General features: G+C 57.1%; 84 protein-coding genes and 1 tRNA gene (1 of these 85 only partly in view). 47 read left to right on the top strand and 38 right to left on the bottom strand.

Annotated features, from left to right (window positions below; translation table 11 throughout):
* Positions 1-67: 67 nt before the first annotated feature.
* Positions 68-161: transfer RNA gene (locus tag AC5S16_RS10675), tRNA-Ser, on the top strand.
* Positions 162-285: 124 nt separating this feature from the next.
* A complete protein-coding gene (locus tag AC5S16_RS10670) occupies positions 286-2,337 on the top strand; it encodes a S9 family peptidase (protein ID WP_493930042.1) in 2,052 nt (683 codons plus the stop codon).
* Between the two features lie 131 nt (positions 2,338-2,468).
* Here AC5S16_RS10670 and AC5S16_RS10665 read toward each other — a convergent pair whose 3' ends face one another.
* The 3 genes from AC5S16_RS10665 to AC5S16_RS10655 all read right to left on the bottom strand — a co-directional run bounded on the left by AC5S16_RS10665 (position 2,469) and on the right by AC5S16_RS10655 (position 5,041).
* On the bottom strand, positions 2,469-3,980 hold the full coding sequence (locus AC5S16_RS10665) for a magnesium chelatase ATPase subunit I (protein WP_493930223.1): 1,512 nt from the start codon (positions 3,978-3,980) through the stop codon (positions 2,469-2,471).
* Positions 3,981-4,033: 53 nt separating this feature from the next.
* On the bottom strand, positions 4,034-4,645 hold the full coding sequence (locus AC5S16_RS10660; protein WP_493930041.1) for an LON peptidase substrate-binding domain-containing protein: 612 nt from the start codon (positions 4,643-4,645) through the stop codon (positions 4,034-4,036).
* Between the two features lie 78 nt (positions 4,646-4,723).
* Positions 4,724-5,041 carry a tetratricopeptide repeat protein gene (locus AC5S16_RS10655; protein WP_493930040.1) on the bottom strand — a complete coding sequence of 106 codons (318 nt, stop codon included), beginning with the start codon at positions 5,039-5,041 and terminating at the stop codon, positions 4,724-4,726.
* A gap of 168 nt (positions 5,042-5,209) precedes the next feature.
* On the opposite strand from AC5S16_RS10655, the gene AC5S16_RS10650 reads away from it, so the two are divergent.
* Positions 5,210-5,701: an acyl-CoA thioesterase gene (locus AC5S16_RS10650; RefSeq protein ID WP_493930222.1), complete on the top strand. Its 492-nt coding sequence runs from the start codon at positions 5,210-5,212 to the stop codon at positions 5,699-5,701.
* 94 nt (positions 5,702-5,795) lie between these two features.
* Positions 5,796-6,629, top strand: coding sequence for an Mrp/NBP35 family ATP-binding protein (locus AC5S16_RS10645; protein WP_493930039.1), 834 nt, complete (start codon positions 5,796-5,798; stop codon positions 6,627-6,629).
* A 461-nt stretch (positions 6,630-7,090) separates the two neighbouring features.
* Here AC5S16_RS10645 and rpsT read toward each other — a convergent pair whose 3' ends face one another.
* From rpsT to AC5S16_RS10620, 5 genes are all read right to left on the bottom strand, one after another.
* The gene (gene rpsT / locus AC5S16_RS10640; RefSeq protein ID WP_493930221.1) at positions 7,091-7,369 is read right to left on the bottom strand and encodes a 30S ribosomal protein S20; all 279 of its coding nucleotides are present in this window, start codon (positions 7,367-7,369) and stop codon (positions 7,091-7,093) included.
* A gap of 299 nt (positions 7,370-7,668) precedes the next feature.
* The gene (locus AC5S16_RS10635) at positions 7,669-9,645 is read right to left on the bottom strand and encodes a 3-keto-alpha-glucoside-1,2-lyase-like domain-containing protein (protein WP_493930038.1); all 1,977 of its coding nucleotides are present in this window, start codon (positions 9,643-9,645) and stop codon (positions 7,669-7,671) included.
* A 23-nt stretch (positions 9,646-9,668) separates the two neighbouring features.
* The gene (locus AC5S16_RS10630) at positions 9,669-11,045 is read right to left on the bottom strand and encodes a sugar porter family MFS transporter (RefSeq protein ID WP_493930037.1); all 1,377 of its coding nucleotides are present in this window, start codon (positions 11,043-11,045) and stop codon (positions 9,669-9,671) included.
* Complete coding sequence (locus tag AC5S16_RS10625) at positions 11,042-14,401, bottom strand: DUF5107 domain-containing protein (protein WP_493930036.1); 3,360 nt, start codon at positions 14,399-14,401, stop codon at positions 11,042-11,044. The genes AC5S16_RS10630 and AC5S16_RS10625 overlap by 4 nt, the downstream gene beginning before the upstream one ends.
* A gap of 82 nt (positions 14,402-14,483) precedes the next feature.
* Positions 14,484-15,569 (bottom strand): LacI family DNA-binding transcriptional regulator, encoded by a 1,086-nt coding sequence (locus AC5S16_RS10620; RefSeq protein ID WP_493930035.1) that lies wholly within the window; start codon positions 15,567-15,569, stop codon positions 14,484-14,486.
* A gap of 207 nt (positions 15,570-15,776) precedes the next feature.
* Here AC5S16_RS10620 and AC5S16_RS10615 point away from each other — a divergent pair, with 207 nt between their 5' ends.
* From AC5S16_RS10615 to AC5S16_RS10605, 3 genes are read left to right on the top strand one after another with little or no spacing between them, the layout of a single operon-like run.
* Positions 15,777-19,328, top strand: coding sequence for a TonB-dependent receptor (locus AC5S16_RS10615; RefSeq protein WP_493930034.1), 3,552 nt, complete (start codon positions 15,777-15,779; stop codon positions 19,326-19,328).
* Between the two features lie 36 nt (positions 19,329-19,364).
* On the top strand, positions 19,365-20,789 hold the full coding sequence (locus AC5S16_RS10610; RefSeq protein ID WP_493930033.1) for a tetratricopeptide repeat protein: 1,425 nt from the start codon (positions 19,365-19,367) through the stop codon (positions 20,787-20,789).
* A gap of 49 nt (positions 20,790-20,838) precedes the next feature.
* Positions 20,839-23,100, top strand: a complete 2,262-nt coding sequence (locus tag AC5S16_RS10605) for a glucoamylase family protein (RefSeq protein ID WP_493930032.1) — start codon at positions 20,839-20,841, stop codon at positions 23,098-23,100.
* 757 nt (positions 23,101-23,857) lie between these two features.
* On the opposite strand, the gene AC5S16_RS10600 is transcribed toward AC5S16_RS10605, so the two are convergent.
* Positions 23,858-26,278, bottom strand: a complete 2,421-nt coding sequence (locus AC5S16_RS10600) for an ABC transporter permease (RefSeq protein ID WP_493930031.1) — start codon at positions 26,276-26,278, stop codon at positions 23,858-23,860.
* Positions 26,279-26,517: 239 nt separating this feature from the next.
* On the opposite strand from AC5S16_RS10600, the gene AC5S16_RS10595 reads away from it, so the two are divergent.
* From AC5S16_RS10595 to malQ, 3 genes are all read left to right on the top strand, one after another.
* A complete protein-coding gene (locus AC5S16_RS10595) occupies positions 26,518-27,390 on the top strand; it encodes a metallophosphoesterase (RefSeq protein WP_493930030.1) in 873 nt (290 codons plus the stop codon).
* Positions 27,391-27,604: 214 nt separating this feature from the next.
* Positions 27,605-29,563: a peptidylprolyl isomerase gene (locus AC5S16_RS10590; RefSeq protein ID WP_493930029.1), complete on the top strand. Its 1,959-nt coding sequence runs from the start codon at positions 27,605-27,607 to the stop codon at positions 29,561-29,563.
* Between the two features lie 171 nt (positions 29,564-29,734).
* Complete coding sequence (malQ, locus tag AC5S16_RS10585; RefSeq protein ID WP_493930028.1) at positions 29,735-31,249, top strand: 4-alpha-glucanotransferase; 1,515 nt, start codon at positions 29,735-29,737, stop codon at positions 31,247-31,249.
* A gap of 150 nt (positions 31,250-31,399) precedes the next feature.
* Here malQ and treY read toward each other — a convergent pair whose 3' ends face one another.
* Positions 31,400-34,372, bottom strand: a complete 2,973-nt coding sequence (gene treY, locus AC5S16_RS10580) for a malto-oligosyltrehalose synthase (RefSeq protein ID WP_493930027.1) — start codon at positions 34,370-34,372, stop codon at positions 31,400-31,402.
* Positions 34,373-34,491: 119 nt separating this feature from the next.
* Here treY and AC5S16_RS10575 point away from each other — a divergent pair, with 119 nt between their 5' ends.
* From AC5S16_RS10575 to AC5S16_RS10545, 7 genes are all read left to right on the top strand, one after another.
* Complete coding sequence (locus AC5S16_RS10575) at positions 34,492-34,674, top strand: hypothetical protein (RefSeq protein ID WP_493930026.1); 183 nt, start codon at positions 34,492-34,494, stop codon at positions 34,672-34,674.
* Between the two features lie 241 nt (positions 34,675-34,915).
* On the top strand, positions 34,916-36,172 hold the full coding sequence (locus tag AC5S16_RS10570; RefSeq protein ID WP_493930025.1) for an ABC transporter permease: 1,257 nt from the start codon (positions 34,916-34,918) through the stop codon (positions 36,170-36,172).
* An 8-nt stretch (positions 36,173-36,180) separates the two neighbouring features.
* Positions 36,181-37,422 (top strand): ABC transporter permease, encoded by a 1,242-nt coding sequence (locus AC5S16_RS10565; RefSeq protein ID WP_493930024.1) that lies wholly within the window; start codon positions 36,181-36,183, stop codon positions 37,420-37,422.
* Positions 37,423-37,487: 65 nt separating this feature from the next.
* Positions 37,488-38,813 (top strand): APC family permease, encoded by a 1,326-nt coding sequence (locus AC5S16_RS10560; RefSeq protein WP_493930023.1) that lies wholly within the window; start codon positions 37,488-37,490, stop codon positions 38,811-38,813.
* A gap of 14 nt (positions 38,814-38,827) precedes the next feature.
* Positions 38,828-39,400 carry a carboxymuconolactone decarboxylase family protein gene (locus AC5S16_RS10555; RefSeq protein ID WP_493930022.1) on the top strand — a complete coding sequence of 191 codons (573 nt, stop codon included), beginning with the start codon at positions 38,828-38,830 and terminating at the stop codon, positions 39,398-39,400.
* Positions 39,401-39,508: 108 nt separating this feature from the next.
* A complete protein-coding gene (locus tag AC5S16_RS10550; protein ID WP_493930021.1) occupies positions 39,509-40,066 on the top strand; it encodes a carboxymuconolactone decarboxylase family protein in 558 nt (185 codons plus the stop codon).
* A gap of 16 nt (positions 40,067-40,082) precedes the next feature.
* The gene (locus tag AC5S16_RS10545; protein WP_493930020.1) at positions 40,083-40,451 is read left to right on the top strand and encodes a hypothetical protein; all 369 of its coding nucleotides are present in this window, start codon (positions 40,083-40,085) and stop codon (positions 40,449-40,451) included.
* Here the strand turns inward: AC5S16_RS10545 and AC5S16_RS10540 are convergent.
* Entirely contained in the window at positions 40,438-40,878 is a 441-nt protein-coding gene (locus AC5S16_RS10540; protein ID WP_493930019.1) for a DUF6249 domain-containing protein, read from the bottom strand. The genes AC5S16_RS10545 and AC5S16_RS10540 overlap by 14 nt on opposite strands.
* Positions 40,879-41,008: 130 nt before the next feature.
* Between AC5S16_RS10540 and AC5S16_RS10535 the strand changes: the two genes are divergently transcribed.
* From AC5S16_RS10535 to AC5S16_RS10525, 3 genes are read left to right on the top strand one after another with little or no spacing between them, the layout of a single operon-like run.
* Complete coding sequence (locus tag AC5S16_RS10535) at positions 41,009-41,575, top strand: RNA polymerase sigma factor (protein WP_493930018.1); 567 nt, start codon at positions 41,009-41,011, stop codon at positions 41,573-41,575.
* The gene (locus tag AC5S16_RS10530) at positions 41,572-41,919 is read left to right on the top strand and encodes a hypothetical protein (protein ID WP_493930017.1); all 348 of its coding nucleotides are present in this window, start codon (positions 41,572-41,574) and stop codon (positions 41,917-41,919) included. Before AC5S16_RS10535 ends, AC5S16_RS10530 begins: the two co-directional genes overlap by 4 nt.
* Positions 41,920-41,944: 25 nt before the next feature.
* Positions 41,945-44,347, top strand: coding sequence for an alpha-L-rhamnosidase-related protein (locus AC5S16_RS10525; RefSeq protein ID WP_493930016.1), 2,403 nt, complete (start codon positions 41,945-41,947; stop codon positions 44,345-44,347).
* 108 nt (positions 44,348-44,455) lie between these two features.
* Here the strand turns inward: AC5S16_RS10525 and AC5S16_RS10520 are convergent, their stop codons facing one another.
* Genes AC5S16_RS10520 through AC5S16_RS10505 form a run of 4 tightly spaced genes read right to left on the bottom strand, consistent with a single transcriptional unit; the run spans position 44,456 to position 50,235 of the window.
* The gene (locus tag AC5S16_RS10520) at positions 44,456-46,498 is read right to left on the bottom strand and encodes a M1 family aminopeptidase (RefSeq protein WP_493930015.1); all 2,043 of its coding nucleotides are present in this window, start codon (positions 46,496-46,498) and stop codon (positions 44,456-44,458) included.
* Positions 46,495-47,706 carry a lipid-A-disaccharide synthase gene (locus AC5S16_RS10515; protein WP_493930014.1) on the bottom strand — a complete coding sequence of 404 codons (1,212 nt, stop codon included), beginning with the start codon at positions 47,704-47,706 and terminating at the stop codon, positions 46,495-46,497. The genes AC5S16_RS10520 and AC5S16_RS10515 overlap by 4 nt, the downstream gene beginning before the upstream one ends.
* An 11-nt stretch (positions 47,707-47,717) precedes the next feature.
* Positions 47,718-49,673: an ABC transporter ATP-binding protein gene (locus AC5S16_RS10510; RefSeq protein ID WP_493930013.1), complete on the bottom strand. Its 1,956-nt coding sequence runs from the start codon at positions 49,671-49,673 to the stop codon at positions 47,718-47,720.
* A gap of 22 nt (positions 49,674-49,695) precedes the next feature.
* Positions 49,696-50,235 (bottom strand): GNAT family N-acetyltransferase, encoded by a 540-nt coding sequence (locus AC5S16_RS10505; protein ID WP_493930012.1) that lies wholly within the window; start codon positions 50,233-50,235, stop codon positions 49,696-49,698.
* Between the two features lie 26 nt (positions 50,236-50,261).
* Between AC5S16_RS10505 and hemW the strand changes: the two genes are divergently transcribed.
* From hemW to AC5S16_RS10480, 5 genes are all read left to right on the top strand, one after another.
* On the top strand, positions 50,262-51,434 hold the full coding sequence (gene hemW / locus AC5S16_RS10500) for a radical SAM family heme chaperone HemW (protein WP_493930011.1): 1,173 nt from the start codon (positions 50,262-50,264) through the stop codon (positions 51,432-51,434).
* A 121-nt stretch (positions 51,435-51,555) separates the two neighbouring features.
* Complete coding sequence (gene ltaE / locus AC5S16_RS10495) at positions 51,556-52,638, top strand: low-specificity L-threonine aldolase (RefSeq protein ID WP_493930010.1); 1,083 nt, start codon at positions 51,556-51,558, stop codon at positions 52,636-52,638.
* Positions 52,639-52,839: 201 nt separating this feature from the next.
* Positions 52,840-54,669, top strand: coding sequence for a sodium:solute symporter family protein (locus tag AC5S16_RS10490; RefSeq protein ID WP_493930009.1), 1,830 nt, complete (start codon positions 52,840-52,842; stop codon positions 54,667-54,669).
* Between the two features lie 18 nt (positions 54,670-54,687).
* Positions 54,688-54,948, top strand: a complete 261-nt coding sequence (locus AC5S16_RS10485; RefSeq protein ID WP_493930008.1) for a hypothetical protein — start codon at positions 54,688-54,690, stop codon at positions 54,946-54,948.
* 336 nt (positions 54,949-55,284) lie between these two features.
* Complete coding sequence (locus tag AC5S16_RS10480; protein WP_493930007.1) at positions 55,285-57,732, top strand: protein kinase domain-containing protein; 2,448 nt, start codon at positions 55,285-55,287, stop codon at positions 57,730-57,732.
* Between the two features lie 97 nt (positions 57,733-57,829).
* On the opposite strand, the gene AC5S16_RS10475 is transcribed toward AC5S16_RS10480, so the two are convergent.
* The 7 genes from AC5S16_RS10475 to metG all read right to left on the bottom strand — a co-directional run bounded on the left by AC5S16_RS10475 (position 57,830) and on the right by metG (position 64,455).
* Positions 57,830-58,027: a hypothetical protein gene (locus tag AC5S16_RS10475; RefSeq protein ID WP_493930006.1), complete on the bottom strand. Its 198-nt coding sequence runs from the start codon at positions 58,025-58,027 to the stop codon at positions 57,830-57,832.
* Positions 58,028-58,250: 223 nt separating this feature from the next.
* Positions 58,251-58,706: a VOC family protein gene (locus AC5S16_RS10470; protein ID WP_493930005.1), complete on the bottom strand. Its 456-nt coding sequence runs from the start codon at positions 58,704-58,706 to the stop codon at positions 58,251-58,253.
* 255 nt (positions 58,707-58,961) lie between these two features.
* On the bottom strand, positions 58,962-59,783 hold the full coding sequence (locus AC5S16_RS10465; protein ID WP_493930004.1) for a DUF6597 domain-containing transcriptional factor: 822 nt from the start codon (positions 59,781-59,783) through the stop codon (positions 58,962-58,964).
* 26 nt (positions 59,784-59,809) lie between these two features.
* A complete protein-coding gene (locus tag AC5S16_RS10460) occupies positions 59,810-60,799 on the bottom strand; it encodes a polyprenyl synthetase family protein (RefSeq protein WP_493930003.1) in 990 nt (329 codons plus the stop codon).
* A 17-nt stretch (positions 60,800-60,816) separates the two neighbouring features.
* Entirely contained in the window at positions 60,817-61,317 is a 501-nt protein-coding gene (locus AC5S16_RS10455; RefSeq protein ID WP_493930002.1) for a YajQ family cyclic di-GMP-binding protein, read from the bottom strand.
* Positions 61,318-61,363: 46 nt separating this feature from the next.
* Positions 61,364-62,191, bottom strand: a complete 828-nt coding sequence (locus tag AC5S16_RS10450; protein WP_493930001.1) for a TatD family hydrolase — start codon at positions 62,189-62,191, stop codon at positions 61,364-61,366.
* Positions 62,192-62,355: 164 nt separating this feature from the next.
* Complete coding sequence (metG, locus tag AC5S16_RS10445; protein WP_493930000.1) at positions 62,356-64,455, bottom strand: methionine--tRNA ligase; 2,100 nt, start codon at positions 64,453-64,455, stop codon at positions 62,356-62,358.
* A gap of 244 nt (positions 64,456-64,699) precedes the next feature.
* On the opposite strand from metG, the gene AC5S16_RS10440 reads away from it, so the two are divergent.
* Positions 64,700-66,751: an arginine--tRNA ligase gene (locus tag AC5S16_RS10440; protein WP_493929999.1), complete on the top strand. Its 2,052-nt coding sequence runs from the start codon at positions 64,700-64,702 to the stop codon at positions 66,749-66,751.
* A 142-nt stretch (positions 66,752-66,893) separates the two neighbouring features.
* Here AC5S16_RS10440 and pstS read toward each other — a convergent pair whose 3' ends face one another.
* Positions 66,894-67,955: a phosphate ABC transporter substrate-binding protein PstS gene (gene pstS / locus AC5S16_RS10435; protein WP_493929998.1), complete on the bottom strand. Its 1,062-nt coding sequence runs from the start codon at positions 67,953-67,955 to the stop codon at positions 66,894-66,896.
* A gap of 114 nt (positions 67,956-68,069) precedes the next feature.
* The gene (locus AC5S16_RS10430; protein ID WP_493929997.1) at positions 68,070-69,554 is read right to left on the bottom strand and encodes a leucyl aminopeptidase; all 1,485 of its coding nucleotides are present in this window, start codon (positions 69,552-69,554) and stop codon (positions 68,070-68,072) included.
* Positions 69,555-69,732: 178 nt separating this feature from the next.
* On the opposite strand from AC5S16_RS10430, the gene AC5S16_RS10425 reads away from it, so the two are divergent.
* Both AC5S16_RS10425 and AC5S16_RS10420 read left to right on the top strand, forming a co-directional pair.
* Positions 69,733-69,957: a hypothetical protein gene (locus AC5S16_RS10425; RefSeq protein WP_493929996.1), complete on the top strand. Its 225-nt coding sequence runs from the start codon at positions 69,733-69,735 to the stop codon at positions 69,955-69,957.
* A complete protein-coding gene (locus AC5S16_RS10420; RefSeq protein WP_493929995.1) occupies positions 69,958-70,368 on the top strand; it encodes a putative toxin-antitoxin system toxin component, PIN family in 411 nt (136 codons plus the stop codon).
* A gap of 162 nt (positions 70,369-70,530) precedes the next feature.
* Here the strand turns inward: AC5S16_RS10420 and smpB are convergent, their stop codons facing one another.
* Complete coding sequence (gene smpB, locus AC5S16_RS10415; RefSeq protein WP_493929994.1) at positions 70,531-71,058, bottom strand: SsrA-binding protein SmpB; 528 nt, start codon at positions 71,056-71,058, stop codon at positions 70,531-70,533.
* A gap of 380 nt (positions 71,059-71,438) precedes the next feature.
* On the opposite strand from smpB, the gene AC5S16_RS10410 reads away from it, so the two are divergent.
* From AC5S16_RS10410 to AC5S16_RS10400, 3 genes are all read left to right on the top strand, one after another.
* Entirely contained in the window at positions 71,439-73,790 is a 2,352-nt protein-coding gene (locus AC5S16_RS10410) for a secretin GspD/PilQ domain-containing protein (RefSeq protein ID WP_493929993.1), read from the top strand.
* 198 nt (positions 73,791-73,988) lie between these two features.
* On the top strand, positions 73,989-74,489 hold the full coding sequence (locus AC5S16_RS10405) for a type II secretion system protein (RefSeq protein ID WP_493930220.1): 501 nt from the start codon (positions 73,989-73,991) through the stop codon (positions 74,487-74,489).
* Positions 74,490-74,499: 10 nt separating this feature from the next.
* Positions 74,500-74,901, top strand: a complete 402-nt coding sequence (locus AC5S16_RS10400) for a type II secretion system protein (RefSeq protein WP_493929992.1) — start codon at positions 74,500-74,502, stop codon at positions 74,899-74,901.
* Between the two features lie 100 nt (positions 74,902-75,001).
* Here the strand turns inward: AC5S16_RS10400 and yihA are convergent, their stop codons facing one another.
* Positions 75,002-75,604 carry a ribosome biogenesis GTP-binding protein YihA/YsxC gene (yihA, locus tag AC5S16_RS10395; RefSeq protein ID WP_493929991.1) on the bottom strand — a complete coding sequence of 201 codons (603 nt, stop codon included), beginning with the start codon at positions 75,602-75,604 and terminating at the stop codon, positions 75,002-75,004.
* Between the two features lie 240 nt (positions 75,605-75,844).
* Here yihA and AC5S16_RS10390 point away from each other — a divergent pair, with 240 nt between their 5' ends.
* From AC5S16_RS10390 to AC5S16_RS10355, 8 genes are all read left to right on the top strand, one after another.
* Positions 75,845-76,933, top strand: coding sequence for a M24 family metallopeptidase (locus AC5S16_RS10390; protein WP_493929990.1), 1,089 nt, complete (start codon positions 75,845-75,847; stop codon positions 76,931-76,933).
* Between the two features lie 40 nt (positions 76,934-76,973).
* The gene (gene accB, locus AC5S16_RS10385) at positions 76,974-77,444 is read left to right on the top strand and encodes an acetyl-CoA carboxylase biotin carboxyl carrier protein (protein WP_493929989.1); all 471 of its coding nucleotides are present in this window, start codon (positions 76,974-76,976) and stop codon (positions 77,442-77,444) included.
* A gap of 90 nt (positions 77,445-77,534) precedes the next feature.
* Positions 77,535-78,911: an acetyl-CoA carboxylase biotin carboxylase subunit gene (gene accC / locus AC5S16_RS10380; RefSeq protein WP_493929988.1), complete on the top strand. Its 1,377-nt coding sequence runs from the start codon at positions 77,535-77,537 to the stop codon at positions 78,909-78,911.
* 80 nt (positions 78,912-78,991) lie between these two features.
* Complete coding sequence (locus AC5S16_RS10375) at positions 78,992-79,288, top strand: type II toxin-antitoxin system RelE/ParE family toxin (protein ID WP_493929987.1); 297 nt, start codon at positions 78,992-78,994, stop codon at positions 79,286-79,288.
* A gap of 14 nt (positions 79,289-79,302) precedes the next feature.
* The gene (locus AC5S16_RS10370; protein ID WP_493929986.1) at positions 79,303-79,605 is read left to right on the top strand and encodes a HigA family addiction module antitoxin; all 303 of its coding nucleotides are present in this window, start codon (positions 79,303-79,305) and stop codon (positions 79,603-79,605) included.
* Between the two features lie 54 nt (positions 79,606-79,659).
* On the top strand, positions 79,660-84,102 hold the full coding sequence (locus AC5S16_RS10365; RefSeq protein WP_493929985.1) for a DEAD/DEAH box helicase: 4,443 nt from the start codon (positions 79,660-79,662) through the stop codon (positions 84,100-84,102).
* Entirely contained in the window at positions 84,080-84,274 is a 195-nt protein-coding gene (locus AC5S16_RS10360) for a C1orf53 family protein (protein ID WP_493929984.1), read from the top strand. The genes AC5S16_RS10365 and AC5S16_RS10360 overlap by 23 nt, the downstream gene beginning before the upstream one ends.
* 63 nt (positions 84,275-84,337) lie before the next feature.
* A complete protein-coding gene (locus AC5S16_RS10355; RefSeq protein WP_493929983.1) occupies positions 84,338-84,766 on the top strand; it encodes a peptidase inhibitor family I36 protein in 429 nt (142 codons plus the stop codon).
* A 228-nt stretch (positions 84,767-84,994) separates the two neighbouring features.
* Here AC5S16_RS10355 and AC5S16_RS10350 read toward each other — a convergent pair whose 3' ends face one another.
* Genes AC5S16_RS10350 through AC5S16_RS10340 form a run of 3 tightly spaced genes read right to left on the bottom strand, consistent with a single transcriptional unit; the run spans position 84,995 to position 91,482 of the window.
* A complete protein-coding gene (locus AC5S16_RS10350) occupies positions 84,995-87,319 on the bottom strand; it encodes a VWA domain-containing protein (RefSeq protein ID WP_493929982.1) in 2,325 nt (774 codons plus the stop codon).
* A gap of 13 nt (positions 87,320-87,332) precedes the next feature.
* Positions 87,333-90,770 carry an outer membrane beta-barrel protein gene (locus tag AC5S16_RS10345; protein ID WP_493929981.1) on the bottom strand — a complete coding sequence of 1,146 codons (3,438 nt, stop codon included), beginning with the start codon at positions 90,768-90,770 and terminating at the stop codon, positions 87,333-87,335.
* Positions 90,771-90,786: 16 nt separating this feature from the next.
* On the bottom strand, positions 90,787-91,482 hold the full coding sequence (locus AC5S16_RS10340) for a DUF5666 domain-containing protein (RefSeq protein ID WP_493929980.1): 696 nt from the start codon (positions 91,480-91,482) through the stop codon (positions 90,787-90,789).
* Between the two features lie 235 nt (positions 91,483-91,717).
* On the opposite strand from AC5S16_RS10340, the gene egtB reads away from it, so the two are divergent.
* Both egtB and egtD read left to right on the top strand, forming a co-directional pair.
* Positions 91,718-92,995, top strand: a complete 1,278-nt coding sequence (egtB, locus tag AC5S16_RS10335) for an ergothioneine biosynthesis protein EgtB (protein ID WP_493929979.1) — start codon at positions 91,718-91,720, stop codon at positions 92,993-92,995.
* A gap of 8 nt (positions 92,996-93,003) precedes the next feature.
* Positions 93,004-93,984, top strand: a complete 981-nt coding sequence (egtD, locus tag AC5S16_RS10330) for an L-histidine N(alpha)-methyltransferase (protein WP_493929978.1) — start codon at positions 93,004-93,006, stop codon at positions 93,982-93,984.
* Between the two features lie 7 nt (positions 93,985-93,991).
* Here the strand turns inward: egtD and AC5S16_RS10325 are convergent, their stop codons facing one another.
* The 5 genes from AC5S16_RS10325 to queC all read right to left on the bottom strand — a co-directional run bounded on the left by AC5S16_RS10325 (position 93,992) and on the right by queC (position 99,057).
* The gene (locus AC5S16_RS10325) at positions 93,992-95,101 is read right to left on the bottom strand and encodes a mechanosensitive ion channel family protein (RefSeq protein WP_493929977.1); all 1,110 of its coding nucleotides are present in this window, start codon (positions 95,099-95,101) and stop codon (positions 93,992-93,994) included.
* Between the two features lie 109 nt (positions 95,102-95,210).
* The gene (gene moaC / locus AC5S16_RS10320) at positions 95,211-95,678 is read right to left on the bottom strand and encodes a cyclic pyranopterin monophosphate synthase MoaC (RefSeq protein ID WP_493929976.1); all 468 of its coding nucleotides are present in this window, start codon (positions 95,676-95,678) and stop codon (positions 95,211-95,213) included.
* 52 nt (positions 95,679-95,730) lie between these two features.
* Positions 95,731-96,954 (bottom strand): molybdopterin molybdotransferase MoeA, encoded by a 1,224-nt coding sequence (locus AC5S16_RS10315; protein ID WP_493929975.1) that lies wholly within the window; start codon positions 96,952-96,954, stop codon positions 95,731-95,733.
* 207 nt (positions 96,955-97,161) lie between these two features.
* Complete coding sequence (locus AC5S16_RS10310; protein ID WP_493929974.1) at positions 97,162-98,250, bottom strand: carboxypeptidase regulatory-like domain-containing protein; 1,089 nt, start codon at positions 98,248-98,250, stop codon at positions 97,162-97,164.
* A gap of 105 nt (positions 98,251-98,355) precedes the next feature.
* Positions 98,356-99,057: a 7-cyano-7-deazaguanine synthase QueC gene (gene queC / locus AC5S16_RS10305; RefSeq protein WP_493929973.1), complete on the bottom strand. Its 702-nt coding sequence runs from the start codon at positions 99,055-99,057 to the stop codon at positions 98,356-98,358.
* Between the two features lie 99 nt (positions 99,058-99,156).
* Between queC and AC5S16_RS10300 the strand changes: the two genes are divergently transcribed.
* Positions 99,157-99,549: a DUF3427 domain-containing protein gene (locus AC5S16_RS10300; protein WP_493929972.1), complete on the top strand. Its 393-nt coding sequence runs from the start codon at positions 99,157-99,159 to the stop codon at positions 99,547-99,549.
* A gap of 15 nt (positions 99,550-99,564) precedes the next feature.
* Here the strand turns inward: AC5S16_RS10300 and AC5S16_RS10295 are convergent, their stop codons facing one another.
* Genes AC5S16_RS10295 through AC5S16_RS10285 form a run of 3 tightly spaced genes read right to left on the bottom strand, consistent with a single transcriptional unit; the run spans position 99,565 to position 101,658 of the window.
* The gene (locus AC5S16_RS10295) at positions 99,565-99,792 is read right to left on the bottom strand and encodes a 2-phospho-L-lactate guanylyltransferase (RefSeq protein WP_493929971.1); all 228 of its coding nucleotides are present in this window, start codon (positions 99,790-99,792) and stop codon (positions 99,565-99,567) included.
* A gap of 25 nt (positions 99,793-99,817) precedes the next feature.
* Positions 99,818-101,161: a methylenetetrahydrofolate--tRNA-(uracil(54)-C(5))-methyltransferase (FADH(2)-oxidizing) TrmFO gene (trmFO, locus tag AC5S16_RS10290; RefSeq protein WP_493929970.1), complete on the bottom strand. Its 1,344-nt coding sequence runs from the start codon at positions 101,159-101,161 to the stop codon at positions 99,818-99,820.
* A complete protein-coding gene (locus AC5S16_RS10285) occupies positions 101,158-101,658 on the bottom strand; it encodes a GNAT family N-acetyltransferase (RefSeq protein WP_493929969.1) in 501 nt (166 codons plus the stop codon). Before AC5S16_RS10285 ends, trmFO begins: the two co-directional genes overlap by 4 nt.
* Before the next feature lie 648 nt (positions 101,659-102,306).
* Here AC5S16_RS10285 and AC5S16_RS10280 point away from each other — a divergent pair.
* On the top strand, positions 102,307-102,846 hold the full coding sequence (locus AC5S16_RS10280) for a hypothetical protein (RefSeq protein WP_493929968.1): 540 nt from the start codon (positions 102,307-102,309) through the stop codon (positions 102,844-102,846).
* Between the two features lie 268 nt (positions 102,847-103,114).
* Here AC5S16_RS10280 and AC5S16_RS10275 read toward each other — a convergent pair whose 3' ends face one another.
* Positions 103,115-106,570, bottom strand: coding sequence for an outer membrane beta-barrel protein (locus tag AC5S16_RS10275; protein ID WP_493929967.1), 3,456 nt, complete (start codon positions 106,568-106,570; stop codon positions 103,115-103,117).
* Positions 106,571-106,773: 203 nt separating this feature from the next.
* On the opposite strand from AC5S16_RS10275, the gene AC5S16_RS10270 reads away from it, so the two are divergent.
* The 4 genes from AC5S16_RS10270 to AC5S16_RS10255 form a co-directional block, all read left to right on the top strand.
* On the top strand, positions 106,774-107,976 hold the full coding sequence (locus AC5S16_RS10270) for a DUF7544 domain-containing protein (RefSeq protein ID WP_493929966.1): 1,203 nt from the start codon (positions 106,774-106,776) through the stop codon (positions 107,974-107,976).
* A 604-nt stretch (positions 107,977-108,580) separates the two neighbouring features.
* On the top strand, positions 108,581-109,699 hold the full coding sequence (locus tag AC5S16_RS10265; protein ID WP_493929965.1) for a hypothetical protein: 1,119 nt from the start codon (positions 108,581-108,583) through the stop codon (positions 109,697-109,699).
* A gap of 587 nt (positions 109,700-110,286) precedes the next feature.
* Entirely contained in the window at positions 110,287-112,716 is a 2,430-nt protein-coding gene (locus AC5S16_RS10260; RefSeq protein ID WP_493929964.1) for an ABC transporter permease, read from the top strand.
* A gap of 225 nt (positions 112,717-112,941) precedes the next feature.
* On the top strand, positions 112,942-115,343 hold the 5' portion of the coding sequence (locus AC5S16_RS10255; protein ID WP_493929963.1) for an ABC transporter permease. The gene runs 142 nt beyond the window's last position; only the first 2,402 of its 2,544 coding nucleotides appear in the window; its start codon is at positions 112,942-112,944; its stop codon lies beyond the right edge, outside the window.

The raw sequence follows: 115,343 nt of genomic DNA, 5'->3' as shown, positions 1-115,343 counted from the left end.
TTGCAACAGCAAGGAATGCGACTGGAGATCGATCAGCATTCCTATATAATTCAAAAAAGCAGAAGCCGGAGAGATGGCCGAGTGGCTGAAGGCGGCGGTTTGCTAAACCGTTATAGGGTTGTAAAGCTCTATCGAGGGTTCGAATCCCTCTCTCTCCGCCAGGACTTGCGGACTTGCCGTCCAGGCAGGCGCGCCTTTCGGCGCAAAATCTTTCCCTCCAATCAACATGCTCGACCAGTGATATTTGTTTTGGACTGACTTACGAGGCCTTATACTCTTTCCACCATGCCTCGGATCGCTGTGTATTCCTTCGCGGTGCTTGCCGCGCTTGCGCCTTCTCTTGTTGCCCAGACTCAGCCGTCAACGCCTGCTCCTCATGCCATGACGCTCGACGATCTCTTTCGCCTGCAGGATGTGGGTGACCCGCAGGTTTCTCCGGATGGGCAGTGGGTGGCGTACACCGTCAGCACGATTGATACCACGGCCGACAAGAGGCTCACCGATGTCTGGATGGTGAAGTGGGATGGCTCGGAAGACATTCGCCTGACTTATGCGAGTGAGAATTCGGCGAGCGCGCCGCGATGGAGCCCGGATGGCAAGTACATCTCATTCCTCTCTGACCGCGCGGGCAAAGCCAAAGGCTCGCAGGTGTGGGTGCTCGACCGGCGGGGCGGGGAAGCGCGACAGCTTACCGATGTAAAAGATCATCTCTCGCATTATGCGTGGTCGCCCGATGCAAAGAAGCTTCTGCTGGCAATCTCAGAGGATAAAGAGGCCGAAGCGAAGGACAAAGACAAGGATAAGGAGAAAGAAAAGCCCAAGCCGATTGTTATTGATCGCTATCACTTCAAGGAGGACGTTGAAGGGTACATCTCAGCGGAAACGACACCTACGCTGCTCTACCTTTTTGACGTGGAGACGCACAAGCTCGACAAGCTGACTTCGGACAAGAAGTTCAACGAAGAGAATGCAGTCTGGTCTCCGGATGGAACGCGCATTGCTTTTGTGAGCAATCATGATGCTGATCCTGACCGCAGCGTGAATACGGATGTCTTTGTTGTGGATGCGAAGCCGAACTCGACTCCAACCAAACTGACGACGTTCAATGGTGAAGACGGCGGACGCATTGCCTGGAGCCCGGACGGCAAACTGATTGCGTATCTGCACGGCAGCGAGCCGAAATTCCTTGAGTACAACCAGAGCAAGCTTGCGGTTGTTCCGGCTGCGGGAGGCGAGCCGCGAGTTCTGACGACGAAGCTTGATCGCGCGGTGTCAGCACCGGTGTTCGCTGCGGACGGGCAATCTGTAACTGTGCTGGTGACAGATGACCGGTCGGAATATCCGGCTTCAGTCTCGTTGAATGACGGCTCGGTGAAGCGCCTGTTCGAAACTGCCGGAGTTGTTGTCGGGCAGAACCAGGCTTCTGGACACACAGCCGTTTTGTGGACTACGGACACCGCTCCGTCGGAAGTTTATGCGTTCGAGGACGGAAAGCTGCGCAAGCTGACTTCGCATAACAATGCGCTGGTGGCGCAGCTCAAGCTGGGTGAGACGCGCAATCTTGAAGCCAAAACGAAAGACGGCACGGAAGTGCATGCGCTGCTGACTTTGCCGGTGGGCTATGAGTCCGGGAAAAAGTATCCGCTGCTGTTACGAATTCATGGCGGGCCCGATTCCCAGGATGCGCACGCTTTTGTTGCAGAGCGCCAGCTCTTTGCCGGTCGTGGTTATGCGGTGCTGAATGTGAACTATCGCGGCAGCGCGGGGCGCAGCGCTGCGTACCAGCAGGCCATTTTTGCTGACTGGGGCGATAAAGAAGTTATTGACCTGCTGGCGTGTGTTGATGAGGCAGTGAAGGAAGGCTATGCCGATCCCGACCGTCTTGGTGTTGGCGGATGGAGCTACGGCGGTATTCTGACTGACTACTCCATCGCCTCAACGACGCGCTTCAAGGCGGCCATCAGCGGCGCGGGCATGGGCAGTCCGCTGGGATTCTATGGCGTGGACCAATACATCTTTCAGTACGACAACGAACTCGGGCCGCCGTGGAAGGACCTTGATACCTACCTGAAGCTTGGCTATCCGCTGCTGCATGCCGACCGCATTCGCACTCCTACGCTTTTTATGGGCGGCGATAAGGACTTCAACGTGCCGCTTGTCGGGGGAGAGCAGATGTACCAGGCGTTGCGCAGTCTGAATATTCCTACGGAGCTTGTTGTCTATCCCGGGCAGTTTCACGGCTTCACACGGCCGAGCTTCATCCGCGACCGCTACCAGCGATATTTTGAGTGGTATGACAAATACCTGATGCCGAAGACAAGCGCTGAGAAAAAGTAATCACGCAGAACGGTCAGATGTTGAAAATCAACCGCCAAGACGCTAAGGCATGTAAAGAAAACTTCTTTAACCACAGAGGACACAGAGAACGCAGAGTTTTCGCAGAGAACGTCAACAAAGACAGTTTGGACTCAGTTAAAGCCGCGCCTCGTTCTGCGCTGTGGCCAATCGTCGATTTCGCGCTCTGTTTCGCGCTCGGCGCGGGTGGCGCGCGGCTTGTCCGGGGCAGAGAAGGCTCGCTCCTCGGAGCGGCTTACGCGGTGATGCGCGTACATGCCTTCGAGGAGAAATTCTGCCGCTGCGACCAGATGCTCCGGGTCGGATTTTGCTGTGATGCTTAAGGGAGCTAGCTTTTCTGTCAGCCCCTGAATCTGCTTCAGTTCGGATGCAATGGATTTCGAGGACTGGTCATCATCGAACTTGATAGTTCCGCCCAGGTTGAACCACTGCTCGATCTGCTGCGTGTTTGTCTCGCCGAAATACTTGTCGAAGATCCTGCCGATGGCGGTGCGCATAATTTCGCGAACGACTGTGTCCGCGCCGCGCATCTCGCCTTCGTATTCAAGCTCGAGCTTGCCGGTGATTCCGGGCAGTGCAGCGTAAATGTCGCCGATGCGCGGCATCACGAGGGTTTCGCCGTGAATCAGGGCGCGGCGCTCTGCATTCGAGATGATCAGATCCATGGTCGAGATGGGGAGGCGCTGGCTGACGCCGCTGCGCTTGTCGACTTTCTTGTCTTCGCGCGCGCTGAAGGCGATCTGCTCCACGACTTCGCGCATGTATTGCGGGACTTCGAGCGTGCCCAGACCGCGGTTGCTCCATGTTTCCTGCGTGGTGATGGCGATGCCTTCTTCAAGCGACTCGGGGTAGTGCGTGCGAATTTCGGAGCCGATGCGGTCTTTGAGCGGAGTGACGATCTTGCCGCGCGCGGTGTAGTCCTCAGGATTGGCGCTGAAGACGAGAGCGACATCGAGCATGAGGCGCACAGGGTAGCCCTTAATCTGCACGTCGCCTTCCTGCATGATGTTGAAGAGCGCGACCTGAATTTTGCCGGCGAGGTCAGGCAGCTCATTGATGGCGAAGAGGCCGCGATTGGCGCGCGGCAGCAGGCCGAAGTGCATGGTGAGTTCGCTGGCAAGATGATGTCCGCCACGCGCTGCCTTGATCGGGTCGAGGTCGCCGATGAGGTCGGCCACGGTCACATCCGGCGTGGCCAGCTTTTCGACGTAGCGCTCGTCGCGGCCCATGTAGTCGATGGGCGTGGCGTCGCCCTTTTCTGCGATGAGGTCGCGACAGGGCTTGCAGAGCGGATTGTAGGGGTTGTCGCGGATTTCACAGCCTTCGATGAAAGGCGTCTGCTCGTCGAGCAGGGCAGTCAGTGCGCGCAGGATGCGGCTCTTGGCCTGTCCGCGCAAGCCGAGCAGGATGAAGTTTTGTTTCGAGAGCACGGCGTTCACGATCTGGGGAACGACCGTGTCCTCATAGCCAACGATGCCGGGGAAGATGGTATCGCGCGACTTGAGGCGCGCGATCAGGTTTTTGCGCAGCTCATCTTTCACGCTGCGCGACTTGAGGCACGCTTCAGAAAACTCCGCGCTTTTGCGCAGGTCACCAAGTGTCTTCGGCAAAGATTGGGTCGGCATCATGACTCCAGTATGACGTGTTTTCCTAATAGATGTACCGGAAGGGAAATTTGCTACATGATCCGCCCATTGCCCGCCGCCACGCGGTTGGCCTGTGCGCCCACGCGCAGTTTGGGCAGCATGGTTTTGTAAAAGTCAGAGAGAATGCGCGTTCGCTCAGCGTCGGAGCGGATGCCGAGCAGCTGCTGCTTGAAGCCGAGATCAGCGGGCAAGGCAGCGGCCAGCTGAAAGGCGATGGGCGCATTCAGATCATAATGAGCGGATGGCTGCTCGACGCCGGCAAGCTCGATCACTTCAAAGTGCAGTGCGAGGCACTCTTCACGCATTTGCCGGGTGGATTCGAATCCATCGTCGGCGAAGAAATCTACTTCGGCCTGCAGGAAAGTGCGCGAATTGTCGAGCTGCTCGATCTCGAAACGCTCGCCGCCTTCACAAAGAATGTCCAGACGGCCGTCGTCATATTTCTCGAGAACGCGCACGATGGACGCCATGCAACCGATGACGGCCAGCCCCTCGCGTTGTGCGCGCACGACACCGAAGCTACTGCGTTCGGCAAGGCACTCGCCGATCATTTCCTTGTAGCGCTCCTCGAAAATATGGAGCGGCAAAGGTGTCCCGGGGAACAGAACGACATGGAGCGGGAAGAGCGGGACCTTCATGATCATGCCATTATGCGCGACTGGGGCCTTTCGCGAACACACAGGCGCAAAATCTGTTTTGATGCAGCGTAAGCCATTTCGTTGTTAGAGGCCGAACTCCAGTTCGTCGAGCATAGCCTGCATCTCGCTGAGCGCGTGCTGGTTGCCGGTGCGCCGCGCGCTGGCTATGCCTTCCTTGAGGCGCGATACGGCTTCGTCCTTACGATCGGCTTTGGCAAGGGTCTGCGCGGCCATGAAGTATCCGGCAGTGTAGTCGGGGTGGTCGGTCACCAGACGCTTGAATTCATCGAGCGCGCTATCCACGTTGCCCTGGCTGGCGTGCTCCATGGCAAGGCCGTAGCGAGCGAAGGCGTTGGTCGGGTCCTGCGTGAGAATTTCTGTGAGTGCTGCGATTTTGTCCATTGGTTGAGTTTTGTCCTCTGTTGCCTGGACGGCCAGTCCTTGCGAGACTAGATAGTTAAGCCTCTTTCGCGATCCCAAGCAGAATTGTATTGAAAAATACGCGAAGAGGTGGAAAGGCAAGTATTGCACGCACTTCCTACGCGCACCGTTGCTGAAACACAGTCGGAGATGACGGAGCTCATCCTGCCGAATGATACGAATACGCTCAATAATCTGCTTGGCGGGCGGCTGATGCACTTTATCGATCTTGTTGGCGCGATGGCGGCTTACCGTCATTCCCGTACGCATGTGGTTACGGCGTCGATGGACCACATCGACTTTATTGCTCCTGTACATGTGGGCGACCTGCTGATTCTCAAGTCCTCTGTAAACCGCGCCTTTAACACCTCGACGGAAGTAGGCGTGAAGGTCTGGGTGGAAAACACCATTGCGGGGACGCATCGACATGTGGCTTCGGCGTATCTAACGTTTGTAGCGGTCGATTCGCAGGGGCGTAGTGTTCCTGTTCCGAAACTGCAGCCGGAGACGGATGAGGAAAAGCGCCGTTATGAAGATGCCGGGCGCCGCCGTGAGCTGCGCAAGAAGGAGCTGGAGCTGAAACGCGCCAGCAAGGCTGCGGAAGTCGAGATGCAGGGTTCGGTGCGGCCGGGGCGAGTGTAGCGTTTTCCCTCAGCGGCTAAAGCCGCATCAATCGAAAGCCCACTTATGGCACGGCTGAAGCCGTGCCCCTTCAAAGAAGTAACAGGAGTTTTTCATGGCACATCCACATGCAGCACCACCACCTCCTGCGGCCCTTCCGGGGGTCGCGAACATTGTCGCTATCGGTTCAGGCAAGGGCGGGGTGGGCAAGACCACGCTCTCCGTCAACATCGCTGTTGCCCTGGCCCGGCTGGGATACAAAGTCGGGCTGATCGATGCTGATGTTTATGGACCCAATGTGCCGCTGATGCTGGGTTCGAGCCAGCAGCCAAGGGTGCTCCAGAACAACCAGATTGAGCCGAACACCGCGCATGGCATCAAGGTCATCTCGGTCGGCTTTATCTCGCCGGGCGACAAGCCGCTGGTGATGCGCGGGCCGATGCTGCACCAGATCATCCGCCAGTTCCTGCAGCAGGTGGAGTGGGACGAGCTGGACTTTCTGCTGGTTGACCTGCCTCCAGGGACTGGCGATGTAGTGATTTCGCTGGTGCAGACGGTCCCGCTGACCGGGGCGGTGGTGGTTTCGACGCCCTCTGATGTTTCTCTGCAGGATGCGCGCAAGGCGCTGGAGATGTTTCACCAGGTGAATGTCGAGGTGCTGGGCATTGTCGAAAACATGAGCCACTTCACCTGCCCGCACTGCCACCAGGAGATCGACATCTTCTCCAAGGGCGGGGCGGAGCGGACGGCGAAGCAGTTCAATATCCCGTTCCTTGGAGCGGTCGAGCTCGATCCGGAGATTCGCCTGGGCGGGGACCGCGGGCTGCCCGTAGCGCTGCTGGGCGAGGAATCGCCCAAGGCGAAGGATTTCTACTCTGTGGCGAAGCTGGTGGCGGAGAGGGCCAAAGAGCAGTCGGCGAAGGCTGAGAACGTGTTTGAGATCTCTTAAATTTACGTTGGTGGCTCGCGAATGGAAAAGCAGGTCTTCCCCCTTCATTGCGTCAGGTCAGGATGACAACTCTTTATTTAGAGTGCTTGGGGGCCCTCCCCTTGTTTTGTACGGGGATTGTTTGTTTTCAATCGCTTAGCTCGAACAGTCTGTACGGAGATTCTTTATTTTCAATGATCTAGTTTTTGATGGTGTAACTTGTTGAATGGATGGCGCGTGGGGAGGGGTGGTGGATCCCTTCGGGCACCATTGGAGATCGGGAAGCCGTTGGGGTGAAGGTTTCAGATCGCAGGATGCCGCGCTCAGGGTGTAGATTTGTGGTCTACACGTGTTGCGGCTATCGAGGCGAAAAGCAGGTCCTTCGACTCTGCTCCCTTCGGTCGCTCCGCTCAGGATGACAACTTCTTTTTAAAGAAAAAAGGCTGGGGCATGCCCAGCCTTTTGTTATTGAGAAACAGAGCTTAGGCGGTCTTCTTGAGCGAAGCGGCCTTCACGCGGGCGGCCAGGCGGCTCTTGTAGCGCGAGGCGGTGTTGTCGTGCAGGATGCCCTTCTGCACGCTCTTGTCGAGGGCAGAGACGGTCTGCTTGAACTGCTCGTTGATGGCCGTGGCATCGCCCTTGGCAATGGCCTCGCGCAGCAGGCGCAGGCTGCCGCGGACACGGCTCTTGTTGGCGCGGTTTACCGCAGTCTTTCTTCCGGTCTGACGGGCGCGCTTGAGCGCCGAAACATGGTTCGCCATGGTGGTCCTTTTTAATCTTTCCTTTGGGAAATGAGATGCAGCGAGAAGAGACTCGTGCCGCATCTCCTGCAAAGGATAAGTATATGTGATTTCGGGGTTTCAGACAAGGATTGGCTGTCCAGGTACCGTGCACTTTTCAAAGCAGGTAAAGCGTCGGTTTAAAAGCCGGGGCCTTGCTATGCAAGGCTATAGCGCACCGTTCCGTTGCGGGTCCTTCGACTCCGCTCCGCTTCGCTCAGGATGACAGCTACTCGGACGATCTGAATAGTTGAACTGGAAAGCAAAGAAGCGTTACATCCTCAGCGGTTGATGGAAAGGTTCGCGAATTGCGCTCGATTCCACCCGGTGCCGATGCCAAACATGCCGTGTGCGTGATCTGTGTCATCCACCTGGGTGATGTTTTTTCCATCTATGCTGGCTGTGATCTGTTTTCCTGAAAAGTGAAGCTGGAGATGATGCCAGGTTGCGGGCTTGAGGGTCAGCGAGTTTTGAGCGAGTATGCGGTCTGGTTTCTTGTAGGCGCAGGAGAGCAGTTTCCATTCTCCCTGAGCGTTGATGCTGAAGATGTATCCGCTGGGGAAAGGCGCTTTGCCGTTCTGAAAGACGTCGGCTGATTCGATTCTTCCTATGAGCATTGCGCTTCCTGTCTGCTCAAGGCGGACATCGACATCAATTTTGTAGTCAGTCCACGAAACGTCACCTGCAAGAGTCCAGGGATCGGGGAGCGGGCCCCAGGGGATGGGCTTCTGCGTAATGAGCTGCTCGAGGCAGTGGCCGGAGCGACCGATGCAGTCGACTGCCTCGAAGGCTCCGTCCTGATCTGAGAGGAAGCGAGGCGCACGATGGAGAGGCGTGTCCGCAAAATTTTCGTGATAAGGAAATGGGAATGGCTTTTTCGGAGGCGCTGCGGCTGAGCCTTTCATCTGGCCGGTGGTGGTGGTCAGAGAATACAGGGAGTCCGGCTCGAAGTTATAGCTGAATGTTCCATGCTGGGCTGGGATGTCGGCGACATGCTCGAAGGTCCGCTTATCATTGGTCTCCCAGATGTGCACTGTTGTCTGGGACAAGCCGCCTTGCAAGTGGAAGGTCGCCTGCTGTTGATGCGCGGCGCCGATGGTTTCGAGAACAACGCTCCAGTCTTTATGATTCGGTGAACGCAGCGTGACGTAGTCGCCTTTTTCTGCAAGATATCCGGAAGAGCTGGCAAGGTACTGCCAGCCTGGCTGCGCAAACTGCGTTGTGTGGGCGGTTGCCCAGATGGCTCCCTGCACATCGTAGTGCCCGGACCAGGGAGTGTTGGCGTACATGAGGCCGGAGTTAGGCGCGGCAAGCAGGTCGTAGTAGGAGGTAATGGGGCTCCATATTTCGGTGGCCGTGAATCCTCCCTTCAGGAAATTCTCGTTGTATAGCTGTGCGAGCAGACGGCCGCCGATGGGCCAGTCACGCGAGAGGATGTTGGAAGCGCTGGATGCAGGCTGATCTTCGCTTGACCAGAGCGGCTTTCCAACTTTTCGGGCAGCTTCAGGCGTAGTCAGCTTTCCATCGATACGCGGATAGTGAACGCTGACTACGGCTATGGCCTTTCGCAGTTCAGCATCTTTTTCCATGGCCTGGATGATGGTCCATTGATCGACTTTTTTCTGCGGATATTCATCGCAGCAGACGATCTTTGTCTCAAGATGGTGCGCATCGAGCATGCGGCGCAGGGTCTTTACATATTCGGGATTTTCGAAGTGTTTCTCGTTCCAGATGCCGGCGTAGGCGATGTTGAGGCCATAGGTCTTTTTCGCTCCGAGAATAAAGTCGGCGACATAGCTGGCCATATCTTCTGAGTAGAAGTTGCCGTTGCCGACCCATCCCGGCGCTCCCCAGGGGAGGATGTCGAGGACGATGTTGGGATTGCGCTTCCAGGCTTCCTTCATGAGCCACCACTCGTAGCCTCTTGTGTAATCGTGATCGTTACGATTTCGCATGTGGCTCGGCTCAGAGCCGTCGGTCGAGTTGACGTCGGCGCCGATCTCGACTTTGAGATGCTGCAGGGATGCTCCGTAATTCGGCTTGAAGAGATAGTCGAGGATCTGGCTGCGATAGGGTTCCGGATAGTCGATCAACAGGCGGGAGGATGCGCCTGCACTCACTGCTCCGAGGCCATCGAAGATTGGGCCCGGGCTGTTGCCATCGAGGGTGATTTCTTTTGTCGCTGTCTGCGCTACGGAGCAGCATGTGATGAGCAGGCCAGAGGCAATCATCATGGAAGACCGGATAAGGTGGTTCATCGTACCTTCCTCGTTTATGTTATCTACATCCAGAGTTGTTCAATTTCTTCGAGACTTCTGCCTTTTGTTTCGGGGGTCAATTTCCACACCAGAAAAAACGTAAGCACGCACATCGCACCGTAAAGGCTGAAAGCTCCGGTGATGGTGATGGCGCGGGCCAGCGAGAGAAATGTTGCGGTCAGCACAAAGCTGGCAATCCAAAGCGCGGTATTTGCGATTGACATTGCCCTGCCTCGCACGCGCGTGGGGAACAGCTCCGCCATGAGAACCCATACAGCCGGCCCGAGCCCTACTGCAAATACGGCAACGCAGAGAAGCATGCAGCCCAGCACCAGTACGGCGGGCGGAGACGGGAACAGAAACGCTATGCCCAGCAGGAGTTGGCAGATTGCCATGCATCCGCTCGAAAACAGGAGCAGCGGTTTTCTTCCCGTGCGGTCGATGAGCCAGAGAGCAACGATTGTTGCCAGAAAATTGATGAGGCCGATGGTTACATTTGCTCCTATGGCGGAACTATGGCTGGCGCCGCCAAGCTGGCGCTCCCAGATAATGGAGCCGTAGAACAGGACGGTGTTGATGCCGGTGATCTGCTGCAGAATCGCGAGTGCAACTGCCAGGAAGAGCGGGCGGCGCAGGCGAGGAGCGAGCAGATCAGAGAATGTGCCTGCCTCTTCGAGTACAGATTTTTCGATTGTGGCAAGCTGCGTGTCCGCATCGTGTCCCTCAATTTTCTTCAGGATGCCGAGCGCTTCCGATGCGCGGCTTTGTTCGACCAGCCACCTTGGGCTTTCTGGCACGAAGAACAATCCGATGAAGAGTCCCAGGGATGGAATGACGGCAATGGCAAACATCCAGCGCCATCCGGAAGCGCCATGAAAGGAAAGCGACCAGTTCACCAGGTAAGCAAGCAGGATGCCGGTAACAATAGCCATCTGGTTGAGCGAAACCAGCCGGCCGCGGATGCGCGCAGGTGATACTTCAGCCATGTAGAGCGGAGCCAGCATAGAGGCGACGCCAATGGCTATTCCTCCTACAAAACGCGCGACGCCGAACTGGATAAAATTGTGCGGCAGGGCAGCGCCAATCGAGGAGAGTGCAAAAAGCAGTGCGGATGCGGACAGCACGCTTCGGCGGCCATAGCGGTCGCTGAGCCAGCCGGCGATCGCTGCTCCGGCGATGCAGCCGGCCAGCAGACTGCTTGCAGCGAGCTCTGTCTCGAAGTCGGAGAGGTGAAACTGATCTCGCAGGAAGACCAGAGCGCCGTTGATCACTGCGATATCGAACCCGAAGAGGAGGCCGGCGAGCGCGGCTATCGCGCAAACTGTATACACATACCTGCTGCTGCCTGAGGGAGAAAGATGCAGTTCGGTCGAGCTAGTTGATGGATATCTGCTGATCATTTAGGTAGTTGTTCTAACAGATCGGTGGCTGCGGTGTGGTTTCTGTCGAGCGTCAGGACTTCACTGAGCAGCGATTCAGCTTCTGTAAAGCGCTTCAGGCCGAACTGTGCCTGTGCGCGCAGGAATTTTGCTTCAATGCGATTCCTGGTGTCGAGGTCTTCTTCAAAGAGCAGCATGGCGGGCAGCGATGTCGCGAAATAGTCGATCTTCGGAACCTGCTTCTCCAGCTGCAAGGAATATTCATAGATCTGTTCGAGGATAGTTCCGGCTTCTTCTGCTTTCCCTAATTGCTCCAGAGATATTGCCGTCCAGAAAGTCATGCTGGAGATGGAACGGACGCTCATCTGCTGGAAATCGCCGCGTTGCCGGGCGGCATGTTCCCATGCTTGATTTGCTTCTGTCATGCGGCCTTGAGCAGCATATGCAGTGCCGATCCAGAAATATACATCGCTCCAATTGGCGAGCAGGTGCTTGGCTTCACTCAATGTGTGCGGGGGATGAAGAGCTGCTTCAAAAAAGGAGCGGGCCTCAGGGATGTGATTTGATTTCGAGGCCCGCTTTCCAAGAAGTAAATTTGCCCGCACATATTGTGCGAGTACTTGTCCTTCGCCGCCTTCCCATGGCTGGAATTTGCGAGTTGTAAGGAGCTTGAGAGCTTCTTCGGGCTTGCCTGTCTGGTTCAGAAGTGTTGCCACTTCAAGCGCCAGGTCATCGCGTGATTGCACCAGATGAGGAAAACGATTGAGCTCAGAGATCCGGTCTTCAGGTGATTTGCCCAGGCGCTTCCAGAGCTGGTCGCGCTCATAGAGGATGCGTGCATCGTCAGAGCCGTGTGCAATGGCATGCTCAAACGCTTCGAAAGACTTCTGCGTGTCGCAGAGAATATTGAAGTAAGCGATTCCCAGGTTGCGCCAGACTACTGGATAGCCTGGATCGAGGCTCGATGATTTTTCCCATGCGGCTATTGCTTCTTCATGCCGGTCCTTGTCGTAGAAGAGATTTCCGAGATAGTAAAAGGCGTGGGCGTCCTGAGGATTCGCAGCAATGGCGGCTTCCAGAATGACCTGCTCTTCAAGCCTGATGGGAAAGCAGTAGTCTGGATTGGCCTGTGATGCCTGTTTGTAGCATTGGACAACCTTTTCTCGATTTCCCATGCGGGCGTGGATGTATGCCTGCAGGTAAAGCGGGATGGGGGCTGAATGGCCAGCTAATACCTGGAGAGCCTCGTCGTACAGTCCGGCTCGTGTGAGATCGAAGCTGAGATCGAGCGCCTGTTGTCCATTGAGCGGAGGTGTTCCGCGATCTAAGAAACGTGACCATACATCGAGTGGGTCCAGGCGGGAAGTTTCTTCGAGCAATACAGCTGCTTCTTGATCGCGCTTCAGTTTGCGCAGGATCATCACCATTAAATTGCGCGCATTCAGGTTGTCTATTCCGGACTGGAGTGACCGGTTGAGATGATCGAGCGCTGTTTGCCAGCGACCGCACTTTGCGTCCATTTCAGCCAGGGCGTGATATGAGGGTGCGACCCATGCGGCGTTCCATGTTGCCTTGTAAAAAGCGGCGTAAGCTTCTTCATCTTTTTCCTGCAGACGAAGGGCCAGGCCTAGGTTGTAATGGGCTTCTCCGTCGTATGGGTTTGGGTTCAGGCGCGTCAGTCGCTCGATGGCGGCGCGAAAGTGCTGTTCAGCCAGCGAGAATTCGCCGCGATGCACGTGCCATAGTCCGAGTGCGTTATGGCAGCGGCTGTCGCCGGGATCACGGCGGAGGGCTTCCTCCCAATAAATCTCAGGCCTGCGTGTGGCATGCCGGTATTGCTGGAGATGCAGACCGGTGAGATACAGTTCCTCATTCGTTGCTATCTCGGTGGGAAGCAGAGGTTCTCTGGCCACTTCAGGCGCTTCTGCCGGGACGATTTCCTGCGGGCTGAATCGAATCAGTTCGCGCCCATCGGCTTGAACCGAGATTGCGAGATGTTCTTCTTTGAGATTCTCAGCGAGATTGCAGGATGCGGAGAAGGCTTTTGCGGGATGCAGGTCCTCGGTCCACGCTGAGAGTGTGGTTTGACCGGATTTGAGCAGGATTTCTGCTCGCGTGATCGGACGTGTGACAGAGACGCCTATGTATGCGACGTGCTCTTTTACGCGAAGGCTGATCGCAGCATCAAGGTTCGCTGCCTGCGGAGGACCGATCTTGTGGATCGGGTACCAGAACTGCGAGAAGGTTCTGGTCTCTCCGGGAGCGAGAAAAGAGAAGTCCGGCTGGTTGTCGGTGTATACGCCGGCCATGAGCTCAATGTAGGGGCCATCGTTGTCAGTCAAATTGCGGTCCCAGGCATAACCGAATTCGTGGTTGCCCCATGTCCACTGTTTTTTGCCGGGGGCGATGTGGTGACTGGCGACGTGCACAAAGCCGGCTTCGGCGGCATGATCGTAGCCGCCGAAGAAATCCTCCTTTGTGTGAGCGATCATGTAGCTGGTGGGCACGGGGATGTTGGCGTACCAGCTGAGATCGTTTGGCGGGTAAGAGCCGTCCGGTACAAACATGGACGGCTGCTCTTCTTCAGGGACTCCGTTGCGCGCGCGAGCGGGGTAGTCCACGCCATAGTAAGGACGGTCGCTCAGCGGGAAGCCGGTGATGGCGCGTTTTGCATGGTCGGCCACGAAACGTACATCGGGAGGGAAGAATGACTGATACTTCTCGTGCACGCGACAGGCTACATTGGCCCACCATAAAAATGTCTGGACGTACGGCGTTCTGTTAAAAAGGCGAACTTTGAGCTCGATGTATGCGCGATCTGGATGGATGCACACGCCGTGCATGCCTTTCATGCGCTGCAAGGGATCGTGATCGCTGCACCATACGGTGACAGATCCATCGAGAGCGCGCTCTATCGCTACTTCGACGGGCATGAAGGTTGCAGGGCGATGATGCTGCGGCCAGTTGAACTCCACGCCGCCCGAGATCCACGGCCCTGCAAGGCCCACCAGGGCCGGCTTGATGACATTCTGCCGGTAGAAAAAATCGTAGCCGTTTGTTTTGTCATAGGCTACGTGAATGCGCCCTCCTATCTCGGGCAGGATCATCAGCCGCAGGTAGTCATTTTCGAGATGGATCGCGTCCCATGCCTGTTCTACGGGCTCGGTGGCAATGCGATCGATCACGGGGATGGGATAGACGCGTCCACTGCTGCCCTGATAGACGCGCTTTTTCAAAAACATCGGATTGCGATCCGGTGGTCCTGGCGTGTACGTGGGCATGACAATTGCCTGCTGCCACACTTTTACCGGGCCGGTTTCACTCGCGGGCGCAGCAGGTAATACCAGGTTCTCGTTCCGTTTGTTCGTCTCGGCCATTTGTATCAGAGGGGGCTGCCTTCAGCGTTAACGTTAACGCAACTCTAGTAAGTCAATGAAAGGATGTCAAGGCATTTGGGTTCTATTGGTCGTCCGCTTCGTTATAGCTTGCAGCAATGCGGTTCAGGAAGAGGGGAAGATTGCTGCGCAGAATGATATGAGGAGCCAGGCGGGTGACCGGTTCAGGATTGACCCTTTCCGTCAGATATCTGGCCAGAGTCTCCATGGCTGTTTTGCCTTGCGTGAAGGGGCGTTGATACAGCGTCGCCAGGATACAGCCGGACTCAATCATAGGAACCAGTTCCGGGAAGAGGTCGGTGGTGATGACTTTGATCTGGCCGAGCGCTTTTTGTTCTTCCAGCGCGCGCAGCACAGGCAGACTGTTGGCTGTGCTGATGTAGATGCCCTGTGGGCGCGATTTGCGGGCCAGCAGCGCAAGCGTCGCCTGATACGCCTCTTTGGGCCGCTCGTGACTTTCCATTGCCGGAAGCAGAGAGAGATGTGGAGCTACGGTGGCCAGCGTTGCGGCAAAGCCACGGAGTTTTTCCGCGTGGTCCAGTGTTCCCAGGTTTCCGGTGATGGTTGCAACAGAGACTTTCTCTTTGATCGTCAGCGCCAGGAGCTCCGCAGCAATGCCTCCGCTGGCAGCGGCGTCCGTGCAGACGGCGGCGAGCCTCTCTGTTCTTGGCGCATCGCTGGCTACGCAGACAACCGCAGTTCCGCGTTGAGTGAGACGACGCACCAGCGGGTCCATGCGCACCGGATCACCGGGGGTGATGATGAGGCCGTCATAATTGCGGTCGAGACAGGATTCCAGCATTTCAAGGTCGCCGCTGCCCATCCTGGGGTATGTCTGGAAATCCAGCTCGAAATTCAGCCCGTGAGTTGCAGCAGCAGCTGTGCGTATGCCTTCGCGTAATGGATCGAAGAAAGAGGCAATCTGACGGGGAAGGTTGATTCCGATGCGTAGATTGCGGTTCAGCTTGAGGCTGCGGGCGGCTACATTCGGCCGGTACTGAAGCTTCTCGGCCATCTTCATCACCCGAGCACGAGTCTTAGGGCTCACGCCGGGCCTGTTGTGCAGAGCGCGGTCGACGGTGCCTATGGAAATATCGAGGGCCGCCGCTATTTCCTTAATTCCAGATGGCTTTCCGTTTTTGTTCTTCACCGGTGTGAGTCATTGTAGCTTTTCCGGGCAATAAAGACGAAAGAGCAGGCAACGTACACGCCACTGGAGATCGATGCGGTTACTGCGTGAAATACAGCTCAAAAAGATATCTTGACAAGAATTTTGCGGCAAGCGTAGTGTGTTCGGCTCAGAGAGAAAAACGTGAACGTACACGTTATTTATATGAAATAGTTCCGAGGAGACATCATGCGGCGTTTTTTGTTTGGAGGTCTTACTAGACTGCGGCTTATGCAGGGCGTGGCTCTGCTCGTCTTTCTGTTTCTTTGCGCATTTCCTGCTCATGCGCAGGTCGACCAGGGAACCATTACCGGGACAGTAACGGACCCGACTGGAGCGGTTGTTCCGAATGCAGAAGTGACGCTTACAAGCACCGATACCGGGCTTGTTCTGAAATCGGCAACGAACCAGAGCGGAGTGTATGTATTCTCTCCCGTCAAAATCGGCAATTATTCGGTGAGTGTTTCTGCTCCTGGATTTTCTACGAGTAACATTGCCGGCCTTGTGCTGAACCTGAATCAGAGACTTGTTGGCGATCTCAAATTGCAGCCAGGCAATATTTCGCAGACGGTTACGGTAAGCTCCGGACTTGGGCAGTTGCTCGAGACGCAGCAATCTTCCACCGGACAAGTGGTAAGCGCGCAGGTGATCAACGACACGCCCCTGAATGGGCGCAACTATGTTTTTATTGCCCAGTTGTCTGCCGGCGTTACGCAATCGAACGGAGCGCGCGGACAAGGCAAAGGGGACTTCAGCGCGAATGGGCTGCGCGCCGAGCAGAACAATTTCATTCTGGATGGCGTTGATAACAATTCCAATCAGGTCGACTTCCTGAATGGCGCGAGCTTTATTGTCAAGCCGCCACCGGATGCTCTGGCAGAGTTCAAGGTACAGACCAGCGGCTACGATGCTCAGTTCGGGCATTCGGCAGGCGCAGTTATCAACGCGTCGATCAAGAGCGGCACCAATGCACTGCATGGGAATGTCTGGGAATACTGGCGTAACGATTCGCTTGACGCTCTTGATTACTTTGCGAAGACAGTGCCGAAGTACCGGCAGAACCAGTTTGGAGGCACCTTAGGCGGACCTATTATCAAGAACCGGCTCTTTTTCTTTGGCGATGTCGAAGCGAACCGCATCATTTTCGGGCAGACCAGCACATATTCGGTTCCTACTCCGCTGATGCGCACGGGCAACTTCAGCGAATTACTGAGCCCGAGTATGACCGGATCAAGCCAGCCTATTCTTCTTTATCAGCCGGGATCGAAGGGGTCTGCGCTGCTTGCCTGCAACGGCCAGCAGAATGTTTTTTGCTCGAATCAGATTGATTCTGTCGCACAGGGGATTCTCAACCTCTATCCGCTGCCGAACGCGAATGCAGGCAAAACTTACAACAACTACGTCATCAACCGGAACAACCTCGATAATACGGTGCAATGGGATGGCCGTCTGGACTGGAACATCAGCCAGCACGATCAGGCATTCTTCCGGATGAGTTACTACAATGAGCGCGGCAATTACGCGCCGCCGCTGGGTGAGGTTCTCGATGGCGGCGGGTATGGATCAGATGGCCCAACGGTAAACATGGGTCAGAATTACGCACTGAGTGAGACGCACCAGTTCAGCAATACACTGGCAAACGAATTTCGCTTTGGTTATAACTGGGGCCATCCGCAGTTCCTGCAACCAAGCGCGAATACGAATGTTGCTCCCACAGTTGGGCTTGGCGGCATTCCGTTCGGGAAGAATAACGGCGGACTGCCCAGCACGAGCGTGTCAGGAATCAGCAGCTTTGGTTCTCCAGGTTTTTATCCAGCCATTGAGTATGAAAATGTTTTTCAGGTTCTGGATAACGTAACGAAAGTGGCTGGCAACCACACGCTAAAGATGGGCGTGAGTATCCAGCATGTGCGCGTTGCCACTACGGCACCGATCAATCCGCACGGCAGCTACACTTTCAATGGCTTTTACACTTCGAGTCCGGGAGCGAGCTTTACGGGCTATGGTGTAGCGGATTTTCTTGCGAACCAGATGAATGGGGCGGGGCTGTCAAACTACTTCAACATTGACAATGTTCACTGGTACAACTCGGGATACTTTCAGGATGACTGGAAGGCTATGCCGAACCTGACGCTGAATCTTGGCATCCGCTATGACTATTTCCAGCCGCCGGAAGAGCGTCATGACAATCAGGCGCTCTGGTATCCAACCGCGATCATTGCTCCCGGCTCAGGCACGGCGAATTATGTATTGGCGAACAGCAAGCGGAACACGGCGTTGGCTCCTGTGTTCCTGAATCTGCTTGCCAAAGACAATATCAACCTTATGTATACGGGGAACCGGTCGCTGGCCGAGCCGCAGTACACCAATGTCAGTCCCAGGGTGGGATTCGCTTACACTCCGAGCAGCCGCTGGGTGATCCGCGGCGGCTATGGGATTTTCTTTGGAGGGCTTGAGAGCATAGGCGGCGCGCCTAATCCCGGGTTCAATTATCCGTTTTCGTTCTCGTCGAACTTTCCGGCTCCAGGATGCAGCACGACGACGAATTTCTGCCCGACCAATGGGCTTACTCTGGAAACAGGATTTTCGCAGGCGCTTAGCCAAGGGATTCAGAACTTTCTTTCTACTCCCGGGCTGGTTGGAGGACAGTCAAAATTCCGCTCGCCCTATACGGAGCAGTTCAATCTCTCGACGCAGTATGCATTCACATCGGATCTCAGCCTGACGCTGGCTTATGTGGGCAATGTCTCGCGCCGCATACAAGGTTTCCCTGACCAGAACGCTCCGTTTGGCCTGGTTGGTCCTGCTGATAACGCGAATAACATACGGCCCTTCCCGGATTTTGGCGGATCGCAGTTTAACGCTTATGAAGGAGTGGGCAGCTATAACTCAGGGCAGGCAACGCTCGAGAAGCGCTCTTCGAACGGGCTGTACTTCCTTGCGACGTATACCTATGGCCATGCGCTGGATGACACGGCAACTCCTTTGACTGGCGGAGCGGGCACTTATCGCAATGCGCTGCTGCTCCCGATGGGGTATGAGTTTGCGAATTCCGACTGGGATGTACGCCACCGGTTTACTTTCAACGGCGACTACCAACTGCCCTTCGGCAAAGGACGGCGCTTCCTCAATCAAGGTGGGGTGCTGAATGCAATTGCGGGAGGATGGGCTCTGGATCTGGTGTTTACGGCACAGACCGGTACGCCGTTCACGGTGAGTCCGAACAACTCAAACGTGAACGGAGCCAATACCCGCCGCGCTTTTTTGATGCGCGATCCCTTTGCGTCCGGAGGGTCGCCTGATCCTACCAATCCGAGCACGACCTGCGCGCCACGCACGCACAACGTCACAAATTGGTATAACCCGTGTGCCTTTGCCAATCCGCTTCCGGGCAGCGCGATTCCGAATACGCAGACGGATCAAAATCCGGTGGGCACGCCTATTCGTGGAATTGCGCAGGTGATTCCATACCTGGGCACGGCGCGCAACCAGATATATGGTCCCGGATTCGAGCGGATCAATACGAGCGTGTTTAAGAACTTCGACACGTTTGAAGGGCAGTACGTACAGTTCCGCGCGGACATTTTCAACCTGTTCAATACGCCGGCATTCGGCGGGTCGGGTGCCGATCCGAACGGGACCATCAATTCCACAGGAGGACTGATCAGCGCGACGCGCTCGCTGGGTGCGTTTACGCCGAATCCACGGTTTATTCAGCTGGCGTTGAAGTACTACTTCTGAGGAGCAGGGAGCCGTAATATATTTCACGAGATGAGGATGGCCTATCTCTGTGTTCAGGCTCGCGGTCGTGTGATTACGGAGTTTTCTCCGGTGATGAGAAAGGCTCTTCTCGCTCTTGTTTTCCTGCTTCTGTCGTGGGCAGCCCGGGCACAGAGTGGGTTGACACAGGCAGATGCACGATCGTTAACCGCAGCACTGCAGGCTGAGGATGAGGGAAAGAGCCATGATGCTGAGCCGATACTGGCCAGGTTGTTTGGTAAGTATCCCGGCAACTTTCAGATAGCGGCCTCACTGGGTGAGGTGTACGCGGAAGAAGGGGAGTTCGAGCAGGCGGTTGCCCCTCTGGAAAAAGCATGTCAACTCGATCCTTCTTCTGCAACGGTGCTCGCCAATCTTGGAGCGGCTTATCTGAAACTCAATCGCAGTGATGACGCTATTCGCGCATTGAAGCGGGCTGTGGGTCTCGATAGCGGGAATCCGGATACACAATCGAATCTCGGGATTGCATTGATGCAAGCGGGCAAGGCGCGTGAAGCTGCGGAGGCCTTTGCAGCTGCAGCATCTTCGAGGCCTGCGGACGATGATCTGCTCTATAACTGGGGGCTGGCTCTCTATAATTCCGGACAGAGTGGGGAAGCCGGTAAGGTCTTGGTGCGTGCTTCGAATGTGGAGTCTTCCGCATCGGCTCAGTCTTTGCTGGGCGATATCAGCGAGAAGCAGAAGCAATATCAGGAGGCAGCTGCTCATTACCAGGCTGCAGCGAAGCTTGATCCAAGCGAGCCGAATCTATACATGGTTGGAGTCGAGTTCCTGCGGCACTGGACTTTTGATGCAGCCATTCAAAACTTTGAGTATGGGGTCACGAAGTATCCAAACAGCAGACGGATGCTGCTTGCGCTTGGCGTCGCCAGATATTCGAACAATGATTATGCAGGAGCGGCGCCGATCTTTGCGCAAATCCTGGATGCGAACCCCGACGACGAGTTTGTCGCGAGTCTGCTGGGGCATGATTGCAGTTTGATGCCTGATGACAGTCCTGGCTGCGCGAAACTTATCAGCTTTGCAGGGCGGCATCGATCGAATGCTCCGGTGGCGACGTATGCGGCGGCTGGAATTCTTCACCGGCCGGGAGGCCAGCAGGATCTCGCCCAAGCCCGGCAGCTTTTGCAGCAGGCAGTTTCTGCGGACGCAAAATTTCCGGAAAGCTATTATCAGCTGGGAATTCTCGACCAGCAGGAAGGGAACTGGCAGGGGAGCATTGCTTCTCTGGAGCAGGCCATCGCTCTTAAACCTGAATATTCGCAAGCACATTATCGTCTGGCGCTGGCCTATTCGCATACAAACCAACGCGAGAAAGCACAAGCGGAACTTGCATTACGGCAGAAATACAGCCAGCAGGAAAAAGATGATCTGAATGCCAGATTCAAGCAGGTGACGACGTTTCTGCTGGCCCAGCGCTGAGAGTTAAGATTTCTGTGGTGCTTTCTGTCTGGGAGCCTGCGGAGGTATTGTGCAGTTTTCGTTTCTTCTGTCCTGGGGACGTGCTTTGAGGGCGGCGTTATGTGCCTTTGTTGTCATGCTATTTGCTGCTGCTGCATGGGGAAGCACGGAGTATTACCGCCACAGTGTTTTCGACAATAGCCTGACGACGGATTCTTATTTTAATAGCCGTGGCGCAGCCAATGGGGCAAGCTTTCTCGAATTGAAAGATAAGCGGCTGCCGGTCGAGACAAAAACATTCTTTACGCCTCCTAATGCACTTCGTCTCGAGTGGCAATCGCAGGCCGGCGGCGGATGGGAAGCGGAAATCCACGTTGATTTTTATCGCTATCGCTTTCCTGAAATGAAGGGCGAGAACCTGTACTTCTGGTGCTATGCTCCTCAGGCAATTGCGGCTGACGATCTTCCTGAACTCGTGCTGTCCAACAAGGCTTCCGGTCTACAGGTGGCGGAATTTCCCGGCGCATTTACACAGCCTGTGCCATTGGCCAAATTTGCTGGAGGTATTCCGGCGCGGCGATGGGTTCGGGTGAAGATTCCTTTTTCCGCGCTTCACACGGCTTCTATTTATGAGTTTCACCCGCAGGAGCTGCGCAGTGTGATCTTTCATCAGAGCCGGGCTGATGGTGTGCGGCACACTTTGTTCATCGATGAGATTCGGACCGATGATGATCTGGCTGCGAAAGATTCCGCTGCGTTGCCCGCGCCTGCAAATGTTCGAGCTGTTGGCTATGACCGGCATGTGGAATTGCGATGGGATGCGGTCAACAGCGCAGCGCTCGGGCGCTATGTGATCTATCGATCGCTCGATGGCAAAACTTTTGAACCGATCGGCATGCAGCTTCCGGGTGTGACGCGCTATTCCGATTTTCTGGGCAAGTCAGGGGTAACGGCCCAATACAAAGTAGCCGCGTCTGATGGCGATTACCACGCATCTCCGCTATCGGAGCGTGTGAGCGCATCCACGCGCGAATTGAGCGACGACGAGTTGCTCACCATGCTGCAGGAGGCCTGCTTTCACTATTACTGGGACGGGGCCGAGCCTCACTCCGGAATGGCGCGAGAGAATATTCCCGGAGACGACCGCATGGTGGCCACCGGCGCAAGCGGCATGGGTATTGGCGCGCTGATTGTCGGTGTGGACCGCGGATTCATCACGCGCGAGCAGGGAATCGAGCGGGTCGCGAAGATCGTCAATTTTCTGGAGCACGCACAGCGCTACCACGGCGCATGGTCGCATTATATGGACGGAAATACCGGCAAGACGATGCCGGTGTTCGGCATGTTCGACAATGGCGGTGACCTGGTTGAGACGTCATTCCTGATGGAAGGCCTGCTGGCTGCGCGGCAGTATTTCAAAGGAAACAGTGCTGCCGAGAAGAGCCTTTACCAGCGGATTACGCGGCTTTGGGAGACCGTGGAGTGGGACTGGTATCGCGGCCCTAAGCCGGGAGATTTTCTTTACTGGCACTGGTCGGCAGAGTGGGGATGGCAGATTCAACATCCGCTGATCGGTTTTAACGAAGTCATGGTCACTTATCTGCTTTCGATTGCGTCGCCGACACACGGCGTTCCGGCGAGCATGTATTACTCCGGCTGGGCCGCGCAATCGAAGCTTGCGGCAGACTACCGAGCAGGCTGGTCGAGGAGCAGAGATGGAGAGCACTATTCCAACGGGCACACGTATTACGACATCAAGCTGGATGTGGGCGCGGGAACCGGAGGGCCGCTATTTTATACGCACTATTCCTTCTTCGGCTTTGATCCTCACAGTCTGCATGATCGCTATACGTCTTCGTATTTTGAAAACAACCGCAACATGGCGCTGATTAACCGCGCCTATTGCATGGCGAATCCGAAACATTTTCCAGGGTATGGCGCGAATGCCTGGGGGTTGACGGCGAGTGATGGCCCGGGTGGATATGTGCCGCATGCTCCGGATGAGAATGACGATACCGGTACCTTAACTCTGACGGGAGCGCTCTCTTCCTTTCCTTATACGCCTGAAGCTTCCATGGAGGCGCTGAAGCATTATTATCGCGACTTTGGAAGCCAGCTCTGGGACATTTATGGGCCGCGTGATGCATTCAATCCTGGGGAGGATTGGATCTCACCGATATACATGGGGCTGAATCAGGCTCCTATTGTTGTGATGGTGGAGAACTATCGCACCGGGCTGGTTTGGAAGCAGTTCATGGCTAATCCTGAAGTTGGTGAGATGTTGCGGAAGCTTGATGGGGTGACGGATAAGCAGGCAGTAGCGAAACCCTGAACAAGGTTTGGCTGAGACATTTCGAGATACTGCAAAGGGCCTTGCTGCGCAAGGCAATAAGCGCACCTTTCGGTGCGGGTCCTTCGACTCCCCCTTCACTCCGTTCAGGGTTCGCTCAGGATGACAACGTGGGAAAAAGCAAAGGGGCGAGGTAAGGCACCTGTTGAAACCGAGATGCTGCAAAGGGCCTTGCTGGCGCAAGGCAATAAGCGCACCTTTCGGTGCGGGTCCTTCGACTACGCGCTGCGCGCTCCGCTCAGGATGACAAGGCAAGGGGTGAGCGCGTGGTTGTGCTGGAAAAGCGAAGGGGCGATTTCCCTTGCGGGAGATCGCCCCTTCTTTCCGATTTTTCGAAGACCTGGTTCGGCTTCCAGGTCACAACGGTTGTTACTTCCGAATGAGCCGAGATCAGCAGGCCTTGCGACCCGCGCTTCTCCTGCTCTTTCTTCCGTTACATCGTTGCACGAGCTTTCTCGGTTCCATCTATGGAAGCCTCCGGTTGCCCAGTGGCTTCGCTTTGCGAAACGTCCAGTTGCCTGAATGCCTCGCTCCAAAGCTTCCAGTTGCCTGAACGCTTTGTTGAGGTCCGTTGCCGGTCCTCGTGACGGCCCTTGTCTACTCTCTCCTTCTGGAAGATCTCTCTTCCGTTGATTTGAAGCTTACTCCTGATCTGACTGAATGCAAGGGGGTTCAGAAGATTTTGTAGTGTGGAAATGCCGTGCGTTATGTGTAAATTGCGTCCTTGTTGTTGAGCGGATTATTCATAGCGCAGGACGGTCTGCGGGTCGACCCTGGTGGCACGTCGCGCGGGGAGCCAGCAGGCGAGCAGAGCAATGGTTGCCAGGAAGATTGGCACGAGGGCGAAGGTCACGGCGTCGTGTGGACGAACTCCGTAGAGGAAGCTTGAGGAGAATTTCGCCATCATCCATGCTGCGGGCAGGCCTATGAGGAGGGCGATTCCAGTGAGCAGCATGCCCTGGCCGACGACAAGTTTTTGGATCGCGTGAAGCTGCGCTCCCAGCGCGATGCGGATACCGATTTCCCGCGTGCGGCGGCTGACGGAGTAGCTCATGACGCTGTAGAGGCCGATGGCGGCCAGGGCCAGTCCGATAAAGCCGAAGACGCCAAAGAGCGTTCCGGCGAGACGCGGCAGGAAGAGCGCGCTGCGGAGGTGATCTTCGATGGTCTCAACGTTGTAGACGGCCATGGCTGGATCGAGTGCGTGGATTTCATGGCGAACGGCGGCTGTGGTTGCGGCTGTGTCTCCAGCGGTGCGGACGATGAGCGTGTAGCCGAGGAACGATGGTTCGCTGGAGATAGTCTGCGCGAGTGACCGGAAGAGAACAGGGCGCGTGTCTTCGCCGAGTGTGCGCGATTTGATGTTTTTGACGACGCCGATGATTTCGTAGGTGGCGCCTCCTCCAGTGACGCGATGGCCGATGGGGTTTTCCCTGCCGAAGAAGTGATCTACAAAAGCCTGGTTCACGATGGCGACTTTCGATCCAGCGGATGGCTCATGGGCAAAGTCGCGGCCCAGGATGCGCGGGATTCCAAGAACTTCAAAATAGCCGGGAGTGGCCATGTATTCGTCGACAGAAGGCGATTCGGAGCTCGATTTGCGGCCTTCGACGGAGAAGCCATCACTGCGGTGGCCTCCGGAGAGCGGGATTGAATCGGTGGCGGCGACGGACAGCACTCCGGGAATGGCAGCGATGCGCTCATGCAGGAGATCAAGGAAGCGGTTGGTCTGGTCGGGTGTGTAGCCGTGGATGCGGGGGTCGACGGAAACCATCAAAACTCCGTGGGAGCGGAAACCGATGTCGATGCCGGTGGCGTTCTGAAGGCTGCGGAGGAAGAGTCCGGTAGCACAGAGCAGGACGATGGACATGGCGATCTGCGAGACGATGAGAACATTGCGCAGAGTGAAGCGGCGTCCGGGGCGGGCGAGCGCGTCTTCGCCTTTGAGGGCGCTGGAGAGGATGGGGCGGGAGGCGATCCACGCGGGGATAAGGCCGAAGAGGAGTCCGGCGCCAACACTCAGACCCAGAGCGTAGAGCAGGACGCGCCAATCAACACTAAGGCTAAGATCAAGCGGCACGGGTGCGGGGAAGTGGAAGGCGCCGAGAGCGGTCGTGGCCCACAGTGAGAGAAATGCTCCGAGCAGCCCGCCGCCGAGCGCCATGACGATACTCTCGATGAGCATCTGGCGCAGGAGCTGGCTGCGCGCTGCTCCGAGAGTGATGCGGACGGCCATTTCCCGCTGGCGCGTCGCAGCCTGAGCGAGCAGGAGATTGGAGACGTTAGCGCAGGCGATGCCGAGGACAAGCAAAACTACGACGGACAGCGCAGCGAGAAAGAGAAGGACAGTAGATCTGTCTCGCGGGGGCAATGATCCGGCCTGATCGATCAGGAAGCCGTTACCTTTGTCGGTTGCCGGATAGGCTGCTGCAAAATTTTTAGCGAGCTTATTGAGCTCGGCAGAAGCCTGGCTGCGGGTGACGCCTGGATTGAGGCGCGCGACGACAGCGAGCCAGTGATAATCGCGCGCTTCCTGGTCAGAAGGAGTGGTAGAAGACTGATCTGAGCTGCCGAGAGGGATCCAGAACTGGGGATCGAGGATGAGGTCGAGTCCGTGAAATGCGGGCGGTGCGATGCCCGCGACGGTAAACGGCTTTCCAGAAAGCGTGATGGACTTGCCGATGATCGCTGGATCGGCGGCGAAGCGGCGCTGCCAGAGGCGATAACCAAGGACGATGACGGGCTGCTTCTCTTCGCCGGGGAGAAAGCCGCGGCCGAAGGGCATGTGGATCTGGGCTACATCGAAGAAATTGGTGGTGGTGGCTTGTCCCCAGACGCGCTCCGGCTCGCCGTTGCCGCCGATGGAGGCCGGCATGAGATCGATGTTGGCTGCAACTCCGGAGAAAGATTTGGCCTGGTCGCGGACATCCTTAAAGACAGGCAGGGAGAAATTGTTGCAGCACCGGTCGCCGTCGTGCGTCATGTGAAGCGACAGGAGCGAGGCCGGGTCTCCGACGGGCGCGGGACGCAGGACAAATCGGCTGACCATGGAGAAGATGGTGGCGTTGGCGGCGATGCCGAGTCCGATGGAAACAACGACAGTGAGGACGACGCCGGGTGATTTTGAAAGGCGGCGGAGAGCCTGACGCAGAGCGGTCATGGGATTTTTCTCCTGCTGGCTGTGTACGTGGAGGGAAGACGGGTGGTTCCGGTGATGGGAGCTATTTTTTGGATTTGAGGTTTCCCACCCTTTCGCAAAAGGCGCGAAAGGATGGGGCACCCTTGTTCGTGGCAGTCGAGGCGAAAAGCAGGTCCTTCGACTCCGCTCCGCTCAGGATGACAACTCGTTTGCTGCGCTTTATCCAGTATGACGAATTCGATCCCCGGTATCATGGTTAGATGGGTGTTTCTACGCTGGAGAGGAAGCCAATCCTCACTCGGCGGCAGTTTCTTTCGCTTTCCGCTATATCGGTTGCGGGATTTGCCTTTTATGCGGGCGAGATCGCGCGACATGAGATTGATGTTGTCCGGCGCACGATTATCCTTCCTGGTCTGCCGGAGGCCTTTAAAGGCTTTCGCATCGTGCAGATCTCGGACATTCACCTGATGGAATTTACCGAGCCTTCGTTCCTGAAGCTGGTGCTGCATGAAGTGAATGCGCTCAATCCTGATCTGGTGGCCCTGACGGGCGATTTTGTGAGCTTCGGTCCGATTGAGAAGCACCGCTCCATTGCCTGGGCCTATGACTGCGCAGAGCTGCTGATGCGTATCCAGTGCCCGAAGGTCTATGCGGTGTTGGGGAATCACGACTGCATAGTGGACCCGGCGGCTACGACCCATGCGCTGACCTCGCACGGGATTCCGGTGCTGGCGAATGAGTCTGTTCCGATAGAGCGCGACGGCAAGCGCATCTGGCTTGCGGGCGTAACGGATGCTCTGAACGGAAGGGTGCCCAGCGATTTTGCCGGGGCGTTTCCGAAAACGGCGCAGGCGGATGGCGAGCCGGTGATTCTGATGGCGCATGAGCCGGATGTGGCTCCGGAGGCGGCGAAATATGGCTATGGGTTGATGCTTTCCGGGCATACGCATGGCGGGCAGATACGGATACCCTTTTTGCCGGCGATGAATCTGCCTCCGCTGGGCAAGAATTATCTGGAAGGGCACTTTCAGGTGGGGGCGATGCAGCTTTATGTGAATCGCGGGATCGGAACGGTGGGGTTGCCTTTCCGGCTGAATTGCCCTCCGGAGATTACGGTGTTTACGCTGGGGTAGTTGTGGGATCCCACCCTTTGCTGCGCAAAGGATGGGGCACCCATGCTTGTGGCTATCGAGGCGAAAAGCAGATCCTTCGTCGCTTCGCTCCTCAGGATGACAACCTGATGGGTATCCGCTCTTGGTGATTTATAATCAATCAGATTCCTGCCTTTATTCAGGAAATGCAGCTCTTCGAGAAAAAAGGGCCATCTTTAAAGGTCATTAGCCATTCATGATTCGTTTCCTTCAGAAAGACAGCCGTGTCGTCAAGGCGATCTTCATCGTGATTATCGCCGTTGCCTGCATCACCATGGTCATTACGCTGGTTCCGGGTATTTTCAGCGACCAGGTTTCTGGCGCCGATGCCTACGCCTCGATTCGCGGCAGAGGACTTGGCCGCTTCTTCGGTTCCGGCGATGAGGTATCCAAGCAGGAAGTGCAGCAGCTTGCACAGCGCATGATGCAGCGCCAGCAGCTTCCGGATTTTGTGCTGCCGTTCATGATGCAGCGCGTGGGGCAGCAGCTGATTGCGCAGCACATTGAGCTTGAAGAGGCGAAACACCTCGGCATCCAGGTGACGGATGAGGACCTGCGCAATTTTCTGCACACGGGCATGTGGGGGCAGGTGATCTTTCCGAACGGCCAGTATATTGGCGACGAGCGCTATGCCAGCCTGGTTTCGGAAAACTTCGGTATTTCGCGCGACAAGTTTGAGACCGAGCTGAAGAAAGAGATTCTGCAGCAGCGGCTGCAGTCGTTTATTACAGCCGGCGCTTCGGTTTCAGACCAGCAGGTGCGTGACGCCTATACGCAGCAGGGAACCAAGATCAAGTTCGATTACGCGGTGTTGAGCGCGGACGATCTGCGCAAGCAGATCAATCCGACGGACGCTGAGCTGCAAACCTTCTTCAAGCAGAATGCAACGCGTTACGCCAAGGCCATTCCGGAAAAGCGCAAGATCGAGTACATCGCCTTTAATTCATCGAACCTGCCGGGGGGCGCTCCACAGGTGACCGATGCAGAAGTGCAGCAGTACTACTCGCAGCACCAGAATGATTACAAGGTCGATGACCAGGTGAAGGTGCGGCACATCCTTATCAAGGCCGACCAGAACGCGGACGCGAAGACCGATGCAGCAGCGAAGCAGAAGGCGCAGGACATCCTGAAGCAACTGCACAGCGGCGGCAACTTTGCTGACCTGGCGAAGAAGAACTCGGATGATCCGGGCAGCAAGGACCAGGGCGGCGAGCTGGGCTTCATCAAGCATGGCGTGACGGTGCCGGAGTTCGACAAGGCCGCGTTTTCACTGCAGCCGGGACAGATTTCTGACCTGGTGCGCACGAAGTTCGGATATCACATCATCCAGACAGAAGAGAAGCAGACCGCGCACACGCGCTCGCTGGATGAAGTGAAACAGGATATTGTTGCGACGCTGACCCGCCAGAAAGAATCGCAGGCACAGCAGACTTTCGCGCAGCAGCTGGCGAATGAAGCGCAGAAGGGCGGCCTCGACCAGACGGCGGCGGCACATCATCTGCAGGCCACGACGACGGATTATCTGGAGCAGAATGCAGTTGTTCCGGGACTTGCTGACGGTACGCAGCTGCTGACCAATGCGTTTACGGCGAAGCCGGGAGCTGCTCCGGTTGCTGCTTCGACGGGCGATGGATATGCGGTCTTCCAGGTGAAGGATGTGCAGGCGGCACATGCTCCCGCATTTGAGGAATACAAATCGCATATTCAGGATGACTTCCGCGAGCAGCAACTTCCGCAGCTGATGACGCGCAAGATGAATGAGCTCGCCGACAAGGCGCATGCGGAGAATGATCTGGCCAAAGCTGCTAAAGAAGTGGGAGCGACGGTCAAGACGAGCGACTTGGTAGGGCGCGATGCGCAGGTGCCGGATGTGGGGCAGCTGGCGCAGGTGGCTCCGGCGTTCTTTGACCTGAATGTTGGGCAGATCAGCAAAGGGGTCAACACTGGCCGCACTGCAGTGGTCGCAAAGCTGGTGGACAAGCAGCAGCCGACAGCAGATGAGGTCCAGAAGAACTTCGAGGCGACACGCGATTCGCTCCTGAACCAGCAGCGCCAGCAGATGTATGAAGTTTTTGTCTCGACGCTGATGGACAAGTACCAGAAGGAAGGCCGTATCCGGATTAATAAACGGGCGCAACAACAGCAACAGTCGTAAGAGAAGAAAAAGATAAGCAACGAAGGCTCGTGGTTTTGGAATCTTTCAGATCACGGGCCTTTTTATTTTTTAAGGTCAACTGCGGAAGACGCAGAGTATGCGCTGAGGTCCGCAGAGGGAATTTCACCACAGAGAGCACAGAGGTCACAGAGTTTTTTGTGAATATAGCTTATGCCTTTTGAACGTTCCTCCGGATTGTTGTTGCATATCACTTCGCTTCCTTCCCATGGAGGGATAGGCGATCTCGGACCTGCTGCTTATGCGTTTGCTGATTTTCTCGCAGCAGCGAAGCAGCGGTTGTGGCAGGTGCTGCCGCTTAGCCCTACAGGATTCGGCAATTCGCCATATGCGGCGCTGTCGGCGTTTGCCGGCAATCCTCTGCTCATAAGCCTGGAGAGGCTTTCTGACTGGGGATGGATTGACCGCAATCATATTGCCGGGTTGCCGGAAAATTCAGGGACTGTTCACTTTGAAGAGGTCGCGCAGAAGAAGGGGCTTCTGCTGGTGGAAGCGGCGCGCAACTTTCTTCATCATCATGATGAGCCGCACCTTCAGGAGCAGTGGGCGCGCTTTGAAGGCTACTGCGAGATGAATGGAACGTGGCTCAATGATTACGCGCGCTATGCGGTGCTGCGGCGCAAGTATGACTCTGCGTGCTGGAATGAATGGCCTGCGGAGCTGGCGCGGCGCGACGCTGCGGCCTTATCGCAGCTCGACTCCGTGCATGGTGAAGAGCTGGCGATTGAGCGGGTGATCCAGTTTGCTTTTGATGAGCAGTGGACGGCGTTGCGGCAGTATTGTTCCGAGCGCGACATCCGGTTCATCGGCGATGTTGCGATCTTTGTGAATTACGACAGCGCCGATGTGTGGACGCATCCTGACATTTTTGAGCTGAAGGACGATGATCTATTGCCGCTGCGCGTGGCGGGCGTGCCTCCGGATTACTTCAGCAAGACGGGACAGCGATGGGGCAATCCGCTGTATCGCTGGGAGGTTCTGGAGCAGCGCGGGTTTGACTGGTGGATCGATCGCATCCGGCGCGCGCATTCTTTGTACGACCTGATCCGGCTGGATCACTTCCGCGGCTTTGAAGCATTCTGGTCGATTCCTGCAGAAGAGGAAACGGCGGTGAATGGCGAATGGGTCAAGGCCCCGGGGACCGCGCTGTTTGCAAAGCTGGGCGAGGCTCTGGGCGAACTGCCTTTCATTGCAGAAGACCTGGGTGTGATTACACCGGAGGTCGAGGCGCTGCGCGATCAGTTCGGTTTCCCTGGAATGAAGGTACTGCAGTTCGGGTTTTCAGATCGCGGAGCGCATATTCACCTTCCACATCGGTTTCAGAACAATTCTGTCGTGTATACAGGAACGCATGACAACGACACGACGCGCGGCTGGTGGGAGAACGGAGCGACGGATGTGGAAAGGGCAGCAGTGGAAGCATACGTTGGCACGCCGGATGACGGAGTGGTGTGGGCACTGATTCGTGCTGCGGCTGCTTCTGTTGCAGATATCTGCCTCTTTCCTGTGCAGGACATTCTTGAGCTTGGCTCTGAGGCGCGGATGAATGTGCCTTCGCAATCTGAGAACAACTGGGGATGGCGCTGTGCTGATGGGGTGCTGGTTCCGGAACTGGCGGAGAAACTGGGCGAGCTTATGGCGGTGACGGATCGGAACAAGGGTGGTTGAGCCGTGATAGGTGTTTGATTGGATCCCACCCTTTCGCAAAAACGCGAAAGGATGGGGTACCCATTGATGTGGCTACCGATGCAAAAAGCAGATCCTTCGCTACGCTCAGGATGACAAATAAATATATAGCTCAGGATGACAATCTGATACCTATGCTTTGTTTCTGAGTATGGCTACAGGGAATCTGGCGAAGATGTCGTGCAGCTTCAGCTGCCTGGATTCGTTGGCCTGGATTTCTTCTCCTGTAAATATATTGAGGAAATTTCCTGGTATCTGATCAGGGAGGGTGATGTGCGCTTTGCCCCAGGCATCGGCTAGCGGGACGTGCGTTTTCATCTGCATCAAAGTGCAGGCGAATCGGGGCACGACTACGATCACCGACGTTTTTGTTTCCGCGTTCTGCCGGATGAAAGCGACGGCGTTTTCATGATTCTCCGATTCGATATTCAGAGGGATGTAGCTGCCGCGCTGAAATAAAGAGTACAGCTCGCAACGAAGATTCAAGGTACGGTGCATTGTCCATAGCTTGATGCGGCCATCGTGCACAGTGCTTAATACATCGTCACAGACGGAGGCTGCGCCATTGCGACCGGCCTGTTCCTTCAGGGTGCGAAGCGCTTCTACGCGGGTGGTGTAGTCGACGGGCCGGCGATTGTCGGGATCGACGAGGCTCAGGTCCCACAGCTCCATTCCCTGATAGAAATCGGGAACTCCCGGGGACGCAATTTTAAGAACGAGCTGAGAGAGAGAATTGATGGCTCCGAATAACTGCACGAGCGGGAGAAAGGACTTCAGCGTCTGCACGAAGCGGGTTTCATGCATGCGGCCCTGCGGGATGAGAATAGAAGCGAGGAAGTTGTTGACTGCGTCGAGGTATTCAGGATCGGGGTTAGTCCAGCTGAGGTTGACTTTGGCTTCGCTCAGAGCTTTCGCACAGTATTGCTTGATCCTTTCAAGAAACTGCTTACGCTCTTCGAGACTCTCCATCTGCCAGGGCCAGGCGCCGACGATGGTCTGGTAGATCAGATACTCCTCATTCGCATCGGGAGCGGTACGTCCGTCGTCGAGCTTCTGTTTATGGATGGCATTCATGCGCATCCAGCGGCGCACCATCGAAGACCACTGTATGGGCATTTCTGAAAGCACGTTGAGGCGATTGCGCACATCTTCGCTGCGCTTGGTGTCGTGCGTCGAGGTGGCCAGCAGGGAATCGGGCGCGTTCTCGAGGCGCTCCTGATTGCTTGCGTGGAAAAATTCTGTTGAGAGACCGAAGGCCTTGATGGAGCTGCCCACCTCATTCGAGGAGAGAAAGCGCATGTAGACGTAAAAGGCGGTGTCTTCGACGCCTTTCGCCATGACCGGCCCGGTGAGCTGCTGGAATTTGAGCGCAAAATGTAACCGTGATGGATACTTTTCATCGCTCTGGTCGCCGAGTAGAAGCGTATTCTTCAGAAAATTAAAGGCAGATTCCGCTACATCGGGATTGCGGTGCTTGGCACGCTCGATGGCCTGCACGATGAAGGCGATATCCCGTCCTGTGTACTGGCCGCGGTCGTCGATGTAGGTGCGATAGACGGAGAAGCAGGCGATGGTTTCGCGGATGACTCTTTCAAGAATGCTTTCGGTGTAGTCACGCGCCCTGCGGTCATCGGCTGCAAGACGATCGAGCAGATTGGTGAGTACATAGACTTCGCTGGCCAGCGATGTCTGCATGACCTGCAGTTTTGCGCGATAGACAAGATCGTCGGGATCCATTTCACGCCCAAGAATCTTCGTATAGAGCGCGGTGAATCGGGCTTCGTTGCGCGGCTCGATGAACACCTGATTCACCAAGTGGAGAAAGTCATAGCCGGTGGTGCCGCGCACAGGCCATTCGCGGGGAAGAGCTTCGCGCGGCTCGAGAATCTTTTCCACCACGGCGTAGAGCGGGCCCTGGTTCTGTGTCCAGTCATAGTGGCGCAGAATATCGCGCAGCTCCAATTCAATGCCGTTTCTTGCCAGGGGAGCTTGCGCTTCCGGCCCGTAGCATTGGCTGGCAACGTAGAGCAATTGCAGGCGGATGAGATATTGCCTGGGGTTGAACATGCCGTCGCAGTGGTCGATGCGCAGTCCCGTGACCTGGCCGGCGGCGAGCATTTTGCGGACAAGGCGATGTGTTTCGGCGAAGGCGGTTGAGTCTTCCTGCCGCAGGCCTACCAGATCATTGATGTCGAAAAAGCGGCGGTAGTTGATTTCCTCCGATGAGACACGCCAGTAGGCGAGCCTGTAAGGCTGCATCTCCAGCACGGCGTGGAGCTGATCGAAGCTGTGAGGATCGCCTTCTTTTCCATTGATCTGTTCGATGGCGTGTGCAAGCGCAGGCTGTACTTCCGGCGATTGCAATGCGGCCTGAAGGCGCGGCTGCAGTTCGCGGAGCTGCTCGCGACGCTGTGTGATCAGTCCTGGGTCGGAGGTATCGTTGGGCGGGATATGCGCGAGCTCTTTCAACAAATCGCGAAACGATTCGGGTACTCCATTGTGATTGTCCTCTTCTCGCGGGAAGAGAAGTGGAATCGAACGCGGAGCCATAGGAAAGGAGTGGTCGTAATAGCGAATTCTGAGTTGGCCATCTTCTGCTGCGATCTGAATTTTCTTGTTTTCAAGCTCCTCGCCATACTGGTTGCCGAGAATGGGCAGCAGCAGCTTGCCGCGCAGGTCGTGCTTTAGCGGCTCCCAGTCGATATCAAAAAAGTTTGCGAATTCTGAGGTGCGACCGTTTTGGAGCACGTCCTGCCACCAGACAGATTCGTTGCCTATGCCCATGTGGTTGGGCACAATGTCGAGGAGCAGCCCCATCCCCGCTTTGCGCAATGCATCTGTGAGCCTGCCGAAACTCTCTTCGCCTCCGAGCTCGGGATTGATGCGATCATGGCGGGTTACGTCATAGCCATGCTGGCTGCCGCTTCGAGCCTCGAATACGGGCGAAGAGTACAGATCATGGATGCCCAACTCCTTCAGATAAGGCAGAATTGCTTCTGCATCGGCAAATGTGAAGCCTGAGTGCATCTGCACGCGGTAGGTCGATCCAGGCACGCGCGCGTCACTATGCACTACACGGTCAATGCAATCTTTCATCTCAGACATCGTCAGATACTGCGCAGTAGGATGCGATCTGAAAGGCAATAGTTTTTCACACGGGCTTTACGAAACGTCCATCGGGCTAAGAGAATAAGGCAAGGGAAAATTTTTTCGACGAGGGATACATGCCACTTTCCGGGGAAGCCATTCGACTGATGAATTACATTGACGACGTTACCGTGACGTTGCGCCGCCTGCTGTCGCTGGCGCAGACACTCACTCCGGAAGAGCGCAAGCGCGTGGGCGAGTATCTGAAGCATGCAGAGCCGAATGTGGAGACGGTGCTTCAGGTGCTGGAAGGGAAGTGAAGCTGTTTTCCTGAACTTAGATTTGTTTGGTTTTCTAGCTAATTCCATCAAAAGACCCCAGGTTAGCTTCGCGAACCCGTTCGGCTTCGCTCAGGGCAGGCTGTGGGGCACCCTTAGTTGTGGCTACCAACGCTTAGCTACAGTGTTTCGGCTCCACTCAGGATGACAAATCTGAGGGGTTGGACGTCTGTAAGAAAAGCGGGGAACCGGAAGTCGTCTGTTTGCGTATTTCCGGCAAGGGATGCAGAGCCTTGGCGATATCTTCGGGCAGGTCTTCCGCGCGATCTGGGCGAACAAACTGCGTTCGTTTCTGACGATGTTCGGGATTGCGTGGGGCGTCGGCTCCATGCTGCTGCTGATCAGCGTGGGCGAAGGGTTTCGCTCCGGACAGCGGCGCTCGCTGGCAACGCTGGGCAATGACCTCATCATGATGTGGGGCGGGACGATTCCCGCGGTGGCGAACCAGCACACCGGAATGCGCCCGTACAACCTCACGCTTTCCGATGCGGAAGTGCTGCGGACGCAGGCCTCTGAAGTCCGCGATGCTACGGCTTTCATCAACCGCGACGATATCAAGCAGCAGAGCGTTTATGAAACTGCCGGTGGGCAGGTGATTGGCGCGGAGCCGAATTACAGCGGCATCCGTTTTCTGCCGATTAAGGAAGGCCGCTTTCTCAATGCGGATGATCTGCATGATCGCAGGCATGTGATTGTGCTGGGTGAAAAGAGCGCGAAGCTGCTGTTTCCCGGGCGTCCTGCGATGGGAGAGATAGTACTGCTGAATGGCGCACGCTTTCAGGTGATCGGCGTGGCGGACAAGTCGGGCCGCGGGAATAACGACAATGAAAACCAGAAGATTTATGTTCCGCTGACGGTGATGATCGAGATGTTCCCCCTGAAGGGGGAGAATATTCCTGCCGATTCGGTGACGTCGATCCAGTATCAGCCGCGAGTGCGTGGGGAGAATGCACAGGCCATGGCGCAGGTGCACGAGATCATCGCGCGCCGGCACGGTTTCGATCCAAATGCGCCGGATGCATTTAATGAATGGGACACGATCAAGACAGAGCAGATGGTGGGGAAGATCTGGACGGCGATGGATGTCTTTCTGGGCGGAGTCGGCATTGTAACGCTGGCGCTGGGCGCGGTGGGTATCATCAACATCATGCTGGTTTCTGTTTCAGAGAGGACGAGCGAGATCGGCTTACGCAAGGCACTGGGGGCGACGAAGAGAAACATTCTGACGCAGTTTTTTATTGAGGGACTGCTGCTGACCGGCGTCAGCGGATTGATTGGAATTCTGGGAGCGGCTGCGTTTATGGCTGCTCTGCAAGCCGCGGTGGGAAACAATATGCAGGGGTTTGATCCTCCGCGGATGGCTCCGTGGTCGGCGGCGCTGGCGCTGGGCGCGCTGAGCCTGAGCGGGATTGTGGCGGGACTCTATCCGGCAAGCAAAGCCGCTGAGCTCGATCCGGTAGAAGCGCTGCGGCGCGATTAGGAGTGGCCATGTTGCGTGACCTTTGGGGACAGGCTTACGAGGCGATGCTTCACAATCGCCGCCGAACTGCGATTACGATTTTCGGCATGGCTTGGGGAATCGCTACGGTTGTCCTATTGCTTGCTTATGGCGCGGGATTCGGGCGGGCGATCGAGGCGATTTTTGCGCAGTGGGGCACGCAGCTCATCGGTGTTTTTCCGGGAACGACGAGCGAACAGGCTGGCGGAACGAAAGCCGGCGTGAAGGTGCGCTTTACGCAGGAGGATGTCGATGCCTTATGGAACTCAGTTCCGAACCTGCAGCATATTTCTCCTTCGATGTGGCAGCAGATTCCGGTCGCGAATGATCTGCACACCTATACGTGGTGGGTGAACGGATTTCGCTCGGATATCCAGGACATTCAGAAAATGGATATCGATTCAGGGCGTTTCTTTACAGATCTGGATGATCAGCAGCGCGAGCATTTTGCCGTGATCGGATCAGAGGCAAAGACGAAGCTGTTTTCCGGACAGTATGCGATCGGGCAGCGCATCCGCATCAACGGGATCAGCTTTACTGTTATTGGCGTGCTGAAGCCGAAGATGCAGGAAGGCAATGATGACAATGTGAATCGCCAGGTCAATATTCCATTCAATACGATGGGCGACATCAAGGACCTGAAGTATATCGATGGAATATGGATGAATTACACGGGCAACCACATGGTTGTGGAGCAGGCGATTCGCAAAACATTAGGCGCGGCCCATAACTTTCCGCCTTCAGATCACAATGCAATTTTTGTCGCCAACCTGATGGAACAGCTGAGCCAGTTCCATCTGATTACGCTCGCCCTGCAGGTGCTGCTACTGTTTATCGGCGCGCTTACGCTGGGCATTGCCGGCATCGGCCTGATGAACATCATGCTGGTTGCGGTGCAGCAGCGCACGCGGGAGATTGGCATCGAGAAGGCTCTCGGAGCGCGCAAGCGGCATATCCTGATTCAGTTTCTTGCAGAATCGCTGGTGATTACCGGCGTGGGCGGCGCGATCGGCATTGTGCTCGCGTATGCGGTGTCGATTGGCGTGGGGCGGATTACGTTCTACAGCGCGCTTGCTTCAAATGCTGATAAAGCTGATATTCAACTGTTGATCTCGCCGGCCATCGTAATCATTGCGACGAGCATTCTGATTGTCGTTGGGCTGGTGAGCGGGATGATTCCTGCGATCAAGGCGGCGAACCTCAATCCCATTGAAGCGCTCCGGTACGAGTAATCTTCTTCTCCTCCACCCTTTGGTGGATGCCAGCGCATCGTTCTTCCGATTAGCATGGCTTCCGCATGGAGCCACGCCGACAGATGGGCCTGGCCGCAGCGGTGGCTGTGGTCACTGGCGAATCGATTGCACTGGGGATCTTTCTGACTCCGGCGGCGATGGCCAAGTCGCTCGGCTCGCCTTTGCTGCTGGCGGCGGTGTGGTGCGGCATGGCGCTGATCACGCTTTGCGGGGCGCTCTGTTACGCGGAACTGGCGGTGCGCTTCCCGCATGTCGGCGGCGAATATGTCTATCTACGCGAAGGCTATGGCAGCCGCGTGGCCTTTCTTTATGGCTGGATGTCGGCTGCTGTGATCGATCCGGGGGTCGCGGCTGCGCTTGCAGTGGGCGCGGTGCCTTATGTGCAGTCGCTGGTTACGATTTCACCTCGCACGGCGGCATTTCTTCCGGCAGTTTTCTTAATCTGCCTGGGCGTTATTAATTATGCAGGAGCGCGTCTGAGCAGCCGGGTGATGGCGACGGCGAACCTGCTGAAAATTGCAGTGCTGTTTACGCTGGTGGCCTGGGCGTGGTTCTCAGGGCATGCATCTATGACGAACCTGCTGCCGGTTGCGGCGCGGCGTCCGGGATCAGAGGCATTGTTTGGAGCGATTGCGGGAGCGACGGTGAATGCCTTCTTCAGCTTTGGCGGATGGTGGGAAGCGGGCAAACTGGCGGGCGAAGTGCGGAACCCGAAGCGTATCTTGCCGCTGGCCTATGTTTGCGGAGTGCTGCTGGTAACGGCTGTCTACCTGACGGTGAGTTTTGCGTTTCTATCCGTGGTTCCGCTGGAGCGCATTGTGTCGAACACGGCGTTTGTGGCGCAGTTTGGCTCTGTGCTGTTTGGCACGGCGGGTGGGAAGATTCTGTCGGCGTGCGTGCTGCTTTCTGTGGCCGGCGGGTTGATGGCGATGACCATGGCCGCTCCGCGTGTGTATTATGCGATGGCCAGGGATGGAGCGTTTTTTTCTGCTTTTGGAAGGCTGCATCCGAAGTTCGGCACGCCTGCGAATGCAGTCCTGCTGCAGACGGGCATGGCATTGCTGGTGCTCTGCTTTGGCGCGTTTGACCGTATTCTTTCTTACATCATTTTTTCGGTGATCTGCTTTCTTTCGCTTTCAGCGGCATCGCTCTTCAGGCTTAAGGAGCCGGTGCGCCGCTGGTGGTATCCCTTTGCTCCAATCATCTTTCTTGTCGGCAGCGGACTGATAGCGCTGCTGATTCTTATGCACAGCCCATTGCCTGCGCTGGCCGGTGTTGCCGTGGTTCTCAGCGGAGACCTGCTGCGGCGGTGGTTTGCGTCAACTAAACCGGTTTCTGCGGCTGATGCTGCGGAATCCACTCTTTCGTAAAAGGAGCTTTGACGATGGCATACATTCAATTGCCTGAAGGGCTGCCGGGGATTCGCGGCGCGATGGCGTTTCGCCCGGAAACGGCGAAGCCGCTGAATGAGCTGGTGGAAGTGTTATTGCATAGCCTGGGCACGCTTACTCCGGGCGAGCGCGAGCTGATTGCTACATATGTTTCTTATCTGAATGATTGTTACTACTGCCAGACGATCCACGGCGCAATTGCTGCGGCCAGCCTGAATGACGATGAGGAGCTGGTGAAGCGCGTGAAAGCCGACTTCCAGAATGCAGCGATTTCAGACAAATTGAAGGCGCTGCTGGTGATTGCAGGCAAGGTGCAGAAGGGCGGCAAGCATGTGACGGCTGAAGATGTGGAGCACGCGAAGAGTCTTGGCGCGACCGATCTTGAGATTCACGACACTGTTCTGATCGCAGCGGCTTTCTGCATGTACAACCGCTACGTCGATGGGCTGGGAACGTGGCAGCCTCGCGATGAGGAGATGTATCGCGAGCGCGGCAAACGGATTGCGCGTGATGGGTATGTGTTTATCAGCAAGGAATATCTGCCTGCAGAGGTGAGTGCGCGATAAATATCCCTCAGCGGCTGAAGCCGCATAATTGCGAAATTCTCCTGGCACGGCTGAAGCCGTGCCCCTTCAAAGATCATTTAACAAAAAACTCACCATGGGAGTATTGTTATGGCGCACATTGCACTTCCAGAAGGATTGCCGGGCATTACGGGTGGATTGGCATTTCGCCCGGAAACGGCTAAACCTTTGCGTGAACTGGCGCATGTTCTGCTGCACGAACCGAGCAGCCTTGCTCCTGGCGAGCGTGAGCTGATTGCGACGTACGTTTCCTGTCTGAATGACTGCTACTTCTGCCAGACGAGCCATGGCGCCGCGGCGGCGGCTCATCTTGGAGATGAAGACCTGGTGAAGCGCGTGAAGGCTGATTTTGAGCATGCTGATATTTCGAATAAGCTGAAGGCGTTGCTGGTGATCGCGGGCAAAGTCCAGAAGGGCGGCAAGCAGGTTACTGCCGAAGATGTGGAGCATGCGAAGAGCCTGGGCGCGACGGACCTTGAGATTCACGATACTGTTCTGATCGCGGCGGCCTTCTGCATGTACAACCGCTACGTGGATGGACTGGGGACGTGGCAGCCGCGCGATGAGTCGATGTATGCGGCGATGGGCAAGCAGCTGGCAGCGGAAGGATATCGCAGACCGTCTGCTGAGCCCGCGGAGGTTGCTTAGACAGGAAAGGAGGTCTATGCGGCGGGGAATTTTTCTTTGCATTGTGACGATGGCGAGCGCCTTGACTTTTGCGCAGCATGGCGCAGGGCATACGGTGACTGTGCAGGGGTGGGTGCTTGATTCTGCCTGCGCCTATACCAAAGGGCTCAGCAAACCCATCAGTGCGGAATGCGCGCGGGCCTGCGCCGGGAATGGGTCGCCACTGGTGATTCTGCGCAATGACGGAACCATTTTTGTTCCAATCGATGACAAGACACCAGCGGCTTCACAGAATCCGAAACTGCTGCCCTTTGCCGGGCAGCGCGTTTCGGTTGAAGGCATTGACTATGTGCGGAATGGATCGCACGCCCTGGTGATCCAGACGATCGCGCCTATTGCGAAGTAGGCGTGTAGCGCAGGTCCCGCGGCTTGAGCAAGTAGGCGTAGATCAGAAGAGCGGCGCCGATAAGTCCGGGGATCAGCCCGATGAAGAACACCGGGGTATTCTGCACGATTGCATGCAGGAAGACCGTCAGGCCAATTCCAATGGCCAGGTTGATCAGGCCGCTGAGTATAAAGCTCTCATGTTTCTTCTGTGCGCGCCGAATTGCGGAGGCCTGCTCCTGTTCCCGCAGGTATTCAAGTGTTGCCACGGCAGCACTGGATTGCGACTCGGCAATCTTTTTCAGCATGTCATTTTTGTAGTAGCTGTCCCGCTCCTGCCTACGGGCGTCAGAATAAGCAGCGACGGCGAGAAAGCCAAAGAGTGACAGGGCTCCGACACTCAAGAAAATGAATATGGCGACTTCCGGTCCAACTTCTGGTGCGTACATTTTGGTATCTCCTTTGTCGTCCGGTAAGACCTGCTCATAGAGGAAGCGGTTTCGTTTTTTTTCATAAAAAAGAAAATGCAACCGCCATATGCTTCGGCAGGTCTTACCCTGTTGAGGAAAGCGGCAAGGCGTGAGCGAGGCGGAAGATCTGGCAGATGTGGGGCGGGTGCTCAAGGGAGACATTGCGTCTTTCGAAGGTATTGTGCGCCGCTGGCAGAGGCCGCTTATCAATATGGCTTACCGGTTCTGCAACGATCGTGGACGCGCGGAAGAGATGGCGCAGGAGGCCTTTCTGCGAGCGTATCGCGGGCTGGCTGGATGGCGGCGGGACGCTGCATTCTCGACGTGGCTTTTTGCGCTGGCGGCGAACCTGTACCGATCAGAACTGAAGAGAATGCCTGCGGTGAATGTGGCGTTGGATGATATTGCAGAGTTGATGGACAGGCGTTCTCACGAAGCTGAGTTTGAAGAGCAAGACCGCGACCGCATGGTGCGTCAGGCCGTGCTGGCGCTGCCGGAGAAGTATCGCGATGCCGTGGTTCTGTTCTATTTTCATGATATGGACGTGACGGCTGCGGCAAAGACACTGGGGCTTCCGGAAGGTACAGTGAAGGCGAGGCTGTTTCGTGGAAGAGAGATGCTGCGCAGCAAGCTGCCGCAACTGCTGCGGGCTCCGGTGTTGAAGGAGGCCAGATGAGAGACGAACTCGACGAGATTCTTTCACAGCAGGATGAGGTTATACCGTCATCGGGATTTTCGGCCTCTGTAATGGAGGCCGTGCACGAAGAAGCCGACATGACACAGCCGATTCCGTTCCCATGGGGGCGCGCGGTGCCTGTTCTGGCTGCTTTTGCAGTTGTGCTGGTGATGCTGGCTATGGCCATTGTGCAGATGGTCCGTATGCCGGCCCCGGTGCATACATGGACTATGCCTTCGGTTTTGCCTGAGCTGCAGGCAAATGCTGGCTGGGTGGCGCTTGCCTTGTTGCTGGCGCTCTTGTCTGTGCTTTTCCCTCTGCGACTCGCTTCAGAAAAATCCTAGTGCTGATTCTGTTAGTCTGTGCGACATGATTCGCACGCTGATTGCTGCTTTGCTCTTTTTTCTGGCTGTACGGGCTGACGCACAGGAACAAAAACCTCTCAATCCTGCCCTGGTAGATGCGAAATGGCATGCGGCGTGGATCGCGTGTCCGGGTGCTCCGGAGAAAGATCCGGGCGTCTATTACTTTCGCAAAGAGATTACTCTTTCTTCGAAACCGGAGCACTTCTGGGTGCATGTGAGCGCTGACAACCGTTTTCTGCTGCATGTGAATGGGCAGTATGCGGGCGAAGGGCCTTCTCGAGGCGATTTATTTCACTGGCGTTTTGAGACGATCGATCTTGCTCCGCTGTTGCGCTCAGGGAAGAATGTGCTGGCTGCGACGGTGTGGAATTTTGGCACGCGCTCTCCTGTAGCGCAGATGAGCAATCGCACAGGCTTCATGCTGCAGGGGGATTCTGTCGCAGAAGAGATTGCGAACACGAACGACTCGTGGCTGGTGAAGCAGGACAAGGGACGAGGGCTTGCTGTCACGAATGGAGTGAGGGGCTATTTCGCTGCCAGTCCAGGTGAGCATGTGGATGGACGGATTACCGGATGGGACTGGGATGCGGACCAGGTGAAGGACTCGAGCTCGTGGCTTGCGGCGGAGAGCGTCGGCCACGCTGCAACGCGCGAGGCGCAGGATGCGGACAATAACTGGGAACTGGTGCAGGACCGTCTGCCTGCGATGGAGCACCGGCTGGTCGAGGCAGGCAAAACAGTAAGAGTTGAGGGGCTTGGCAGTACATCTGTTTTTCCTGCGCAGCCGCTTGAAATTCCTGCCAACTCGCATGTGACGTTGCTGCTCGACAACAGCGTGCTGGAGACAGCTTATCCTGAGCTGACGATCAGCGGCGGTCGCGAGGCCGAGGTGCGGCTGACGTATTCTGAAGCGCTCTATGACGCACACGGGCAGAAAGGCAATCGCAATGAGATTGCGGGCAGGCATATCCAGGGCATTTCTGATGAATTCATCAGCGATGGCGAGCGGCGTGAGTACCAGCCGCTGTGGTGGAGAACGTGGCGGTATCTGCAGGTCGATGTGACGACGAAGGAGGCTCCGCTGCGCCTGGAGAATCTGCGTACCTGGTTCAATGCTTATCCTTTTCAGGAAAAGGCGAGCATCGATGGCGATATTCCGGATCTGAAAAAGCTTTGGGAGACGGGCTGGCGCACGGCGCGGCTATGCGCGCATGAAACGTATATGGACGCTCCTTACTGGGAGCAGCTGCAGTATGTGGGCGATACGCGCATACAGGCGCTGATTTCGTATGCAGTGACGGGCGACAGCAGGCTGGCGCGGCAGGCGATTACGAATATCGATGCGTCAATTATTCCTGAAGGACTGACGCAGAGCCGTTATCCATCGCGGCTGCCGCAGTTTATTCCTCCTTTCTCGCTGCTGTGGGTCGATATGCTGCACGACTACTGGATGTATGTGGATGACGAGCCGCTGGTGCGCGAGATTCTGCCGCATACACGTGGCGTGATTGACTGGTATGCGGGGCATCTGCGTCCGGATGGGCTGCTGGGCAAGGTGAGGTGGTGGGAGTTTGGCGACTGGAGCTCGAATTATGCAGGAGGCGTTCCTCCACAGGATGCGGATGGAGGCTCGGCTTTTCTGACGCTGCAGTTTATCGAGGCGATGCGCGATGCTGCGGAGCTGGAGTCCAAGTTCGGCAGCAAGGAGCGAGCGGCGAACTACCAGGCGATGATCCAGAAAGCGACCGATGCGCTGAACCGGCTCTGCTGGGATGAGCGGTATGGCGTGTATGCGGATACTCCAGCAAAGAAGAGCTACAGCCAGCATCCGAATGTGCTGGCTGTGTGGCAGGATGTTGCTCCGCGTTCGAAGCAGGCGCAGATTCTGGAGCGCGTGCTGGCTTCCGACGAGACGAAGAGCGTGCGGGTGGATGGATCTGAAGTTCCGCCGCTGTCTGCGATGAGCTACTACTTTCGCTTTTATCTAAGCCGAGCGCTGGAGCATGCGGGGCTTGCGAATCGCTATGTCGATCAGCTTGGTCCGTGGCGCAATATGCTGAAGCTTGGACTGAGCACATGGGCGGAGCAGCCGGAGCCGACGCGTTCGGATTGCCATGCCTGGAGCGCGAGTCCGAATTATGACCTGCTCACGGTTGTTGCGGGGATTCATCCGAGTGCGCCTGGGTTTAGTAGCGTGCGGATTGAACCGCACCTGGGGAAGCTTACACATCTGGAAGCGGTGATGCCTCATGCCGGCGGGGATATTCGGGTGAGTTACAGGCTGCAGGGGAAGGAATGGGTGGCTTCGGTTGATCTGCCTTCCGGGTTGAATGGGGAGATGGTTTGGGAAGGGAAGAGAGTTCCGCTGCATGCGGGAACTCAGACTATGCAGCTTTCTGGGAATTAGCTAACATCCCCAGGTTAGCTACGCGAACCTGGGGCACCCTTTTTCGTAGCTACCGAGATAAACTGCAGATCCTTCGCTACGTTCAGGATGACAACTTAGAATTAAGCCTTATTGACTATCGTCGCGCTTGAAGGGGGTCTGGATGTACTTGCGGGCTTCGTTGAGCGCGCCGCCGGTGTTGTCGTTGGTTTGAACGGCCTGACGGTATTCGGGGATGGCGCGGTCGCGCTGTCCGGTCACGTCGAAGATTTTGCCGATCTGGATGTGGCTCCAGACTTCGGTCCACCTGGGCTCGCTGTCGCCGCGCAGAGCGTCACGGTAAGCATTGATGGAGGCCTGGTAGTTGCGCATGGTGAAGAGGGCTTCGCCGATGCGGTAGCTGGCCAGTGAGCTGTTGGCGTTTGCCTTGAGGGCGTTCTGGTATTCGGCGAGGCCGCCGGGGAGATCGCCCTGGGCTACGAGATTCTGTCCGCGCAGAATGTGGATGCGCACCTGCATGTCGGGCGAGGTTTTCAGGATCCAGCTGTCGGGGTCGATGGTGATATGGCGCGGTCGTCCGAATGTGTCTACGACAAACTGTGAGTTGGAGCCGACAACATCGATGCGGCGGACCTCTGTTTTGCCGTCTGTCTCGATGCGCAGCTCGACGGGCATGTTGAAGAGGTCAAGATCCTGCTGGATTTCGCCGATGGTGCGGAAGCCCTTGTTGTTCCCGAGGCGATAGACAGCATATTTGTTGTTGAACTGCGGCGCGCCGGTTCCGTCGAGCCATTGTGCATAAAAAGGCGTGAGCTGCTGCTGCGACTGCGCCTCGGAGAGCTTTTCGAAGTCGCTGGTCTTGATGGACTGGTCTTTATATTGGGTCTGCGTGGCACGCAGGATTTTCAGGAAGCTGTCCTGCCCGACTTCCCAACGGAGCATGTGGAAGACGAGTGCGCCTTTATCGAAGGTCATGGTTTGAAACTGCGGCGAAAAGGGCGCGAGGCGTCCAGCGCTGGTGAGCGGGATGGTGTCATAGGCGAGCGCGCTGGCAGAGATGTCCTGAATAGAGGCGTTGAGCGCGTTGCGCCCGGACTGATCTTCGAGATACATCAATTCGGCATAGCGGGACATGCCGTTCATGATCCACTGGTCATTGAGAGATGCGGGGCTTACCTGGCTGCCCCACCATTGATGGGCGATGGTGTTAGCCAGCAGACGGAAGTCACTCTTGTTGCCTATGCGCGAGCCGGCGACGGCGGCGATTTCCGGCGCCCACCAGACGGGGACTGTGTCATCGGGCAATTCGACTACGTTGAGCTGCGTTGATTCCGGCACGCCGAAGGTGCTGGTGTAGTAGGCAAACTCGCGGAGAGCGGTCTGGCCGTAGTCCTGTGCGGATTGCTTATGCGCCTCCGTGGTGTAGACGTGAATATTCGGAGCAGGTGAAACGGGTGCGTCGAATTTGCCGGCGATGATGGTTCCGGGAAAGCCGGCGTGGGCCCAGTGGAAGTCGAATTCCTGCCCGGAGGAGATGGTCGGACCGCTACCGACAACGCGATAGCCCGGCGGGACTTTTATATGGATATCTGCCGTGAAGCGGTCGGTGAGGAAGCCGGTCATGGGAAACCAGCGTCCGGGATAGAGCAGATAGCTGATAGGGTCGCCGACGTGGGCTAGCTTCAAGCCTTCAACGGGGCTGCCGCTGTCGTCATCGAGCATGCCGTCATAAGTGAAGACATAGGTGTATTGCTGGCCTTTGACGAGCGGCGCTGATGGAGTGACGATGACGGTGGCATTGGCGCCGCGCTCTCCGCTGAGCGGCTTGTTGGCCGTGTCCGTGACTTTCTCGACTTTGAGAGCGCCGTGGAGCTCAAAGACGGCGGTGTCGGAGTTATCAAGCGCAGTGAAAGTGACGCGTGCTGTGGCGGAGAGCTTGTGGTCCTCGGGTGAGAGCTGGGCGTCGATGGTATATCCGGTGATGTTGATGGCCGATTTTTGCTGGGCGAAGAGTGGAGAAGCCAGAGAGATGATGACTGCGAGAAGGGTCACCTCCCACACTTTCGCAAAGAGCGCGAAAGTATGGGGCACCCAGGAAACGCCCATATCGAAAAGAGACGACAAGTGCTGGAGAAAACGAAGGCCGGGATGTTGGAATCTGCGTATCTTCATCGTGCGGAACTCACCAACTCCATTGTGACGCGGGCCACCTGCTCGATGGGGCTCTTTTCTGTATGTAATGATGCGGCGACGGAAGCCAGGGCTCTCTGCATTTGCGAGCGGGCCTCTTCGTCGTGCAACAGCGGGCGCAGATGTGAGACGACATTGGCGGCGCTAAAGTCGCTCTGGATGAGCTCGGGGACGATCTCGCGTCCGGCAATAAGATTGACCATGGCCACGTGCGGGACTTTCACTACCCGCCTGGCAACAGCATACGTCAAACCGGAAACCCGATAGACCACCAGGAATGGATTGCCGATCAGGGCGGCTTCAACGGTGGCTGTTCCGCTGGCGACGATGCTGGCGCGGGCATGGTGCAGAGTGGCGCGCGCATCGTTGACTAAAGTGATGCGCGGCTTTTCCTCAGGGGCTGAAGCCCCTTTTCCTGCCGGTTCATCGGCACGGCTTAAGCCGTGCCCCTTTAAAGATTGCTCAACTATGGAGCGAATGTGGGCGACGTGGTCCGGGGTGAGAGTGGGGGCAAGGGGCAGCAGGAATTCGCACGGTTCGCCGAGCTGTCGGGCGGCTTCGAGCATTTCCGGAAGGTTGAGACGAATCTCCTTAAAGCGGCTGCCGGGGAGCAGGCCTATCCAATACTTGGACGGGTCGAGGTGATGTTGGGCAGCAAATTCGTTTCGTGAAATGGAAGGCAATGGAACCTCGGCCAGCGGATGGCCGACGAACGCCGCGTCTACGTCGCGCTGCCTGTAAAAATCCTGCTCGAATGGGAAGATGACCAGCATGCGGTCCACATAGCGTTGAACACGGCGGATGCGGTATTGTTTCCAGGCCCAGAGCTGCGGGCTGACGAAATAGATGACAGGAATCTTCAGGCGGTGCAGGGTCCGCGCCAGGGAGAGGTTCACGTCGGGGAAGTCGATGAGGATGGCTGCGTCGGGGCGTTCGGATGCGATGCTGGCTTTGAGCTTGCGGTATTCAGCGTAGATTTGCGGGATGTGGCGGATGATCTCGGTGATGCCCATGACGGCGACGTCTTCAGCACGCACGATGCGGCGGAAACCGAGGGCTTCCATGCGCTGCCCGCCGAGCCCGAAGAACTCAGCCTGCGGGGCAAGCTGGCGGATTGCTGGAATAAGTTGCGCGGCGTAGTGCTCTCCGCTGGCTTCTCCCGCGGAGAGGAAGATTTTGGGGCGTGCCATCCATTCTTATCTTAGTCTGTCCCTACAGCCAAGCTTGGATTGAAGGCGGATGCGGGTTCCGACAGCTCCTGATCTTTGTATTGGAGCTGATAGAGCTTCCAGTAGAGGCCGCGCTGGGCAAGAAGCTGCTGGTGCGTTCCCATCTCGCGCAGCCTGCCTTTGTGCATGACGAGAATCATGTCTGCGCGCTGCACGGTGGAGAGCCGGTGCGCGATGATGACGGAGGTGCGGCCTTCGACCATTCGCTCGAGAGCGAGGCGCACGCGCATTTCCGTGTCGGTATCGACGCTTGAGGTAGCTTCATCAAGGATGAGGATTCTGGGATCGTGGGCGAGGGCGCGGGCGAAGTTGATGAGCTGTTTTTGTCCGGTGGAGAGGCCGTTGCCGCGTTCGTGGAGGGGTTCGGCGAAGCCGCCTGGGAGGGAGTGGATAAAATCGCGGACATTGACCTCGTCCGCCGCTTCTTCGAGGCGCTGATCTGTGATCCAACACGAACCCAGGCGGATATTTTCCGCGATGGTTCCGCTAAAGAGGAACGGGTCCTGCAGGACTACGCCGAAGCGGCGGCGCAGCGCGTTGAGATCATGCTCGCGGACATCGAGGCCATCAATAAAAATGTTGCCGCGCTGAATATCATAGAAGCGCATCATCAGGCTGATGATGGTGGTTTTGCCTGCTCCGGTATGGCCGACGATGGCGGCGGTCTGGTCCGGATCGATGGCAAAGGAGACGTCGCGGAGAATCCACTCAACGTCATCCATTGCATCCAGTTCGGCTGGGTTTGCGCGCGCGATGCGGGATTTCTGTTCTTCAGTCAGTCGTTGGTAAGTGAACCAGACATTGCGGAACTCGATGCGGCCTGAATTGTCGCCTTCTTTAGGATGCGCGGGGGAAACGATCTCCGGAGCAGTGTCGAGCAGCTTGAAGATGCGCTCGCTGGCGGCCATGGCGGCCTGCAGGATGTTGTATTTTTCGCTCAGGTCCTGAATGGGGCGGAAGAAACGCTGCGCATACTGCATGAAAGCCACGAGCACGCCGAGCGATACGGTGGTGTGGATCACGCCGTATCCGCCGCGCCAGATGACGATGGCGATGGCAATGGAGCTGAGCAGCTCTATCGCCGGATAATAGAGCGCATAGGCCATGATGGCGTCTTTGAAGGCGTCCATGTGCTGGCGGTTGACTTTTTCAAACTGCTCGAAGGAGCGCTTCTGACGGTTGAAGAGCTGCACCACGGTCATGCCGCTGATGTGCTCCTGCGTGTAGGAGTTGATGCGGGCGATGGCGCTGCGGATGCGGCGGTAAGAGTCGCGCACGTGCTTGCGGAAGATGCGCGTGATGAGCAGGATGAGGGGCAGCACGGCGAAGGAAAGCAGCGCCAGCCACCAGCTCATGCGCAGCATGACGAGCACGATTCCGGCGAGCACGAAGATGTCTTCAAAGATGGCGAAGACGCCGGAGGTGAACATTTCGTTCAGGGCGTCCACGTCGCTGGTGAGGCGCGTAACGATGCGGCCTACCGGATTGCGGTCAAAAAAGCCGATGTGCATGTGCTGCAGATGCCGGAAAATCTGGCTGCGCATGTCGAACATGACCTTCTGGCCGGTCCACTGCATGAGGTAGGTCTGCGCGAATTCGAGGAGATAGCTCAAAACCAGCGAGCCGAGATAGAGCGCGGCTAGCTGCGTGATTCCGGTAAAGGCGTTGGGACTGAGCCAGGGCGCGAGCCACGATTGCTTTGCAGATGGCTGCGCTGTCATGTAGCGGTCTACGGCAACTTTGGTCAGGTAGGGGCCGAGCACATCCAGGCCGGCCTTGAGCAGTACGGCAGCCAGCGAAGTAAAGGCCGCCCATTTGTATGGGTAAAGATAGCGGATAAGCCGGGCCATCAGCCGGCTGTCATATGCCTTGCCGATGACGTCATCATCCTGCTGCTGTGGTTGCTTCGGCTTTTCCTGTTCAGCCATGCCCTCAATCCATTGTACGGGCTCAACTTCGGCGCTGCATCCGGTACAAAACGTGCCGTCTCAATGGATGATTTTCGGGGAGGTTTGGATGATCAAAACTTTCTCCGGGATCGCAGGTCATGCCTAGTTTTTCCATTACACGGCACGAACGCAGGTTCTGCGCGGCTGTGAATGAGACGAGTGAATCGAGCTTCAGCACGTCAAAAGCATGGCTGACCATGGCTCGTGCTCCTTCTGTGGCGAGCCCGCGACCCCAGGTATTTGCGGCGAGCCGCCATCCTATTTCGACGCATGGTGTAAAGGCTGCTTTGAAATTTGGGACAGACAGCCCGATGAAGCCAATAAAAGAATGGTCGTTACGCAACTCGACAGCGCAGAAACCGAAGCCGCGTTCTTCAAAGCCCGCTTCGATCCTCTCCACCATGCGGTAGCTTTCTTCTGTTGTCATAAGTTTTGGAAAGAATTCCATGACACGCGGATCGGCGTTCACGGCGGCAAAGGGCTCGCGGTCCGATTCACGCCAGCGGCGCAGGATCAGGCGTTCTGTTATAGCGATAGGCACGATGAGACAATAGTGTATAAGCCCCGATGGATCTGCTTGGCATCTACATTTCCGTACCGTTTTGCCGCTCGAAGTGCACGTATTGCAACTTTGCGTCGGGAGTGTTTCCGGCGACTTACATGGAGCGGTATGTCGAGCGCGTCTGCGAGGACTTGAGCTCCGCCGCTGCGTTTCCTCTTCCGGGAGCCATGGATTCCATTTATCTCGGTGGTGGCACGCCTAGTCTTCTACCTCCGGAACTTTTTGAGAGACTGTTCGGCGCGATTCGTGAGCGTTTTGAGATTGCTGCTGGTGCTGAGATTACGGCGGAGTGCGCTCCAGGACAGCTGGCGGATGATGTACTCAGCGCGATGGCGGAATGCGGCGTCAACCGCATCAGCTTCGGTGTGCAGTCCTTTGTGGATCAGGAGGCAAAGGCGACGGGCCGCCTGCATACGCGGGCCATGGCGCTTGAGGATATTCGCCGCGTGCGGCAGGCGGGTATTGCGCGCGTCAATGTCGATCTGATTGCGGGATTGCCGCACCAGACAGAAGCTTCGTGGCGGGAGTCGCTGGCTGTACTGGCGGAGACGGGCGTGGACCATGCCAGCATCTACATGCTTGAAGTCGATGATGATTCGCGGCTGGGACGGGAAGTACTTAACGGCGGCGCGCGTTATTTTGCTCCGGCGATTCCTTCTGACGATGCGATTGCTGATATGTACGTGAGCGCTATGGAGGCGCTTGCAGCCGGCGGGCTGGAGCAGTACGAAATCTCGAACTTTGCACGTGCCGGCGCCGAGTCTGAGCACAACAGGAGGTACTGGCTGCGGCGGCCTTATCTCGGGCTTGGCGTGGATGCGCATTCGATGCTGCGCGGGGAAGATGGCAGCTCTGTTCGTTTTGCCACCACGGATGATCTTGAAGGTTATCTGAAGTCTCCGGGATGGGGAGAACAACACCGGCTTTCGCTTCAGGAAGAGCTCGAGGAGGCCTGGTTTCTGGGGCTGCGGTTGAATGCAGGCGTGAATCTGGCCGCGCTTGAAGCTGAGTTTGGCGGGGAAGCTGTGGAGGGCTTTCGGTCTGTGATCGACGAATTGGTTGCGGATGGGCTGGTTCGGGTAACTGATGATTCGGTTGTGCTGACCTTGCGCGGGCGGCTGCTGTCCAATGATGTTTTTGAGCGGTTTCTTGGGGTTAGGGAAGCTGTTGTCAGTTGAGTATTGTGGCTACTCAAGCAAAAAGCAGGTTCTTCGACTACGCGCTGCGCGCTCCGCTCAGAATGACAACTTGGAATAGAGATCGCTCAGTATGACAATGCTTTTCTGAGAGAATACGTTCATGTCCACCAAAGCCGAGCATAGCGACGAAGTATTTTCGCAAAATCCAGTCGGTGTAATCGACCTGCGCAGCGATACCGTAACCAGGCCGACTCCAGCAATGCGGTCTGCCATGGCGGCGGCTGAGGTTGGGGACGATGTCTACGGCGAGGATCCTACCGTTAACATGCTCGAGAGCAGCGCGGCGCAAATCTTTGGCCGCGAGGCTGCGCTTTTTGTGCCTACGGGAACGATGGGGAACCAGATCGCCATCAAGGTACATACGCAGCCGGGACAGGAGGTGATCTGCGAATCGCGCGCGCATATTGTGGACTGGGAGATGGCGATGGCCGCTGCCTTTTCCGGATGCCAGCTGCGGCCGGTCTATGCGGAGCGCGGCATTCTTACATGGAAGCTTGTTGAGTCTGTTCTGAAACGGGCCAGCACGCACAATGCTCCTACCGGGCTTATCTCGCTTGAGAATTCGCACAACATGGCGGGGGGTACGGTGACTCCGCTGGAGGTATTTGGCGAGATATGGAATAGCGCGAGCGAGCTGGGCATTCCGCTTCATCTGGATGGCGCGCGCATTTTCAATGCCGCAGCGGCATTGCGCATGCGTGTGGCTGAGCTGACCAGCGGATTCAATACGGTGATGTTCTGCCTGTCGAAGGGGCTTTGTGCTCCGGTGGGGTCGGTGCTGGTCGGGAGCCGCCGCGTGATTGAACGGGCGCGCATGATCCGCAAAGCACTCGGAGGAGGCATGCGGCAGGCGGGTGTTCTGGCTGCTGCCGGATTGATCGCTCTCGAAGAGATGCCGAAGCGGCTCCATGAAGACCATGCGAATGCGCATTTTCTCGCGGAGCAGCTGGCTCGTCTGCCGCAGATCGAGCTTGATCTTGCTACGGTGCAGACGAACATTGTGATCTTTACGGTGAAAGCCGAAGGGAAGGCCAGCGAACTTGTGGCGCGGCTCAAGCAGCGCGGTGTGCTCTGCGGGACCGTCGGGCGCAATGCTGTCCGTTTTGTGACCCACCATGATGTAGATCGCGCGGCCTGCGAGGTGGCTGCGCGGGTTGCGGCGGAAGAGATTGCCAGACTATAGATAGGCCATCACCTAGATACCTTGACCACAGAGAGCACGGAGGACACAGAGAACTGAGCACAAGACTGCTGTGGACGTAGTTTTGTGAAACCGTGTACATTTCAGAGGAGACGCTATGAAATTCGCTTTGCCGCATACGGCGGCGCGCATAATTGCGGACAGCGAGTTTTCTATTTGAAAGAAGGGAAGTCACCGGGCAACGTGAACCTGACACTCATCGACTGGCTCATCATGCTGTTGTATTTCGCTTTTGTGCTGGGCATTGGCTTTGCGCTCAAGCGGTTCATGCGAACGAGCCAGGACTTTTTCCAGGCGGGGCGCTCGCTGCCGGCGTGGATCTGCGGGCTGGCGTTTATCTCGGCCAACCTGGGCGCGCAGGAAGTGATCGGAATGGGCGCTTCCGGCGCGAAATACGGTATTGCGACGAGCCATTTTTACTGGATCGGCGCGATTCCGGCGATGCTCTTTGTCGGTGTCTTCATGATGCCGTTTTATTACGGCTCGAAGGCGCGCTCGGTGCCGGAGTTTCTGCGGCTGCGCTTCGATGAGAAGACGCGCGCTTACAACGCCTGCTCGTTTGCCGTGATGACGGTGTTTTCGTCGGGCATCTCGATGTATGCCATGGCGCGGTTGATCCAGACGCTGCACGTGTTCGATGCGCTGTTTCTGAAACTTAACCTGCCTGTCGAATGGATCTTTCACTTCGCGATTTTTATTTCGGCGATCATTGTTCTTGGCTATATCTTTGCCGGCGGACTGACGAGCGCGATTTATAACGAAGTCCTGCAGTTCTTCCTGATCGTTGCCGGATTTCTGCCGCTGGTCTGGGTTGGCTTGAAGAACATTGGCGGATGGAGCGGGTTGAAGGCTGCGCTGCCTGCGGCCTATACGCACTCGTGGCATGGGATGACGAATGCGCAGACCAATCCGCTGGGCGTGGAGTGGTTCGGGCTGGCGATGGGGCTGGGGTTCGTGCTCTCGTTCGGCTACTGGTGTACGGATTTCCTTGTTATCCAGACGGCAATGGCTACGGACTCGGAAGAATCGGCGCGCAGGGTTCCACTGATCGCGGCGATTCCGAAGATGTTTTTTCCCTTCCTTGTGATCCTGCCGGGACTGATCGCCATTGCGACTCCCGCGGTGACGCAGCATGCGATGATGCAGGCACCTTCTTTGAATGCCCCGGCAACGCCATCGGCAGCGAACGATCTTTCCGATCCGACGAAATACAGCAAGGGGCTGATTCCGGCGAAGGTGAATCCGGTGAATGGCAAGGTGATGACGGACGAGCACGGAAAGCCGCTGCTCGATTACGATCTTGCAATTCCGAATATGCTGCTGCACTACTTTCCGACGGGGATTCTCGGGCTGGGATTGACGGCGCTGCTCGCGAGCTTCATGTCGGGCATGGCTGGAAATGTTACGGCGTTCAATACTGTCTGGACGTATGACCTGTACCAGTCTTATATCCACAAAAATGCTCCGGATGCGCATTACCTGAAAGTTGGCCGTTGGACGACGGTGGTCGGCATCCTGATTTCAATCGGAACCGCGTACCTTGCCACGTCGTTCAACAACATCATGGACACGCTGCAGCTGGTCTTCTCATTTGTGAATGCGCCATTGTTTGCGACGTTTCTGCTGGGCATGTTCTGGAAGCGCACGACAGGCCACGGCGCATTTACCGGATTGGTGAGCGGCACCATCGCAGCGATTCTGCATCATGGATTGACGCTGCCTGCTGATGCGCATCCGGGCATTCATGGCGGATGGATTTCAGTTATCCACAGCTATCCGAGCGATATGGCACAGAATTTCTGGACGGCGATCTGGGCATTTTCCACAAACTTTATTGTGACCGCACTGGTCAGTCTCGTGACCAAACCGCGGCCCGATGGCGAACTGGTCGGACTGGTGTACTCGCTTACGCCCAAGCCGGTGGAACATCATATGGCGTGGTATGCGCGTCCCAAGGTGATTGCGGTGGGATTGATTGTGCTCCTCGTTGGGCTGAACCTGATTTTCCGATAGTGAGTTCTGGAGAGAACGATGAGTCTTGATCTGCGGATTCCGATGGGGCTGATGTTTACGATTGTCGGCGTGATTCTAACGATCTTTGGAGTGGTTACGCATGGAAGCGTGATCTATGAGCGCTCGGCGGGAATGAATATCAACCTGATATGGGGCGTGGTGATGCTGGTTTTCGGGATGACCATGTTCCTGCTGGGCCGCGCGAGTGACAAGCGCGCGGCATCCGCGCAGCCTGTCGAAGGAACGAACCGTCCGCTGGGTGGCGGACGCGGCCACTAAGCATTGCATGCAGCAGCCGCGCGCTTCGCGCGCCATTCTTGCTTGTTCAGGCTGATTCAACTTCTTTCCGCTCCCTTTGGTCGCTTGCATTAATCACCCGATGATTTCTTGCCCTCCCACCCTTTTATCGAAAAGCGCGATGAAAGGATGGGGCACCCTTATGGTGCTGCTGCGAACAAAAAGCAGATCCTTCGCTGCGCTTTGGATGGCAAACTCTTAATGAGTGAATGAAGCAACGACCAACGGAGTGGACGAGTTGTGCCAATTTAGAAAATGCAGAAAACAAAATGGCGCAAAGCGCGCTACTGCTGCATGCAATGCTTAAACTAAGAGTAGATGAAACATCGCACGATTGAGCACTATGAGCTGGTTCGCAGGCTGGGCGCGGGCGGCAGCGGAGTGGTTTACCTCGCGAATGACACGCTGCTGATGCGGCCCGTGGTGCTGAAGATTCTGAAGCGCGGCGCGCTTACGCTTGAGCAGATGAGGACGACGGTACTGCGCGAAGCGCGCATGGCGTCAGCCATTGAGCATCCGAATGTCTGCGCCATTTACGAAGTAGGCGAAGAGGGCGAAGAAGCCTACATCGTGATGCAGTATGTTCCGGGGCAGTCGCTGGACAAGATCATTGCCAAGGGGCCGGCGAGCATCCAGCTTGCGCTTTCGGTCGGTATCCAGATTGCGGATGGTTTGAACGCCGCGCATTCGCTGGGCATTTTCCATCGAGATTTGAAACCGGCAAATGCGATTCTGACCGATGGCGGCCTGGTCAAGATTCTGGATTTCGGTCTGGCGCGGCGCATCAATCCTGAAGAAGCGGAGTTTGATCCGTCGAAGTCATCGCGGCGCAAGACGGGCCCTGTGAGTGCGACGTATACGGCGCGCGGCGGCACGATTGCTTACATGGCTCCAGAGCAGTTCGTGACCGGGCAGAGCAGCGTGCAGAGCGACATCTGGGCGCTGGGGGTGATTCTGTATGAGCTGGTGAGCGGGCGGCATCCGTTCTCGCGGCCTGATGCGGATGAGTTCCAGAGCATCCGCGCCATCCAGTTCGTGGATCCTCCGCCGCTCGATCAGTGCTGCCCGAATGTTCCGGCTGAGCTGAGTTCGGTAATCCTGCGCTGCCTGGAGAAGAATCCCGCGGAGCGATATGCCAGCGCCGCGGATGTTCGTGAGGCGTTGAAAACGATCATGAGAGCGCTGCAGATCGAGACGGGAGTGATTCCCGGCGACGCGGCTGCGCAACTGCCTGTCTCTACTCCTGAAGATGCGAAGCGAACTACTGGATTACTTTCGATGCTGGCTGAGCGGTTTCGTGAATCGGCGGACACGCAGGCCAAGCAGAACTCGATTGTGGTGCTGCCGTTCAAGAACTTCGGGCCGTCTGAAGTGACGCCGCTTTATGGCTTTGCTCTGGCGGACGCGATTTCAGCGCGCATCTCGCGCATGTCCTCGCTGGTGGTGCGGCCCACGAGCGCGCTGATGCATCTTCCGCTGGCGCAACTTGACCCTCTGGAGATCGGGCAGAAGCTGCTGGTGCGCTGGGTGCTGACGGGGAATTTCATTCGCTCAGAGAAGGGCTTTGACCTGAACTGGCAGCTGCTCGATGTTTCGCGGCAGAGCGTGAGCGGCGGCGGCGCTATCAGCGTTCCGTCGTTTGACCTGGTGGCTGTGCAGACGGAAATCTGCAATGAGGTGTTTGCTTCGCTGCAGGGAATTGGGCAGTTTGCCCAGACGAATGACCGGTCCACGGTGCCGCGAACGAAGCTGACGGAGGAACTTTCAGAAGAATATCTGCAGGCGCGTGCTGTGCTTTCTTCATTCATGCAGCGCACGGGCAGCAAGACCGATCTCGACCACGCGCGCGAGCTGTTCGACAGCGTGGTGCAGACCAATCCGGCATACGCTCCTGCATGGAGCGGATTAGGGATCACGCATCTGCAATATGTGCGGCATGGATTTGGCGGGCACATGCACGTGCTGGCGGCGCGGCGCGCCTTTGACCACGCATTGCAGCTCGATCCAGGCTCGATCGAAGCGAATCTTTACCGCGTGTATATGCTGCTTTCCCGCGGTGAAAAAGAAAGCGCGCGGCACGGGATTGAGCATCTGCTGCGCACCGCCTCGAATGACTGGAATGTCCACATGGTTGCGGGGATGACGCTGCGGCTCGATGGCATGTACGAAGAGGCGCTGGACCAGTTCAACCAGTCGTTGAAGCTCAATCCATCGAATGCGCCGGTGATTTATAACCACCGCGCGCGCGTTTATCAATATCAGAACCAGCTTGAGCTTGCGGATGAGGAACTGGAAAAAGGGCTGACGCTGGAGCCGAAGCATCCTCTGCTGCGCACAGCGCTCGCTTACCAGCGTATGCGCCAGGGTGATCTGCGGCAGGCGATTGAGATGCTCGAAGCCGTGATTCGCGATGATGACAGCATGCGCATCGCTTTCCCGACGCTGGCCATGTGCTATGTGCAGGTAGGCGAGCGCGAGCGGGCTGCTTCTCTGATTTCGGAAGACTCGATCTCCGCTGCTGAGGCGGACAGTGAGATGGCGTACCGGCTGGCAACGTATTTCGCTGTGGAAGGCGATGAGAGCGAGGCGCTGCACTGGCTGCGCCGCGCGATTTATCTGGGGAATGAGAACTATCCCTGGTTTGCCAAGAATCCGGCATGGAACCGGCTGCATGGGCATATCGATTTTGAGCGCATCCTGGAAGATTTGAAGAAGAGCTTCCGGAGAAACCAGAAGACGTGGAAGCGGCTACTGGCTCAGGTGTGACAGGGTACAGGGTGCAGCGCTCAGGGCGCAGGGCACAGAAAAGCAAGTCCTCGACTAAGCGCTGCGCACTTCGCGCAGGATGACAATTCATTCATAGCTAGGTTTCTTTAGCCAATCTTTTGGGAGCGGTGTTTTTCCAGGCTGCTTCGATGGCTGGTTTTACGACTGTCTTTGTGGCCTTCTTCAGATGTACGTGCGTTGCCCCATTTTTGCCCCAGTATCCGGGGACGGGCGTGAAGACTTCCGGGGCACTCTCCACGAATTTGTCCTGGTCGAGCGGTGAGAGTTTGACCATGCCGTAAGTCTTGTCTGGATAGGCAAGTGTGGCAAAAATTTTTTCCGGCGACGCGGAAGTCGGGGTGGCCCATGTGCTCGGCTTCGATCGTTTCCGGGAAGTTGAGCGCGAGACGGCGAAAATCGTTGGCGGTCATTGATATTTTCCTGAACAAGATTTTGTGATGCCCCGTCCTTTCATCGCACTTTCCGATGAAAGGACGGGCAGCTAATGTTTTTGGCGACTACTTCTCCTGCATCGCTGTCTGCATTTCCTCGGTGGACACATCTTTGATGTGTGTTCCAATCCACCACTGAAAGCCGAAAGGATCTTCGACTCCGGCTGAGCGGTCGCCGTAGAACTGATCGGTAGGCTCGCGGAGGCTCTTTGCACCGGCGGCGAGCGCCTGCTTGTAGGTTGCATCGCAGTCCTTGACGTAGAACATAAGGCTGACGGCGGAGCCGCCAAGATGCTGCGGGCTGTAGATTTGTCTCTCGGGAGCTTCATCGGCAAGCATGATGCAGGAGTCGCCGAGTTCGATCTCTGCGTGGCCGATGCGTCCGCTGGTGTCCGGCATGCGCATGCGCTCGGTGGCACCGAAGGCTTTCTTATAGAACTCAATGGCGGCTGCTGCTCCGCGGATGTGCAGATAAGGCTGGATGCTGTGGTATCCATCGGGAATGGGTTTCACTTCTGGCATGGGTTCTCCTCCTGACGCAGTCCATTTTCGTTCATGAGGCGGGACGTGTGGATTGTAAAAAATTGACCAATAGAGGGAAGCAGGGAATAGGGATTATCCCATATTAGGAATTGATATAGCCGGGAAGGAAACTGCAGGTTCCTTCGGCTGCGCTCAGGACAGGCTCCTCCGCTACCCTTCCCCTTCACTTCGTTCAGGGTCAGGGTCCGGTCGGGATGACAATTCGTTTAGCGATCACACTAAAAAATAATTGCTCTAGACGATCGGGACGTGGTTCAGGTGCGGCGTTGACGTTTGCAGGTAGACAGAGGGTGTGATTCCGGAGAAGGCCTGAAAGTCGTGAATGAAGTGTGCCTGGTCATAGTAGCCGCAATCGAGAGCAATCTGTGCCCATTCCACCTCGTTCATGCCATGCACTGAGTGAAGAACACGCTGGAAGCGGCGCACGCGACAGAATGTTTTAGGCGTGAGTCCTACCTGCTGATGGAAGAGCTGGATAAAGCGGCGCTGGCTTAGTCCGACTTTGTCCGTGATCGAAGCTACGGTCGCTACATGCGGCGCACGGCCGATGCGATAGAGCGCATATTCCACTGCCGGATGCCATGCAAGAGGCCGCGCCAGCTGAGCCAGCAAATCCTGCTCAAGACCCTGGAACATGGCGGAGACTGAAGGCGCGGCCAGCATGCGCTCGCGAAGTTCTCCAGTGCGCGCACGCCACAGGTCTTCGAGCGTAATATCGAGGTTCTCCGCTTCATCGGCGGGTATGCGGAAGAATGGAAATCCGCCGCCGGGATGAAACTGAATACCGACGACGCGCTCCTGCTCCTCAGTATCAATCACGAAGTAATTGGAGCGCGCTCCAGAGAACACAGCAGTGCCATACGTGTCGTAGCGGCTTAAATCCTCGGAATGATAGATGCGGATGGGGTAATCGCGCAGATTGAAGATGATGGTGGATTCGCCGGTGGGCATCAGCCGCTCGTGCGTATGCGCTGGCATCGTGTCTGATTCCCAGTACCAGAAGCACTGGACGAAGGTCCCGAGCGGAGCCGGCGGATGATAGAGCAGGGAAGGCATAGGCAGCCTCAGGGAAAGTGTACGCTTTACTTTTCTCTCGCTACTACAAAATCCGGAACCCAGAGAAGAGCGCGCTTGTAGTCGGAATCAGGCAGGACAGCGAGCGCGGCGCGGGCCTTCTCTGCGTGCTGGAAGGCGGAGCTCATGGCGTAATCGACCGAGCCATTGCGCGCCAAGATGGTGAGGATCTCCTCATGGGTGACGCGGTCGAAGCTCTGGTCGGTGAGTACGGTCAGAATGGCTGCGCGGTCTTCTGCTGTGCCGTTTTCAAGCGAATGGATGACGGCGAGTGTCGCCTTGCCTTCGCGCAGATCGCTGGCGACAGGCTTGCCCAGGACTTCTTCGGTTGCGGTGAGATCGAGCACGTCATCGACGATCTGAAAGGCCATGCCGAGCGCGTGGCCGAATTCGCCCATGGAGGCTTCAGCTTCTCCATTGACTTTGGCGAGAACGGAGCCGAGGCGCATCGAGACTTCAAAGAGGCACGCGGTCTTGCGATAGATGAGGTCGTTGTATTCCTGCTCGGTGACGGCGCGGCCAAGGGTTTCCATCTGGAGCAGCTCGCCTTCGACCATCTGCTGGGTAAGGCCGATGAGCAGGTCGAGCACCTTGAAGCTGCGTTCTTCGAGAGCCACGCGGAAGGCCTGCATATAGAGCCAATCGCCCGCGAGCACGCACTTGGCGTTGCCCCATGTTGTATTGGCTGAAGGCCGGCCGCGGCGCGTGTCGGCGGCATCGATGATGTCGTCATGGACGAGCGTGGCGGTATGCACCATCTCGACCACAGCGCCGAGGCGGACCATGCCGTGCCCTGTATAACCCTGCGATTTGGCTGAAAGCAGCAGCAGCGATGGGCGGATGCGCTTGCCGCCGCCTTCGCGCAGGTAATCGGAAATTTCCGTAATGGCCTTGACGGAGGAGACGGCGTCTTTGCCAAACTCGCGCTCGATGGCGCGCAGGTCGTCATGCAGCAGGTCGAAGACCTCTTTTGCCGTCGCTATGGTGGTCGTGCTCAAGGGCGCTCCGTCTTTTCCTAATTTGACCGGTAATTCGTGAACTGCATATCGATGCCGAGGTCTTTGGCCTTCAGCAAAGCAATGACCTCTTGTAGAGTATCGCGGTCTTTGCTGCTGACGCGGACAGTATCACCTTGTATGGATGCCTGGGCCTTCTTTTTCGAGTCTTTTATGATGCGGACAATGTCTTTTGCCTTCTCGCCAGGGATGCCCTGCTGCAGGGTGATTTTCTGGCGTACGCTCGATCCAGCGGCCGGCTCGACTTTGCCATAGGTCAGCGCCTTAATGGAGATGCCGCGCTTGATGAGCTTCTGGCGCAGGATTTCGTTGACGGCTTCGAGCTTGTATTCGTCGGCGGAGGCGAGCTGGAGGGCTTCGTCGCCTTCGAGCTTGATCTCGGAGTTCGAGTCCTTGAGGTCGAAGCGGGCGCGAACTTCCTTGGTCGCCTGCTCGATAGCGTTCCGGACTTCCTGGATATCCACTTTACTTACGATGTCAAAAGAATTGTCCCCGGCCATGACTCAAGCTCTCTTTATTTTGAAGTTGATGGAAAAGCTCTAAGCTTCAGTGTGCCATGCCCGGAGGGATATTGAAAAACTGGTGAAAGTTTTCCGTGGTGCGGGACGCTATTTCATCCACAGGCAGATCGCGGATTTCGGCCAGTTTTTCAGCAACGCCGGCGACCCAGGCGGGCTCATTGCGCTTGCCCCGATTGGGCACGGGCGCAAGGAACGGCGCATCAGTTTCGACCAGCATGCAGTCCAGCGATAGCTGTGCGGCAACGTCGCGGATGGGCTGTGCCTTGGGGAAGGTGATGTTTCCGGCAAAGGAGATGAGGAAACCACAGTCGATGGCGCGCCTGGCGTGCTGCCACTCCCCGGTAAAGCAGTGCAGGATGCCGCCAAGGCCCTTCGATGACCATTCGGACTCGATCATCTCCAGTGTGTCGTCCCAGGCATTGGTGCTGTTGTCTGACGGTCGGCAGTGGATGATGATCGGCTTCTTATGGGCCGCGGCGATTTCCATCTGCTGGCGGAAGACGGCCTTTTGCGTTTCGCGCGGTGAGTGATCGTAGAAGTAATCAAGGCCGATCTCTCCGCAGGCGATGACTTCCGGCTGCTGGAGCAGGTCGTTGAGCTTGGCGAGTGCGGCTTCATCGGCCAGCTGTGCCTCATGCGGGTGGACTCCGGCGCTGGCGAGAATGCGCGGCGTTTCCGGCCTGCCGGCGTATTGGCGGCTCAAATCGAGGGCGCGATGCATGGTGTCCGGGCCGTCGCCAATGCCTATGGAGAGCACGGTGCGCACGCCCGCAGCCCAGGCGCGCGCGAGCAGGGCTTCGCGGTCTTCGTCGTAGCGCGGGCTGTCGAGATGAGCGTGGGAGTCGACCAGCAAGATGGTTCCTCACAAATATTTTTGAAGGGGCACGGCTTTAGCCGTGCCAATTTATACGCCTGATTTGGGGCTTCAGCCCCTGAGGGTGTTTCGCCTCGGCGGCTAAAGCCGCGTGTTCAGTCATTTTTTATGGCACGACTGAAGTCGTGCCCCTTCAAAGACAACTACTTTAATCGTGCGCCGATTTCTACGTCTTCGAGAAAGCCGGCGAGAACGGGCTTGCCTTTTTCCCCGATTGAAGCAGCGACGATCATGCCGTTCGATTCAAATCCGCGAAGCTTGCGCGGCGCGAGGTTGGCAACGATGACCACCTTGCGGCCAATCAGCGATTCCGGCTCGTAGGCTTCGGCGATTCCGGCGAGAATCTGACGTGTTTCGTAGCCGAGATCGACTTCGAGGCGTAACAGCTTGTCAGCCTTGGGCACGCGCTCGGCGACCTTCACCTGGGCGACTCGCAACTCGACCTTGGAGAAGTCGTCGATGGTGATTTTCTCTGAAGCTGCCGGGGCCTGTACTCCAGTTGCAGGTGCCTGTGAGCCGCCAGAAATATCATTCCGGATCGCATCGGTGAACGCGGCTGCCGCACTGCTTTCGCTGGTGGATTCCGAGATGGCAACGGCCAGACCATCGACGATGGATTCGAGCTTTGAGGTGTGGTGCTCCGGCGTTGTGGGCTGAGCGGATTCGACTGCCTTTGTGTTGTTCTGTTCGATTTCCTGCATACGGGTGATTGCGTCCTTTTCTGCGCGGGGGAAGACCGGGCCGAGCTCGCCGAGTCTGGTGCCGGGTTTCAGGCCTCCCCATTCGAGATTTTTCAGATCTGCTTTCTTGATGTCTCCAAGACCAAGCTGTGCCCAGACTTTCGCGGCTGCGTCGGGAATGATCGGATAGACGAGCGCGGTGATGATGCGGATGGCTTCCGCTGCAGTGTAGAGAATGTCAGAGCGGTATTGTTTTTGATCTTCTTCGCTGACATCGCCATGCGCCTTCCATGGAGCGCGTGCAGTGAGGAAGCCGTCCACATTGCCGATAAAGCTCCAAAGTGATTCGAGCGCTCGCGAGAAGTTCAGCGAGTCGAATTCCTTGCCAAAACTGGTAGTAAAAGCTGCTGCATCCTCGCACAGCCCTATATCGCAGGCGGCTGCGCCTGGGATGACTCCATCAAAATATCTCTGAATCATCGACAGTGTGCGGCTGGCGAGATTTCCGTATCCGTTCGCAAGATCGCTGTTGTAGCGCTGCACCAGTGCGTCGAAAGAGAAGCTGCCATCCTGTCCGAAGACGATTTCGCGCAGCAAGAAGTAACGCAGCGCATCAGTTCCCAGCACATCGAGAATCGTTTCGGCGCGCACGATGTTGCCGCGCGATTTCGACATCTTGCTTTCTTCAAAGAGCAGCCAGCCGTGGGCGACGATGCTTTTCGGCAGCGGCAGGCCTGCGGCTATCAAAAATGCGGGCCAGTAGACGCAGTGGAAGCGGCTGATCTCCTTGCCGACGATGTGCAGGTCGGCGGGCCAGTAGCGATCGAATTTCGATGGGTCGTCGCTGCCCCATCCTAGTGCGGTGATGTAGTTGGCCAGCGCGTCGAGCCAGACGTAGATGACGTGCTTCTCGTCGCCGGGAACGGGGATACCCCACTTGATGGTGGTGCGGCTTACTGACAGGTCTTTGAGACCGCTGCGCACGAAGGAGATGACTTCGTTGCGGCGCGTTTCCGGGCGGATGAAGTCCGGGTTTGCTTCGTAGAACTCAAGCAGCTTGCGCTCAAAAGCCGAGAGCTTGAAAAAGTAGTTTTCTTCGCTGATGGTTTCGGTGGGGCGTCCGCAGTCCGGACAGGGCGCGCCGGGAGGTACGTCGACGTAGGCCTCATCGAAGACGCAGTACTGGCCGGTGTAGGAGCCCTTGTAGATGTATCCGCGATCCTTGAGCAGGGTGAAGAACTTCTGCACGGCGCGCTTGTGGCGCGGCTCGGTGGTGCGGATGAAGTCGTCATAGCTGAGGCCCATGCGGTCCCACAGGCCGCGGAACTCGGCTGCTACGTTGTCGGTGAACTGCTGCGGGTCGATCTCGGCCTGGCGGGCGGAGCGCTCGATCTTCTGGCCGTGCTCGTCGGTGCCGGTCAGAAACCAGGTGTCGAATCCGAGGGCGCGTTTGCGGCGGGCGATGGCGTCGGCCACGATGGTGGTGTACGCATGGCCGATGTGCGGACGCGCGTTGACATAGTAAATCGGCGTGGTGAGGTAGTACTTACCGGGGTTCGACATGAGCAGAGACTATTTTCATCTTAGAACAGATTCTTTAGTGGTGTGAGGCTTCAGCTCTGCGTCAAATGTGTCAATTGGGAAAGGTGACTTTTTACCGCAGAGGACGCAAAGTGATCGCGGAGGCACGCAAAGGAAAACCTTCCACCACAGAGATCACAGAGGACACAGAGACGCGCAGCAAGCCTGTTTGCCTGATAGAATCGAGCAGTAAAATCAACTCTTTCAACTGGTTTGTTGCTCCCACGTGTATCTAAGAGAACAGAAGAAGCTGCTTGCCCGCCTGCGCGCGATTCTGCGTGACAAATTCCAGATCGAGCTGGACACGATTGCTATTGAGCAGCCGCCGGAGATCAAGTTCGGCGAGTATGCGCTGCCTATTGCCTTTGAGCTGGCGCGCAGGTTGAAGAAGGCTCCGCGCAAGATTGCCGAAGAAATCGTAGCCGAACTCTCATCATCCATAGGCGCTGAGCTTGCTCCGCTGGAAGGCTTTGCCGGATTCGAGGTCGCGGGCGCCGGGTACATCAATGCGCGGCTTGATCGTGGAGATGCCGCGCGCGAGATTGCTGCAGGCTCTGACGTGGTGGTTGCGGAGACTCCGCTGCATGAGCTGGTGGAGCACACCAGCATCAATCCCAACAAGGCTGCGCACGTAGGCCATCTGCGCAATGCGATCCTTGGCGATACGTTTGTGCGCCTGCTGCGCGCTGCAGGCCACAAGGTCGATGTGCAGAACTACATCGACAACACTGGTGTGCAGGTGGCCGATGTTGTTGTCGGGCTCACGCATCTTGAAGGGCTTTCTCTGAGCGGTGTTCAGGAGCTGATGGCGAAGCTCGCGGCAAGCGGCGAACGCATTGACTACTACTGCTGGGACCTGTACGCCCGCGTCTCGCAGTGGTACGACGCCGACGAGCAGGAGAAACAGGCGCGCAGGCAGATCCGGCTTGACACGCTGCATGACATCGAACATGGCGGCAATGAGGCAGCGCAGATTGGCGAGATCATCTCGACGGCTGTACTGAAGCGGCACCTCGAGACTATGCTGCGGCTTGATATTGAGTACGATCTGCTGCCGCGCGAGAGCGAGATTCTTCACCTGCACTTCTGGAACCTGGCCTTTGAGCAGTTGAAGAACAAGGGCGTGCTGTATTTCGAGACCGAAGGTAAGAACAAGGGCTGTTGGGTGATGCGCAGGCCTGGTGCTGGCCGCACGGGCGGACTACTGCGCGAACCCATTGGAGACAATGGTGCGGAAGGCGAAGAATCCGATGGGCCAGATGAAGATGCTAAGGTCATTGTCCGCTCGAATGGGACGGTGACGTATGTGGGCAAGGACATCGCGTATCATCTCTGGAAGTTTGGACTGCTGGGGCGCGATTTTGCTTACAGGAAATTCTTCGAGTATCTGAACCATACCTGCTGGATCTCTGCCGAAGAGGGCAAGGCCGATCATCCCCACTTTGGCGGAGCGCAGGCGATTTACAACGTCATCGATTCTCGGCAGTCTGATCCGCAGGCGAATGTGATTGAAGCGCTGCGCGGTCTCGGATACACAGAGCAGGCGGCGCGTTATACCCATTTTTCTTACGAGATGGTTGCGCTGACTCCGCGGTGCGCTGAAGAGCTTGGCTACGAAATCTCTGATGAAGACCGCGCGCGGCCTTATATCGAAGTCTCAGGGCGCAAGGGCTTCGGCGTGAAGGCGGATGACCTGATCGACAAGCTGATTGCCGCGACACAGAAGGAAGTCGACAGCCGCCATCCTGAACTGAGCGCGGACGAACGCGGGCAGATTGCGAAAGAGATCGCCGTCGGTGCGCTGCGCTACTTCATGCTTAAGTACACGCGCAATACTGTCATTGCTTTCGACTTCAACGAAGCGCTGAGCTTCGAAGGCGAGACCGGGCCTTACATGCAGTACGCGGTCGTGCGCACACGCAGCATCTTCCGCAAAGGTGAAACGACGGCAGAGCAGGCGCTGGCTGATTTCGCCGGTGTCGATGCTTCTCCTTACCTAGCAGGAGAAGAAGGTGACGGCATATGGCAGGTGTGGCTGCGCGCGGCCAAGACTTCGCTGCTGCTCGACCAGTGTATTGCCACTGCCGAGCCCGCCTATCTGGCGAAGCATGCTTTCCAACTGGCGCAGGAGTTCAGCAATTTCTACCGCAAGCACCACATCCTGACCGAGGCTGATCCTGAGCGGAAGAAGTTTCTGCTGGCTACGGCTGCGATTACGCAGCGTGAGCTGATCCGCTCACTGGCGTGGCTGGGGATTCATGCTCCAGAAGTAATGTGATTCCAAGTCAGGATCCCACCCTTTCGCAAAAAGCGCGAAAGGATGGGGCACCCATGTTTTTGGCTACCGGCGCAAACTGCAGGTCCTTCGACTGCGCTCCCTACGATCGTTCCGCTCAGGATGACAAATGGAAGCCAGCCAGCTACTGCAGAGGCTGACCATCTGCGGTTAATTGCTGCAATTGCTGCTGGTCGTATTGCTTTACTCCATCGGGCAGCGGGGCATAGTTCAAGCTGCCGGCGGTAGCCTGGCCGTCGGTGATGACGTACTGCACAAAGCTCTTCAACGCAGCGCGCTTCGCTTTGCCGGGACCATCTTTCGGGATGATGAGGAAGGTCAGGCCGGAGATCGGGTAGGCGTCGCTTGCCGAGGCTGGCGGGTTCACAATCGGCGCGCGCGGATCCTGCGCGAGCTGGCTGCCGAAGGCGTTGATGGCTGACGTTGTCGCCGCGGCTGTGGGGGAGACATACTGGCCAGCCTGATTCTTGATCTTCACTACAGGAAGATTGTTCTGCTGGGCGTAGGTCAGTTCGACGTAGCCGATGGCTCCGGGGGACTGGCGGATGTTTCCGGTTACGCCTTCACTGCCTTTTCCACCAAGACCGACGGGCCAGCTTACCGAAGCGCCTTTGCCTACCTTGCTCTGCCATTCAGGGCTGACCGCTGCAAGATAGGTGGTGAAGATATTCGTGGTTCCGCTGCCGTCGGAGCGGTGGGAGATCACGACGGGCAGTTTCGGGAACTTTACTCCCGGGTTGTCTTTGGTGATGGCAGGGTCCTGCCAGCTCTTGATGGTTCCGAGGAAGAGGGCGGCGAGCGCTTCGGGAGAAAGCTGGAGCGGCTGATTCAATCCAGGGATGTTGTAGGTGATGCAGACCGGGCCGGCTGACTCGGGGATCTGAATGACCGGCTTCATTTCACCGAGCTGCTGGTCAGTGAGAGCGGCATCTGAGGCGCCGAAGTCGACGGTGCCGGCTTTCACCTGCTGGATGCCTCCGCCGGAACCGATGGACTGGTAGTTGATCCGGACATTGGAGTGTGCCTGCGAGTAGTCAGCCGTCCAGCGTGTCATGACCGGGTTGACGAAGGTACTGCCTGCTCCGGAGAGCATGACGTTCTCTGAGCCGGGGTTTGAATTACAGCCTGCGCTGACCAGGGCGATGGTGGCAACTGCCAGCTTCCATGAAATCGAGAATTTGTTCACTTGGGCCTCCCTCCAAGAGAGTCTGTTGTTGTCCTACGCCCTAAGGATGCCTTGAGCAGGTTTTTCCCGGATGAATTTTGTTCTGGAATCTGTGAATTACCCCATTTCACTGCTTTACTTAGAAAAACTCCGAACCCACTCGACGATGGTGCGGACACCTACGCCTGTCGGGCCCTTGGCAGTCCAGGGCTTGGTGTCGTCGAGCCAGGCCATGCTGGCGATATCGAGGTGGATCCAGGGGGTGTCTTCGGCGAATTCCTTAAGGAACATGGCTGCGGTGATGGCACCTCCGTAACGCCCGCCAGTGTTCTTGATGTCGGCGATGTCGGAGCGGATCAGGTCGCGGTAGTCTTCGTCGAGGGGCAGGCGCCAGAAGCGCTCGCCTGACTTTGCCAGGGCGTCGCTGAAGTGCTGGTATGTCTCTTCGTCGTTGGCGAAGACTCCGGCATTGAGCTGGCCAAGTGCGACGGCGACGGCCCCGGTGAGGGTGGCGGCGTCGATCAGGTGGGTTGCGCCGAGTTGTATGGCATAGGCAATGCCGTCGGCGAGCACGAGGCGGCCTTCGGCATCAGTATTGATGATCTCGATGCTTTTGCCGGACATGGCGATCTGCACATCACCGGGCTTCTGGGCTTTGCCGGAAGGCATGTTCTCAGTGGCGCAGACTATGGCGATGACCCTGACTTTCGGCTTGAGCTGGGCGATGGCACGCATGGCCCCGATCATGGCTGCTCCGCCGGCCATGTCGTACTTCATCTTTTCCATGTTGTCGGAGGGCTTGATGGAGATGCCTCCGGTATCGAAGGTAATGCCTTTGCCGACCAGGCCGAGAACCGGGCCCTCCGCTGTACCTTCCGGCTCATACCGAATGACGATGAGGGCGGGAGGCTCGTCTGAGCCTTGGGCAACGCTCCAGAAAGCACCCATCTTGAGCTCCTTGAGCTTGTCTGCGCCGAAGACTTCGCATTTCAGGCCGGATGCCTTAGCCATTTCGGCTGCTTTCTGGCCGAAGATGGTCGGGGTGAGGTAGTTTCCGGGCTCGTTGACCAGGGAGCGGGTGAAGTTCTGCGACTCAGCGATGCTGACGCCTTCGTTGAAGCCTGTTTCTGCCTCTTTTGGGGCGATGACTATCAACGACTGGATGCTTTGGTCTTTTCTGTCGCTGCGGTAGATGTCCGGGTCGAAGTCGGCGAGGATGGCGCCTTCGGCGATGGCACGTGCGGTGGCTGCCGGATCGAAGTTTCCGGGCGCGAGGATGGCCAGATCCCGCAATTTACGCGGCTTGGCGAAGCGGACGGCAGTTCCGGCGGCCTTGCGAATTTCATGAGGTGTGGCTTTGCCGGCCTTGCCGAGTCCGATGAGGAGGAGGCGCTTTGCCTGGAGTCCCTGCGGGGCATGCAGCAGGAGAGTCTCGTTGCTGTTGCTCGAGAATTCTCCGGTGGAGAGGAACGGGGCGGCGGCTTGCCGGATGGCTTCTTCTTCAGCCAGGACGGTGATTTCCGATTTTGCGTCCTTGCCGGTGGCGGCGTCGGTGGTGAAAACGGCCAGGAGTTCAGTCTCCACGGCGGCTGCGGGGCCCGATTGCAGGGTGGTTTTCATGAGCTTTAGTGTAACCATTGCATGAAACGGACGCTTGTTATTCGCTCGCGCAGAGATTTAGACCCTCCCCTAGGGATTCTGGGGAAATTCCATGCATCTAGTCGTTGCAATGAATAAATCCATATAGAAATGGAATGTTACAATAAAAAAAGAATTCCTTGTTTCCTTGTAAGCTTCTATGCTGGCGAAAAAGACAATAAAGAATCAGATCACCCTTCCCAAGGCTGTAGTCAGCCGCTTTACCGGCGTGGAGTATTTTGACGTCACTACGGATGGAAGCTCTATTGTTTTGCGTCCTTTGAAGCAGAGCCGTGCCGACGAGGTGCGCAAACAGCTGGCTGAATTGGGAATCAGCGAAGAAGACGTACAGGATGCCGTTGTCTGGGCGCGCGCGAGCAAATAATTGCGCGTTGTCTTTGACACAACCGCTGTTGTTTCGGCGCTGGTCTTCGCGCAGGGACGCCTTGCATGGCTGCGCGAACATTGGCAGAACGGCTGTACACCGCTCGTCTCACACGCCACGGGAGAGGAACTTACGCGGGTCCTTAGCTATGACAAATTCAGGCTCTCGCTTGACGACCGCAGGGAATTGCTGGCCGACTATTTGCCATTTTGCGAAGTGGTTACTGTGGGCAGGAGTTGTCCCGTGCTCTGTCGCGATGGGAACGACCAGCCCTTTCTCGATCTTGCCTACTGCGGCTCTGCAGATTTACTAATCAGCGGAGATAAGGATTTGCTGGCGCTCCATGGGAAGGCCGTCTTCGGAATCGAATCGCCGGAGATGTATCGCGTGCGGGTAGTTGGTAAGGATTGAAATATATTTGGAATTTTAATTAGCCCTAGTAGCTCCACTGAATTCAGCGATGAGAACTATTTAGGAGAACGGCCTTACTTCGCAAGGCAAAAAGCGCACCTTCCGGTGCGGGTTCCCTCGACTCCGCTATGCTCAGGATGACAAGAGGTTGTGGGATTCTGTTTACCTGCGGGAGCGGGCGATGGCGGCCCGGGCTTCACGGTCGGCTTCGCGGCGGCGTTCGGTTTCGCGCTTGTCCCAGTCCTGTTTGCCTTTGGCGATGGCGAGCTCGCATTTGACCCGGCCCTTGTGGAAATAAAGGCGGGTGGGGATGAGCGTAAATCCCTTTTGCTGCGTCTTGATCTGTAGTTTGCGAATTTCTTCCCGGTGCAGCAGGAGCTTCCTTGTACGGAGCGCGTCGTGATTGGTGTAGCTGCCGTGGGAATACGGACCAATATGCGCGTTCAACAGGAAGGCCTCTCCGTCCTTGACCAGGCCGTAGGCGTCCTTGAGATTAGCTTTGCCTTCGCGGATGGACTTGACCTCTGTTCCGCGGAGGGCGACGCCTGCCTCGAACTTATCGAGCAGGAAGTAGTTGTGTCCGGCGGCACGATTCTGAGCGGCATCGCGGGCGCCGGCGGCCACCGGATCGCGCGGTTTGGATTTCTGGGGAGTGGCAGGTGCCACTTGATGACTGGACTGACGGGCCATGACGTTCTTATAGATAGTGTACGGGAAAAGACGGGGCACAGGGCACAGGTCTCAGAGTGCAGGGTGCAGCGTACAGGGTGCAGGGCGCAGAAAACAGGTGTCAGAGCACAGGGCTCAGGTCTCAGAATATGGCCCAAAAGGCACAAGGCTCAGAAGAAATCAGCGATTCTCATTCCTGTAACCTCTGAGCGCTGCTTTCTGCGTCCTGAGCCCTGTGACCTGAGACCTGACAGCTACAGGTGTTCATGCTAAGGCGCGAGCGCAGAATGAGATATCGGCTCGGCGGCGATGCTATAATCGGCCAGCGTCAAGGTCTTTTTCAAAGGCACTGGCCGCGGGGCCTGAAAGTCTTTTCCCCAGACCCTTTCTCCTGGAGTTGCATGAATCACCGCGCCTTAAAACTGGCTTTCTTATCGCTCGGAATTCTTCTTTTTTTAGGCATTTCCCAACCGCTCAAGGCACAATCGGCCGCCCACTGGTACAAGCAGGGCCAGACTGCCGAGGCCCGGGACGATGTCGAGACGGCTTACGAGGATTTTTACAAGGCCTTCCAAAAGGATCCCAAAGATCTGCGCTATAAGACCTCTTACCAGAGGACGCGCTCTGCGGCGGCTTCGTCGCATGTGAAGAAGGGCGAGAAGCTGCGCGACCAGGGCGATTACACGAACGCTTTGACGGAGTTTCTGCATGCGCTCGAGATCGACCCGAGCAACGAACTGGCGCAGCAGGATATCCAGGCGACGCGGGAAAAGTTGAATGCTCCTCCGAACCAGACGCCGGAGGCCCTGGTTTCGCCGAATGCCAATCCGCTGCTGAAGGACCTGGGCGGGCCGCCGGAGCTGAAGCCGCTATCGAATGAGCCCGTCACCATCCATTCGGTGGAAGACAGCAGGGTGGTCTACCAGACGGTGGGCAAGCTGGCTGGCATCAATGTGCTGTTTGATCCGGCGTATACCTCGAAGCGCGTACCAGTAGACTTGACGAACGTGTCGCTTTACGATGCATTGCGCATTGTCGGCACGATCACGGGCACATTCTGGCGGCCCATTACATCGAACACTATTTTTGTAGCCGATAACAACCGCGGCAAGCGCACGGAACTGGATGCGCAGGCGGTACAGACTTTTTACCTGACCAATGTTTCCCAGCAGCAGGACCTGAACGACGTGCAGACGGCACTGCGCCAGGTGTTTACCACGGCGAGGCTGTTCGCAGTCCCGAGCCAGAACGCGATTATTATGCGCGGCACTCCGGATGAGCTGCTGCTGGCGCAGAAGATCATCGACGATCTGGACAAGGCCAAGCCTGAAGTTGTGATCGACGTAGCAGTGATGGAAGTAAACCGCGACAAGACGCGGACGATCGGTATCCAGCTGCCGCAGACGGCGGGAATCAATTTCCAGCAGTCGAATGCAAACCAGACGACGACTTCGACAACCTCGTCCACGACTTCGACGACGACTTCGACCACGTCGACGACCACTTCCACGACCTCGACAACGACGTCTTCAACAGGGCTCACGCTGAACAACCTGGCGCATTTGAATTCGACCAATTTTGCCGTGACCATCGGCCAGGCGCAGGCGAACCTGCTGCTGACGGATTCGGATTCGAAGATTCTGCAGAACCCGCGCGTTCGTGCTTCTGACGGACAGCAGGCCACGTTGAAGATCGGCGAAAAATATCCAGTGGCCACGGGCTCTTATCAGACGGGCGCCGCGACTGCCATCGTGAGCTCGCTGGTGAACACGCAGTTCCAGTACATGGATGTGGGCGTGAATATCGACATCAAGCCTCAGATCCACTACGACCGCGATGTGACGCTGAAGATGAAGATCGAAGTCTCGACGATTGGCCCGGTTCTGAACCTGGGCGGTGTGAGCGAGCCGGTCATTTTGAACAACAGCGCGGAGGAGACAATCCGTCTAAAGGAAGGCGAGGCCAGCATTATTGGCGGCATCCTGACGCGATCGGATAACAAGTCACTGAGCGGCACGCCAGGACTGGCAGAGCTGCCGATTCTGAAGTACATTTTCGGCTCGACACAGCACGAAGTGCAGGACAACGAGATTGTCTTCATGGTGATTCCGCATGTGGTGCGCGGATCGCAGATCAGTCCGTTGAATACGGAGCAACTGGATACAGGTACAGCCAATTCGATTGAGCTGAGAAGAATTCAGGGTCCGGCACAGACGCCTGTGCCGCAGCCCGCAGTTCAGTCGGGGACAATTCCCGCGCAGGCCGTTGCGCCCGGGCAGACGCCTGCCGCGGCTGCGCAAAATGCCATCCAGCAGATGCAGCAGCAGGCCAGTGCCGGAGCTCCGGTGAGCCTGCAGCTGAATGCTCCGCCGGCAGCGCAGAAGGTGGGATCGACCTTCCAGGTGGCGGTGAACCTTGCAGGCGGGCAGGATGTCTTCTCCGTCCCGCTGCAGATGCAGTATGACAGCTCAAAGCTGAGCCTGATCAACGTGGATGCGGGCGGTTTCCTGGGCAAGGATGGCCAGCCGGTGGCGCTAGTGCATCGCGATGACGGCAGTGGAGGTGTGGCCATTTCGGCCTCGCGTCCACCTGGCGCTCACGGCGTGAACGGAGACGGCCCGGTGGTGCTGCTCACCTTCCAGGCCAAGGCCGCAGGCGATGCTTCGATTGCCATTACGCGGCCGGTGGTGAGGAACAGCGTGCAACAGCCCATGCAGGCCATGGGATCGCAGGCGATTGTCCACCTGCAGTGAAGGGCACAGCGCTCAGGGCGCAGCAATCGAGCCCGGCTGTCATTCGAGGTTGAACTGACAACTACCCCGGGTTAGCTGCGCGAACCTGGGGCACCCAGTCCTAGCAGCGGCCAGTGGGAGCGGAAGAGGTTGATGCAGCGAGCACAAGCACGAATGGCGCGCAAAGCCGGGGTCCCTATTGTGCGCGGTTTTCGCGCAATGGGGTGGAAAGCGCGCGGCTGCCTAGCTTGCCCTGAGCGAAGTCGAAGGGGCAAGTCCCGGGAAGCCGGCCTGACGCTCGTTGAGCTGATCGTGACGGTGGCCATTCTGGCGGTGCTGGCTTCGGCGGCGGTCCCGTTGACGAAGCTGGAAGTGAAGCGCCAGAAGGAACGCGAGCTGCGCTACGACCTGTGGCAGATGCGCGAGGCCATCGACCATTACAAGGACGCTGCGGAAAGGAATGCGTTTCAGACGAAGGTAGACAGCTTCAATTATCCGCCGGACCTGGAGACGCTGGTGAATGGCGTGGATGTGCAAGGCAAGAAGGTGAAGTTTCTGCGGCGCATTCCTGTCGACCCGATGACAGGGAAAGACGAGTGGGGGATGCGCTCGATGCAGGATGATCCGACAAGCGATTCGTGGGGCGGGCAGAATGTCTTCGATGTGTATTCGAAGTCGGAAGGAACGGGCCTGGACGGGACGAAATACAACACATGGTGACGACGTGACGATGCGGCGGACAATTCGCAGGGAATATGGATTTACGCTCATCGAGCTGATGATCGTGATGCTGATCATCGGCGTTCTGGCGTCGGTTGCGATTCCTGTATATCTGCAATCGCTGAAAGTAGCGAGGGAGGCTGTGCTCAAGGAAGACCTGCACATCATGCGGAATGCGATTGATTCCTATACGCAGGACAAGGAGAAGGGGCCGCAGTCGCTGGATGATCTGGTGCAGGGAGGGTATCTGAAAGAGGTTCCCAATGACCCGATGACGCATAGCAACAGCACGTGGGTCACGGCCATGGATGACTCGTTGCAGTCGGTCGATCAGACAGACCCGGGGATCAGCGATGTGCACAGCGGGTCGGACCAGGTGGGGACCAACGGGCAGCCTTATTCGAGCTGGTGAGGCTCCAGGTCACAGGGCTCAGGGTGCAGGTTTCAGATTTGGTGAACTACCCCACCTTAGCGCCCAAAAGCAGGGCGCGAAGATGGGGCACCCGAGGTTCTTAGCTTCCGGCATCTTCCGTTGCGGAATAGATCGCACTCCAGAGTTCTTTCAAGCCCGCTCCGGTTTTTGAAGAGCAGAGGAGCAACTCATCGATTTCCAGTCCATTGCGCAGGGCGTTTTGTGCTTTGACGCGCGCGTTTCCGGAGAGGCGATCTGCTTTAGTTCCTACAACGAGAAAGCGGCGTCCGGTGTCTTTGAAGAAATCGATGAGCTGCGCGTCGCTTGACTGCGGCGGAATGTTGCTGTCGACCAGGCAGAGGCAGAGTGCGAGCGTGGGCCGTTCGGCGAGATAGGGCTCGATGAACTTCGGCCACTGTGCGGAGATGGACCTCGAGATTTTCGCGTAACCGTATCCAGGGAGATCGGAGAAATACATCTGCGGCTGCTGGCGCTGCGGCGAGTCGGCTATGGAGAAGAAGTTGATGGCGCGTGTGCGTCCAGGCGTCGATGAGACGTGGGCGAGCTTTTCACCCAGGAGAGCGTTCAGCAGGCTCGATTTGCCTACGTTCGAGCGGCCGAGGAAGGCGATCTCAGGCGCGCCTGGTTTGGGGAAGTGCTCGGGTGCTGTGGCTGAGAGCAGGAATTTGGGGTAAATGCGCATAGCATTGCATGCAGCAGACGCGCGCTTCGCGCGCCATCCTTGCTGGTATGAATCTATTGCATTTTATCCCGCTCCCGCTGGTCGCTGAGATTTCAGCCCAATCCAACTCTATGTCACCCTGCATAAAAAGCAGCGACCAACGGGAGCGGCAAGCGAGTCGAAGTAACAAGTAGAGGCACGAATGGCGCGCGAAGCGCGCGTCTGCCCGTGCGGCCAGTACCCTGTTATCTTGATGTAGGGATGAATCATCTGGGGCGTTTGCGCGCTTTGCGGAAGAAGATGCTGGAGCAGCAGGTGGAAGCTGTTCTGGTGACACATCTGCCGGATGTGCGTTATCTGTGCGGGTTTACGGGGTCGAACGCGGCGCTCGCGGTTACTGGGAAGCGCGCGGCTATGTTCACGGATGGGCGCTACACGGCGCAGGCGAAGCAGGAGACAGAAGGCGCGCGTGTGGTTATTGCGAAGAAGTCTGCGCTGCGCGAAGCTTGTGCCTGGTTTGAAACGTCGGGTGTTGCGCGGACGTGGTTTGATCCGGAGCATACGACGGTATCTTTGCTCGAGCAAATGCGCGAAGGCCTGAGCAAGGGCAAGCGACGCGGGTTCTTTCAGCCGCTCAAGCAGCCCCTGACATCAGAGCTGCGGATGGTGAAGGATTCCGATGAATTGCTGCTGATGGAGAAGGCGGCTCATCTGGGGTGTCAGCTGTTTGATTCTGTTCTGCCGCATATCGAAGCGGGTGTGCCGGAGACGGACGTTGCCGCTACGCTCGAATTTTTTGCGCGGAGCCTGGGCGCGGAGGGCATGTCGTTTGAAACGATTGTGGCGTCGGGGAAACGGTCGGCGCTTCCGCATGGGCGCGCGACCGAGGCGAAGCTGCCGCGCAACGGCTTCGTAACATTGGACTTCGGTGTTATCCTCAAGGGTTATTGCTCAGATATGACCCGTACTGTGTATCTGGGCAAGCCGGGCGTGAATGAGCAGCGGGCATATGATGCTGTGCTCGAGGCGCAGGAAGCGGCGGTAGCTGCAGTGCGTCCCGGTGTGACGTGCGGTGAAGTGGATGAGGCGGCGCGCAGCGTGCTTCGCAAGGCGGGTCTGGCAAAGTACTTTACGCACTCGACCGGGCACGGCGTGGGGGTTGAGATTCATGAGCCTCCGCGGGTTGCCACAAAGCAGGAGCAGGTGCTCAAACCGGGGATGGTGATTACCATTGAGCCGGGCATTTATATTGAGGGGAAGTTTGGCATTCGCATTGAAGACATGGTGGCGGTCACTACGACTGGCGCAAGGATTCTGACCCCAGCGCCCAAGGCTATGATCCAGCTGTGATGAAGGTTGAACGAGACAAGCAAAGATGAATGCAGACGAGATGAAAGATCTGAAGGAGCTCATTGAGTTCCTGAAGGAAAACAAGATTGGCGAGTTCGACCTCGAGCGGGGCGACTTGAAAGTGCGCATCAAATTTGCGCAGGAAGGCGCTCCGGCCAGCTTGGCGCAACTTGTGCCCTCTGCGCCCGCTCCGGTTGTATCGCCTGCGGTTCATGCGGCGGCTCCGGTTTCCGCGCCTGCCGCTCCAGCCGAGAGCCAGGAAGACGCTTCGCTGCATGTGGTGAAGTCGCCGATTGTGGGGACGTTTTATGAGTCGCCTTCGCCTGGCGCTGCAGCGTTTGTAAAGGTAGGCGATGAGGTGGAGCAGGGACAGGTGCTCTGCATTATCGAAGCGATGAAGCTGATGAACGAAATCGAGTCCGATGCCGCAGGCGAGATTGTGAAGCGCTTCGTGGAAAGTGGCCAGCCGGTGGAGTATGGTCAGCCTCTGTTTGCGGTGAAGCCGCGATAAGAATTTCCCTCGGGGGCTAAAGCCCTTCGGCAAGTTGGTTTCTACGGCACGGCTGAAGCCGTGCCCCTTCAAAGAAGTATCTAGGTATTTATGTTTCGGAAAGTTCTTATCGCCAATCGCGGCGAAATTGCGCTGCGCGTGATCTGTGCCTGCAAGGAACTGGGCGTCCGCACAGTGGCCGTCTATAGTGAAGCCGACCGCAACTCTCTGCATGTGCGCTTTGCCGATGAGGCGATCTGCATTGGGCCTCCGCGCTCGGCGGAGAGCTATCTCAATGTTCCGGCTGTGATCAGCGCTGCGGAGATTGCTGATGTCGATGCGATCCATCCTGGCTACGGCCTGCTGAGCGAGAACGCGAACTTCGCGGAAGTGTGCCGGGCCTCGAATATTAAATTTATTGGGCCTCCGCCGGAAGTAACGCGCCTGATGGGCGAAAAGGAAAAAGCTCGCCAGGCGATGAAGAAGGCCAAGGTGCCGATACTTCCTGGCTCGGATGGAGTGATCCAGAACGAAGACGAAGCGCTTTCGTGGGCGAAGTCTGTTGGATATCCAGTAATACTCAAGGCTTCAGCGGGCGGTGGCGGGCGCGGCATGCGCGTGATCCGTTCGGCGGATGAACTGCCTGCGTTGTTTCAGGCGGCACATACGGAAGCGGCGAATGCCTTCGGCAACGGCGATCTCTACATGGAGAAGTTCATCGAGCAGCCGCGGCACATTGAGTTCCAGGTGCTGGCCGATGAGCACGGCAACGTGATGTCGCTGGGCGAACGCGAATGCTCAATTCAACGGCGGCACCAGAAGCTGATTGAAGAAGCGCCATCGCTACAGGTGAACCAGAAGCTGCGCGATGAGATAGGCAAGACGCTGAAGAAGTCGCTCGAAGCCGTCGGCTATCAGAATGCGGGAACGGTTGAGTTCCTGATGGATGAAGACGGCAAGCTCTACTTCATCGAGATGAACACGCGCATCCAGGTGGAGCATCCTGTAACGGAAATGATTACGGGCATCGACCTGGTGAAGGCGCAGCTGCGCATTGCTTCGGGTGAGAAGCTCTCGAGTATTGTGCCTGAGCCGGTTACAATTCGCGGCCATGCGATTGAGTGCCGCATCAATGCGGAGCATCCGGAGAAGTTCACACCGTCGGCGGGCAGGATTACGGCTTTCAATATTCCCGGCGGCAACGGTATCCGCGTAGACACGGCGCAGTATGCCGAAGGTGTTGTGCCTCCTTATTATGATTCGCTGATTGCCAAGCTGATTGCGCACGGCAAAGATCGCACCGAGGCAATGGAGCGAATGCGGCGTGCTCTCGATATGTTTGTAGTCGAGGGGATTCATACGACGGTTCCGCTGCACCGCGGGATTTTTCAGGATGAGGAGTTCCGTGAGGGCAAGTTCGATACGAAATTTATGGAACGGTACTTCGAGCGGGAGAAAGAGCGGAAAGAATCTGTTTTAGCCGGGTAGCTGGTCGTCAAAATTAAGTTCTTGCTTAATATTTTGCGCATTTTGTACCATTGAACGGTACAAGGTTACATGCCTGTTCTATGATTCTTTCATTCCGGGATAGCTGGCTGGAAAAATTCTTTATTGAAGATAAATACAGCCGGAAGATACCGGCGGATATATCGAACAGGCTGTTCCGGCAATTGCAGATGCTGGATGATGCGATGTGCGACGCTGATTTGCGCAGTCCTCCGAGCAATCACTTTGAGAAGCTCAAAGGGAAACTGGAGGGGCTGCATTCCATTCGCGTAAATAATCAGTGGCGGCTGATCTTTTTATGGAATGGCAGTCGCGGCGAAGCATCGGGCGTATATCTGGACAACCACAGCTACAGGTGAAGCACACAATGCTGATGACGAAACGCAAACCAGCTACAGTGGGGGAAATTCTTACGGAAGAATTTCTTCAACCGTTGCATCTCACGCAGGGTGCGTTGGCTGAGGCCATGGGAGTTCCCCGCAAGCATGTGAATGAGCTTTGCCGCGGACGTCGCGCTGTTACTGCCGATACGGCATTGATGCTGGCGCGGGTTTTTGGCACAAGCGCTGAATTCTGGCTGAATGTTCAGCGGAGAACGGATCTGTGGGAAGCATTGAATTCTCCGCGCCGTCGCAAGCGCATTGAGAAAGCGCGGCCATGGAAGCAGGCCGCATAGCTCAACATATTCTGGGCAGGCGAACAATAGACGAAAACGGCGTAGAATAAGCCCATGCAGTCTTCGTCTGTTCCCGAGAGCCTTGCCTGGGCGCACCCGGTGGTACAGGAGTGGTTTGTGCGCCGCTTCGGTACGCCTACGGAGCCGCAGGAGCAGGGCTGGCCGCATATCCTGGCCGGCAGGCCGGCGCTGATCTCGGCGCCTACCGGATCAGGTAAGACACTGGCTGCATTTCTCATCTGCATCGATCAGCTGATTCGCAAGGCTCTCGAAGGACGGCTTGGACCGGAGACGGAGGTTGTGTATGTCTCTCCGTTGAAGGCGCTGTCGAATGATATCCAGAAAAATCTGGAGACTCCGCTCAAGGAAATTCAGCAACTCGCGCTGGAGCGCGGATATCTTTCTCCGCAGATTCGCACGGCAGTGCGCACGGGCGACACCTTGCCGGCTGAGCGACAGAGGATGCTGAAGCAGCCGCCGCACATTCTGGTGACTACTCCGGAGTCGCTTTACATCATGCTGACGGCGGAGAAGAGCCGCAACAACTTGCGGCATGTGCGCACGGTGATTGTGGATGAAATCCATGCCATGGCGGATGACAAGCGCGGCGCGCATCTTGCGCTGACCTTGGAGCGATTGGACGCGCTGGTGCGTGGCGAGAACCGGTTGTCTGTTGGGCACTGGCTGGTTGCGCAGAATGAAGCGCCGCAGCGCATCGGGCTTTCGGCTACACAGAATCCGATTGAGCTGGTGGCGGAGTTTCTGCGCGGAGGATGCGAGCAGCCGGTTGAGATTGTGCAGGTGGGGCAGCGGCGCGAGCTTGATCTTGCCATTGAAGTCCCGGATGAAGAGCTGGGCGCAGTTGCGAACAACGATATCTGGGATGGGATTTACAAGCGGCTTGCCGAGCTTGCGCTGGAGCACCGCTCGACTCTGGTCTTTGTCAATACGCGCAAGATGACCGAGCGACTGGCCTTCCGCATGGGTGAGCTGCTGGGCGAGGAAAATGTCGCGGCGCACCATGGGAGCCTCTCGCGCAAGCTGCGGCTTGAGGCAGAGCGGAAGCTCAAGGCAGGCGAGATTCGTTTACTGGTAGCGACGGCTTCACTCGAGCTGGGCATCGATATTGGCCATGTGGATCTTGTGTGTCAGATCAACTCACCGCGTGCCATTGCAGTTGCAATGCAGCGTGTGGGGCGCGCGGGGCACTGGCGCGGAGCAATTCCGAAGGGGCGTTTTTTTGCAACGACGCGCGATGACCTGATCGAGCAGGCAGCGACGATTCGCGCGATGCGTGCAGGTGTGCTCGACAGGTTGGAGATTCCACCGAAGCCGCTCGATGTGCTGATGCAGCAGATTGTTGCTGCATGCGCGGCGGAGCCGTGGGAGGAAGACGCGCTCTTTGAAATACTGCGGCGCGCGCAGCCATACCAGACATTGACGCGTGACGAGTTTGAAGAGGTGCTGTGCCTGCTCACGGATGGCATCGAGGCCAGCCGCGGGCGCTATGGTTCATACCTGCTGCGCGACCGAGTGCATGGGCGCATCCAGGCGCGGCGGGGCGCGCGCACGATTGCTGTGTCGAATGGCGGCACGATTCCGGATACGGCTCTTTATGCCGTGATTGCGGAGCCGGAAGGCGTGCAGATTGCCACGCTCGATGAGGACTTCGCGGTGGAATCATCGGCGGGCGACATTATTCTGCTGGGCAATACGAGCTGGCGGGTGCAGCGCATTGAGAGCGCGGGGCGTGTGCTTGTAGAAGATGCGCAGGGGCAGCCGCCGACAGTGCCTTTCTGGCGTGGCGAAGCTCCGCAGCGGACGATTGAGCTTTCACAGTTTGTTTCGGAGCTGCGCGAGGAGATTGACCGGCGCACGAAGAATGTTCTGCCCGGATACATCAGCCAGTCGAATCAGGAAATTGCTGAGAATGTGGCATGGCTCAAGCAGGAGTGCGGTGTCTGCGATTCTGGCGCTGAGCAGATGATCGGCTACATCGCCGCAGGACGTGCTGTGCTGGGTATTGTTCCGACGCTTGCCACGATTGTTGCGGAGCGCTTTTTTGACGAGGGCGGAGGGATGCAGCTGATCCTGCACGCCCCGTTTGGCGGACGCGTCAACAAGGCGTGGGGCCTCGCGCTGCGCAAGCGCTTCTGCCGCGGTTTTAATTTTGAATTGCAGGCTGCGGCGACGGACAACGGACTGAATATTTCGCTGGCCGAGCAGCATAGTTTTCCGCTGAGTGATGTTTTTCAGTTTCTGACCGAACATACTGTTACGGAATTGCTGGAGCAGGCTTCACTGGCATCGCCCATTTTTAAAGCGCGCTGGAAGTGGGATGCGGGGCGGAGTCTGCAGTTGCTGCGGTTCAGGAATGGCAAGCGCATTCCGCCGCAAATCCAGCGCACGCGAGCAGATGATCTGCTGGCCAGTGTTTTTCCGCAGGTGGCTGCGTGCTTTGAAAACATTGAAGGCGACATTGTGATTCCGGAGCATCCGCTCATTCGCGAAGTGATGAAGGACGTGCTGGGCGAGGCGATGGACCTTGAGGGCTTGAAGCGCGTTCTGGAGGATATGCATGCGGGGCGCATTCGCTGCGTTGCTGTCGATACGGCGACGCCATCGCATTTTGCGCACGAGATGTTGAACGCAAATCCTTATGCGTTTTTAGATGATGCTCCGCTGGAGGAACGGCGCGCTCGGGCTGTGAATATGCGCGGCATTCTGCCGGACAACCTGCTGGGCGAGGCAGGCAGGCTTTCTCCGGATGCTATTGCCATAGTCCGCGAAGAGATATGGCCGGATGTGCGCGATGAGCATGAGCTGCATGATCTGCTGTGCTCGCTGGTGATAGTGCCGACGGAGATTCTGCTTCAGCCTGAAGCGCGGGACTGGGATGTTTTCTTTGCGCGGCTTGAGGATCATGGGCGGGCAACGTTGGCACGGGCAGGCGGGCGCGAATATCTTTGCGCGGCCGAGCGTGTTGAACACCTGAAACTGCTTTTGCCGGATGCGCATTTTGTCTCTGATCCTGTTTATGTAGCCAATTCAGTTACAAACAGCGAGGATGCGCTGCGCAAAGCGATTCAGGGATGGATGACGATCCTTGGGCCGGTTTCTTCGCGGGCTCTTGGCGAAAAGCTGGGCGTTGCCGCGGGCGAAATCTGGAAACAGATGCTGCACCTTGAGATGACGGGCATGATTTTGCGCGGAGTATTTGAGGGACGCGGGCCGGTTGAGGCTGTTCCGGACGAAGATGTGGAATGGTGCGAGCGGCGGCTGTTGCAGCGCATTCATAAGCGGACTCTGGTTGCATTGCGCAAGCAGGTTGAGCCGGTTGCACCGTCGCTCTTCATGCAGTGGCTGCTGCGCTGGCAACATGTGGCTCCGCGGACGCAGCTGAGCGGCGAGGCGGGGTTGCTCGAAGCATTGCGCGGCCTTGAAGGATTTGAGGCGCCGGCGATTGAGTGGGAGCGATCGATTCTTCCCGCACGCGTGGCGGGTTATGATCCGCGCTGGCTCGATGCGCTTTGTCTTTCCGGCGTTGTGGGATGGGGAAGAATTTCGCCGCATCCGGCATTCAACTCGATTGAGTCCGGCGGGCCGCGCCGTGTTGTGCCTACCAGCATGGCTCCGATTACGTTCTTTCTGAGGGAAGAGGCGCTGTGGATGGATTTGTGCCTGTCACAGCGACAAATTCCTGAAGCCTGTTTGACGGCGTGCTTGAGCGAACTTGCCGGGCGCGTGCGCGACGCGCTTTCTTCGGGCGGCGCAATGTTTGCCGGCGACCTGGTGCGGAGGCTGGGAGTTCCGGCGGCTGAGGCTGATATGGCGCTGTGGGAGCTGGTTGCCGCGGGACTGGTGACGGCGGACGGCTTCGACAGCCTGCGCGGGTTGATTGATCCGAGACGCAAGGAGACGAATGGCGCGCGTTCCCGGGCCAAGCAGGCTGCCGGGCGCTGGAGCTTCTTCAGAGGCGTGGATGGGCAGACTCCCGAGCGTCGCGAGGCGGAGATAGAGTCGGCGTGCCGGATGCTGCTGCGGCGCTATGGTGTTGTCTTTCGCGATCTGCTCGAACATGAGACAACGGTTCCGCGTTGGCGTGAGCTGCTAGGCATTCTACGGCGCATGGAGGCGCGCGGCGAAGTACGCGGCGGGCGCTTTGTTTCCGGGTTTGGCGGCGAGCAGTTTGCTCTTCCTGAGGCGCTCGATTCCTTGCGTGAGGCGCGGCGCAGCGGGATTCCATTAGAGCCGGTGACAATAGCAGCGGCTGATCCTTTGAATCTGATCGGGGTTGTAGTTCCAGGGGAGCGCGCTGCGGCTGTGGCGGGAAATCGCGTGACGTTTGATGAGAGTGTGTTGATGCCGCTTGAATTTCGGGAGACAAAGCAAAACACCCCCACCCTGACTTCGTCAGGATGGGGCACCCGCGCGTCTATTTCTACTTTGCCGCTGGCTCTGACAGAATCGAAGTATGAGCAGCCACCCACCGCCTGAGCCAAACCCAAAGACTGAGCAGCCGCTCATTGAAGGCGTGGACTATTACATGGATGGGCCCTACCTGGTTTTTACTGAGGCCTATCATCTGAAGCGCGGATATTGCTGCGGATCGGGCTGCAGGCATTGTCCCTGGCGCGAAGAAGCAGCTGAAGGCGAAGCATCGAACTAGACTTCTGGCAATGAGTTGGGCTACTATCCACTGCGCAGCGAATTCGATTGGGGGAGCAAACACATGAAACAATTTTTCACACTCTTCGTCCTGTTTTTCACGGTCGCAGCCTTAGCTCAATATCCACAACGCCGCCCTGGTCCTCAGTCGAATGATCCCTGGGCTTACGGCCCGCAAAACAATACCTGGAATCAGAGCTGGAACCAGCGGCCGTCTCCGCGTCGCGGGGCCTGCTTCTTTTCAACGGCCAATTTTCAGGGAAACCGCTTCTGCGTCCGTTCGGGCGACCGGCTTCCGGCGCTGCCCGGAGGTTTCGGCGACAACATTTCTTCCATCCAGGTCTACGGTGGCGCACGCGTAACGATTTTCAACGACCGCAACTTCGCCAATGGCAGGGCTAATGTTGGCCGCAGCGTTCCTGACCTGCGTATGCTGCGCTTCCGGGACGGTCATACCTGGAACAACCGTGTCTCTTCGATCGTAGTGAACTGATCTGCTTTGATTCTCATACTCGGGGCCCCACATTCTCGAAAGAGATGTGGGGCGCTCGACGAAAAAATGCGAGATACTCTTTTTCAGAATTGATTTAACGCAGTTTTCTTACAGGTGTAGAGTTGTCCCTCAGGGGCTGAAGCCCATTTTTTATACCGCTATCGGCACGGCTGAAGCCGTGCCCTTTCAAAACACATAAACATTCACTGTATCCGAATGAAAACTGATCTAGCGGCCTGAGGGCGATGCGCCTGTTGTTGGCGCAGGCGTTGCTGGCGGCGTGCTTTCGCGAATGAGCAGCGCTGTGCGGGGGAAGGTGAAGCTGCCGCCTGCGTCGTCAATGACGTTAACCTGGCATGTATAGACGCCGGGCTTGAGATCGGCCAGCGGCACATCAAACTGAAATGCGATGGCGTTGCGTGAGGGCTCATTGATCTGCGTGGCTTGTACCAGAGGCGTTTCGAAGACCTTGAGGCCATTGCTCAGGAATTCGATGCTGGTGAAAACGCGGACTGGTACGCTGGCCGTTGCTTCAGCTGCTTTCCCACCCTTTTGCTTTTGAGCTGAATGCGAAACTGCAGGTCCCTCCGCTCCGGCGCTTTGCGCCTCCGGTCGGGATGACAAAGATTGAGTGGCTGCATCGGATGAACCTGCTGCTGTCGTTGCATGTGCCGGGCTGTAGATCTCATAGAGGAAATACAAGTGCTGATCCTGGCGGAAGACGTGCGGCAGGTTGGGAACGATCTCCTGGCCATCATGAATGAGCGGGCTGGCGGCGTTTTTTCCGGCAGGGATGCGCTGGCTGGCGAGTACAACAGAGCTGAGCTTGACCGGAGCTTTGCGCAGGTCAGGGATAGTGATGTCGGTTTCGAACGAGCCCATACGTCCGGTTTCGTTCTCGCGCACGACAAACTTCAAATGATACTTTCCGACTGGCAGCGTGAAACTGGTGGAGTACTGGATGTTCTTCTGCCGCACCTGCTGCGACTGATCGATGGCGAGCTTTACCGTGTCGCGCGCATCGCCGATGCGGCGTCCGGCTGCGTCGGTCACCTGGCCGATGACGTCGAGCGTGGCCTTGTCGCGGTCGCCGCCTTTTACGAAAGGAATCTGCGAGCCGGGCACGAGGATAGAGACCGGGATGTAGAAGCGATTGTCGTCGAGGCGGAAGTAAAGCGCCTGCAGATAGACGGCGACATCGGTTGCGGGCAGATCGCTGGTGAGCTGTTCTTCCAGCTCGCGTTCGCGATCTTCTTTATTGGAATGCTTGAAGTCGGCGGGTGCGTAATAGCCGGGACGGTATTCGAGCTTCAGGTCTGAGCGATTGATCTTGATGGACAGGCGCCGATAAGCTCCGTCGCGGCGCGTGTCGGTAGAGCGGAAGCCGATGACGTAGTAAGCGGACGTGTCCTGCTGCATGCGATCGAAGGCGGGCGCGAAGTCGTTCGAATCGAAGAAGGCTTTGCCTCCGGTGTCGGAGGAAAGATTGGCCATGACTTCCTGCGAATTGAAGTTGGAATCCAGGTTGTTCTGGAGCGCGGCGCCGTTGTAGCCGCTGGTTCCGCGCAGGCTGCCTGTGGTTGCATCGCCAAGCGGAGAGATGGCCTGCAGGCCGCGCGCATCAACCGAATAGATGGACATGTTGGAGCGCACGGCGGCGTTGATGGCGGAGCGCAGCGAGGCCTGGTTTTCGATGCCGTCGCGCGAGATGCCTCCGGAGAAGTAGAGCAGAGCTTTTTTCTGATTGATGTAGTTGAGCGACTTGGCAATCGATGCGATGGCGTAGAGCTCGCGGTCCGTGTTGATGTCGTTGTATTCGCTCTCGTCGGCAGTGTAGGCGGAGGTGTCTTCGGTCTGGTTGGTGGTGCTGGTGGCTCCGGGCGCGTAGCCCTGTGTCTGGTCGCCGGAGTAGCTGTTGACGGCGTTCAAGAGCAGCTGCTTGTTCTGCGTGAAGTCCTGGTCGAGCGATAAAGATGAGTCAAGCGATGCGACGGAGACAACGTCAGCAGGCTGCATCTGCTTGTTGATGTAGTTGCGGGCCGCGTCCTGCGCGCGTTCTACATCTTCGGGCTGCATGGAGGTGAGGTCGAAGAAGAGCACGACGAGGCGGTGGTCGCGCAGTGCGTCTCCGGTGACGACGCCGGTTTTGCCGAGAAGGATGTTTCCTGCCTTGCCGCTGACGGTGGCTTCGTTGAGCGCGGCGGCCTGGTCCACGCTTTCAAAATCGAAGCTGGTGATCTGCTGCGGCTTGCCGTTTTCGGTGATGGTGAAGTCGTTTTTGTTGAGGCCCTTTACGATTTGTCCGGTTTTTTTGTCGCGCACGACGACGTTGGTGAGGACGAGGTCGCTTGTGACCTTCAGGGTGAAGGACTGGTTTTGCTGGTCCTGCTGACTTTGTTGGTTCTGGGCGTGGAGCGGGGTGATAGCAGTGAGAAGTGCCAGGATGAGAGTTGTGAACACACCCACCTTAGCTTCGCGAAGGTGGGGCACCCTCACCCTGTTCTTCGATTGTGCGCTCTGCGCTTTGCTCAGGATGACAGCGTTTTTGATCATGGCAGTGTCCTCCTTAGAAGCGGTAGCGGCCCATGAAGGTGAAGGAGCGCATGGATGCGGCCGATGTGACCTGGCCGTAGGTGGCGGAGCCCAGCGTTGTGTCTATGCCTGAATACTGCACAGTGTTGAAGACATTGCTGGCGGTGGCGCGCAGCTCAAGGTTGCGGAAGTCGCCGAAGCGGACACTCTTGGAGAACGATGCGTTGAAGGAGACGGTTCCGGGGCCGGCGATCGACAGGCGCGAGGCTGTGCCATAGGTCCCTGCCGGGGCAGTGAATGCTGCCTGGTTAAACCAGTTGCGGATGGAGCCTCCGCCTGCGGTGAGAGATGCGCCGGGCACGCGGTCAGGGCGCAGAGAGCCGGTGCTGCCGCGGGCCACGTCTTCAATCGAGGCCTGGTAGTGCGGCGTGAGCGGCTCTCCGGTGGCAAAGTTGAAGGTGCCGGAGAGCGACATGTTGGCCAGCGCGTGCGAGAGCCAGTTGCCGTTCGTCAGCATGTGCGTGTCCGGGCCGAAGGGCAATTCGTAGACGAAGTCGCCTTTGAGGTTGTGGCGGACATCGAAGCTGGAATTTGATTCTTCGGCGAGCAGGTTCTGCCAGTTCTGTGCTACTCCCGCGCTTGAGCCGCCATTACCGCCGATGGAGCTGGCGTTGTCGATGGAGTGCGAATAGGTGTAGGTTGCGCCAAGAGCGATACCGCGCTGCATGCGTTTGCGCAGGCGCACGGCGAGCGCGTTGTAGTTGGAGAAGGCGATGGAGTCTTCCCAGTCATAGTAGTAGCCGCTGAGGCTTTCCGTCGCGCTGCGTCCGGGTGCGCTCAGGATATCCAGCCGCGTGCCTTTCGATCCGTTATAGCCAACGTTGAGGACGATGCCGAGCGGAAGCGTGCGCTGGACATCGAGGTTCCACACCTGAACATAAGGCAGGCGGTAATTCTTGTTCACAGCATAGTTGCCGACGGTTTGCGGAGCAGGGAAGCCATCGGCAAAACCATTCGCAGGTGGATTGGCTGCAGTAAAGTTATTCGTCTGCACATCGGCAAACGGAGGCTGGAAGGCAAAGTTCTGCACGAATTTTACGTACTGTCCATTGGCGAAGTTAATGCCGTAACCGAAGCGCACAACTGTATCTTTGACGGCTCGCCAGGCAAAGCCGATGCGTGGAGAGAAGTCCAGGTGCTGCGGCTCGACGAGCGTGCGCGGATATTTGCCGGAGAATGGCCCAACCTGATTGGGCAGCACGGGGACTACAGTCGCGAAATTGTCACCGGCATCGATGTTCACCAGGCGGTCGTTCTTTTCCGAGTAAGGCGAGAAGTATTCGTAGCGCAGTCCGGCGAGTATGGTGAGGTTAGGCCGGGCCTGCCAGCTGTCCTGAACAAAGAAGTCGAAGACATTTTCGCGCAGATAGGCTTTCTGGTACGGCGCCTGGAGGGTGGTTTGCTGCGGCAGACCAAGCAGCAGGTCAGCAAGTGATGATCCTGATGTCGCCAGCGCGCCGCTTGTACTGGTGCTGGTGCCCGGGGCCTGCGTAAAGAGGCCAGTGAAGGTGAAGGTCCCGGTGGAGTTGCCCGTCGAGCCGATCATGTCGAGATGCACGCGGCGGTAATCGAAGCCGAAGCGGATGTTGTTTTTCTTGTGGATCCAGGAGCTCGATTCTGATGCAGTGATGGTCTGATTGATGCGGAAGTTCGGCTGCTGCTCATTCAGTCCGGTGAACTGGTTCAATGTAAGGCCGGGCAGACCGTAGTTGAGTGCGCTGATGGGCGTGCCATTGAAAATGTTGATGCCGAGCTGCGAGGCTACGTCAGTTGTGTTGGTGAAGTAGTTGCGCAGTTCGGTGTTGCTGCGGTTCCACCCAGCGGTGAGATTGTTGGTGAGCCGGCCCTTGCCGAGCGAGTAGCCCGCCTGCACCGAATACTGGTGCACCTGCTGCTTGCCGCCGAGGTCAGGGAAGATGTTGAGCTCGTCGGCGGCGTTATGACTGTAGTTGAAGTTGCCGTTGATGCTCTGCCGCCAGGTATTGCCGTTGTTCTGTCCCATGAACTGGCGAATCATGCCCATGACGGGCGAGCCCGCATTTGACCCGAAGCTGCGCATGTAGCGCAGGCCGACGTTGGTGGTGTTGCTCTGGCTGGTCGAGATGCGCTGGTAATTCTGCGTGCGTCCGGAAAGGTTCGGAAGCGGAATGTAGTTCAGCAGTCCGGCCGCCTGCGATGCGATGCGCTGGCTGGGAATGACGTTGTTAGGGAAAGGCTGGCCTGTCTGCGGATCGTAGATAGTGATGGGTGAGCCTTCCTGATTGGTCAACGTGGAGAGATTGCCGGCGCGCTCTTCAGCCGTGGGCACGGTGCCGTACTGGTTGAATGGCGACGAGCTGCGCTGCCCGGCCAGCGTGAAGAAAAGGAAGTCCTTCGTGTCATGCTCGAGAATCTTGGGAATATAGGGCGCTCCGACAAACGTCAGGCCGAAATGGTTCGAGAGATAGCTGGGCTGGTTGAGCGGAGCTCCGCGAACGGAAAATGGTTCGGCATTGAGCGCGGAGTTGCCGCCATTCCAGAAGAAGGCGCCGTGAGGCTGATTAAGTTTGAGGTTGCGGAAGTTGCCGCCGCGTCCGCCACGGCCGCCGCGTGGGCCACTGAAAAAGACACCGCCACCGCCGCCTCCTGGTCCACCACCCGGCCCGCCTCCGCCGGGGCCGCCGGCAATCATGATGCCGCCCGGCCCGCCACTGGTGTCTCCCTGGCTTTGCCCGCCGGGCGTCTGCGAGAGCGATTGCTGGAACTGCTGGTCCTCCATGTTCTCGCGCATCTGGCCCATGTTCATTCCGGCGAATGGATTCGTGGAACCGCTCTGGCCGCTGACGGCGACGGAATCATTGTTGGAGAAGTCAGAGTTGCTGGCCATGGAAGGGAGCGACGTGTCCGATGCGCCGTTTGATCCATTGCCGCCACCTGCCTCGATGAGCCCGGCGGCTGCGCCGAGAAGGTTGAGGTTCTGTGAGCCCCGGCCGGCATACTGACGCAGGGTCTGCATGGCCTGGGCGGCCTGGTCATTGCCTTCCTGCTGCTGCGCGCGCGAGGCAAGCGTGAGAGCGAAATCCGCCTGCTGATCGTGCGAAGTGGCATTGAGCAGAGCTTCCTTGGTGATTGCGGCGAAGGCGGCGAAATCGGTACGGATGACGTAGCGGCCATTCTGCGGAATGGAGAGTTTGTACGCTCCGGTTGCGTCGGTGACCGTGCTGTACTTCTTGCCGGTGAGCGTGTTGGTGGCGGTGACGCTGACTCCGGGCAATGGAACAGGGCCGGATTTTACGGAGCCATGGATGGTGCCTCCAGCCTGGGCGTCGGCTGTGGGTGTTGCGGGGGACGCGGGCGTGGCAGGTGTCTGCGTCTGGGCAAGGCAGGCTGCGGAGGCGGCGATCAGGAAGCTGATTGTCAGCAAGCGGCGCACTGTCTGGTCCTCTGGTCTACTGGGGTTGCTGCGGCGGAGGTCCGCCTTCAATGACGACGGGTCCACCTGGTCCGCGACGATTCGGATCCATGACATTCAATACGGAAGCAACGAAGTTTCCGTTCTGCAGAGCGCCGCGCGCGGAGACCATGTCGCCTACCTTGATGTCGGCGAGGGTGATGCTTTCGCGGTGCTTCTGGAAGGATGTGTTTTCGTCGACGGTGATGGTCTGCGTCTTCTTATCAGGACGCTCGACGGTGAGCTTGAGCTCGTTCATGGCCGTGATTTTTCCCGCAACCCATGTTTTTCCGAAATCAGCCTCGGCCTGCTTCATGCGCTGCACGGATTCGGCGTCAAGAACGGCAAAGAAGACTGCGCCGAGTGTGTGTGCTTTCTCGTCGACTTCGCCTCCAGACACCACGACATCGCCGGTGTGGACGTCAGTAGCCTTGATGGGCTGTCGCGCCTTCACGAAATGCGTATTGGGGCCGGTTTCGATCTTGTAGGTTTCGCCCTGCTCGGTTTTTACCGTGAACTCATTGCCGGAGACGGCGGTGACTGTGCCATGCACCCCACCGCCACCTGCCATCATCCCGCCCATCATTCCACCGCGTCCGCCGCGCGGCGGGCCGTCCTGATCCTGGGCATGACAAGTGGCAAGAGAAAGGAAACTGAAAAGAAGGAGCAGCGGGGCTGTGAATCGAGCTTTCATTCGTTTAGCTGCCAGTTAGACGACAACTTATAGAGAGGAGTCTCATCGGGACAATTTTAAGCCGCTCTCTTTGTTCTGCGATACACTTCCGGGAAGACTTTACATTTATTGACAAATAGTTACGAAAAATGAAACCGGAACGGCAGCTCAGGAATCTTGAGTGAATTGAGCAAGGCAGGCAACACGAGGCAGGAAAGGCCCTCTAAGTTTTAGAGGAAGGAGTGATCCCCTCCAGATGAGCGTAAGTCCAGCAGCAGCTTCCGTTTCCCTGACACAACAGTTTTGTAGCGTGCGGCTCGAGAGCGAACAGCTCTGCGCGCCGCTTACCCCGGAAGACATGATGGTGCAGTCGTGCCCTGAGGCCAGTCCGGCAAAGTGGCATCTGGCGCACACCACATGGTTCTTCGAAACATTTATCCTGCGTGAATTTGCTCCTGGATATCGGCCCTTCCACCCGGATTTTCTCTGGCTCTTCAACAGCTACTACAACACGGTATCCGACCAGCCGGAAAAGAAACTGCGCGCTTCGTTCTCGCGGCCATCGCTCGATGAGATTCTTGACTACCGCGAGCATGTGAATACTGCGATGGAGAAACTGCTTGAGGAAAACGCTTCCGAGGAGATCGAACGGCGCACGGTGCTCGGCATCCACCACGAGCAGCAGCACCAGGAGCTTCTGCTGACGGATATCAAGCATGCCTTCTGGTCGAACCCTCTGCATCCTGTGTATTCCCAGGCCCAGGTTAGCTCAGGGCAGGCTCTGGGGCACCCGGCATCTCCCATGCAGTGGAAGGAGTATTCCGGAGGAGTGATCGAGATCGGCTACTGTGGCGATGGCTTCTGCTATGACAATGAGCTGCCGCGGCACCGCGTCTTCCTCGAACCTTTTGCGCTGGGCTCACGGCTGGTGACCTGCGCGGAGTATCTGGCATTCATGGAAGACGGCGGATACAAGCGGCAGGATTTATGGCTTTCTGAAGGCTGGCAGACAGCGCAATCGCTGGGCTGGCGCGCTCCTCTTTATTGGCACAGGGAAAAAGATACAGATCCATGGAGCATATTTACGCTGAGCGGCAAGGAAGCCTTCAGCGAGATGGAAGATACGCCGGTATGCCACATCAGTTATTTTGAGGCGGATGCCTATGCACATTGGGCAGGAAAACGGCTGCCTGTGGAAGCCGAATGGGAGATTGCCGCATCCCAGTTAAATGTGACGGGAAACCTGCTGGAAAATGGTGCGCTCCATCCTTTGAGAAGTAGCGCTTCCAATGGAGCATGCCAGATGTTTGGAGATGTATGGGAGTGGACAGCGAGCGCATATCTTGGGTATCCCGGCTTCCGCGCTCTGCCCGGAGCGCTGGGTGAGTACAACGGCAAATTCATGTCAAACCAGATGGTGTTGCGCGGCGGATCGTGCGTGACGCCGCAGTCGCATATCCGCGCCAGCTACCGGAACTTTTTTTCTCTGGCAACGCGCTGGCAATTTTCAGGGATTCGTCTCGCTGACTACTGAGGTTTTCGATGCCCGCTCTTTCCGCTTTTCCCCATTTGCCCGCTGCCGCGTATGGTCCTGTCGGCGCGGAAGTCTATGTAGGCCTCACCGCCAATCCCAAGAAGCTGAGCCCGTGGCTGTTTTATGACCAGCGCGGTTCACAGCTTTTTGAGCAGATCACGGAGCTGCCTGAGTATTATCTGACGCGAACGGAGCGGGCGATTCTGGAAGCTCACGCTGATTCGATTGTTGCCGCGGCGGCTGGCTGCGAGCGCCTGTCAATGATCGAGCTGGGCGCGGGCACGGCGACCAAGACCGGCCTTCTGCTCGAAGCAGCCGTGCGGCGGCAGCGCGATGTGACCTATCACGCGATTGACGTGAGCGAGAGCCCGCTGACCCACGCCAAGGAGCGCCTGGAAGCCGAGATCAAGGGTGTCTCTGTCGTCCCGCGCGTTGCCGACTATACCGAAGGGCTGGGACAGATTGAGGCCAACGGCGAGCGGCGAATGGTGCTCTATATCGGATCGAGCATCGGGAATTTTGAAGCAGCGGATGCCCAGCAGATATTGCGTGATATCCGCGACGAGCTTTCGCCGGGGGACAGACTGCTGCTCGGCGTCGATATGGTGAAGGACACCAAGCTGCTGCTGGCGGCCTATGATGATGCCGAGGGCGTTACGGCGGAGTTCAACAAGAACATCCTTACCCGCATCAACCGCGAGCTGGGCGCAAACTTTAACCTGCGGCTCTTCAAACACGTGGCGCGATGGAATGCAAAATGCTCGCGGATCGAAATCTATCTGGAGAGCCTGGCGGCGCAGCGTGTGCTCATTCCGGCGCTCGATCTTGAGGTCAGCTTCGAGCGCGGCGAAACGATTCACACCGAGAACAGTTACAAATTCCAGGACCAGGGCGTGATTGAGATGCTGGAGCGTGCCGGGTTCCATCTCTCCGACCACTGGACCGATGAGTGCGAGTGGTTCGGCGTGTACCTGGCTACTGCTTGGTGAGCGATTTTTACGAAGGCAATCCTTGAAGCACAGATGGGTGTGATTCCTGGACAGCCGCAAAACGGGCCCGGGGAAATGCATCCGGATAGTTCTTCTGAATAAAGGCAACCATCTTTTCGCGCACAAGGCAACGCAGATCGAAAGACTCACCGGAATTGCGCGCGCTCATCAGGCAGCGAATCTCCATGGTGTGTTCACTGAGGTTGGTGACCTGAAGCGAATTCACCCTTCTATCCCAAAGCGGCGAACTTTCCAGGATGTGTGTGAACTCCTTTCGAAGTTCATCTACAGGTATGGAGTAATCAACATAGAGAAACGATGTGCCCAGCAGGTCCGATGTGTTGCGAGTCCAGTTCTGAAACGGGTTCTCGATGAAATATGTTAAGGGCACGACCAGGCGTCGCTGGTCCCAGATCGCGACGACTACATAAGATGTGGTGATTTCTTCAATTCTTCCCCACTCGCCTTGCACAATCACAACATCGTCGATTCGTATCGGTTCAGTAAGCGCAATCTGAAGGCCTGCGAGAAGGTTGGCCGCGGTGGATTTCGCGGCAGTGGCGAGTACAAGGCTTGCCAGGCCTGCGGATGCAAGAAGACCAGCGCCATAGTGCCACAGCTTTGAATCCTGGAACAGTGAAAGAATCAAGCCCGCGTCGACCAATAACAACAGGCCAATGGCGATACGGCGCATGAACTGCATCTGCGTGCGGACACGGCGCGCGCGCAGGTTGTCCTTTGAAGCAATGTTATAGCGGCGGAGCAGAAGGTCTTCGGAGAGATAAACGGAGGCAACCATCAGCCAGCCGAGAGCGGCGAACCAGACAATTCCAAGAATTTTGTGCGTAAGACCAGCGTAGGCTTGAGGAATTGGAAGCCAGGGGAGAACGGCGTGTACTGCTGTCAGTATGACGATCCATCGTGCCGGCCGGCGAAGCCTCTGTGAGACCAGGGTCAACAGAGGCCATTTTTGCTGATCCTTGGACTTTAAGCGACCTAGCAGTCGAAAGATTATGTCATGAGCAAAGAGACTGATGAGGATGACAACACAAACGGCACCTATGCCGATAAGCCACTCGCGGCGATACACAATCATGATGCTGTAAAGGAAGGACATAACTTTCCCATAACCGACAGTTCTGGTCAGGCATGCGATTCATGCTTAGTACGTTGTTCATTCAGTGCTGCTGTATAGGATGCGACAGCCGGAATTTCCGGTTCTTGCGTCAGCGGGTACGGGCATAGTCGCCGCTCTTGCCGCCGGACTTTTTCTCCAGTCGAACTTCGCGAATAACGATGCCCTTGTCGAGCGCCTTGCACATATCGTAGACCGTGAGTGCGGCTACGGATGCTGCGGTGAGCGCCTCCATCTCCACTCCTGTCTGGCCGGTTGTTGCGGCGATGCTGCGAATGGCTACGCCTTCCTTCGTGACCTCAGCCTGAACGTCAATAAAGCTCAGCGACAGTGGATGGCACATCGGGATGAGTTCCGATGTGCGCTTTGCTGCCTGGATTCCAGCGAAGCGCGCAACTTCCAGCGGATTGCCTTTGGGGTTTTGCGGCAGAGCAGCAAGGACTTCAGGCGAGAGCGCGACAAAGGCTGAGGCTTCTGCTTCACGGCGTGTCGCCTGCTTGCCGCTTATGTCCACCATTCTGGCGTCGCCAGCTTCATCGAAATGCGAGAGCTTGCTCATGGGGAAAGCCTAACAAATCTTTCTCGCCATAGAGAACACGGAGGACACAGAGTCACATCAGTAGCACGGAAATGAGCGAGCCTCCGGAGAGGTCTTCAGAATCGGGCGGGAGAACGGCGAAGCCGTTGGCGCTGGCAGTGCTGGCGAGATCGCCCGATCCCTGCCAGGGGATGATGGTGGCGGTTGCTCCGTCAAAGTTATAGTCAATGCGTGCAGGCAGGAAACGCGTGAGGCCTGATTTGGCGCGTACTGCATGAGTCAAACGCGCGAGCGCGAAACGTGGACTGCCGGAGGCTTCTCCGCTCAGGGCGGCGATGAGCGGCTGTGCGAAGAGCGCGAAGGTGACCATAGTGGAGACGGGATTGCCGGGGAGTCCGAAGAAGTATTGTTGCGGCAGCTTTCCAAAGACGATGGGGCGGCCGGGTTGAATCCTGGCTCCGGTGAAGAAGAATTCAGCTCCCAGCGCATGCAGCGCCTGTTCGACGAAATCGTACTTGCCCATCGAGACTCCGCCGGAGAGCAGGAGCAGATCGCAGCTTTCTGCGCTACGAATGGCGGCTTCGATTTCCGATTCATTGTCGGGAGCAACGGGAAGGATGACAGGCTGCGCTCCGGCAAGCGAGACCTGTGCTGCTAATGAGTAACTGTTTGAGTTACGAATCTGATGGATGAGCGGCTTGTTTTCAAGAGCTACCAGTTCGTCTCCGGTTGCGAGAATAGCAACGCGTGGGCGGCGATATGCCTGGATGTTCTCATATCCGCATGCTGCAGCAACGGCGATCTGTGATGCGGTGATGCGTGTTCCGGCGAAGACGATGGTGCTGCCCCGTTTTGCCTCTGCTCCTGCAGGGACAATATTTTCACCTGCGGAGATGGAGCGGTCTTCCGCCAATTGCAGGCTCGTGCCTTCAACCTTCACGTGCTCGAGCATGACGACGCAATCGGCTCCTGCGGGGACGGGCGCTCCCGTCATGATTTCGATGGATTGTCCTGACTGGAGCGGTGCGCCCTGCCATGTTTCGCCTGCGCGGACCTGGCCGATGATCTTGAGCGGCGTGGGTACTTTCAGGTCAGCGGCGATGCAGGCAAATCCATCACGTGTGGAGCGGGGAAAGGGCGGCTGGTCGCGGTCGGCTACAATGGGTTCGGCTAAGACACGGTTGATTGAAGTGAGCAGCGGGACTTGTTCCGTCGATGGCTTGTGTGCGCGGATGTTTTCAGCATGTTGCTGGATGATCTTTGCCGCTTCGGTATAGGTGAGGACAATGTCGGGCACCTGCTGATTTTAGTGCATTGGTTTCCCACCTTAGCGCCCAAAAGCGGGGCGCGAAGATGGGGCACCCTGGGTTCGGCGTCAACCGATGCGAGAAGCAGGTCCTTCGACGGAGCCTGCCCTGAGCGAAGCCGAAGGGCTCAGGATGACAATCGTAAAAATAAAAGAGCGCCGTTTTCGCGACGCTCTTTTCCTGATTGAAGTACAGCGCTACTTCTTCGGAGCCTTGTAGCTGCTCTTGATGGTCTCGCCCATGCCCTGCAGGACGCCCTTGACTTCATTGGAGAATGGGCCGTTGGGGTCGAGCTCGAGGTACTTCTGATAGGCATCAACCGTTCCCGGAGGCGCTACGATCTTGCCGGTCTTCTGGTCAACGGTCGCCTTGCTGACCAGCGCCTGTCCCTTGAGGTAGTAGGGAATGGGCTTGGTGGGATCAGCAGCGATGGCCTTGTCGGCAGCGGCAACAACACCATCGGTCTGGCCTGCGCGGCTCATCACGATAGCTTCATTGCCGTAGTACATGGCAGCCTGTGAGGGATTGATTTTGGCTGCGGCTTCATATGCGGCCTGTGCGTCAGGAACCTTGCTCTGGTTGGCCAGCACTTCACCCAGAGAGTTGTTGGCTGCAGCCTGGATTTCAGGATTCGGCTTCTTGCTCTGACTGTCGAGTTCGATGGCCTTCTTCAGAGATGTCTCGGCGTCGGGATATTTCTTCTCGCCAGCCTGGGCGACACCCAGTTCCAGCCAGAGCACGGCGGCATCCGGCTTGGCCTGCGTGTCCTTCGTCATGATGGAGTCAGCTTCGGCATAGTTCTTGTTCTTGTTGTCGTCGCGGGCTTTTTGCAAGTCGGCGTTCAGGTTCTTGATGACGGAGTTCTCCTTCATCGCCTCCGCGTTCTTGCCCTTCAGGTCTTCGAGCTGCTTGCGCTGCTCAGGAGTGAGCTTCGAGAGATACTCCTGGCGCGTCATGTCGAAGTCCTGCGCAGTGTCATTGCCGGCGGTGACCTTTATCTGCTGGAACTGATCGAGGACTTTATCGGCCGGTGTGTCGGGGCGGCGCAGCGAGAGCGTGTAGTCGCCGGGAGCGACGCCGTCTCCCTTGTAGTCGCCGTTTGCGTCGGCCTTGAAGGTGTACTTGGCGGTCTTGCCGCCGTCGGTCGAAAGGGTCACGATGCCATCGGTAACAGCGACGCCTGCGGGGTCCTGAATGTGGCCATGGATCTTTCCTGTCTGATCCTGAGCGAATGCCGGCATAAGAGCTGCCAGTGCAAGCGCCAGCCAGAGCTTCATCTTCCTCATGTTCTTCTCCTTAACGCGCCGAGCGAGCGCGCTTTTTGTTTTAGAAATCTTTTCTCGCCCGATCCGGAATTTATTCCTGATCGAACCAGCTTCCCGTCTCCAGGTCTAAACACGCACAGCATATGGGATGCGGTCTACGGCTCCCGCTTCTTCAAAAGCCCGGAGACGCAGCACGCAACTCTCGCATACACCGCAGGCAGTTTCCTCGCCTGAATAGCATGACCACGTTAAATCCAACGGCGCGTCTAATTCAAGGCCGAGCGTCACAATCTGCTTCTTGCGAAGATGGATGAGCGGAGTGGAGATTTCGATGTCTCCCTCCTTGGTGCCGGTGCGGATAAGTTGCTGAAATGCTTCATAATACGCCGGACGGCAGTCGGGGTAGCCGGAGCTGTCCTGCTCGACGGCGCCGATGAAGATTTTTTCAGCGCCCAGTACCTCGGCCCAGCTTACGGCCGCTGACAGAAAATGCGCGTTGCGGAAGGGGACATAGGTGACGGGGATTTCTGCACCGATTTGGGCGCTCGGCGGGGCATCGGGGATGGCGATACTGGTGTCCGTGAGCGCGGAGCCTCCGATGCGGCGGAAGAGATCGATCTTGAGATGCAGGAAGTCCTTGAATCCCAGCTTGTTTGCGACAGCGTGTGCTGATTCGAGCTCCTTGGCCTCGGTTCGCTGGCCATAGCTGAAATGGACGGCATAAGCGTCGTAATCGCGCGCGGCAAGCGCGGCGCAGACGCAGGAGTCCATACCTCCGGAGAGGCTGACTACGGCTCGTGTGGGGGCTTTGGGGCGGGAGGAGGACATCTGTATTTATGGTAAATGGTGAGAAAAAATCGTGTAGATGGGGAGCATTGAAATTGTCCATTTATTTTGTGTCAACGTTAGTTTAGGCTGACACACAAAATGTCTATTTCATTTTCTGATATTCGGAGGGGAAACTCGTTTTCCCGCAAGTCCTTGGCGAAATTGTGGAATTACAAAAGCTTTCATGCGATTGCTCGCGGTGTCGTAACACCACAAAACGATAACAAGATTGTATTGTTTGTTACGGAAGAAAAGCAGCCTTCAGCTGAACAATATCAAGACCGTCTTTCATCTGACATCCTCGACTGGGAGGGGCCGAACGATCATTTTGGTCAAGACCGTATGGTCAGCGCTAGCAAAAATGGAGATGAGATACACCTCTTTTACAGGGAACGCCATCGCTCAGATTTTATGTATTGCGGACGTCTAGCGGTAATTAGTTATTCTTTGCATACTGATAGGCCGAGCCATTTCAAATTCAAGATTATTTGAAATAGTGAGATAGTCTCAAATGGCTTCATAGCGAACCAAATAAATGCTGTTTGGTTTCCGGCCGTCGAAATAAAAAGCCTCTACTGCTTCTTCGATATTTGCGCGTAGCTCCTCCCACGTGTTCGCTTGTGTGAAGATGCTTTCGCCGATCGCTTCAGCACAATATCCACCATCGGGTTCTCGAATTAATTTGAAAGTAAGTTCCACAGCGCCCACTTTAATTGCAGAGTGTTGGCTGGGCAAGAGAAAAGCAGATCCTTCGCTCCGCTCAGGATGACAGCGTTGTGGGGATGGTGGCTGAGTGCCACCATTGATCGAACGCGCTCAGTGAGCGTTCGCATTGCAGGCGGTGGCGTTCTTTTTTGTCGCGAATCTTTTTTCGTAACTCTTCTTCTAACGGGACCAGCAGGTCGAAAGTGATGTTTGCCGGTTGGAAGTGTTTTGGGTTGGCCTGGGTGATGTAGTTTACGAGCGAACCCAAGGCGGTTCCCCGGAGGATGGGTGTGCGTCCGAGTCCCTGGGCGGCGGAGGCGGCGTATAGTCCGGCGAGCAGGCCGGTGGCGATGGATTCGGTGTAGCCTTCGACCCCGGAGATTTGTCCGGCGAAGTAGATGCCGGGATGTTCCCGCAGGTTCAGTGTTTCGGTCAGCACGCGCGGAGCATTGATATAGGTGTTGCGGTGAATCTGGCCGTAGCGCAGGAACTTTGCGTTTTCAAGGCCGGGGATCAGGCGCAGGACGCGGGCCTGTTCGCCGTACTTGAGGTGGTTCTGGAAGCCGACGAGGTTCCAGGAATCGGCGCGCAGGTTTTCGCAGCGCAGCTGGACGACGGCGTAGGGAGTCTTTCCGGTGCGCGGGTCTCGGAGACCGACTGGCTTCATGCAGCCGAAGCGCAGGGTGTCATAACCGCGGCGGGCCAGTTCTTCGATGGGCAGGCAGCCTTCGAAGTAGCAGAGGTTCTCCCACTCCTTCTCCTGTACCGTCTCGGCGGAGATGAGAGCGTCGTAGAAGGTGTCGTATTCCTCCTTGGTGAAGGGGCAGTTGATGTAGTCGGCGGTGCCCTTGTCCCAGCGCGCGGCCATGTAGGCGCGGTCCATATTGATGGAGTCGGATTCGACGATGGGGCTGATGGAGTCGTAGAAGGCGAGATGATCGCTGCCGGTGAGGCGGGCTATCTCGCTCGACAGTGCCGATGAAGTCAGCGGCCCGCTGGCGATGATGGTGATGCCGTCGTCCGGGTCGAGCTTGGTCACTTCTTCACGGTGGACGGTGATGCGCGGCTCACGTTCGATGGCTGCGTTGATGCGGCGCGAGAATTCGACGCGGTCGACGGCGAGGGCATGTCCGGCGGGCACGGCGCTCGCATCGGCGCAGGTGAGGAGGGGGGAGCCGGCGCGGCGCATTTCCTGCTTGAGGAGCCAGGGCGCAGTGTTCTCGCTCTCCGATTTAAGTGAATTGGAGCAGACGAGCTCGCCGAAGTCGGCGGTCTGGTGCGCGGGCGTCGAGCGGACGGGGCGCATCTCGTAGAGATCGACCTCGACGCCGAGGCGGGCGGCGATGAGAGCGGCTTCGGGGCCGGCCAGTCCTCCGCCGATGACCTTGATGCGGCTCACGCTGTGACCTCGTCCTGCTTCGGATTTGGAGATGCCAGGACCTGGAGGGCGTCTCCTGTGACGCGCATGCGGGTCCATTCGCTGAGCGGGATGGCGCCGATGGACTCATAGAAGTCGATGGCGGGCTGGTTCCAGTTCAGGACGCTCCATTCGAGGCGGGCGCAGCCGCGCTGAACGGCGATCCCGGCGACCTTCTGGAGGAGGGCCTTCCCTGTGCCGCGGCGGCGGAATTCGGGGCGGACGAAAAGGTCTTCGAGGTAGAGGCTGGGGCCTTGCCAGGTGGAGTAGATGGGGAAGTAGAGGGCGAATCCGGCGGGCTGGCCGTCCTCTTCGGCGATCAGACACTCGTAATAAGGATTGGGGCCGAAGCCGTCGCGGCGGAGCTCTTCTTCCCCGATCTGGACCGAGTGGGGCTCGCGTTCGTACTCGGCCAGGGCCTTAACGAGGGAATGGATGAGAGAGACGTCAGCTTCTGTGGCGGGGCGAATCGTGGTCATGGCGGGTCTTCCTGTCTATCTTACCGCCGTATCCGCGGGACCCCTCCCCCCTCCCCCTATGTAGCAGTTGGTTTTGTTTATTTTCAATGACTTACGGGGGGATTACCCCCTGCTAAGTGATTGATTCTTCTATTGCTTGTGCACTATTCCAGTGTTTTCAAATATTTAGCGGGTAATCTGTTTTGGGTATTACTTTCTTGACAGCGCTCAGGATGCAGGGCACAGAGATAGAAAAAGCCCGCTTCTTAGCGGGCTTTTCTTCTGAATTTTCTCTCTTACTTTCAGGATAGCAAATTGGCCCGAAATATTGTGCCAAATTTCTCTTTCTCTATTTTGTTTGTTTTCTTTGGTTTGAGAATTATTTTCTGGCTTGGGGGCTTGACATGCCACCACCAATACCTCAGAACGCAAACAGAGCGCGTTCCCGGGACCCCCGGAAGGCGCTAAGGCCGCCAAACTCCGCAAGATTCCTGTCCTCCTTTGCCGCGAGATATGGCAATACCCTGCGAACCTCCCACGTTAGCTTCGCGAACGTGGGGCACCCAGGTTTTTTCCCATGGGTCACGTTACCTCCACACAAGAATGGGGCACCCTCGATATCGACACCGAGACCGGTGTCATCCTTGTCCGCGAGGATTGGCATTACACATGGCACGCCGACCGGGGGTCAAGCCATTCACACTTGCACAAAAACGTGCCTTTCACAACCGTCTCGATCGCGAGATATGGGGCAAGTGGAGCTGGCATTTCCACGTCCATGCCCGGGGGAATGCACCATTCGCCCAACGCTTTGCGCAGCACACGCTGGTCATCAACTTCGACATCAGATGGATGCCCCACAATGGGCAATGGGAAGTCGAGGTTATTCGCGTCCAACCAGGCATGACATTGAACAACAGAACACGATCCAACGTCACTTTCTCCACCAGACATATCCAGCTTTTTTCCCTGTTATTTACCCCTTACACTGCCCAGACCGATACTGGTGTTACCAGACCTGGATTTCGTACAGGTCCGCACGAGTTCGGACATACGTTGAATTATCCCGATGATTACAAGCCGAATAGTCAATTTCTTGGAGACATTGACAGTATTATGAACATCGGTCAGCAACTTCGGAACCGTCATATTGCTCTCGTCATGAATACTCTCAACACCATGATTCATGGTGTAACATTTGAGCTTTAATATGCTTTCAGGTTTCAGGCTCGGCCTATTCACAGCATTCTTGTTCGTTGGCTGTTTTCTCGCCGCTGCAGACGATCCGCGCCAAGCCCATCAGTTCGTTTAGCGATGCCAGAAGTAGAGAAACATATCTTCTGCTTTGCACAGGCCAATTCAAGATGCGGTATAGCGCTCACAAAAGGCTTGAATGGGGCACCCGGGTTTCTACTTCTCCTGAAAAGAAAAATCCCGCAACAGCTTTGGGGCTGTTGCGGGAGTAGAGTGGCTGGTTTCAGAACTCGTACCGCAGGCTGAACTGCATCTGCCGTTCGGAGGCGTAGGTTTGACCCTTGGTGGTGACCTTTCCGAAGGTGCTGGCGGTGGGGGTGGTATTCGGATTGTCCAGGTTCGGGTGGTTGGTGAAGTTGAAGGCTTCTCCGCGGAAGATAAGGCGGTTGCTTTCGTGTGACGGAACGATCGGGAATGCTTTCTGGAAGGCGATGTTCCAGCTCTGGAAGCCCGGGCCATAGACCTGATTGCGGGATTCACGAGGTGCGAAGGTTCCTATATATTGCGGCTGATTAGGTGTCACAAAGACACTCTTGTTGAACCAGAGGTTGCCGCTGGTGCCGTCCGCCGCGCTCTTTTTGAGCAACTGCACGGGGCCGGTGCGGAACCACATCTGGTTGCCTGAACCAGGGCCGACGCCGGCGAAGTCATCGCCTGTAGAAACCGACAGCGGAGAGCCGCTCTGGAACTGGGTGGTTCCAGAAGCCTGCCATCTGCCGAAGACATTGCGGACGGCCCAGTTGGAGGCATGGTCGGCGAAAGGAATATCCCAAACATAGTTGATGACGACGATGTGGCGGGTGTCGTAGTCGCTGGGCCCATAGAACTCGAGCGGGTCATAGTAGTTGGGAATGTTGTTGCCGGCGTCGGAGGTCGAGTCCATGCTCTTCGACCAGGTATAGGCGACACCGAACATCAGGCCGCGAGCGACACGGCGCTTGAGGTTGGCCTGCAGCGCGTGATAGTTGGATCCGCCGTCGTTAGTTTCCTGCTGGATGACCGAGTAGCCCTGATACTGCCGCAATGCATCCGGGTTTACGCTGGTATTGGCGAGCCTTTGGCCCGGCAACAGCTGATTGATGTTTTCAAGATGCTGCAGGTGCACGCCGCGGCGTCCCACATAACCCAGCGTGAAGACGCCTAGCGTGGGAAATTCGTGTTCCGCCGTGAGCGTCCATGACCATGCCTCGGGTGAGGGGAAATGATAGGCATAGGAGGTCATGTTGATGGGGTAGTTGTTGGTACCGACGCCGCCGGGATTATCCACACCGCCAAAGCTGACGGTGGCCGAGGGCTGGAAGGGCGGATTGCCGCCGAGGTGGACGGTATCGCTGACGCCGAGGCGGTCGAAGAAGCGACCGGCGCCTGCGCGGATCACGGTCTGCGAATCGATGGCATAGGTGATGCCGATGCGAGGCTGGAGATTGGTCCAGACGAGCGGGTTATATCCACGGTCGAAACCATGAAGGGACTGGTAGTAACTGTTGTTCAAGATGTCGTCTGGAACGTGGCCTTTGGCGGAGCTGGGGAAGCCGCTGCCGGGAATTATGAGTCCGTCCATCAGGTTCGAGCCGGAAACAAAGCCGGTGGTGGGGTTGACGGTGGGGGCGGTCGATGGGTCATAGGAGGACGGCGAGAAGACCGACAGGTTACCCCAACGAGCGTAGTAGGGAAGCATGATGCTGTGGCGAAGGCCGAGCTCGACGGAGAGCTTCGGGGTGGGGCGCCACTGGTCCTGCACAAAGTACTCATACATGTTGCTCAGGAAGATGGTGTAGGCGCGGATGCCGATTTCGCCATAGGTATCAAAAAGGCCGAGGGCCGTATTTGCTACCGCGGCATTCGATGTGGGACTGCCTTTGCGTGAGTCGGAGAAGGTGAAGAAGCCGTTCTGGTTGTTGGTTGCTCCGGGGGTGGTGGAGCTGACGTTGATCTGATCGAAGTCGTTCTGGCTCTCGCGCTCATAGAGGAAGCCAGCCTTGAGCGTGTGCTTGCCGATGATCTTGGTCAGACTGTCGCCGAAGTCCCACACGACGCCGCCAGAGTGCGATGGATAGGGCCCGCCATCGAGGGTGTCGAAGTTAGCGATCTGGATGGTGGGAATCTTGTTGGGAATCTCCTTGTCTCCCTGGGGGAAGAGGAAGGGATAGTTGATGCCGTACTTGGTGCGGTCGTAGAGGCCGCTCGAGAGGTCGATACCGATTTTTACATGGTCTGCGCTGCCGGAGACGTAGGCATCGTTGACCATGGTGGGGCTGATGGTCCAGGTCCAGTGAAAGACGGCAACCTGGTTAGGACGGTCCCATACCTGCGGGGTGCGATTGAAGTTGCCGTAGTGTGGAGATTCACTGTTGTAGTTGTAATTCAGCAGCGAGAATCGAAGGTGATGGGCATCGGCGGGAAGATAGTCAACAACTAGTGTGTCCTTGCGCTGGTTTTCAGGATAGTTGGCCGCGTCGATCCAGTTATAACTTGGATTGTTTGCATTGGGGGCGGGATAAGCATTGAGCAATCCAAGACCATTGGCGCTGAGCTGACTGGCAGGGATGACATTGTTCGGATACTGCGCGCCAGTGCTGGGGTCGACAATATTCAGAGGAGATTGGCTATAAAAGATATTTGGTCCAAGCAATTCGCTGAAATTGCCCTGTCGCATCAGTGTTGTGGGCACTTTGCGCGTGGTGGTGTCGGCGTGGCGGTAGCGAAGGAATTCCTGTCCTGCCAGGAAGAAAAGTTTTCTGCGGCTCTCGTTGAAATGCAGGCCTGGGATATACACCGGGCCGTTGAAGTTCCATCCGAACTGGTTGAAGCGGAAAGCGCCAGGGTGGCCGGAAACGGTCGGATCCGAAGTGTTGGATTTGCGTATCCAGGTGTTGGCGTTGAAGAAGGAATTGCGCAGGTATTCAAAGACAGCGCCGTGAAAGTCGCTGGTGCCGCTTTTAGGAACGGTGCGGATGAGCCCGCCGGACGAGCGGCCATATTCCGCCGGGAAAGCTGCGGTCAAGACCTGCATTTCCGAGGTGGAGTCGACATCGGCCACGCCGACGCTGGTGCCGTTGCCGCGGCTGCGCACCATGGGGGCTCCGTCCCACATCTGGCCGCTCTCGCGGTAGTTTGAGCCATTGATGCTGAAGGGGCTGTCCAGTCCAAAGCCGAAAGCGGAGATGGAGTTGCCGCGGCGCACACCGGGTTCCATTTGCGCCAGGTAGATGGGGTTGCGGCCATTGAGCTGGATGGCTTTGACCTGCTGCGCGGTGACGAGCTGACCGACGGCTGCGGTCTCGGTCTGGACGACGTTGGCATTGGCGATAACGTTCACAGTGGTGGCGGAGCTGCCGACTTTCAGCGCGGCATCGACGCGCAAGCCAATGCTGGGGTCGACATGGGTGTGAGCCTGGACGTAAGTCTCAAAGCCCTGGACTTCGATGTGCACGGAATAGTTGCCAGGGGAAAGATTGGGAATGGTGTAGAAGCCGGCGTCGTTGGTAGTGGCGGTGCGTACAGCCGAGGTGGCCTCATTGGTGACGGTCACGGTCGCGCGGGGGAGCACGGCGCCGGCAGAATCAGAAACAGTGCCTGAGATGGATGCATTATCAGACTGGGAGTGAAGGGTTGGAACCAGTAGTAGCGCGCACAGCCCCAGGACAAGGGCCAGCGATGGCCTCCATCGAATGAACATAGCATTTCTCCTCGTAAGTCTTTCCGTAGCTTGCTCGTGATTCGCTATTTTTTTATGGAAACGTTACTCCGCCATTTAGCGGGGGTTGGAATCGTTACCAGCTACCCGCGTGGAAATCTAGTCATTCAGCAGAGTCGTTGTCAAGCAAAACTATGCGGCGAAGGTGGGAAAGTCCATTGTGAATTTCCTTAGAAAATATTTCGATGGAAATTCAGCATTGCGGCCACAGTAGCAATGCCGTAGTCTCATCAACACACATGAAGACGCTCTCCGCTGCCGATGCTCTCGGGCCTGCCTTCCGGCGGGTGCGCGAAGTGATGTTTGCGCCCTTTCGCCTGGGGTTCTTTCTGAAGATTGCACTGGTGGCGGCGCTGACCCAGCCGAGCTTCTATTCGCTGACGGTTTCCTATCCGATGCAGGGGGCTCAGACGGCTGCAGGAGCTGCGGCACGGCATTCCGGGCAGCTGAACTTTGTGTCCGCTGATCCGGCATCTGTGGGTTCTTCGGGCGCGGCCGGATCAGTGGCGGTTCTTGTGATTTTTGCTGTCATAGCGCTGATCGGGCTGCTTATCTGGCTGGTAATGGCGTACCTGCTCAGCAGGCTGAGATTCACGCTCTTTGACCTGGTGGTCTATAAGCGCGGCCATGTGCGCGAGTCGTGGGGAAAATATGCACGGCAGGCCTGGCGCTACTTTGGGGTGATGCTGCTGGCATCGCTGGCTTTTCTTGTTGCGGCGGCGGCTACGGTGGGTCCCTTTTTTGTGCGCATGGTGAAACATTTCAAGGATATTCCCGGAGGCAGTGGAGCGAATGCGAATCCATGGCCTTTTCTTGCGCAGATGCTGCCGATGATCGGTGTCTTTCTGTTGCTGGGGCTGGCGTGGATTGTGGTGGATGCTGTGCTGCAGGATTTTATTCTTCCGCCGATGGCGATTGAAGACGCGCCGATCGAAGGGGCGTTTGGCCGATTCTTTGCTCTGGTGAAGGCTGATGCGGGCTCCATTGCTGTCTATATCCTGTTGCGCTTCGTGGTGGCGGTGGGCATCAGCTGGGTGCTGATGATGGGAGTCTTTCTGGCGCTGCTGCTGCTGGGGCTGGGTGGCGCGGTTGTCGGGGTTGGCCTCTTCCATGCCATGTGGAGCGGCGGTCTTGGCTTGCGGGTGGTCTTTGTCCTGATCGCAGCAGTGCTGGTGCTTGTCGTGCTCGCGCTTTACCTTGTGGCGATTATTGCGGTCTATGGGACGGCGGCGGTCTTCAAGCAGTCTTATGCCGCGTATTTCTTCGGGTCGAGATATAGGGAGTTGGGGAATCGACTGGAGCCTCCAGAGGATGAACTGGCCGGAGTGAGGATGGAGCCTCCGTTGCCGCCGCTGCCTTCTTTGGGGGAGCCGCCACCTGTCTATTAAAGAACCGTCGCTTCTCATCTGCATTGTGACAGTCCCGGCGAAAAGCAGATCCTTTCGACTGCGTTCCCTTCGGTCACGTGCAGGGCATGACAGGTTGGGAACTGCCGCAGCCTGACGAGACCAGATCACTCGTATCTGGATCGACTACTTGACATTTTATGTAATTTGGTGCATAAGGTTAAGCCCTCAAAGGAGTGGAAAAATGAAATCAGTTCTTTACTTCCTTGTGGGATTCGCTTTGCTGTTAAGTGTTGATTCGAGAGCGCAATTATGTACTCTCGGGGCTGTATATGAAGTGCAGCGCGCCTAACTGTTCGTCAAGCCAGGTCTATGTCACCTGTTTTGTGAATGCGGTCGCCGGTTATTTCCCAAGGATGGGAACGGCCAACTGTGGGGCGTGCGGTGGAATCGTCCCAATTTGTGAGCAAGGGCCCGCAGGATGTTATGAGACCGAACTACGGCGTCCTGATGTTCAGGAGCGACTAGAAAAACTAAATGACACAGCGTCAGTGTACGTTGTGAATTGCGATGGATGGGTGAGGCGATTCCATCCCACTTTTACTGAATCAGCAAAACCAGCTAAATCAGCTGGTGGTGCTTAATCATGAAGAACCAGGTCATGGCAGGAGTGCTGGTTGCACTTGCTTCTCTTTCGTGGGCACAGACAACCACCTCGGCTAGTCCTACCTCATTACCAACAACCAAACTCGAATTTGCCACAACCGGCGGAACGGCTGTTACCTTCCCCTCGAAGGTGATGTATCGGCTGCCACTCTGTAGTTCTAAAGGCGTATGTTATGCGATGTTTGTATTAAATCCGGCCACGGGGCCCGTGCCTGTAGCTAACAGTTTTGATCTTTCAGGACAAAGTCATGTTATCAATCCAAACACAATTGACAACATGGGATCCACGCAAGTTCTAGGGCTTGCGCCGGTTGAACGTGGCGTTGCTGTACTCTTTCATGGTGTGACCAGCGACGACAATGTCATCGGCCAAAGCAAGACCGCTAAATCTGATACTCAGCCTTCAAAAGTGAAAGTAAAAGTGGAGGGTGATTTTCTTGCGTCGTATAACCCTGACGGAACATTGCGTAGCGTTCATCACCTCGACTTACGATTTCAACCATGGCAGATTGCAACTCTTGGATCTGATCAATTTATGTTGCTTGGCTTCGATAAGTTAAACCAGCGCCCTGTCATCGTTTCTGTCGACACAAGCGGAGAGATAATACGATTCCTGGACCAAGAAGGCGCACTGCCAAGTGCCGATGAATATAAAAGCCTTATCGAGAAGCTTGTCGGCAAAAATAGAGCAATGCTAAGTTCCGATCCAGCGGTGCAAAATGTCGCCACGTTATCTGTTGGTATCTCAGCGCTGGAGTTTGGTTACACGGGCGACCGTTTGCTGCTTCTCCAACCAGGGACAGATGCACAGCTTTGGTCTATCTCCCCTGGAGGTGCGATCCAGACAGTTAAATTAAAAATTCCACAGGGTTTAAAAGCGGACTCTATTCTTTCTACATCTGACGGGAGTTGGCTAATACGAGCTTTTGTGTCCGAGGACACTGCAACATTGTTGGAGTTTGATCCCGAGAGTGGGGAAGTGCGAAGACAGATAGATTCTCAAACGGTGCCGGCTACGAGCATCTTTTATAAGAAAGATGACACGTACTATGCCGTGTGGTGGAACGGAGACCAGCCGCTCATTGTTAAAAGTAAGTAGGAAAGGACGTGTCTAATAAGGCACGTCCTCGTCTTCAGGTTCGGCGGCGTCGCTCGGCTCGGCTACAGCGACCTTGCTGTAGTCAATGCGGAGGATCGTTTGCGCAATGATCTCCATCACCCTCGCCGGTCACGCCGTCCTTATCGGTGAACTTTCCCGTCTTGAGCTTGCCAAAACTCTGTGGCAGGGATGCCTGGCGCATATCCTACAGGTTATGCGGGTTCTCGTCATTGGCGGCACTGGTTTTCATCGGCATACATATTGTGCGTCAGCTCGCAAGCTGCGATCACGTAGCCGCCGTCTACCATCGCGGTCAGACGCAGGCCCGAGAAACTGCCTGCACAGTTCCTACACAGCCAAAAATAGGCATATTATCCACAATAAAAACAATCTAATACGAAAATCTGTTTTTATTCGCCCAGGATGACAATCGTAAGAGATACGGATTGTTGACCGGAAGTGGACAGAGATCGTCCGGATATGGACAGTGGCTTTTTGCTGTCTCTCTTCCATCCTGATTGATTTCAAGCATTTCATTGGGCCGTGGAATGGCCATCAAGATGCGAGATCGTCACTGGAGGTGTCTCATGGCATTCCTCGAAGACTTGCGTTTTGCGCTGCGGCAGCTGGCCAAGGCTCCGGGCTTTGCGGTGACTGCGATTGTGACGCTGGCGCTGGGTATCGGGGCGAACACGGCGATCTTCAGTGTGATTCATGCGGTGCTGATGCATCCGTCGGGAGTGGATGCTCCGGAGCGCGTGGCGGTGATGCGCACGAAGTATGCGCGGCTGAACCTGGATTTTCCGGTGGTTTCGGTTCCTGATTATGCTGATGCGGCTGCGATGAAAGACCAGGTAGAGGCGGCAGCCCTTGAACAGGGCGACAGCATGAACCTTATCCACAATGGGGTGACGCAGCATTTCACTGCTGATCGCGTGACCTGGCAGTGGTTCAACGTGTTCGGCGCGAAACCAATTCTGGGGCGGACGTTTGTGCCGGAAGAAGATCATCCGGGCGCGAACCAGGTAGCCGTGCTGAGCTATACAGCATGGCAGCGCGTGTTTGGCGGCGATCCGAAGGTGGTTGGGCAGAGCGTGATGCTCGATCAGAAACCATACCGCGTGATTGGCGTGATGCGCAGCGACTTTGACTGGCCGCGCGGCAAGGATATGTGGGTTCCGATGGGACTGGCTCCTGATGAATATAGCGACGGAAACCGGCATTCCGAGAGCTATCATGCGGCGCTTCGGCTGAAGCCGGGCGTGAGTGTGGAGCAATTGAACGCTGGGCTGGCGGCGAGGACGCGCGCGGAAATTCTGCGTAGGGGGCAGAACAGCTTCAGCGGCAGATCGGGATGGGGGATGGCGGCGACTTCACTGACGGAGTTTGCCGCCGGGCAGCTGCGCAAACCGCTGTACGTGCTGTTCGGAGTTGTCGTGCTGGTGCTGTTGATTGCTTCCGCCAATGTTGCCGGATTGTTCCTGGCACGGTCTTCGTCTCGCGCACAGGAATTTGCGATTCGCACAGCGCTGGGTGCGAATGCCTGGAGGCTGATCCGGCAGATGCTGACAGAGACGCTGATGCTGGCAGTGGTCGCGACCGTGATCGGCATCGCGCTTGGGCCGGTATTCGGGCGCATGCTGCTGTGGCTGGTGCCGCAGAAGCTGGCTGAGGGATACGCGGTGCAGATGTCGCCCGGTGTGCTGGTGTTCACGGCCGGCATTGGATTGCTGACGGCTTTGATGGCAGGGCTCGCTCCGGCCGTGAAGGTTGTGCGCGCGCAGAAACGGCTTGAATTGCACGACGGCGGACGGAGCGCAACGGCTTCCATTGATAAGCAGAGGATGCGCGGCGCTTTTGTGGTTGCCGAGGTTGCGCTGGCATTTATGCTGCTGACAGGTACCGGGCTTTTTCTGACGAGTCTGCGGCAGCTGCAGCAGGTGAATCCGGGCTTTACTCCGCGGGGCGTCGCTGTGGGGAATGTGTATTTTTCCGATTCGAATTACCGGGACGACCAGAAGCGGCAAAACACGTTCGTTGCTTCTGTGCTGGATAACCTCAGCGCGCAGCCGGGTGTGAAGGCCGCGGCTGCGATTACTTTTCTGCCATTCATTGATGCGGGTAATGCAAACTCTTTCGAGATTGAAGGACAGCCTCACAGTGCCAACGATCCGGGGCCACATAGCCAGATAGCTTTTACCACAGCGAATTATCTGAAGGCGATGCAGATTCCGCTGCTGGCAGGGCGATGGATCAGCGACGAAGACCGCACCGATACGCAGCCGGTGGTGGTGATCGATCAGCACCTGGCGCAGAAGTACTGGCCTCACCGGAATCCGATTGGACAGCATTTGACCTTATACAGTCGAACGCAGTGGTGGGAGGTGATTGGCGTGGTGGGCGATGTGCGCATGAGCTCGCTCGAAGAAGATACGAGCGATGGGATTCGTTATGTCCCATATGCGCAGGGGCCGCACGATACGGCTGCCTTCGTTGCGCGTTCGGATGGCGATGCGGCGGATGTGATTGGCGGGATCAAGCGCGCGGTGACTGCGGTCGATGCGTCGCAGACGATCTGCGATACGGGCACGATGGAGGCGGCAGTCAATGCTTCGCTGGCTCCGAGGAAGCTGATTGTCTGGCTGCTGACGGCCTTTGCCGGGCTGGCGCTGCTGCTCGCTTTGATCGGCATTTATGGGCTGATCAGTTATGTAACCGTGCAGCGTACAAATGAAATTGGGATCCGCATGGTGCTGGGAGCGCAGCGCAGCAATGTTGTCGGGCTCATCATGAAAAGCGCGCTGGGATGGGTGGCAGCCGGGCTGGTCATCGGCATCAGCCTGTCCTTCGTTGTCGCTTCCTTGTTGAAGCATGCCTTTGCCGGATTTGGCGGCGGTGTGGTTTCTTCGCTTGCTATATCCATAGCTGCACTGCTGGCTGTGGGCGCGCTTGCCGGATTGCTCCCGGCGCAGAGGGCGGCTTCGATTGATCCGGCGCGGATATTGAGGAATGAGTAGACAGGGTGCAGCGCTCAGGGTGCAGTGGTTCCCACCCTATCGTCGAACATCACGACGATAGGATGGGGCACCCTTTGATGTGGCTGCCGATGCGAAAAGCAGGTTCTTCGACTTCGCTACGCTTCGCTACGCTTCGCTCAGAATGACAACCTGTTGGTATTGCCCAGGATTCCAACCTTTGTATGATGTGGGAACAGATCATTCATTTGCGCCGTAAGGAGAAGTATGCTGGCTATTTCTGAAGATGTCCGCTATGCATTGCGGCAGTTTCGCAAGGCTCCCGGATTTACAGTCACCGCGGTTTTGACGCTGGCGCTGGGCATTGGAGCGACGACGGCCATCTTCACGCTGATCCATGCGGTGCTGCTGAAGTCGCTGCCGGTGGTGAAACCGGAAGAGCTGGTGCGCATAGGCGATCACGAAGATTGCTGCATCAACGGCGGCCTCAGGGACAACTGGTCGATCTTCTCCTTTGAACAGTACAAGACATTCCGCGACAACAATCCTGACTTTGAGCAGATGGCGGCTTTTCAGGCAGGCCGCGACCAGATCAGCGTGCGCAGGCAGGGAAGCGATCATCCGGCAGAGAGTTTTGTCAGCGAATTCGTCTCCGGCAATGCGTTTGAGACACTTGGCATTCAGGCCTATGCGGGGCGGTTGCTGCAGCCATCGGATGACTACAAGGGCGCAGCTCCCGTGGCAGTGCTGAGCTATCGCACATGGCAGCAGAAATTCGGGCTCGATCCATCGGTGATCGGCGCGAACTTTATCGTCAATGGATTTCCTTACACCATTGTGGGCATAGCGCCGCCGGGCTTTTATGGCGAGCGGCTGGCGAGCGATCCGCCGTCGTTCTGGATTCCTCTGTCGAATGAGCCGCCGATTGACGGCGTGATGGCGGTGTATGACCGTCCTGATCTTTACTGGTTGAACGTTATTGGGCGGGTGAAGCCGGGCACTAATACCAAACCGATCGAAGCGCGCATGCAGGTGCAGCTGCGGCAATGGCTGCTGAGTCCGGTGAGCAAGATTGAGCAGCGCAGCCAGTCGCTGATTCCAAAACAGACATTGCATCTTGCTCCGGGCGGCAGCGGCGTGCAGAGCATGCGCGACGAATATCGCGACGGGCTGCGGCTGCTGATGTGGATCTCGTCGTTCGTGCTGCTGATTGCGTGTGCCAATCTGGCGAACCTGATGCTGGTGCGCGCGGCTACGCGGAAACAGCAGATTTCTGTGCGCTCGGCGCTGGGCGCTCCCAGGGCTCGGCTGGTGCGCCAGGCGCTGACGGAAAGCATTGTGCTGGCGGTGATGGGAGGTATTGCCGGAATCGTCGTCGCTTATGGGGGCACCAAACTGATTCTGCATCTTGCGTTTCAGAAATCGTACATACCGATCCAGGCGACGCCATCGCTTGAAGTGCTGGCGTTTGCTTTTGCTGTTTCGCTGGTGACGGGTGCGCTGTTCGGAGTCGCTCCGGCATGGATGATGGCGCATGCCAATCCGATCGACGCGCTGCGCGGATCGAACCGCACGACTGCGCAGGGGAGTTCGATTGCGCAGAAATCGCTGGTGGTGGTGCAGGCTGCTGTTTCGCTGGTGCTGCTGTGCGCTGCCGGACTGCTGACGCTGAGCCTGCGCAATATGCAGCACCAGAACTTCGGCTTCGATGTGAAGAACCGCTATATTCTGCATATCGATCCGCAGATGGCCGGATACAAGCCGGAGCAGATGGATGTGTTCTACCGGCAGCTGCACGATGCGCTGTCTGCGATTCCGGGCATCAAGAGTGTTGCGTATTCGTTGTACAGCCCGATGGAGGGCGACAACTGGGGGACAGGAGTCTATATCGATGGGCAGGCGCCTCCGCCTCCGGGAAGCGATGAGAATAGTGCGTCCTGGATACGCGCCAGCGCAGATTACTTCGATACGGTCGGCACGAAAGTCATTCAGGGCCGCTCGATTCGCGAAAGCGACACATCTTCAGGGCAGATCATTGCGCTGGTGAACAAGACATTTGCCAACAAGTTCTTTAAGGACGGCAATGTCATCGGCAAGCATTTCGGTATTGATCTGAAGCAGCCCGGGATGTATGAGATTGTCGGAGTCACAGAAGACACGCAGTACTGGAGCCCCACGGAAAAAATACGGCCCATGTTCTTCCTGGCTGCGCACCAGTGGGAGAAGTATGACGACCCTGACCTGCATACGTTTTCGCTGGTGTCCCACACAAAGATGAATGCGGTGGAACTGCGCACCGGCGGCTTTGTGCCCGGACTCGAAGCGCAGGTAAGACGGGCAATCGCGCAGGTGAATCCCAATCTTACTGTCATTGATTTCCGCACCTTTGCTGAACAGGTTGAAGGCAATTTCAGCCAGCAATCAATGATTGCGCAGTTGACTTCGCTCTTTGGCCTGCTGGCGCTGGTGCTGGCGTCGATCGGACTCTATGGGGTGACGGCGTATTCGGTCGCGCAGCGCACCAGCGAGATCGGCATTCGCATGGCTCTGGGTGCGGACCGTGTGGCTGTTCTGAAGCTGGTGCTCGCAGGCGCATTTCTTCAGGTTGCGATCGGGCTTGCGATCGGAATTCCAGCGACGATTTTCGGCGGGCGCGCCATGGCGAACCA

The sequence above is a fragment of the Acidobacterium sp. FHG110202_01 genome, assembly GCF_059115305.1.
Note: the sequence above shows the minus strand (reverse complement) of the source record. Positions and strands in the feature narration are given on the sequence as shown.

Bases quoted from the DNA above. Each gene is read 5' to 3' on its own strand.
- malQ (WP_493930028.1), top strand. From the start codon at position 29,735: ATGCCTTTTGAACGTTCCTCCGGATTGTTGTTGCATATCACTTCGCTT.
- AC5S16_RS10410 (WP_493929993.1), top strand. From the start codon at position 71,439: ATGAATCACCGCGCCTTAAAACTGGCTTTCTTATCGCTCGGAATTCTT.
- AC5S16_RS10390 (WP_493929990.1), top strand. From the start codon at position 75,845: ATGAATCATCTGGGGCGTTTGCGCGCTTTGCGGAAGAAGATGCTGGAG.
- AC5S16_RS10405 (WP_493930220.1), top strand. From the start codon at position 73,989: ATGGGGTGGAAAGCGCGCGGCTGCCTAGCTTGCCCTGAGCGAAGTCGA.
- metG (WP_493930000.1), bottom strand. From the start codon at position 64,455: ATGTCGAACCCCGGTAAGTACTACCTCACCACGCCGATTTACTATGTC.
- accC (WP_493929988.1), top strand. From the start codon at position 77,535: ATGTTTCGGAAAGTTCTTATCGCCAATCGCGGCGAAATTGCGCTGCGC.
- ltaE (WP_493930010.1), top strand. From the start codon at position 51,556: ATGTCCACCAAAGCCGAGCATAGCGACGAAGTATTTTCGCAAAATCCA.
- AC5S16_RS10560 (WP_493930023.1), top strand. From the start codon at position 37,488: ATGGAGCCACGCCGACAGATGGGCCTGGCCGCAGCGGTGGCTGTGGTC.
- AC5S16_RS10630 (WP_493930037.1), bottom strand. From the start codon at position 11,045: ATGATCAGCAGATATCCATCAACTAGCTCGACCGAACTGCATCTTTCT.
- AC5S16_RS10430 (WP_493929997.1), bottom strand. From the start codon at position 69,554: ATGAAAACCACCCTGCAATCGGGCCCCGCAGCCGCCGTGGAGACTGAA.
- AC5S16_RS10355 (WP_493929983.1), top strand. From the start codon at position 84,338: ATGAAACAATTTTTCACACTCTTCGTCCTGTTTTTCACGGTCGCAGCC.
- AC5S16_RS10465 (WP_493930004.1), bottom strand. From the start codon at position 59,783: ATGCCTTCCCTGCTCTATCATCCGCCGGCTCCGCTCGGGACCTTCGTC.
- queC (WP_493929973.1), bottom strand. From the start codon at position 99,057: ATGTCCTCCTCCCGCCCCAAAGCCCCCACACGAGCCGTAGTCAGCCTC.
- moaC (WP_493929976.1), bottom strand. From the start codon at position 95,678: ATGAGCAAGCTCTCGCATTTCGATGAAGCTGGCGACGCCAGAATGGTG.
- AC5S16_RS10635 (WP_493930038.1), bottom strand. From the start codon at position 9,645: ATGAACCACCTTATCCGGTCTTCCATGATGATTGCCTCTGGCCTGCTC.
- AC5S16_RS10455 (WP_493930002.1), bottom strand. From the start codon at position 61,317: ATGGCCGGGGACAATTCTTTTGACATCGTAAGTAAAGTGGATATCCAG.
- AC5S16_RS10565 (WP_493930024.1), top strand. From the start codon at position 36,181: ATGTTGCGTGACCTTTGGGGACAGGCTTACGAGGCGATGCTTCACAAT.
- AC5S16_RS10525 (WP_493930016.1), top strand. From the start codon at position 41,945: ATGATTCGCACGCTGATTGCTGCTTTGCTCTTTTTTCTGGCTGTACGG.
- AC5S16_RS10350 (WP_493929982.1), bottom strand. From the start codon at position 87,319: ATGATCAAAAACGCTGTCATCCTGAGCAAAGCGCAGAGCGCACAATCG.
- AC5S16_RS10510 (WP_493930013.1), bottom strand. From the start codon at position 49,673: ATGGCTGAACAGGAAAAGCCGAAGCAACCACAGCAGCAGGATGATGAC.
- AC5S16_RS10360 (WP_493929984.1), top strand. From the start codon at position 84,080: ATGAGCAGCCACCCACCGCCTGAGCCAAACCCAAAGACTGAGCAGCCG.
- AC5S16_RS10665 (WP_493930223.1), bottom strand. From the start codon at position 3,980: ATGCCGACCCAATCTTTGCCGAAGACACTTGGTGACCTGCGCAAAAGC.
- AC5S16_RS10280 (WP_493929968.1), top strand. From the start codon at position 102,307: ATGGCACGCCGACCGGGGGTCAAGCCATTCACACTTGCACAAAAACGT.
- AC5S16_RS10530 (WP_493930017.1), top strand. From the start codon at position 41,572: ATGAGAGACGAACTCGACGAGATTCTTTCACAGCAGGATGAGGTTATA.
- AC5S16_RS10260 (WP_493929964.1), top strand. From the start codon at position 110,287: ATGGCATTCCTCGAAGACTTGCGTTTTGCGCTGCGGCAGCTGGCCAAG.
- AC5S16_RS10615 (WP_493930034.1), top strand. From the start codon at position 15,777: ATGCGGCGTTTTTTGTTTGGAGGTCTTACTAGACTGCGGCTTATGCAG.
- AC5S16_RS10425 (WP_493929996.1), top strand. From the start codon at position 69,733: ATGCTGGCGAAAAAGACAATAAAGAATCAGATCACCCTTCCCAAGGCT.
- AC5S16_RS10285 (WP_493929969.1), bottom strand. From the start codon at position 101,658: ATGACCACGATTCGCCCCGCCACAGAAGCTGACGTCTCTCTCATCCAT.
- AC5S16_RS10600 (WP_493930031.1), bottom strand. From the start codon at position 26,278: ATGACCGCTCTGCGTCAGGCTCTCCGCCGCCTTTCAAAATCACCCGGC.
- AC5S16_RS10325 (WP_493929977.1), bottom strand. From the start codon at position 95,101: ATGTCCTTCCTTTACAGCATCATGATTGTGTATCGCCGCGAGTGGCTT.
- AC5S16_RS10590 (WP_493930029.1), top strand. From the start codon at position 27,605: ATGATTCGTTTCCTTCAGAAAGACAGCCGTGTCGTCAAGGCGATCTTC.
- AC5S16_RS10575 (WP_493930026.1), top strand. From the start codon at position 34,492: ATGCCACTTTCCGGGGAAGCCATTCGACTGATGAATTACATTGACGAC.
- AC5S16_RS10595 (WP_493930030.1), top strand. From the start codon at position 26,518: ATGGGTGTTTCTACGCTGGAGAGGAAGCCAATCCTCACTCGGCGGCAG.
- AC5S16_RS10270 (WP_493929966.1), top strand. From the start codon at position 106,774: ATGGAAATTCAGCATTGCGGCCACAGTAGCAATGCCGTAGTCTCATCA.
- AC5S16_RS10300 (WP_493929972.1), top strand. From the start codon at position 99,157: ATGTCTATTTCATTTTCTGATATTCGGAGGGGAAACTCGTTTTCCCGC.
- treY (WP_493930027.1), bottom strand. From the start codon at position 34,372: ATGTCTGAGATGAAAGATTGCATTGACCGTGTAGTGCATAGTGACGCG.
- AC5S16_RS10540 (WP_493930019.1), bottom strand. From the start codon at position 40,878: ATGTACGCACCAGAAGTTGGACCGGAAGTCGCCATATTCATTTTCTTG.
- AC5S16_RS10475 (WP_493930006.1), bottom strand. From the start codon at position 58,027: ATGGTCAAACTCTCACCGCTCGACCAGGACAAATTCGTGGAGAGTGCC.
- AC5S16_RS10275 (WP_493929967.1), bottom strand. From the start codon at position 106,570: ATGTTCATTCGATGGAGGCCATCGCTGGCCCTTGTCCTGGGGCTGTGC.
- AC5S16_RS10265 (WP_493929965.1), top strand. From the start codon at position 108,581: ATGAAGAACCAGGTCATGGCAGGAGTGCTGGTTGCACTTGCTTCTCTT.
- AC5S16_RS10610 (WP_493930033.1), top strand. From the start codon at position 19,365: ATGGCCTATCTCTGTGTTCAGGCTCGCGGTCGTGTGATTACGGAGTTT.
- AC5S16_RS10480 (WP_493930007.1), top strand. From the start codon at position 55,285: ATGAAACATCGCACGATTGAGCACTATGAGCTGGTTCGCAGGCTGGGC.
- rpsT (WP_493930221.1), bottom strand. From the start codon at position 7,369: ATGGCGAACCATGTTTCGGCGCTCAAGCGCGCCCGTCAGACCGGAAGA.
- AC5S16_RS10545 (WP_493930020.1), top strand. From the start codon at position 40,083: ATGCGGCGGGGAATTTTTCTTTGCATTGTGACGATGGCGAGCGCCTTG.
- hemW (WP_493930011.1), top strand. From the start codon at position 50,262: ATGGATCTGCTTGGCATCTACATTTCCGTACCGTTTTGCCGCTCGAAG.
- AC5S16_RS10340 (WP_493929980.1), bottom strand. From the start codon at position 91,482: ATGAAAGCTCGATTCACAGCCCCGCTGCTCCTTCTTTTCAGTTTCCTT.
- accB (WP_493929989.1), top strand. From the start codon at position 76,974: ATGAAAGATCTGAAGGAGCTCATTGAGTTCCTGAAGGAAAACAAGATT.
- AC5S16_RS10655 (WP_493930040.1), bottom strand. From the start codon at position 5,041: ATGGACAAAATCGCAGCACTCACAGAAATTCTCACGCAGGACCCGACC.
- AC5S16_RS10310 (WP_493929974.1), bottom strand. From the start codon at position 98,250: ATGAGGAAGATGAAGCTCTGGCTGGCGCTTGCACTGGCAGCTCTTATG.
- AC5S16_RS10485 (WP_493930008.1), top strand. From the start codon at position 54,688: ATGAGTCTTGATCTGCGGATTCCGATGGGGCTGATGTTTACGATTGTC.
- AC5S16_RS10650 (WP_493930222.1), top strand. From the start codon at position 5,210: ATGACGGAGCTCATCCTGCCGAATGATACGAATACGCTCAATAATCTG.
- AC5S16_RS10375 (WP_493929987.1), top strand. From the start codon at position 78,992: ATGATTCTTTCATTCCGGGATAGCTGGCTGGAAAAATTCTTTATTGAA.
- egtD (WP_493929978.1), top strand. From the start codon at position 93,004: ATGCCCGCTCTTTCCGCTTTTCCCCATTTGCCCGCTGCCGCGTATGGT.
- AC5S16_RS10570 (WP_493930025.1), top strand. From the start codon at position 34,916: ATGCAGAGCCTTGGCGATATCTTCGGGCAGGTCTTCCGCGCGATCTGG.
- AC5S16_RS10365 (WP_493929985.1), top strand. From the start codon at position 79,660: ATGCAGTCTTCGTCTGTTCCCGAGAGCCTTGCCTGGGCGCACCCGGTG.
- AC5S16_RS10625 (WP_493930036.1), bottom strand. From the start codon at position 14,401: ATGGCCGAGACGAACAAACGGAACGAGAACCTGGTATTACCTGCTGCG.
- AC5S16_RS10550 (WP_493930021.1), top strand. From the start codon at position 39,509: ATGGCGCACATTGCACTTCCAGAAGGATTGCCGGGCATTACGGGTGGA.
- AC5S16_RS10555 (WP_493930022.1), top strand. From the start codon at position 38,828: ATGGCATACATTCAATTGCCTGAAGGGCTGCCGGGGATTCGCGGCGCG.
- AC5S16_RS10520 (WP_493930015.1), bottom strand. From the start codon at position 46,498: ATGAAGATACGCAGATTCCAACATCCCGGCCTTCGTTTTCTCCAGCAC.
- AC5S16_RS10470 (WP_493930005.1), bottom strand. From the start codon at position 58,706: ATGCCAGAAGTGAAACCCATTCCCGATGGATACCACAGCATCCAGCCT.
- AC5S16_RS10645 (WP_493930039.1), top strand. From the start codon at position 5,796: ATGGCACATCCACATGCAGCACCACCACCTCCTGCGGCCCTTCCGGGG.
- yihA (WP_493929991.1), bottom strand. From the start codon at position 75,604: ATGCGCATTTACCCCAAATTCCTGCTCTCAGCCACAGCACCCGAGCAC.
- smpB (WP_493929994.1), bottom strand. From the start codon at position 71,058: ATGGCCCGTCAGTCCAGTCATCAAGTGGCACCTGCCACTCCCCAGAAA.
- AC5S16_RS10670 (WP_493930042.1), top strand. From the start codon at position 286: ATGCCTCGGATCGCTGTGTATTCCTTCGCGGTGCTTGCCGCGCTTGCG.
- AC5S16_RS10515 (WP_493930014.1), bottom strand. From the start codon at position 47,706: ATGGCACGCCCCAAAATCTTCCTCTCCGCGGGAGAAGCCAGCGGAGAG.
- AC5S16_RS10660 (WP_493930041.1), bottom strand. From the start codon at position 4,645: ATGATCATGAAGGTCCCGCTCTTCCCGCTCCATGTCGTTCTGTTCCCC.
- egtB (WP_493929979.1), top strand. From the start codon at position 91,718: ATGAGCGTAAGTCCAGCAGCAGCTTCCGTTTCCCTGACACAACAGTTT.
- AC5S16_RS10370 (WP_493929986.1), top strand. From the start codon at position 79,303: ATGACGAAACGCAAACCAGCTACAGTGGGGGAAATTCTTACGGAAGAA.
- AC5S16_RS10400 (WP_493929992.1), top strand. From the start codon at position 74,500: ATGCGGCGGACAATTCGCAGGGAATATGGATTTACGCTCATCGAGCTG.